Raw genomic sequence first — 115,343 nt, 5'->3', positions numbered from 1 at the left:
TAAAGAGTAAAATTGACAAAGCCACAGGATTTGAAAAGCGATTTGAAAATATAGGAACGGTAGTTTACGAAAATTCTAATTCAGGATCAAAGGCAGTAGCTAAGGAGATTGCCGATTTAATTAAGGTTAAACAATCACAAAAGCAACCTTGTATTTTAGGTCTTGCTACAGGGTCATCTCCAAAAGGGCTATATGCAGAATTAGTGCGCTTACACAAGGAAGAAGGATTAAGTTTTAAGAATGTGATTTCTTTTAACTTGGACGAATATTATCCTATGGAGCCAGATTCAGTAAATAGTTATGTGCGATTTATGAAAGAGCTTCTATTTAATCATGTCGATATTTTACCAGAAAACTGTAATATTCCAGACGGTACTTTATCAAAAGAGGAAATCGCTGATTATTGCGATGCTTACGAATCTAAGATCGAAGCTTTAGGAGGTATTGATTTACAAATATTAGGAATTGGAGGAAATGGACATATTGGTTTTAACGAATCAGGTTCACTACAAAATTCAAAAACACGATTAGTAGCCTTAGACCACATTACGAGAGTAGCGGCAAGTAGCGATTTTTTAGGTTTAAATAATACCCCAAGAACCGCAATTACTTTAGGAGTTAAAATGATTATGGAATCTCAGCGTGTTATTTTAATGGCATGGGGAGAAGGTAAATCTAATATTATAAAGCAATCGGTAGAAGGTCAAGTAACTAATCTCGTTCCGGCATCATTCTTACAAGAACATGATAATGTTACGTTTGTTTTAGATAAAGAAGCATCATCAAAGTTAACACGTATCAATACACCTTGGTTAGTCGAGAAAATAGTTTGGACAGATAAGTTAATTAGAAAAGCAGTTCTAGGCTTAGCATTACATTTAAAGAAACCGATTTTAATGCTTACAGATGCCGATTATATAGAGAACGGTATGAGTGATTTATTAGCCGATTCAGGACCTGCTTACGATATAAACATTAAGATTTTTAACAGACTACAAAATACCATTACAGGTTGGCCAGGAGGTAAGCCCAATGCAGACGATTCAAAACGTCCGGAGCGTGCAGAACCAGCAAAGAAACGTGTTCTTATATTTAGTCCGCATCCAGATGATGATGTGATAAGTATGGGAGGAACCTTTAAGCGTTTACAAGAACAAGGTCACGAAGTACATATTGGTTATCAAACTTCAGGAAACATAGCTGTCTCAGATGATGAGGCATTACGTTTTGCAGGATTTGTATGTGATTATAATGCTAAATTTGGTATTGAAAGTGTAGAAGCTGAGAGCATTTACAAAAAAGCAGTTGCCTTTTTAGAGAATAAAAAAGGGAGTGAGATAGATATTCCAGAAGTGCGTTATATAAAAGGGTTAATACGAAAAGGAGAAGCTCATGCGGCTGCAAAATTTATTGGCTTACCAGATGCCCACATCCATTTTATGGAAATGCCATTTTATGAAACCGGAGCAATAGAAAAGAAACCCTTAGGTGATGAAGATATAGAAATAACAATGGCCTTAATCGATAAGATAAAGCCACATCAAATTTATGCAGCGGGCGATTTAGCCGATCCACACGGGACGCATAAGGTCTGTTTAGATGCGATATTTACAGCAGTAAAAGCACTAAAACCAAAAAAGTATATGAAAGACTGCTGGGTTTGGTTGTACAGAGGCGCATGGCAAGAGTGGAATGTAGATGAGATAGAAATGGCAGTACCAATGAGTCCTGACCAAGTACTGGAAAAGCGTCATGGAATATTTAAGCATCAATCTCAAAAGGATGGTGTCGTGTTTCAAGGGGCAGATAGTAGAGAATTTTGGCAACGTGCAGAAGATAGAAATGGCGAAACAGCAGAGATTTATCATTTACTAGGGTTAGCTCATTATGCGGCTATGGAAGCCTTTGTGAGATGGCATTTTTAGACAATTATAAGGGGGGCTTAATTTGATTAAGTACCCCTTATAAATTTAATAATCAATTTTACTATGAATAGATTACTTTACAATCAAGAAAGTTTAACAATTCCATTGTGGAAATCTACAATTCCAAATGCTATACAAAATGAGGAGTATAGAGAATTGTTAATTTATGAAGGTAATAACTTGTCAAGCACGTCTCAAGTTGTAACTCCAACCCTAACTATTTTTAAACCTGAATTAGAACAAGAAAACGGTACAGCAGTTGTTATTTGTCCAGGAGGAGGGTATAAGCACCTGGCAATGGATAAAGAAGGGTTTAAAGTAGCAATTTGGTTAAGAAGTTTGGGAATTACAGCCTTTGTTTTAAAATATAGATTGCCTTCTGATGATATTATGAAAGAGAAAAGTATTGGGCCGCTACAAGATGCTCAAGAAGCTATTAGGTGTGTAAGGGAGCTTGTGGAAGTTTATAAATTAGACACTAATAAGATAGGTGTTTTAGGTTTTTCGGCAGGTGGGCATCTTGCATCCACATTGTCCATACGTCATAATTGTATTATTTATAATTCTAATGGTATAAGTGCTAAACCTAATTTTGCTATTTTAATCTATCCATTGATTTCAATGAATGAGAATATTACTCATAATGGCTCTAGAACTAATCTATTAGGTTTGTCATCTTCCAATGCAGAAGTTCAAAAGTTTTCGAATGAATTAAATGTTAATGAAAGTAATATAATTACTTTTATGGTGCATGCTACAGATGACTTATCTGTACCGGTTGAAAATAGTCTTCGCTATTATATGTCTTTAAAAAATCATAATGTTCCGGTAGAATTACATTTGTTTGATAAAGGAGGTCATGGTTTTGGTCTTAATAATAATAATACAAATCTTTATTGGCAAGAGAATTGCAAGACGTGGTTGCAGAAGCATCATTTAATATAATATGTTAATCCTATAATTAGATATGAATTCTATTTCACCTCAAAATATAATCTTAAAATGAATTTAGATTAATTTTGAAATTATTATGTATTTATATTTAATTTGTTGAAATTAGCTATCAACCTATTACAACTTGATTTTATTAAAAGCGTTTACCTACACAAGAATCTAATCCCTAATTTAACTTTTTATTGCGTTATCCTTCCCTTTGGACAGGATAGATTCTTCGTTACCGAGCGAAAATTGTGAATAGCGTTTGCTAATTCGGAATTTTATTATTCATTTGGTTCCGTTTCCAAAGTTTTTGTACTTCATAAAAAGACTTAAAATATACACATATAACTTCCTTTTTTTAATAATTTATTACCAACATTTTGAAATTGAACAGGCTGCATGATAACTACGCTATACTTAATTTTTATAAGTTCTTTATCAATTCAAAATATTTAGACAGTATAAACAAATAAAAAAAGGTAACAGTGAGGGCTTATAGGAAGTAAATCTGAAAATGAATCTTATGAAATTAGAGAAAAATACTGGAAGTGGGACCGAAAAAAGTTTTCTAGAAATAGTTAGGCGCATATAAATGAGTAAGTTATTTTTTTATTTTCTAAATTGGTTATTAAAGAAGTCTTAATTGAAAATATTATGGTAAAATTTTATTTTTTAATAAATCAATTTAAAAATAGAGTAGGTAAAATTAGGTTATTATAGGTTCTAATGTTAAAACTTTATTTAAGGATTTGGTGTTTCAATCTTTATAAGTTATTTGAAAGCTTGTTTTATGATTTTTCAGATAGGTGACCGAATAGGTCGCTTTTTAGATGTCTTTGTTTAGTATAAAAAGAAAAGATATTTAATAAAAACCCCATAAAATCATAAGATTTACGGGGTTTTAGTGGTTTTTGTTAACCTAAAAGTGGAGTCGGAGACAACGACCGAAAAATCAGTTTTCTAGGGTTTATAAGGGGTTCACGAGGGTGTGTTTTTTATAGGTCACCGAATTGGTCTCGATTTAACAGTTTTTTAACTAATTCTGTAGGATTAAACTACAAACAGTACCGAAACACATCATATAAAATTATATGATGTTAAAAACCTATCTACATATACCTAGTCCAATATAATTATAGCCATGCGAGGTTTTATTCTCTAAATTAAATAAATTTCGTGATTATATTTAAATGCATATAGATGTAGTTTTTTTATTAAAATTATATGTTTTAGCATATAATTAGTTATATTTGATTAGTATTATATTTAATTACATATAATGGAGATATTATCAGATTTCGTAAAAGCCAGAAGGAAAGAAGTAAATTTAACTCAAGAAGAATTTGCTGAACGTGCAGGAGTTGCCTTAACGGTGATAAGAAAAATTGAGCAAGGAAAGACAAACCTAAATCTAGACAAGGCAAATCAAGTTTTAAAAATGTTTGGACATGTACTTGCTCCAGTAAATTTAAAAACTTTACCAGAAGATGAGACAAGCTAGAATTTTATATGGAGATATTTATTGTGGCTTGCTTACAGAAACGAACGATGGCGAGTATACATTTAAATATGATGAAACTTATGTTTCGAAATATCCTAATCTGTTTATTACATTTACCATGCCTGTTCGGGAAGCGGCTTATTCTGAAAAAAGGTTATTTCCATTTTTTGAAGGTTTAATTCCTGAAGGTTGGTTATTAGATATAGCAACGAAAAACTGGCGAATAAATAGAAACGATCGCATGGGACTTTTATTAGCCTGTTGTCAAAACTGTATTGGAGCAGTTAGTGTTGAACCTTTAAATATCGATCATGGGTAAATGTTTATACTGTTATAAAGACAACGATATTCAGGCAGATTATCATGTAGAGTGTAGCCGAGCTTTTTTTGGAACAGAACAAGCTCCTAAAATACCGTACTCTTTAAATGATATGACAGAACTCGCTAAACAAGTTGTTGAGCGCAGTATTTCGGTACCAGGGGTGCAACCAAAACTATCAATGGCTATTTTTACAGAAGCTAAAGCAGAAACACGACTTACAGTTGTTGGAGCTTTGGGGGGACAATATATTTTTAAACCACCATCTGTTGATTTTGAAGAAATGCCTGCAAATGAACACCTCACAATGAAACTTGCGGAGGCATTGAATATAGATGTTGTTCCTCATGCACTTATTCGGTTAGCTTCAGGAGAATTATCCTATATCACGAAACGCATTGATAGAGCTGCTGATGGGGAAAAAACACATATGATCGATATGTTTCAAATCTTAGAGGCCTTTGATAAATATAGAGGTTCTATGGAACGTATTGGCAAAGCAATTTCAATGTATGCTGAACATACGTTACTCGATAAATTACGCTTTTTTGAGATTACTATTTTTAGTTTTCTCACAGGAAATAATGATATGCACTTAAAGAATTTTTCAATGATTAAAAAGTCCTTTGGTTGGGCTTTATCTCCTGCATACGACTTATTAAATGTAAATATTGTAAATCCTGAAGATGCCGAAGAATTGGCATTAACGATTTCGGGTAAAAAGAAAAAAATCACGAAGGAGATTTTAATCAATTTTGGGTTGCAATTAGAATTATCTCAAAAACAAATTGATGGTGTCTTTAATCGATTTTCTAAAAATAAACTCACTCTTTTAAATATTATTAATAATTCATTTCTTTCCGAAAGCATGCGATCTGAATACATAGATGTTTTGGAAGAGCGTTATAAAAGATTAAAAGAATAAGCTCATTTTACTCTCTTTATTCTAAAAAGGCAATTGGCTTTTTAGCCAAATTGTATGAGGTTTATGTTCACTTGCAGTGAACGAAAAGAAGTAGCAAGAGGGTAACACGCAAAGCGATGTTTAAGACTCCTTTTTTTGTCATAAACATCTATAAACCAAACACTTGTAAGTATTTTAATTTATTGACTCTCAACGATTTGCGACAAATGCTTAGAAACCCGCAGTTTTAGGGAAGAATTTGCGACAAATAGGTAAAATTCAGTGTTTATTCTCCTCTTCTAATTTTTTAGAATTTAAGAAGCAAATGAAGGTTTAAAGAATAGCAAGAATAATACTTTTCATAATTAGTGCAAAAATTAAGTTTAAAGATTTTACGATTATTTTTTGTAAGGATTGAATCAATAAGTTGAATTAACTAATAAAAAAATCTGTAAAGCAAACTCAAAAACTAAGAATTATTCAAATCAAAATTCGAATATTTATATCATTCTGTGAATGAGATAAATTCTAAAAAAATATTAACATCACAATATTTTATATTACATTGGTTTATGAATTATTAAGTAGTTCTAAAAAATAATCTATTTACCTAATTTAATATGAAAAACACCGCATTACATGTATTGATTGCCGATGATGATATTGATGATCGTGAATTTTTTGAAGATGCCCTCGAGTCAATACCCATCCCTACCACATTACAAACAGTGAATGATGGTGTTGCACTCCTTAATTATTTATTGGAAGACGAAAAGCATTACCCCGATGTGCTTTTTCTTGATTTGAATATGCCAAAAAAATCAGGTCGAGACTGTTTAGCAGAAATTAAAAACAACGACATATTAAGTCATATACCTGTTATTATTTACTCTACTTCACTCGATAAAGACGTAGCGCATACGCTATACGAATTGGGCGCAAACTATTACATACAAAAACCTGGAGATTTCTCACAGTTAAAAAAGGTTATTCATAAAGCATTAACTCTTTTTAATACCAATCAGTTTAAACCTTCCTGCCCAGAGCAGTTTATAATTCAAACCTAGTTTTTTTTATGCATACCGAAAATAACGACACGTTTTTTTTAAAAGGCGGCGGGGAAATGGGCGAACTCATAAGAGCCAAAGATTGGAGTAAAACGCCTTTAGGAGCTCCATCCACTTGGCCACCCTGTTTGCGCCATGCCGTAAGTATCATGCTACATCATCCGTTTGGTATGTACATCACATGGGGAAAAGAATATACCCAAATTTATAACGATAGTTACCGTCCTATTTTAGGCTCTAGCAAACACCCTAAATCTTTAGGAGGCAGTTCCAAAGACACTTTTGCCGAAATTTGGCCTACTATTGGTCCCATGTTCGAAGATGTGCATGCAGGTAAAACGGTGAACTTTTCAGATTTAATGCTTCAATTGGACCGCAACGGTTATATGGAAGATTGTTATTTCAATTTTGCCTATAGCCCCATATATTTAGAATCTGGAGAGGTTGGCGGTGTTTTGGTGACCGTTATGGAAACGACAGCTAAAAAGAAAGCCTATCAAGAACTTGAAATAAATAAAAATGAATTAGAGTTTGTTATAGATGCCGCTCAACTTGGTACGTTCGACTATTATGCCCTTACAAATACATTTTCTTGTAATGCCAGATTAAAAGATTGGTTCGGACTACCTCCAGAAGATGAAATAGATTTAGACTATGCCCTAACCGTAATTCATCCTAAGGACAAAGATCGCGTAGCCGATGCTATAGCAAAATCCTTGCAATATTCGTCTGGTGGCATTTACGACATTAAGTATAGCATTATAAATCCTCATTCTAAAATAGAAATGGTGGTTCATGCCAAGGGACGCGCTTGGTTTAATGATGATAAAATTGCATACCGTTTAAGTGGTACTTTAGAGAATATTACCACACAAACCAAGGCCAATAAAAAAAATAAAGAAATGGAGGAGCACATCCGTACGATGGTGCTAGAGTCTCCTATAGGCATCTGTGTTTTAGATGCCGAAACCTTGGAAAGCGAAATTGTTAATGATAGCTTTATAGAAATTGCTGGTAAACCTCGAGAAGCCATAATTGGTAATTTTTATTGGGATACCTTTAAAGAAGTGCGCCATCTTTACGAATCTGCAATGAACAAGGTTATAGAAACGGGAGAGGTTTTTACCGCCCCAGAAGTGGAACTCACGTTAATGAGGCATGGTAAAGCAGAGGCCATACATGTCTCGTTTGTTTATGCTCCATTAAAAAATGAAAATAATGAGGTTGTAAAATTAGCTGTTTGGGTTCTAGACAATACCACGCAAGTGGAAACCTTTAAAAAAGTAAGGGTTAGTGAAAACAACTTAAGACTCATGATTCTGCAGGCACCTGTGGCCATAGGGATTTTCCGTGGTCCAGAATATACTATAGAAATTGCAAATAAATTTGCCTTAGAACTCTGGGGAAGAACAGAAGACCAAGTTATAGGCATGCCTGTTTTTGAGGCTATGCCAGAACTTCTCTCACAGGGTATAAAAGAATATCTCGATGATGTTGTTAAGACTGGTAAGCGTTTTGCCACTCCAGAAATGCCTATACTACTTTTAAGACAAGGTGAATTAAAAACCGTTTATATTAATTTTTCTTTTGAAGCATTAAGAGGTGAAGACGGCGAAGTTAATGGAATTATGGCTATAGGGTACGATATTACCCAACAAGTAGACTCTCGACAAAAAATAGAAGAAAGTGAACAAAAAATTAGAGCGCTTGTAGATAGTGCTCCGTTCCCCATAGCCGTGTATTCAGGAGAAGAGATGCGCATTTCGTTAGCAAATCAATCTATCATGGATATTTGGGGAAAAGGTTACGACGTCGTAGGCCAATTATATACAGACATCTTGCCTGAATTAAAAAGCCAGAAAATTTTTGAACAGGTTAAAAGTGTTTATGAAACTGGAATCCCCTTCCATGCCAAAAATCAGAGTGTAGATTTATTGATTAACAACCAATTAAAAAGGTTTTATTTCAACTATAGCTTTACACCACTTTTAGACGCTTTTGGAAATATTTATGCTGTAATGAACACGGCTGCAGAAGTTACCGAACTTAACGAAGTTAAGCAAAAAATAGAAGCTACCCTTTCGGAAATCAGGCTCTTCAAGTTTATGATTGAAAAAGCAGCAGATCCTTTTATTTTAATGGATGAAGAAGGTCGTTTTGTATACTTAAACACCATAGCGCGTAATAAATGGGGGTATTCAGAAGATGAAATAAAAGACCTCAAAGTACCTGATGTGGATGTTGTTTTTCTTCAAGAAAAATATAATGAAGCGTTCAAAAAAGCTCAATTAGAAACTATTCCGCCATTTGAAACCTTGCATAAAAACAAAGAAGGAACAGTTTACCCGGTAGAGATAAATATGGGAAGTGTGCACTTTGATGGCAAGCCCCTTTTATTTGCCATAGCACGAGATATTACCGAACGTAAAAAAGCAGAACAAGATATTATAGACGCCTTCCAGAAAGTAGAAGAAAGTGAAAAACGTTTCCGCAATACTGTTAAACAAGCGCCTATAGGCATTGCTATTTTTAGAGGAAAAGACAACATTACCGAAATGGCTAACGACAGCTATTTGCAAATTATTGATAAAACACATGATCAATTTGTAGGCAAGCCGTTGTTTGAAATTTTACCAGAGGTTAAAGAAACTATTGCCCCGATTATTGAAGATATTTTTAAAACTGGCGAACCTTTTTACGGCTATGAATTCCCAGCAAACATCAATCGATTTGGAAATATAGGAACCTGTTATTTCAATTTTGTTTATTATCCTTTAAAAGAGAACAATGAAATTTCAGGCTTTATGGTTGTGGCTACAGAAGTAACAGCAACAGTAAAGTCAAAACACCTGATTAAAGAAAATGAAGAAAAACTTAATCTTATTATTGATGCTAGTGAATTAGGAATTTGGGATTTAGATCTTAACACTAAGGATGTTATTGCATCTAATAGATGTTATGAGATTCTGGGTATAAAAGATTGCCAAAACCCTGCTCAAAATTCAATGATTGTAAACATGCATCCAGACGACTTGATTATAAGACAAAAAGCCTTCGAAAAAGCCTTTAAAACAGGGCTATTACACTACCAAGCTCGGGTGCTCTGGGAAGATGGTTCTATCCATTGGATGGACGCTAGAGGAAAATTATTTTACGATGAAAATGAAGTGCCGATCCGCATGTTGGGAACTGTTAGAGATATCACCGAAGAGCGCAACTTCCAACAGGAGTTATTAGAACGTGAGGAAAAATTTAGGCTTTTAGCAGACTCTATGCCTCAACATATTTGGACCGCCGATCCCGATGGAAACCTCAATTATTTCAACCAATCGGTTTACGATTTTTCCGGTTTAACAGCAAAAGAAATACTCAAAGATGGCTGGATTCAAATCATACATCCAGAGGATAGAGAAGAAAATATTAAACAATGGACACAAGCTATAACCACGGGAGAAGATTATTTAATTGAACATCGTTTTCGTAAGTTCACCGGCGAATATCATTGGCAATTAAGTAGGGCTATTCCGCAAAGAGACCAGAACGGTGTAATAAAAATGTGGGTAGGCAGTAGTACAGATATTCAGGACCAAAAAATGTTTACCAACAAACTCGAAAAGATGGTACAATTGCGCACCAATGAATTGAGTCAGAAAAATACAGATCTAGAAAAAATGAATAAAGAATTACAGTCTTTTGTATATATTTCTAGTCATGACCTACAAGAGCCTTTACGAAAAATTCAAATGTTTTCTTCAAGAATATTAGAATCAGAATACGACACTTTATCTAGTAGTGGGCAGAGGTATTTTTCTAGAATGCAACAGTCGGCACATAGAATGCAAACATTAATACAAGACCTTATTGCCTATTCTAGAACGAGTGCTCAAGAATGCACCTTTGAAAACGTGTATTTATTAGATATTATTGAAGACACCAAAGATGTTTTGAGTGAAGAACTTAATAAAAGGGAAGTAATTATTAATTTAAATAACAACCCAAAACTTAAAATAATTCCGGTTCAATTTAAGCAGGTTATATTTAATTTAGTGAGTAATGCTATAAAATTTTCTAAAGAACAAGAACCGACTATAATTACGATTAATTGCACAGAGGTGAATGGTGAAGGTTTAGACATAGAACCTTTATTGGCTTCGAAATCTTATTATCAAATACAATTTTCAGATAATGGCATTGGTTTCGAACAAAAATACAGCGAAAAAATATTTGAAGTATTTCAAAGATTACATAGCCGAGACGAGTATTCTGGGACAGGAATTGGCTTAGCTATTGTAAAAAAAATCATCGATAATCATGAAGGTTACATTTATGCACAAAGTGAATTAAATGAAGGGTCTACTTTTTATATTTTCTTACCTGTTTCTTAGGATTTAAGGTTTCAACCTAAAAAACATATTTTTATTCTTTGATACCCCCCCCCCAAAAAAAAAAAAGAAAGGTAGTTTTCTTTTGGGGGGTATTTTTTACAGATTTCAAGGCATATTTCAGTTATTTTCTGCCGTACAAAACTACTTAGAGTATCTCAATTTGCTATTCAATATCATGGATTTTATATCAAACAAATAAGGTTGGAATGAGTTAAAAAATAACCTTTTTAGAACAAGCTTCTCCTTTTAAAATAAATACTTTAGAATCTTAATAGGATCCACTTTAAAAATTAATAAATGATGTAGTTAAAAAAAAAGAATTATGAAATCTGAATTAAAACTAAAAAATAAAACGAACAACTTAGGTAATGATCGGAAGAAAAATTATACTAAAAGCAATATAAAAAAGCATCAAAAAAAAGCCACTAAAAGTCGCTCTAAAATTTTAATGCTATCCACTTATCCACCGCGAGAATGTGGTATTGCTACTTACACTCAAGATTTAAAAAAAGCGTTAACCAATACTTTTCAGGAGAGTTTAGATATAAAAATTTGCGCTATTGAAACGGACTTAGATCGCCACTCTTACGATTATGCCGAGGTTGAACTAGTTTTAAATATAGACAATGTAGAGTCTTTTGTTTCAGTTGCTCGCGACATTAATTCAGATGAAAATTTAGATCTTATCATGGTTCAACATGAGTTTGGATTGTATAAGAATAATTTAGAATTATTTCACACCTTACTTAATATCATAGAAAAACCAATAATACTCGCGTTTCATACGGTTTTACCCAATCCTAATCCCGAATTAGAAAAAGAAGTTAAAAACCTAGGTGCTATAGCCAAGACCATAACGGTGATGACGGAATCTTCCGCTGATATTTTAATTAAAGAATATAATATTAGCCCAGATAAAATTGAGATCATTTCGCATGGTACCCATTTAGTTAATCATCAAAAAAAAGATAGCCTTAAAGAAAAATACAATTTAACCAATCATAAAGTTATTTCTACTTTCGGTTTTATTGGTCCGGGAAAAAGCATTGAAACAACCCTAGATGCCTTGCCAATTATTATAGCAGAACATCCAGATATTATGTTTTTAATTGTGGGTAAAACTCACCCTACAATTTTTAGTGAAAAGGGTCATGCCTATATGGACTTTTTATTGCAGAAAGTAGAAGATTTAAATCTACACGACTATGTGAAATTTGTAAATAAATTTGTTCCGTTACCAGAGTTATTAGATTATCTACTTTTATCAGATTGCTATATTTTTTCTTCTAAAGACCCTAATCAGGCTGTAAGTGGTACGTTTTCGTATGCTGTTAGTTGTGGTTGCCCTATTATTTCAACTCCAATTCCTCATGCTAAGGAAGTTTTAAAGTTGGGTAACGGCCTTTTATTTGATTTTGGAGATTCAAATCAATTAGCACATTCTGTAATTAAGTTATTGAACGATGAGCATCTTATGGAAGATATGCGATTAAAAAACTTACATAATTCGGCAGCGAATGCTTGGGAGAATGCGGCGATTTCGCATGCACATTTATTTTCACGGCATACCCAGAAACCTTTAACATACAAAAAGCCACGAATAATGTTAGACCATATTAAACGCATGACCACAGATGTAGGCATTATTCAATTTTCAAAAATTAATGCTCCTGATAGCGCTTCAGGTTACACCTTAGACGATAATGCAAGAGCCCTAATAGCCTTAGTAGATCATTATAAAATTACACTTCAAAAAAGCGACTTAGTTTTAATTAGAACGTATATCCGATTTATTCTAAATTGTCAACGAACCAACGGTGAATTTTTAAATTATGTGAATGAACACAAGGAATTTACCAAGCAAAATAACGACGTAAATCTTGAAGATTCCAACGGAAGAGCTATTTGGGCCTTAGGTTATGTTTTTAGTCTATTAGAGGAAGGAATAGATATAAACGAAACATTGCTTTTAAATATAAAATGGGCCATAAATCAGTTTATCCCTCATATAAATCATTATAAATCGCCACGTGCCTTAGGCTTTATTATAAAGGGGCTTTATTATTATAATACCAAAGCCCAAGACGCAGAGGTTACTATTTTTATAAAAAACTCGGCCGATAAATTGGTTAGATTATACGAATTCCATTCTGAAGATAATTGGAATTGGTTTGAAAACTATTTAACCTATGCAAATAGTGTACTACCAGAATCTCTACTTTTTTCTTGGAAAGCTACAGGCGATTTAAAATATAAAACCATAGCCAAAACGTCCTTAGATTTTCTTCTGTCGAAAATAATTAAGGACAAGTGTTTAAAAGTAATATCTAATAAAAACTGGCTACTAAAAGATTTTGAAGATTCCAACACTAACTGTGGTGGCGAACAACCTATTGATGTTGCTTATACTATTTTAGCATTAAAACAATTCGATCTTGTTTTTCCTAAAGCAGGATATAATGAAAAAATGGAATTGGCATTTAGTTGGTTTCTTGGAAATAACCAATTAAACCAAATTATATATAATCCGTGCACTGGAGGATGTTACGACGGATTAGAAACACACACTGTGAATTTAAATCAAGGTGCAGAATCTACAATAAGTTATTTATTAGCAAGATTGGTATTCGAGCAATAATTAAACACTACTAGCTTTTAAAGCTGCTAATAATTCATCCATATTTATAGTGACATATGATGAGGCATAATCTGATACAGCATAAGGTAAAACAAGATGATTATTATGTACCAAGCTTCCACAAGAATATACCACATTAGGCACATAACCATTTCTTTCTTCCTCTAAAGGGGAAAGAAGTGGTTCTTTTAACCGCCCTATTTCTTTGGTAGGATCTTCTAAATCTAATAAAGATGCGCCAATACAATACCGTCTCATAGCTCCCACACCATGTGTTATTATTAACCAACCATCTTTGGTATAAATAGGAGATCCACAATTACCTATTTGAGTAAACTCCCACGTAAATTTAGGTTTTTGAATTTTTATAGGATTGTTCCATAAGGTAATTCTATCTGAATAAAACAAATAGTTATTTACGCCATCTATGCGAGCTAACATGGCGTATTTTCCATTTATTTTTCTTGGGAAGAGTGCAAAGTTCTTATTTTGAGCCCCATTACCATGCATGGGCATAATTCTAAAATTTAAAAAATCTTTAGTCGATAATAATTTAGGAAGTATTGTAAATCCATCATAAGCCGTGTAGGTAGCAAATATGGTCTCGGTGCCATCGTCATCTTTAAACCTAACAAATCTGGCATCTTCTATTCCCCTACTTTCCGATGATGAAATAGGAAAAATAGCGCGTCCAGAAATTTTCGATTCACTATCAAACTCTATATCGTAATAAGAATCTACCAACCAAGTCATTTCCTTTAAAGCTTTTCTTCTAGGTTCGTCTATATCTAATTTTAAAACACGTCTTACCGCTTCCTTAAGATTGTAATATTCAAAATGATCTGGGAGAGAATCCATAATAGCGGAAGAATAGATTTTAGGAATATTCATTTCTTCCATTTTATTCTCAAAACGCTTTTTATCGTATGATTTCTTTTTTTAATTTCAGGAAGTTCTAAATGCTTCGCAGCCTCGACTACTCTTAAATTATTAGAAGCATCTAAAATACCTTTTCGGAATACTATTGAAGATAAATGCCCTTCTCCTACAGCCCGAAAAGATATAATAACTCGTTTTTCACCTTCAGCTAAAAACGATTGATCAAAATCTTCAACAATTGATGGATTAAATAACGCTGCCGATTCTATGGCGTATTCTAATGTACTGTAAGACCCTATTAACAATTTTCGTTCTAAAGAAAAATCGTCATAATTAAAACCTATAGATTGAATTAAATTCTTATAGTTGTTGGCGTGTTTTAAAAATATATTAGAAATATTTCTATGTCGGCCCACAAATTCCTGAAATGTGATTTCTAGTTCTCGTTTCACTTCTATTTCATTTAATCCAATAATGCGATGCACTAAATTTATAGTACGTGGATCTCCATTATTAAAAAACCTAGCAACTACACGACTAGAATCTGGTTTAAAAAACAGGTTTTTACGATGTACTGAAACAGCCATTTTATACGAATTTTTAAGTTAATTTTTCATGTTGTGTTGTTCTCTTTCCTCAGTAAACATTGAGTAGGTATAAAAAAATACTGCCTAGAAACCTAATTTGTATTTTTATAAATACGTTTAGCATTCTAGGCAGTAAGAAGTTTTAGTTCAATTAGCTTTTAGCTTTCTTGTTAAGTCTACCTTCTGCCAATTTATCAAGTTTATTATCGGCGTCGTATTCTTCATCTAAAGTTTTTTGCAGTTTTGCTGCAATGTCTTTATGCCCCAATTCTTTAGCATAACGCACGGCTGTTCCATACGCCGAAATTTCGTAATGCTCTACACGTTGTGCTTCAGCAATGAGACCAGCATCCATAACCTCTTTATCTTCGGCTTCTTCCATAAAGCTCTCGGCTTCTTTAATAAGTCCTTTCATGGCTTTACAAGTTTCTCCAGTTGCTTTAATATCTAGCTCATCGCAAATTTCTTTTATGCGTTCTTTATGTGCTTTGGTTTCCTCTAAATGCGATTCGAAAGCTTTTTTTAAGGCACTATCACTAGCTTTTTTAGCAACTTTTGGTAAAGCTTTAATTAGTTGATTTTCGGCACTATACAAATCTTTTAACTGATGTTCAAATAAATCTTTTAAGGTTTTCATGTGTGTTCTTATTTAAAAATTATTAAAGTAAAATTAGATTGAAATCTTTCGGATAATTACTCTAAAAAATAAAATTTTTGTCCCTAATGCATATTAAAAAAAACTTAGCACTATAATCAAAAACAGTACCTTACATCGATTGAATGTTAGTTAGTCGTAAAATCTATTTAGACTATTTTTTTCGTTTTTAGATTAAAAAAATTAGGACAGAGAAATAAAATTAGGTAAGCAATTTTTTAAACATTTTATAGATATGACTGCACTAGAAAAAGATAAATATGCCGTTATTCCGGATCCTTAGATATATCTGTGTAATTATTATTTAATGTGTAGTTGTGAAGCTGATTTATGCATAGAAAAAAAATGTGGCCGGGGTATTGCCTACCATATTAACGGAAAAGGATGGAAGAGTAAGTCTGAGCTTAAACGTATTAAAAATTTAGTAATCTCTCCCTTGCGGAAACATGTAAGGATAAATAAATTAAAAAAATGAACATTTACAAGTTGATGGGAAGGATGATAAGGGAAGAAAACAATTTAAAAATTAAATTTGTTAGAAAAAGGAAAAGAACCCACACTAACTTTAAAAAATAAAAAACTTATAAAATAAATTAATAGTTGAGAGGAACTATCTGGCTGAACACGTTTTAAATATATTGATGAAACAGCTGAAAAAAATCACATCCATCAAACTTAAATTTAAGCCGTCTTCCCTTTTTATTAATAGCAACCTTTTAACCGGAAAAGGACACTTCACCTAACCGGTTAAATATAACGCTGGGCATGTAAAGCCTGGCGTTATTTCTCAATGTCAAAAATCATGCAAGACATAAATTATATAAACCACCTAAATGCAGTTTTAGAACAGTTTGCTAAAGACGAGCGCTTAAACCCCACCCATATTAGCATGTATATAGCCCTTTTTAGGTTTTGGAATTACTTGCATTTTCCTGAAACATTTCATGTTAACCGTGAAGAGATTATGAAACTCTCTAAAATTGGTTCAAAGTCCACTTATCATCGTGTTGTTAGAGAATTAAGCCATTGGGAATATATTGTCTATATGCCTTCAAAAAACCCTTTTAAAGGCTCTTCCGTTAAGATGTTCAAATTCGAAACAAGTTCAAAACCTCCTCGAGTACATTACAATCCTAAATCCAATACAAGTTCCAAACAAGCGTTGGTATCTAAAAACAAACGTAATAAAACAATAATAAACAAGATAAACATTGAGAAAGGACGAAAGCCAAAAGATGAAAAAGATGTTTTAGAATTTTTTAAAAAAGAAAAAAGTACCGAAACCGAGGCGCGAACATTTTTTAATCATTATCAATCGGTAGGATGGAAGCTCGGAAAAGTACCTATACAAGATTGGCATGCGTTAGCCAAAAAATGGATGCTAAACTCCAAGTCATTTGCAGCCGAAAAAGAAAAACAAAACCTAATGACACAGTCTCAAAATAAAGACAAGCATAAAGCAACAGATCATTTACATACCAATAGAGATAAAAATTATAATCAACCCCTATAACTAGTATTAAACTAAAAATAGCATACATAACAATAACTAAACAATAAAAACCATGCAAACCTCAACACCACATATTCTTTACGAAAATCAATATCAATTCGAAATTGGTACGTTAGAAAATAATTGCATCAATTACGACTTCTTTAAAATTTTAGATTACTTAGACTATAAAGGCAAAGTACTATTTGGTAAAACCTTTAAAATCCATCCAGAAGACAGAGAACTCATTTTTAAACTCTGTATCTATTTTATTCGCGATGAAATTAATTGTAAAAAGTATAAAATAAATACAGAAAAAGGAATTTTGCTTACGGGTCCAGTAGGCTGTGGCAAAACATCGCTTATGAAATTGTTAGTACATTTTGTACCTCATCTTAAGCCTTACAAGGTTGTGCCCTGCCGTAATATTGCCTTTATGTTCAATAAAAATGGTTTCGAAACCATTCAAAATTATGGCAACAATCAATTTTATTGTTTCGATGATTTAGGTGTAGAACCCATTGGAAAACATTTTGGTGCCGATTGTAATGTTATGGGAGAAATACTGCTGTCGCGTTACGATTTGTTTGTGAAGTATAAAATAAAATCTCATGTTACAACCAACCTCAACGCCAAAGAAATAGAAGACCGTTATGGTTCCCGTGTACGTTCAAGGTTAAGACAAATGTTTAATCTAGTGTCATTTGACTCTGGTTGTACAGATAAGAGAGGTTAAAATAAATAGACTCTAAAATGTTGAATATTTTATATTTAAAGTTATAAAATTAAAAGGTTATAGATTAAATATAATCTATAGTTACACTGTAGCTATAAGTAAAAGAGATTTTAGTAGAACCTTAGTTTTATTACCCATCATTGTATTCGTTTGGTCTTGAACAGTAGTCATAACTTTTTTAAAATGTGATCGTATTACTTTTTCACTTACGTTTAAAGCTATAGAGGCTTCCTTTACCGTAAGATTGTCGTTCCATACCTTTGTAAATATGTCTTGTGTAAATTCAGGAAAGTTTTGTAGAACGTTGTCTATCATTTCAAGCAATTCATTTACTTGTATATCTTCAATAATATGTAAGTAACTATCTTGTTCTTTTATTGATTCTAAAGGAAAATCATTGCCAAATGTTTTGGAAGCAGAAGTTCTTAAATAGTCAAGCATTCTATATGAGAAATAGTGAATTAAATATTTTCTGGCGCATCCATCATCATCCGTCTTTATAGCATAGGGTTTAGACCAAAAGACAACCCAAAAATTTTGTACAATATCTTCAGATAAATCTTTATTCTGGGTTCTCTTTATGGTCCAGTTTAATAACAAATTTGCATACTTATCATAAAAGCTTTTAAAAGCTTTTTCATCTTTAAATTCATAAATGGCAGTAAGCAATGCTTTGTCTGAAGAATTCATTGTTTTAATTAAACTATTTTGATAATGCAAAAGTAAGATGTTTTTATTACTCAAAATTTTACAAATAGATTAACAAAATGTTATGAAGGTTGACTCTGTAATTGTCTTTTTGGCTTAAATAACTTTTTTTTTAGTAGTACTGTCTTCAATTATAGTTAGTTAGGTTTGGTAATGTTTTGTTAACAGGTTTAGAGGGAAAAAAAAGAACGTGGCTTACGATATATATGTGAACCCTTTAATTATAAGAAGGTACGTGCAAATGGAAGATAAAAAAATAAAAAAGTGGATAGAATTATTTTGGGTAGCTAAATTATTAGAAAGGTATTTTAATAATTCGGCTAGTGAAAAAGAAATAGAGGCTATTGAAAAATGGGATGTAAATAATTCAGCCAAGGAAGATAGTAATTTTTATAAAACAACAGCACAAACAGATTTAATTTGGCTAAATATTGTTAAAGAACTCCAATTAGAATCTGAAGGAACCAAACATAAGATTTTTAAAATTAAGTATTATGCGGCGGCGGCATCAATTGTAATATTATTGTGTTCTAGTTATTTACTTTTCGAGAATAATAATGTTTCAAATAAAACCATATCCCCTATAATATCTAATATAGGTAATACTATTGTGGATAAAAATAAAGCAATTTTAACACTAGGTGATGGTCGGGAAATTAACCTTCAAAATGGTGTGAGTTTCCAGAATAGTTATTTAAATAGCGATGGAGAAAGTGTCACTTATCAAACACATAACCAATATAATAAATCAAATTCAAACCAAATAATAGATTATAATTATTTGACTATTCCTCGTGGAGGACAGTTTTTTGTTCAATTAGCCGATAAAACATTGGTCTGGCTAAATTCAGAATCACAATTAAAATTCCCTGTTAATTTTACTGAAGGTGAAACACGTCAAGTAGAGCTTGTATATGGTGAAGCCTATTTTGATGTATCCCCAAGTTCTTTACATTCTGGATCTAAATTTAAGGTGTTAAATGCTAATCAAAATATTGAAGTTCTAGGTACTGAATTTAATGTAAAGGCATATAAAGATGAAAATGTAGTTTATACAACTTTGGTTGAAGGAAGTGTGAAGATAAGTTCCTTAAATGGAAATATTAAAATTCAGCCTAATCAACAAAGTATATTAAACAAAATAACCAAAAAAATTAACTTGATTAATGTAGATGTTGACCCTGAAATTTCTTGGAGAATAGGAGAGTTTCGTTTTAAGGGAAAACCTTTAAAGGATATAATGACTATAATTTCTAGATGGTATAACGTGGATGTAGAATTTCAAGATAAAAGTCTCAAAGATATCAAATTTACTGGTGTTTTAGGTAAACATCAAAATTTACGAGAAGTTCTCGAAACAATTAAAAACTTAAGTATAATTAAAAACTACGAATTAAATGACGAAAAACTAATCTTAAAATAATATGAAGCAAAGGGAATTAAGTTCTGACCGTCCAAAGTAAAAACTAACTCCCTTTTTAATAAATAATCAATTAAAATCTTAACTATTTAATTCACAAAATTATGAAAATTAAATTTAATGGTAATCACTTTTCAATAGGAAAGCGGTTTACTTTAAACATTATGAAAGCATTTGTTTTATTATATGCAACAGTTATCTTTGGATTTGCACCTAAGGATATGCTTTCGCAAAATCCAAATATTTACATAGAATCTCAATCATCCTTCACAGTCGAACAAGTGTTCGAACTGATAATGCAACAAACAGATTATAAGTTTATTTACCAAGAAAGTGTGTTTGACGATTTTCCTAAAGTAAAGGTCGATAAAGGTGTAATTACTGCTAATGATTTGTTGGAGAAAAGTTTGTCTAGTGGTCATTTTGAAATTTCTTTAGGGACGAATAATACAGTTATAGTAAAGAAGAAACTGGAACAACAAAAGAAACAACAATTTTCCGTTAGTGGACAAGTTCTTGATGAATCAAATTTTCCTATTGTAGGTGTAAATGTTATTGAAAAAGGTACAGATAATGGAGTAATTACTGATTTAGAAGGGTATTATTCTATTTCTGTATCTTCTGTTAATGCTGTGCTGATTTTTTCTCATATAAGTCATCAATCATTAGAAGTAAATGTTAGTAGTAATGAAGACATTAATATACAGTTAAAGGAAATGCAGAGTCATCTAGATGAAGTTGTTATTACAGGACGTGCAGGTGCTAGCGATCGTACTAAGTTAAATACGAGTTATTCAGTAACAACAATAAAAGAAAAAGCATTGCTTTTACAAGCTCCTACTAGTGTTACAGAAACTTTAAAATCTGTTCCAGGATTTTGGGTAGAAGCTTCAGGGGGTGAAGCTAGTGGTAACGTCAGAGCTAGAGGTGTGCCTGTAGATGGCTATGGGTCCATTCAATTATTAGAGGACGGTATACCAGTACAACATGATCCTGCTTTGGGGTATTTAAATGCAGATCAAGCATTCCGTTTCGATGAAACTATTCAAACTATTGAAGTGGTAAGAGGAGGCCCGTCTTCTGTATTTTATTCTAATGCTCCAGCAGGAGCCGTAAACTATATTCCTCGTGTCATTGGTGATAAAGCCGAAGGGATTTTTAAAATGACTATGGGGTCAGGCGATTTATATAGAGGTGATTTTTGGGTAGGTACCCCAATAGGGAATGACTGGAAAATGGCTGTTGGTGGATTTTATCGTTCTTCCACAGGGGTACGTGATCCAGGGTATACAGGAAATTTAGGAGGTCAAGTTAGAATTTCTCTGTCTCGTGAGTGGGAAAAGTCATCATTCAATTTTGATGTAAAAAACATGGATGATTCTGTTATTTTTTATGCCGGAATTCCAATGACTTTCGATAGCGACGGAGATATAGTAGCCGTAGACGGTTTCAATGGGCATACAGGAACTATTTCAGGTCCTGAAACACAGCTATCTGAAATGATTCAAAGCGATGGTAGCACATATAAGTTCGATAATAGTTTGGGAACTAATGTTAAACGTACTCAGTTAACTGCAAAATTTAAAACAGATTTAGGAGCAAATTGGATATTAAATAATACATCTAGGTATAATGATTCAAGAACTATTCGTAATGGGGTATATCCAAATTCTCTTACAACGGCAACAGACTTTCTTAGCAGCTCAAGTATAAGTAGTTTGTTAGAAGGTGTTCCTGGTGCTACAGGTTTTCAAATGCATTATGTAACTTCAAATGAGGTGTTTGATGAGCAGAATCAAAATGGAAACGGGCTGGTTATGCAGGGAGGTCTTAGAGGTATTACAATGCCTTTAAAAGAATTTATGAGTGATACGCGTATTGCACGTACTTTTAAAACAGGTTCTTCAACTCACGATTTTAATATTGGTTACTACTATGCTCATACGGAAGAAGATTTTTCAAGATATTCTTCTGTAGCACTTTTAGATGTTCAAAATAATTCACGTCTTCTTAATCTTGTTGCGGTAGATGCGGCAGGAAATGCTATTCAGACCATTACCGATAATGGGATACTTCGTTATGGATATGAATGGGAGAATGCACATGGTGAACAAAATACTCATGCAATTTACATTAGTGATGAGTGGCAAATTACTCCAGAATTTAGATTAGATGGAGGTTTAAGATGGGAAACAATGAATACCCGTGGAGTAGTAGAGCAAAAAGGTGAGAATGTTAATTTAGGAACCATCCCTACATCTAATATTATCAATGGTAATGGAATATTTAAAAATTACGACGATACATTCAGTCATACAACTTGGACATTAGGTGCAGATTATCAGTTTTCAGATAATATGGGGGCATTTGCAAGATTTACGTCCGCAGCACGCCTACCTGGATTGGGTAATTATGTAACTAATGCAGGGGCTACACCTGATGTTCAAACCATGAATTTAGGTGAAATTGGATTCAAATATAATACAAGTAAAATAGGTCTTTATGCAACTGGATTTTGGACAAAATACGATAATATTGCATTTACTAATTACGTTTTTGATATTAATTCAAATGAGCAAACTACAGAAAACCTTTATGCCGATACAAAAACTTTAGGTCTCGAACTTGAGTTAGGATATTACCCATTAAACTGGTTTGATATTACTGGTACGGCTACATTACAAAATGGACAGTATAAAGGTTTAACTTTTTCAGATAGTGAAGGCACAGTAAATGATTATGATGGTAATAGTTTAATAAGAGTGCCTGCTACTACATTTCGTTTAGTACCTGGTTTTAATTTGTTTAGTAACATTTTAAGAGTTCAAACAGCATTCGAATTTGTTGGAGACCGTTACGTAGATACAGCAAATTCTGTCAAACTACCAAGTTATACAAAAATTGACTTTAGTTTAAGTACAAAAATAAACCAAAGAGTTTCCGTATTTGCGTATATAGATAACTTAAATAACTCACTTGGTCTTACGGAAGGAAATCCACGTCAAGGAGAAGTGCAAAATGCAGCAGCAGGATCAGATATTTTTATTGCAAGACCTTTAATTGGTAGAAATTTTAGAGTAGCATTAAGATATTCCTTTTAATTATGAAAGCTAAGTTTTATTTGTACTTTATATGCTTATTTCTATTTGTTGTGGCACCTAGTTGTGGACAGTCTCTAATAGAAAGTGATACAATTTCTTTAAAACCAGATTATGTATTACGGGGTGAGTTATCAATAGATGATTATCATACATATGTCGAAGTCCCTTTTAAACTACCGGAGGGTGTTAAGCGTTTAACCATTAAGGTGAGTTATACAGGAAAGGAAGAACGTACTACAGTAGACCTTGGACTTTTAGATCCAAATAATTTTAGAGGTTGGAGCGGTGGATCAAGAAGCAAAATAACATTAAGTATGGAAGATGCAACCCCTGGTTACTTACCAGGGGCTTTGCCTTCAGGTTATTGGAAATTACTTCTAGGTATTCCTAATATTCGTGAAAATGTAGTTTCACAATACGAAGCTCTTATTTTTTTAGAAAGCGAACCCCGTGTTACAGAATTTTTAGACACACCTATCAATACTAAAGCAGGTTGGTATCACGGAGATTTGCATATGCATACCGGTAATAGTGATGGTAAATGTTTATCCCAGTCTGGAAATAAAATTCCTTGCCCTGTATATCGTACTGTTGAAGCTGCAGTTAATAGAGATTTAGATTTTATAGCTGTTACAGAACATAATGCAACATCTCATGCTAATGCTTTACGTGAACTACAGCCTGCCTTCGACGAGATATTATTGGTAGCTGGCCGAGAAATTACAACTTTTTATGGGCATGCTAACATCTTTGGTCCTACAGGTTATATTGACTTTAGAATGCGTGATTCATCGGCTGCAGAGGCAACTAAATGGATGGATAAAGTAAATAAATTAGGAGGTATTGTGTCTATTAATCATGCAGGAGTTCCTTCCGGCGAAGATTGTATGGGATGTGGTTGGCAAATAAAAGACTTACCAAGAGCTACTATCACTGCTATAGAAATTATAAACGGAGGTACTTTGAAAAAAACAGGTTCATCAGAAATTACTTATCAGGGATGGGAGCAATGGTATAAAATGCTGAATAATGGTGAACGTATTACAGCTATAGGAGGAAGTGATGATCATAGTGGAACAGCAGATTCAGAGGTTTTAGGATCTATTGGTTCTCCAACTACAGTTGTATTTATGAAAGAACTTTCTGCTAAAGGAATGATTGAAGGTATTCGTGATGGCCGAGTTTATATCGATATTGAAGGTAACAAAGAAAGGTTTTTAGATTTTAAAGCTAAGGTTAATAATAATGAAGCTAAAATGGGAGAAGTTCTTAACGTTAATTCAACGAAAGAAATTCAGTTATCAGTTTCTGTAAAAGGTGTTGACGGGGCAAGCCTTGAATTCGTTGTAGATGGCGAAATAGAGTCAGAATTGATACAAAGAAATAATAACATAAAAGAAAATAACCACATAGTGTGGAGATATGATACAAAACCAAATTGGATCCTTGTAAAAGTTCGAGATAAAAAAGGAAATCTTATTCTTGTTAGTAACCCGATATACTTCGAGTAGAGTTTTATAAGGTTTAAAAAATTTTTCATTTGAGTTGTTTAATTTTGGATGGGGTACGAAATTTATTTTCGTGCCCTTTTTATTTTACCTCACGACTCAAGTTTATCACAAATGTTAGATTTTACAGGTTGGGCGTGTGTAAATTGTAGAAAAATGGAACAAAATGTATGGCCAGAACCAGAGATTTTAAATCTATTATCAAACGATGTGGTTTTAATCTCCTTATATGTAGATGACAAACGAAAACTGGAAGCAGATGAGATTGTAGACTCTCAGTTAAAACCAGGAAAAAAGTTAAAGTACATCGGGCAAAAATGGAGCGAGATGTAAACCATTAAATACAAATCAAATTCGCAACCGTTTTATGTGATTATCAATCATAACGAAGAAAAACTAGTCGAGCCTGTAGGCTATATTCCAGATGTAGAAGCGTATCATACGTGGTTGAAAACTGGGGTGTCGAAGTTTAAATAATTGTTTTAGTGTTAATTTTTATACTCAAAATAGAAAGGTTCTAAGTCTTATTTGAAGTATAAGCTTTAAAAGACATGAGTTTTCAAATCTCAGATTAATTTTAATCTGAGATTTTTTTACATGAATAAATCAACATTCTTGCTGTTTTGCCACTTCTAATTTTCCTATGGCAGACTAACCCCAACTAAACTTATCAACACTGCTACATTTTTACATATCTATTGTTTAATTTTGTAGTATGCAAATTAGAAAGTTATATCAAATTAAACCAATTACATTTTTTATACCCGAATACACTTCGGCTATAGAACTACCATTTGTTAATGGTATTAGTGCAGGATTCCCATCGCCTGCAGACGACTTTCTAGATATTAATATCGACCTCAACAAACATCTTATTAAAAATCCGAGTACGACGTTTTACGGTAGAGTCAACGGACATTCAATGAAAAACGTAGGCATCCATGATGGCGATTTATTAATTGTCGACAAAAGCCTGGAGCCTAAAGACAATAAAATAGCAGTCTGTTTTATCGATGGTGAATTCACTGTAAAACGGATTAAAATAGAAAAGGATTGTGTTTGGCTGATTGCCGAAAACGAAGACTACAAACCCATTTGTGTTACAGCCGATAACGATTTTATCATTTGGGGTATCGTTATTAACGTTATAAAATACTTCTAATGTTTGCCCTAGTCGATTGTAATAATTTCTACGCCTCTTGCGAACGCGTATTCAACCCAGCTTTAAATGGTAAGCCTATAGCGGTATTATCAAATAACGATGGCTGTGTCATTGCACGGTCTAACGAAGCTAAAGCTTTGGGTATTCCTATGGGGGCACCCGCATTCGAATACAAACACCTATTTTTAAAACATAACATTCACGTATTTTCATCCAACTATGCACTGTACGGAGATATGAGCAGTCGAGTCATGAGCTTGCTTGCCAACTTCTCTCCAGATATCGAAATCTACAGTATAGACGAAGCTTTTTTAAAGTTCGAGGGGTTTCAATATTTCAACCTTCAGGAAATAGGGGAGATTATGAGAAAACAAGTCATCAGAGGAACAGGTATCCCAATAAGTATCGGTTTTGCCCCAACAAAAGCTTTAACCAAAGTGGCCAATAAAATAGCCAAGAAATTCACAGAACGTACACAAGGTGTCTATATTATAGATACAGAAGAAAAACGTGTAAAAGCACTTAAGTGGACCGCTATAGAAGATGTTTGGGGTGTAGGTAGAAAACATGCCAAACGCTTAAGAGCATTAAACATTAATAACGCATATCAATTTACGCTGCAGTCAGACGACTGGGTGCGTAAACATATGTCTGTTATCGGACTTCGGTTAAAACACGACTTAGAAGGAAAACCCACTTTAAATTTAGAAACCCCAAACACAAAAAAATCTATTGCTACCACACGATCATTCGAAGGGATGATTACAGACTATGCTGCACTTCAAGAACGTGTGGCAACCTTTGCAGTTTCATGTGCCGAAAAATTACGTCACCAAAACTCTCATACTAATGCGGTCATGGTCTTTTTGCATACCAACGGGTTCCGTAAAGACCTACCACAATACTATCGTAATGTGGTCATCAAAACAGAAAACCCAACAAATTCTAGTTTCGACCTTATAAAGACCGCACATAAAGCGCTTGAGTCTATTTATAAAAAAGGCCTACACTATAAAAAAGCCGGAGTAATTGTTATGAACCTCACTCCAGAAGACCAAAAACAATTCAGTCTATTCTCTCACGAGAATCCAAAGCACCAACCACTAATGGCAATTGTCGATAGATTAAATGCGTCCTATGGAAATAATAAAGTAAAGTTCGGCTCTCAATCCCTCGGCCGCCAGTGGAAAATGAAACAAGAACGTTTATCTCCAAGATACTCTACACACATCAATGATATTATTCGAGTAAAGGTGTAGTTTGTTATAGAATTACGGGAAACCGTAATAAATTTTCAAGAAAATCAGTTAATTTCACTGAGAACATTGTGAATAAAATATTTTGATTTGAAACCAATCGTAAAACACACTTTATTATGCCATATATGAATATAAATAATGTTTAATAATCATATATTTATATTTTTAGAGTTTCAAAATATCATAGGATTATATTAATGACCAAAGAACAGCAAATTGAAGAAGAATTAATCAGGAAGTTAACTGATTTAAAATACACATACCGACCTGATATTAGAACAAAAAGTGCTTTAGAATTAAATTTCAGAGAGAAGTTTGAAGCATTGAATAGAGTTAAATTAACTGATGCTGAATTTGATAAGCTACTCATTGAAATCATAAATCCAGATGTATTTAAATCTTCTAATCATTTAAGAAAAAGAAATACATTTATTAGAGAGGATGATACACCTTTACATTACACGTTAGTTAATATAAAAGATTGGTGTAAAAATGATTTTGAAGTTATCAATCAGCTTCGTATAAATACAGAAAGTAGCAATCATAGATATGATGTTATTTTATTAATTAACGGAGTGCCTGTTGTACAAATAGAGCTAAAAACCTTAGAAATTAGTCCTAATCGTGCAATGCAACAAATAGTAGACTATAAAAATGATATTGGTAACGGATATACCAATTCGTTAATGTGCTATATGCAATTATTTATAGTCAGTAATAAAACAAGAACGTTTTATTTTTCTAACAATAACAACAAACATTTTGCCTTTAATGCAGACGAGCAATTTTTACCTGTCTATACTTTAGCAAAAGAAGACAATTATAAAATAAACCACTTAGACGATTTTACAGATAAATTTTTATCCAAGTGTACCTTAGGCGAAATGATAAGCCGTTACATGGTGTTAGTAGAAACGGAACAAAAGATATTGGTAATGCGTCCCTATCAAATTTACGCAGTAAAGGCAATAGTAGATTGTATAGAACAAGACAGAGGAAACGGATATATTTGGCATACTACAGGAAGTGGAAAAACACTAACATCTTTTAAGGCTTCTACACTTTTAAAAGATAATGATGATATTGAAAAATGTTTATTTGTTGTAGATAGAAAAGATTTAGATAGACAGACAAGAGAAGAGTTTAATAAATTTCAAGAAGGTAGTGTAGAAGAAAATACCAATACTGAAACGTTAGTGAGACGTATGTTATCTACAGATTATTCGGACAAAGTAATTGTTACAACCATTCAAAAACTAGGTTTAGCATTAAATCAAAATAGTAGTAGGAATTTAAAAAGAAAAGAAGAAAAGAAAGTTACTTATTATGATAGACTAGAGTCCTTAAGAGATAAAAGGGTAGTATTTATTTTTGATGAATGCCACCGATCACAATTTGGTGATAATCACGATGCTATAAAAGAGTTTTTTCCAAAAGCACAATTATTTGGTTTTACAGGAACACCTATTTTTGAAGAAAATGCAACCTATAAAACTATTGAAGGAAAAACAGCATCCTATAAAACTACAAAAGATGTTTTTCAAAAAGAATTACACGCATATACCATTACCAATGCCATAGAAGATAAAAATGTATTACGTTTTCATATAGACTATTTTAAACCAGAAAAAAAAGCATCGGTAGGTGATGATTTACATAAGTTAGCAGTTACTAAAGCAATTTTAGAGAAACACTATAAAGCAACAGATTACAAGCGTTTCAATGCACTTTTAGCTACGGCATCGATAAACGATGCTATTCAGTATTATCATACGTTTAAAAAGCTACAAGCTGAAAAACTGCAAGAAAATCAAGATTACAAGCCTTTACAAATAGCTTGTGTGTTTTCACCGCCAGCAGAGGGTAATAAAGACATACAGCAACTTCAAGATGATTTAAATCAAGAAAAAGAAGATAATAAGGTAGAACCTGATAAAAAGAAAGAAGCATTAAATACAATTATTGAAGATTACAACAAGCAATACAATACTAACCATAGAATAACAGATTTCGATTTATACTATCAAGATGTGCAGCAACGTATAAAAAACCAAAAATATACAAATGCAGATTATGCTCACGAAAATAAAATTGATGTGATGATAGTAGTAGATATGTTACTAACTGGTTTTGATTCTAAGTATTTAAATACGCTATATGTAGATAAAAATTTAAAGTATCACGGTTTAATACAAGCCTATTCTCGTACCAATAGAGTAATAAATGATACAAAACCTTATGGTAATATTTTAGTATTTAGAGACCAGGAAGAAGAAGTAAATAAAGCAATGATTCGTTTCTCTGGTGCTAAAATAGAAAAGGCAAAAGAAATTTGGTTAGTTGATGCAGCACCTAAAGTAATTGCAAAATATAAAGATGCAGTAGAGCAATTAAACCAATTTATGGAGGCTAAAGGTTTAGATTGTTCACCTTCAGAAGTAAGCAATTTAAAAGGGGATGAAGCTCGTGCAGGTTTTATAAATGCATTTAAAGAAGTACAACGTTATAAAACACAATTAGACCAATATACAGACTTAGAAGAGGAACAAGCTGAAACCATTGAAGCCTTACTACCTACAGATGATTTACGTTCCTTTAAATCGGTGTATATAGATACTGCGAAACGTTTACAAGCAGAACAAAACAAACAAGGAGACCAAGCACCAGAAGATGTACAGCAATTAGATTTTGAATTTGTATTATTTTCTTCTGCGGTGATTGATTATGATTATATCATTGGTTTAATAGCAAAATATACACAAGACAAACCATCTAAGCATAAAATGACACGTGAGGAATTAATAAATCTGTTAGGTTCTAGTGCCAATTTAATGGACGAACGTGAAGATATTATTGCTTATATAAACAGCTTAAAAGTAGGGGCTGGTTTAGATGAAAAAGAAATTCGCACAGGCTACCAAAAATTTAAAGAGGAAAAATCTGCAAAAGAAATACAAACTATTGCAGACAAGCATAGTATTACAGTAGAAAGCTTAAATTCTTTTATAAATGAAATTATGAACCGTATGATTTTTGACGGTGAAAAACTAACAGATTTATTAGAGCCTTTAGAGTTAGGCTGGAAAGACCGTAGCGTAAAAGAAAAAGGATTGATGGATGATTTAGTGCCTTTATTGAATAAACTAGCCCAAGGGCGTGAAATAGCAGGATTAAACGCTTATGAATAAAGAAAAAAATATAGTTCCTGAATTGCGTTTTTCAGAATTTAATTCTGAATATAAAAATGTAGGGTTTTCAGAACTTGGACAAATAAAAATTGGCTTAACGCACAAACCTGACTATATTGAATCAGGTATACCTTTCTTGTCTTCAAAGAATATATCTGATGGATATATTGATTTTGAAGATATAAAATATATCAGTGAAGAGAAGTTTTTAGGTATGCCTGATAGTACAAAGCCAAAGGTAGGTGATATACTTTTTACAAGAGTTGGTTCTAATTTAGGAAACCCTATAATAGTTGAAGAAGATATAGAGTTCGGTATTTTTGTGAGTTTAGGTATTTTTAGAGTTAATAATAATGCCAATAATAAGTATATCAGATATTGGATGGATTCTGAATACTTTTGGAAACAAGTTGAACAAAAAGTTGCTGGTGGTGCTAAAATGAACTTAAACACCACTTGGTTAAAAGAGTTTAGGTTATCTATTCCAACTAAAAAAGAAGAACAAAAAAAATAGCAAACTGTCTATCTTCATTAGATAATCTAATAACAGCAGAAACCGAAAAGCTAAACTATTTAAAAGACCACAAAAAAGGTTTATTGCAACAATTATTTCCTGCTATTGGTGAAACTAAACCACAATACCGCTTTCCAGAATTTGAGAATGATGGAGATTGGGAGATTAAAGAATTAAAAAAACTTGGTAAACTCATTAACGGTTTAACTTACAGTCCTAAAGATGTTCGTAAACAAGGCCTGTTAGTTTTAAGGTCATCGAATGTGCAGAATGGTCGAATTCTTTTAGATGACTGTGTTTATGTAAGAACAGATATAAATGGAGCAAATTTAAGCTCACCAGACGATATATTAATTTGTGTACGAAATGGTTCTAAAAGGTTAATTGGTAAAAACGCAATTATACCTGATGGTTTACCTTTAGCTACGCACGGAGCTTTTATGACTATGTTCAGAGCAAATAACCCAAGTTTTGTTTTTCAATTATTTCAAACAGAGAGTTATAAATATCAAGTAAAAGCTGATTTGGGTGCAACGATAAATTCAATAAATGGTAAAAACTTCATCAAATACGAATTTGCAGTTCCTAAAAACCCAAAAGAACAACAAAAAATAGCTGATTGTTTATCTAGTGCAGATAATTTAATACATGCACAAACAACAAAAATAAAAAACTTGAAAAACCACAAAAAAGGGTTGATGCAGCAATTGTTTCCTAATATAAATGAAGTTGTGGTATGAGTGTTCAGAGAAAGTTATTTACATATAAAACTTTGAGCGGTCTAGTAACTCGTTTTAGAGACGATTTAAAAAGTAATGATTTTATTTTGCTTTACGCCTACAATGGTACTGGTAAAACTAGAACCTCAATGGCTTTTAAGGAAAAAGGAAAAAAGAAAGTAAAGGTTAAATTAAAGGATAATAAAGGAAAAGTAATATTAGATAAAAAAGGAAAACCTAAAACTGAAGATACAATAGTTGGGGATACACTATACTTTAATGCTTTTACAGAAGACTTATTTGTTTGGGACAATGATTTACAACATGACACTTCCCGTGTTTTGCAAATGAACTCCGACTCTAAATTTTTTAATGGGTTTAAAGAATTAGCCTTAGACGAAAAGATATTTGCATATTTAGAACGTTATGCTACATTCGATTTTGACATTGATTACGATAATTGGCAGATTATCTTTAAAAAGCAGATTAAAAATCCAAAATATAATCCAAAAAATCCAAATAATACAGAACCTGAATATAGTATCGAGCCAAACATTAAAATATCTAGAGGAGAGGAAAATATTTTTGTTTGGTGTGTTTTCTTAACTATTTGTGAATTAGCCATAGATGCAGAGGAAGATAGTGCCTATTCTTGGGTTAAATATATTTATGTGGATGACCCAGTTTCATCGCTTGATGATAACAATGCAATTTCTGTTGCGAGTGATTTAGCAAGATTATTAAAAAGAGCAGTAACCAAAGAAATTGAGGATAGTGGTGTAAAAAGAATTGTAGAAAAAAATGAAGATGAGAAGGTTAAGGTAGTGGTGTCTTCACATCATAGTTTGTTTTTTAATGTGATGTGTAATGAACTTAAACGATTTAATCATAATCGCTACTTCTTACATAAAAACAGTGAGGAAAGTCACACACTTCAAAAAACAGATGACACACCATTCTTTCATCACGTAGCTATATTATGTGAACTAAAACAAGCTACCAAATCAGGAAAAGTAAATACCTATCATTTCAATTCACTTCGTAGCATATTAGAAAAAACGGCTACGTTTTTCGGGCTAGATGATTTTGGGAAATGCATCTATGGTATTGATAAAGATGATGTTTTATTTGAACGTGCTTTAAATTTATTAAGTCACGGCAAGTACTCAATTTACGACCCTGTTGAAATGGGTGAAGATAACAAAGATTTATTTGAACGAATACTAGATGCTTTTTTAATTAAATATCAATTTAATTTACCAGAACTGTTAAAAAAATAAAGTCACAATATGACAACAAAACAAAAACAAGAACAACTTGGAAAAGCCCTTTGGAATATAGCCAATGAGTTAAGAGGAGCAATGAATGCAGACGATTTCCGTGATTATATGCTATCATTTTTATTTTTACGCTATTTATCAGATAATTATGAGGGTTCAGTAAAAAAAGAATTAGGTTCAGATTACCCAAATTTAAATGAAGATGATAAGCGTACACCGCTTTCAGTTTGGTATGAAGCGAATCCAAATGACATAGAGCCTTTTGAAAAACAAATGCGTAGAAAAGTTCACTATGTCATTGAACCTAAATATTTATGGAATAGTATTTCTGAATTAGCTCGTACTCAAAATGAAGATTTATTACGAGACCTTCAAAAAGGGTTTAAACATATCGAAAATGATTCGTTTGAAAGTTCTTTTAAAGGCTTATTCTCGGAAATCAATTTAGATTCTGAAAAACTTGGTAAAACGTACACAGACAGAAATAAGAAATTGTGTAAAATTATTCAAGAAATATCAGAAGGTATTGCTGATTTTTCAACAGATAGCGATACACTTGGTGATGCATATGAGTATTTAATTGGTGAATTTGCAGCAGGTTCAGGTAAAAAAGCAGGAGAGTTTTATACACCGCAACAATTATCTACAATCCTATCAGAAATTGTAACTTTAGATAGTCAAAACCCAAAAGCAGGTAAAAAGAAAAAACTGAACAAAGTACTAGATTTTGCTTGTGGTTCAGGTTCTTTACTTTTAAATGTAAAGGATAAAATTGAAAAAGGTGGCGGTACAATTAGTAGAATTTATGGTCAAGAAAAAAACATAACAACATACAACTTAGCACGTATGAATATGTTGTTGCACGGAGTAAAAGATTCAGAATTCGAAATCTTTCATGGTGATACTTTAAAAAACGAATGGGATTTATTAAATGAAATGAATCCAGCTAAAAAAACAACCTTTGATGCTATTGTTGCAAATCCACCATTTAGTTTACGTTGGGATGCATCTGAGGCCATGGGTGATGATTTTCGTTTTAAAAATTATGGTTTAGCACCTAAATCAGCAGCCGATTTTGCTTTCCTATTACATGGTTTACACTTTTTAAGTGATGAAGGTACGATGGCTATTATTTTACCACACGGCGTTTTATTTAGAGGTGGTGCAGAACAACGTATACGAGAAAAACTATTGAAAGATGGTAATATTGATACAGTAATTGGTTTGCCTTCAAATCTATTCTTTTCTACTGGCATTCCTGTGTGTATACTGATATTAAAGAAATGTAAAAAAGATGATGATGTACTATTTATAAATGCAAGTGAGCATTATAAAAAAGAAAAACGTCAAAATGTGTTACGTGATGGAAAAGTAGATGGTGTTATAGACCCAAAAGAGCCTAATGATATTCAAGAAATAGTAGATACTTATCAAAACAGACCAGCTAAAATAGAAAGATATGCTCGTAGAGTGTCTATGGAAGAGATTGAGAAAAACGACTACAACCTGAATATTTCTAGATATGTAAGTACAGCGGTAGCCGAAAAGAAAGTCGATTTAAAAGAAGTAAATACTAAGTTAGTTGAAGTAGAAGAAAAAATAAAGAAAAGTAGTGAAGAACATAATAAATATTTAAAGGAGTTGGGATTGGAGACGATTTAATTTTACGATTCAGCATTGCTCAGTAAATAGAAATTAGGTTTAAAACTGACCTTCAATATACACCTTGATTCCAAATAAGAATTAAAAGGACTGAGAGTATTTAAAAACCGATTTGGAATAAAATTATAATGGAAAATATTTTAGTAAATAACATAATAGAAAAAGCAAAACGATTAAATAAGCTTAAAGTTAATGAGGCTAGTCTTTTCGAGTATGTAAATAAAAATCATGATAATTTAGAAGAGGTAATAGAGCAGTATACGCCAGTATCCGAGTTTAGACCTGTTAAAACCTTACGGTTTTTAATAGCTAACGAGTTAAGACAAGGAAAGACCATTGGTAAAACAGAGATTGATGATTTAAAACAAGCTATCGAAAATAGAGATATCTCTGCTTATTACCATTTTAACGAAACCCTTCAACAAAGTTTAACTAATTATAAAAATAGTAAATCGGGTATGTTTCCTAATTGGAAAGATGCTTTCAAAATACTATTTCCTTTTGTTTACAGTATCTCCGATAATGTCCAAATAAAGGAGCAGTTGGAAATAATGGCTAATGAGATTGTTGAAGCTAACAATCTACAAAATATTCAAAAACATAAAGTAAGTTTTCAAGGTTCAAATAACTATGGTTCAGATAGTGTGTGGGTAGCCATTATACCAGAGTCTTCACCAAGTGTGCAATATGCGTATCAGTTGTTTTTTTCCATAACTAAAAATGGTATTGTTGGTGGGGTGCATAAAGGGCATAACCTAACAAAGCAGGAATTTTTAAATCAAGATGAAAAATTTACATCCTGGACTGATTTTATAAAACATACACAGCAAAACAAAACACTTTGGGAAGAAAGTAATGAAGGCGTTAATTTTATATTTATAAACGATGAGAATATTTTTAAAAAGGTATTAAAGAACATCAATACCATAGCATTAGGTCAATACTATGCTGTGATAGATAAATTTAAATCAGATTTAGAATTACAGGACCAGGAGAATTTGGTATTTAGTACGGCTCAAAAAAGGTTGAGTTTTCAGGTAGGAAAACGCTATTGCTTAAATGTGAAAAAAGAGGTGTTCGATTTTATTTCGAACGAGGTTATAGAAGAGGACCAGGGGAAAAAAGAAATATTTACGAGTAATACAGGGAGCGATTATTTGTATAAAGAGCGAAAAATCGACATGGTGCTTAGTAATTATGACGATATTAAAAGAGCCGTAGAAAATGAAATAGAAAGAGATAAGCATACAGATGCTAAAGAATATGATAATAGTGCTTTTAGAAAATCTGTTTTCGATAAAGAGTATCGTATGAAAATATTCACTCAATTAGGAATTTCGTATGCTGAAAATATCGATATGCAAAATATAATGAAAGACCACAATTCTAACAAGATAAGTGTAGAGCCTAGAGAAACCTATAAAGCGCCCTTAAACCAAATTTTTTACGGGCCTCCAGGAACAGGTAAAACCTATAATACGATTTTAGAAGCGGCTAAAATAATTAAGGAAGAAGCATCAATAAATTATAATGAAGCTTTACAAGTCTTTAATGATAATTTAGGTGATAAAATAGAGTTCATAACTTTTCATCAAAACTATAGCTACGAAGATTTTATTCAAGGATTAAGACCAGATGTTGAAATTGGGGGTGAATTATCATTTTTTAAAAGTGATGGTGTTTTTAAGAAAATAGCAGATAGAGCATTAAAAAATGCTAAAGATTCTGAAAATCCTGATTCAGCCAAAAAAGATTTTTTAGAGGTTTTTATGGAGTTAATAAAACCACTTCAAGAAGGTGACACTAATGAAGTAGAAGTTAAGATGAAACAGACTTCATTTTACATTACAGAAGTTGGAGAAAAATCTATAGAATTTAGAAAAAATCAAGGAGAATCTAAACATTCGCTTAGTATTGCTACTTTAAAAAAAATGTATGACGCAGGTGAAAATAAAATTATTTTAGGAGAGCTTCAGCCCTATTATAATCCCATTTTAAATGAACTGTTACAGCAAGGAAAAAGAGATGTAGAACAAGTTTTAAAGCAGAACTACGTTATTATCATAGATGAAATAAACAGAGCCAATATTTCAAGGGTGTTTGGCGAATTAATAACGCTTATTGAAAAAGACAAACGGTCTGGAGGTAAAATACCACTTATGGCAACCTTGCCATCTGGCGATAAGTTTATCGTACCATCTAACTTATATATTATTGGTACTATGAATACGGCCGATAAGTCTATTGCGCTTTTAGATATAGCACTAAGAAGACGTTTCGAATTTGTGCCTATGTATCCGAATTCTCAACCTACACCAGATAAAATAGTATATGATGCAACAATCCTTGATGCCATTAATAAAGAAGTTATATCCAGAAAAGGGCATGATTTTACCATTGGTCATTCTTATTTTATGGGAGAGGATTATAATTTAGAAAATACCATCAACAATAAGGTAGTCCCTTTACTTTTAGAGTATTTTATGAATGATATCGAAGAGGTGCAAAAAATATTACAGCTGGCAAATATCAATGTAGATGGATGGCCGATGAGATATGTGAGTAATGACTAACCTCTTCGAATATAAAAATAAATCAGATTTTCCACATCAGCATTTCGATGATTTGGAAGTATTCTTGGATGATATTTGGGCTAAACGGGAAAAGTCAAACTATTATAATACTGAAGAAGATAATAGAGTAGAGCAACAACGATTTATACAATTCTTACACAAAACAAAAACCTTAAAGTCTAATAAATATGTTGGTGTAATTCATTTTAAAGAGCAAACCATTAATCTATTACCAAAGATTTTTTATAAAGGAGAAGAGCCGACAGAGAATGATGTTAAAACTATAAATAAACATATTCTGTGGTGGTTAAGTTATTGCAGGAAATTAAAGTTTCCTAATTATGTCTCTAGCTTAAATAAAGAAAAGGCCGATTTCTTCGAAATTCTTGTGTATTTGTTTAGTAAATATACCAGAGAATTATTAAACTCTGCGATATATCAAAACTACTCAGATGTTAACGACGAGCTTTCCTATGTAAAAGGACGTATCGATTTTCCGGCATATATTAAGAATAATCTATCTCGGGCTAGAAACCATAAAGTATCCTGCGCTTTTGATGCGTTTATAATGGATAATGAATTTAATAGAGGTGTTAAATATGTGTCTAAACTGTTATTGTCGTTAACAAAAGAAGACCAAAGCAGGCGATTTTTAAATGATATAATATTTATTCTAAATGAGGTAAAAGATGAGCCCGTGTCTTCAGACCAAATGAAAAGAATGTCCTTTAATCCAATGTTTTCAAGTTTTGAAACTATTCGCGATTATTGCATATTGTTTTTAGAGAATAGTGTGTCGTTTAATTATAAAAGCGATTTAAAATTATTCGCTTTTCTGTTACCAATGGAATATGTGTTCGAAGACTTTATATTTGGTTTTATCGATAAGGAAATTGAAGACATAAAGGCAAAAGCTCAAGTAAGTAAGAACTATTTAGATGTAGAACAAAACTTTAAACTGAAACCCGATTTATTTTTACAAATAGGAGAAAAAAAATACATTGCCGATACCAAATACAAAATTGTTTACACTGATGATACAAACCCCAAGAAAGGGATATCTCAAAACGACTTATATCAAATGTTGGCATATGCTGTGCGAAATAATGTAGATGAGGTTTTATTGTACTACCCAAATACGATAACTAGATACCAAGAAAAAGTGTCTGAAATTAAAATTGTCGATGAATTGGCCGGAAGTAAAACCGTTGAAATTAGATCACATCAATTACCCATAATTAATTTAAATCTATTTAACCAAGAATTTCAGAGTACTGCAACACTTACCTCTGATTTTTTGCAAACTAAATTAGAGCTTATTAAGGCTATTAAAGCAACAATACAATTATAATATTTGCTTTTTTGTAAATATCATTTGTGGGCAGGGAATTTGGTGTTCAGCTATTACCAAGTTTTTTACTATTATATATTCAATGCCTTCCTGAATTTTATTTCGGCCGATTTACAACTCGATGCTGCACCTTCAACCTCAAATCACGTTCCCCAGCACTTTCATTAAGCGTAAAATGTACCACTCTATCATTACTAATTGAAAACTTAGGAAGTACATAAACAACAGTTTGAGAACGTTTCTTTAAAACACGTGTTGGCATATTGTAAACAAATTTTGGTGCTACAAATAGACTTTGCATAGATTTGTTTTTGCCTTTTTTACGAGTTACAACAGTTGTGTTTAGGTAATTAATATCGTAATCTAGACTTGAATTGTTGATGATTTTTAGGATGGCGTATAATTTGTTCTGGTTATACACAATGTTTTTTAGTTCTAAAGTTATATCGTGTTTTTTCGTTTTCCTGATGGAATTGTTTTTATTTTTTGTGATTAAATATTGGCAGAATTCAGCATTGTAATCTACTTTTTTAGTAGCGTTTTTTTCTGTTGTGGTTTTCGGTTTAGGCGGAATGGATCTTGGTTTTTCATAACCTATAGCTTCTGATGTTGCAACAAACCGATTAAATTCTTTGAGTTGTGGTTTATGTGCTAAAATGTAAGAATACACTAATCCACTATCACTAATAATTAAAAGGTTACTATCTTGACTTTGCTTACCCTGGAGTAATCCGAAATGTTGTTTGTTTTCCCTATTGTAAGTGAATATAAAATCATCTGACCCTGTAATGGCTTGACGGATTGGATCCGGGAAGAACAGCGCCATAGCTTGATGGTCGTTAGCATAAAGGGTGTCTAGTATGGGTTTAGGTTGTGCTAAGGCTTTACTGAAACATAGTAAACTGATTGAGAAAATGTAGAAACGTAACATAAGTGTAGAGATTTAAAGATTATAGTGTTGGTTTTAATAGGAGTTTGTAATTATTCAAAATGGTGACTTTAACGTGCCGATTACTTCTAGAAAACACGCTTTTAAGACCGCTTATTTGTGGAACACCGGAGATGTTAATGTCGTCAACAATATCCCCGATGACTTCGGTTTTTGCTTCAGCCCGATAACTGTTTTCAATATAAATACCTTCGGAGCCATCAAGGACATCAAAAGCTTTTAGATTCACTTTATGATGATTAATGTTAGAGATGTTTACCATCACGCGATTCGGTTTAAAACTTACAAAACCAAAGACTTTAGTGTTTTTAGGAAAAGAATGCCCATTTAAAATGGTTGCTTCAGAAAGCCGCATTTGTAAACGGTATTCTTTTTTAACGATTTGAGTTTGGTCTACGACAACTGGAATTGGAGGTTTGGTAGATTTCACGTTTATTTTGTCTTGAAACTTAGGATTGGACGCAAAAAAGAGTTGGTGCTCTAATCCGATTTCCTTGAGTTCTATACGATCAGCTTCGACTTGGTTTAAACTGTCTTCAGTTTTAATTGTTGGTTTAAAGTCAACAGTTTCTTTTTTAGGTCTATAATCACGATTGGGAGTGTTAATTCTATTCTGTTTATAAATGCTATCGACAATACGTTGTTTTTCCTTTTCCTGAAAATCAGCATCAAAATATCCGAGAGAATCCATTAATTTTTCATCATAAATACTAGGAGCATTGGTTTCTCTAACTTCCTTAAGGTCATTAATCGCATCAAGTTTCGAGCTGTAGGTTTGCTTGTCGTCTTCTAGTAAAGGGACTTCCGTTTGTTTTAAAGTGTCTATGTCGTCTTCAGATTCATTAATTAAAAGTAGCGAGTAACTCACTAGGAAAATAAGTACGACAGTGATCACACCTCCAAAGACTATTTTGTTTTTATTGAGTTTCATAATATCTTGTTTTTTAATTTTTAACTTGAACTTTCTTAAGGGTGTTTTCGAAATAATTGGTTATCAGCATCCCGTGGGTGTTTTTAGGGAAATTCCGATCGACCATAATTAAGTCTCCAGAGGATACGAGCTCGTACGTATCTATAGTAGTACCGCGATTGATTTCAAAAATAGTTACCGTTTGAAATTGGTAAGGTTCAGACGTTAAATCTAATTGGGTGTCTATTCTGAGTACCTTTTGAACTAAAGAATATTGTAATAAGCGGTTGTAAACGCCATCTGCTTTTTTCTGCCGATATAGGTTATCTATAGAACTATTGCCAAGCCATAAGGCTTTTTCAAGATGAGATTCATAATTACTAGCATCGATATCGTAGAAGTAGGTGTGAAATAATTCTATATGAGCCAAAGCTTCTACTTCTAAATTTTCTTTTTGAGTCACCCAAGATAACGGAATTACAGCGCCATTGGTGCTGATTGCAAAGGCACTATTAAGCGCTTTTTTATGAGTATCGTAAACAATCCAAGTTGCAAAACAGCAGATTAAAAGTGTGCAGACAACCAGTGAAATCACAATAATTCTATTGAGTTTTAGAACACTATAAATATTTTTATAAGGCGTTTTCATTTAGTTAAAAAGTTTGAAGGTGAATGATGTAGCACGTTTGTATAATTTGAATTTTAGGAAGACTATAAATCCGATAGACCCGAGATCAACTATAGGAGCGAATATGCCGCTTCCGAATTGCGTTCCAAAAAGGTTTACCCAAAATGTGGTGTTGATTTCCGTATAAACCGCATTGACAAATACATTGACAAAAAAGAACGCTGGAACAAGCATATACACTGCTGCATACAATTTAAAAAAGGTGTAGGCCATGGGACGAAACTTTTCAAACACTGCCATGCTTATAATCAAAGGAAAAAAGGCTTGTAGGATCCCTAATAGAAAATAGCGTTCAGCTAAAAAGAGCGGATAAATAAACAAATCAATAAGCCATAATCCTAAACTGATAATAAAGGCTAGAATTTTAAATCCGTAAAGCGGAGTCACCAATGCATCATACAATAATGCCATTGCTTTAGTAGCCATATCCAACATGCCTACATCGGTTTCTAAGGGAATATCTTGCATTTGAAGGGGGAGTAGAGTAGGAGCCGTAGTTTTATACTCTGTTTCAATAGCTACCAAAATACTATCAAAAACCCCTAGCACTTGAGATGAAAAAATCACAAGAATAATCACGGTAAAATTCTTAACCAATTCTCCAGGACTTAAGCCCCAAGTATACCCATCCTTACTAGCAACACCTTCATTGTATTTCTTTAAAATATTGACCAAGAAAAACAAAACCGCTAAAGATTTCATACCCGTCATGGCATATAGCGAAAAATCACTGCCTTTTATAGTCTGAAAAATGGCATCTACATATTCTAATCCAATGCTCATAAGTATCATAATCTGGAGTGTTTAGTAATTCTTAGCTCTATTGTTTATTAAATCTTGCATTTCTCTAAACGAGATGATTTCACGATAACGTTTGGTTTTATTATTAATTTCAGATACCATATTATTGGACTCCGTTTCCTTGTCTTTAAGGATTTTAGAACGGTCTGCATCAGTCATTTTTAGAAAATTACTAGATAGAATTTGATCAATAAAATCGAGGTCTTCAATGGCTGTTTCCATAATGGCATTGAAGGTGTCTGAAATGCGATTTACTTCGTCTGGCCTTATATATTTGGAGTTTAGTATGTCTCGTAAATCCGTACGAACAACGTTATATAAGCGTTCATTATTTTTAGCCAATTCCTTAACAGCTTTGAGCTGCTGAATGACGGCGTTTACTTTCTCTATATTCTCCTTTTGATCTTTTAAAAACTTAACCGTTTGTATAAGCTGGGAGGTTTGTTTTGCAGATTCTACAAGTGATTTTACTAAACTTACAAAATTGGTATTGTCATAAACAGGCATCCCTTGTGCGCTTACATTACTAGTAAACGTAAAAACAATAATGAGAATTAAAAATGTGTGTTTTATTTTCATAAGGCATCCGTTTTAAGATTTTGAAATGAATGTTGTAATCGCTTTTTCCATAGAACCACAGGACTCATAAAGGGCCATGATGTCTTCGTTTTCTTTCCCGTCTGTGAGGTAAGCTGCATAGACTGCTTTAGGAACTTCTAGTCTAAAAATGTTACTTTCCTTTCCGATTTTGATAAAGATTTCAGTGTATTTACGGATTCCCGTAAGATTGTTTTTAATCGACTTCAGTTGATTCAAATCATGGCTAGACAAATGCAAACGTTCCTTTAATTCATCGTAACCTTTTTCGTTATTTAAGCTGTATATCACTTGCGTATTTTCCAAAATACTAGCGGAGGTACTCGAGTTTGGTAACTGGTTTATAGACTGCAAAATAATTCCAATGGCTCCATTTTGTTTTCGAATGGCTTGGTAATAGAATTCTACACTCTCCAAGACATTATCGAATTTGAGTTGCTTGGCGAATTCATCGAAAAGGATGATTCCCTTTTCCGAACGATTTTGCCAAATGGTACGCTGAATGGCTGTTTTAATAAGCTTAAGCATCACAGATAAAATTTCTTTATTATCCTTGACTTCATCAAGTTCAAAGACAATCAAACGCTTGTCTTCAATTTTATAGGATTGATCTTCGTTCACTTCAAATAGAAAACTATACATGCCTTCTCCAACATATTCAGACATAATGTGTAAAAAGTTGGTAATGTTGAAATAGTCTTTATGAATCTTTAAATCGGCTAATAAAGTGCTTTGATTTTGTTCAATAAAAGAATACAGCCCTTGAAGTGAATGGCCATCCATAACGTCTTTATAATAATGTGCAAGTATCTTTTTAAGGGCCACAGTTTGTGCCTTACTGACTTCGATGCCTGCAGCAAATAGTTCCAATAAAAATACGCTTAAATCTTCAAGACGATCTGTAGTTAGCTCTTCAGATTGTGCCAAGTAAAAGGGATTAATCCCTAAATTGTGACCATATTTGTATTTTAAAATGGTATGATCTTTTGGATAAAGTTTTGCGAATTTGGAATAGGATCCACCAAGATCAATGATGACTAGGCGCACACCACTTTCAAAATATTGACGCAGAATATTATTAGCTAAAAAAGACTTTCCTTCTCCCGTAGGTGCAAAAATGGCAAAGTTCCGCGCTTTAATGCGTTTCTTGTCATCATCCCAAACATCTTTAAAAACAGGGGTGTTATTTAACCTGTCATTGAAGAGAATACCTGTAGCATCAGATTTGTAATTACTAGTGTTGATGAGTAAACAAAGGGCATGTTTTAAATCGGTTACATATAAATCATCATCAGAAAAGTTAGAGGTGAAGCAGCAATAATTATTCAGTATATATTGAGAGCGTTCGTGCCCTTTTGGAGCATATGGAATCATCCCTATATCTTTAAATTCTGTTTTAATTTTGGAAGCAATCGTATCCAATCTAGATTCATCTTTTGACCAAAACATTACATTTAATTGGCCTCGAACCACAAGACTGCTATCGTCCTGATTGATCTGAGATAATATGTGCTGAATCTTTTCAAGAATCACTTTGTTCTGAGATCCGAAATTGGAACTCTTCTGCAGTTCGTCTACTTTTTTATCTAGGAGTTTTCGCCATTTTTGTTTGTCGTCGAGATAGATGATTTGATTGATAATGTGATTGTCGTTTAAGGTTAATCCCAAACCATCTATAAACCCCTGATGGAACACAAAATCATCTGAAGTGAAATTGCTATTCTTCTTGCAAGATTGTACATGCTCATCAAAGCACAATTCGCTGTTTATGGCTAAGACATCAAAATGATGTTCACCGATTTGAGCTCCTGATTTATCTAATAGTATATCAGTATCTACTTCCGTATTAAACCCGTTAAAATAGGTTCTGGTATACTCCAGGATTTCAGATTCTGACAGTGGAGTAAATACGAAATGCTTAGACATATTTAGAAAGGAAATGGTGTCTGATACGGCCTTAATAAAAGCAAGGACTTGATCTGTGGATTCCATCGCTTTTGCAATCGACGGTTTTTTAAACGGATTAATAAACTTACTGGAGTTTGTGCCTTTCGATTTAGGAAGGGTAAAAAACAAGTAGCAGTCATGAGTGATGGTACTACGGTCTTTAAAGTGGTCGTGAGTAGCACGTTCTAAAAATGTATTATTTGGCAGCTGTTCTGAATTATACTTTTGATTTAAATACACATCCTGTTTATGAATCACACAACCAGCAGGCAAGGATTTAATAGCTTGAAACCAATTGGTGTGCAAGTCATCAAAATCTTTTTCAGCCAGTGAATAGACTTCAGGTAAGTCGCCTTTATATCCTAAAACTACATGGCCATTATTTGCAAAAATGATATGGTTTTGAATATCTATAATCGGGTGATATTGTGCAAGATTAATTTTATTCATAATTCAGGTTTGAACATTGTTTATTGCTGATAAGTTTAGGAAAGGTATTGCCCAGCTGTAGGTGAAAGGGATGCTTTACGAGTCGTATGAGTAGGATATAGAGTCCTGCATTTGCGATAAGTACAACAATAACCATCTGAAAACTGAAAGAGAAGATGATTACCAAAAGCGATAAAATAATCACCATCATCATCACAGCGAAATACAGCATAGGCAAACCAAATATGATGGCACGCTTACGAATATCTTTGTATATGACGTAGCGTTTCATTAGACCACAATTCCGATTAGATATGTGAAAATTCCCACTACAGCGCCTGCGATAAGTACAAAAACTAAGACACGAGTAATTCCCTTTTTTAGATCCGCATTCTCTCCAAAAAAGTGACCGGCATTAAATAAGAATCCGATTAAAAAAATAACCCCTAGAATAATCGGGAAGATGGTTCTAATGGTGTCAGACACATCATTTACAGAATTTTCAATACCTCCAATTTGAGCAGAGGCCGATAGCGATGCTAATAGAAACGATAAGAAAAGAAAAGTTGATTTTTTCATAATACATGGATTTAGCCCTAAAAGGCAGTTAGTGAATATTTTCATTATGGAATCTATGAGGGAATCAAAGAAATGATAGAGAAGTTGAAAAAATTAACATTTCAAACTGTTAATTTTTGGAGTATTATCATGGATTTAGAGAAAACGCTTCATTTTGTGTAATAAAACTTTAACAAAATGAAACACAGGACGATACATATTGTAATTGTAATTGTAATGCTAAGCAATATTGTTTTTGGTCAGGTTGTTATTATTGATCCTGGTCATGGCGGTATGGATTCGGGAGCCGTTGGCAACCACCAACAAAAACTGGAAAAGGATATTGTTTTAGCTATTGCAAAGGCAATGATTGAGCAAAATCGGATGGATGAAACATCGGGCTTAGAAATGTATTTAACGCGGTATACAGATACGTTAATTGCCCTTAAAGATCGCACGCGACTAGCAAAAGCATTAAAACCCATACTCTTTTTGTCGTTGCACTGTAATCATGCTTCTAATAAAAATGCAATTGGGGTAGAAGTATATGCATATAGCAAAAGTGGAAGGTTTAAAGCAGATGCGGTCTATTGGGGCTATGTTTTAGAAAAACAGCTGACACAGTTTAAGAATTTTGAAAGTAGAGGGGTTAAGTTTGAAAACTTTCATGTGCTTAGAAATTTGGTAAATGATACGCCTAGTGTGCTTTTAGAACTCGGATTTCTATCGAATCCTGATGATGAAACTTATTTATCAAGTAAAAAAGGAATCCATCAAATTGCTCTTAAAATAAACCAAACCATTAAGTCAAACTTAAGAAAATGAAACAGTTTTATTTACAAACCGTCACTGTGTTTAAGGAAATTATGCTATCAACTTATACTGAATTAAAGGTTTGGTTGAAGAGATTAAAAAATAAGTCATTATGATTTACAATTTTAGTTTAGCCCAAATAATGGGATGTTCACTCGCTGCTTGACCTTTGTGTTTTAAACTCGGATATACTGTCCAATGTGGTCTGTGTGGCGGCCACATCGCTTTACGATTCATGCCACTATCTTTTAATGATTTCCATAGATTGGGAGACACTAGCATATAGTCTTTTTGTTTAATGTTTACGCCTTTTCTATAGGCACCTAATCTGTAGTATGAACGATCGGCACCATGATCACAAACGACTTCAAAAGATAAATGTTTGGTGACTTCCTTTAGAGTTGTGTTTTTAAATAAAGGGGATAAAGAATCACAATAGGAAGGGACTTGTAATGTGCCAGTAATGATGATGTTTTTAAGGCCTTTTACGAGTAGTTCATTGTAAATGTTTGCCACTTGGTTGGTTTGTAACTTCCGATCGAAATGAGATTGGTTCAAGTCGGTAGTTGGCTTGTCTAAATGCAAATTGATAATGTGGACTATTTTTCCTTTGGGCGTTTCGATATCGTATTGAATGAAATTTTGATCTTGATGTGTTTTAATACCAAGGAGATTATAACCCTGTCTAAGCAGTATTCCCATTTCTAATCCATTATATTTGTTACTTTGTACAACGATACATTGGGTGTAGGGTTCACAATAAAATTTTGGTAATATTTCATGATTAAATTCTTCTAAAGATCCACGATCTTCTACTTCTTGAAGCAGTAAGACATCAGCATTAATATCTGCAATCAGTCGGGCTTTATGTTCAACTGCAGCATAAGGGATAGGCGTGGTTTGTAATGTAATCCATCCATTCCAATAGTTTAAATAACTAGCTTTGTGTACTAAAGAATGGTCGATGCCTTTTAAGTATAAATGTCCAGCTCGTCTCCGAAGTACAGCATAGGGTTTGTCTATGGTTTTTTCGAAACCAATTAAAAATGAAAGTTCTTTGATACGATCGCGTTGGTCTTCAGTATTAGATTTAATAGTCATGAGATTATCAAGTTCAGAAATCCAGTCTTTTAGATTTTTACTAGCATGTACTTGGATAAGATTTTTATCGCGATGAAATAAATTTTGGATATTGAAGGTGGCTATTTTCATAAGGTTTGATTTTAAATACGTTTGTCTGTAGTGTCTTTGTCAAATGTTATCAGATTGAATAAATGGCGCATTCTGGAACGGACTCGTGTTCCATAGCGTTCTTCAATTTCCACAGCGTTAAGATTGGTCGTCAAATGGGTTTTTATGTTTGTTTCAAGAAACAATTCATAGCGAGATAATAATATTTCTCCCATAACGTTGTAAGTGTTTCCGTAATATTTTCCCATAGGTTCAATACCCAAATCATCGAAGCAGTAGCAGTGCCTATTTCCGAAATCTTCAATGGTTTTAGTGCCGAGATGATTGTAGGCAAAGACTATATTTCTAGTTGGTACTACCTCAATCTTTCTTTTATTTAAAGATAAATTTCTGATTAATTTCATGAGACTTGTTTTTCCGCTTCCAACGGGTCCTGAAAGCAAAATACCTTTGTTTAAATCAATCCCACGAGCTTCACAGTAGGATTCATCCTTGATAAAATAACAGCTCAATTTGAGAATCAAATCGTGATCTTGTTTGTATATTTTAAACTGCTGTCCAAACATCAGTTTGCCTTTGGCCTCCAAATATTCCAGGATTTTTTTAAAATCGTAGGAGATCATTTGACCGTTCATTTTTCCCAAAGTATATTCTACGTCACCTTCGGTAATCTTATAGAGGTTGGTCATAATCTTTGTTGTTTTGGGTTATGAGGTTGTCTTTAAAATGGGACGCTGCAGATTTTTTTTCTATTTCAGCGGCCTTTATCATCCAATTAGAAGCCAACGCTTGCCAGTTTTCGACTTTTGATTTTCCACCAATTGTCCATCCAATCGCTTGGTTGTGATTGTAGAATTTTTGGGCTTCAATAGTCGGCCAATTTTTAGATTTAAAAAAAACTAAAACTTCATTTTCGTTTTTTGGTAACTTACTTTGTATAAAGTTTCTATTTTGTTTATTTAAGTTTAGTATAGGTACCAGTGCTTGTACACTACTTGTTTTATGCTTGTCCACAGCTTGTTTAGTACTTGTATCAAATTTGAACATCTTAATTTGACTCCCTTTATAGGGGTTATGAGATGGTAAATACAGCAAATATTTCCAATCACTTAAGTTTTTTATGCAACGATGATATGTTGTTTTGGAACCTAATTTAGACATGTTCATAATGTCTTCTCTAGAGATAAATATGGTGTCCTGGAAACTCTTGTAATTCCAATATTGGAAGAGCGCCATATACAGACTAATATGTGAGGGGTTTAGTCTTGGATCATTCTGAAATACTTTAAAAATAGCGTTGAGATGTTTGATGTAGTTCATAATTAATTAGATTTAAATTAATCCACCCGATTGTCTTCTAACATGTGCTGGATATCCTCTGCTTTATAAAAACAAGTGCCGCCTATTTTGGAATAAGGTAGTGTACCGTTAACTTTTAGAGTTTTCAAAGTGGTTGAACTGATTTGAAGTAGTTTTAAAACTTCGGAGGTTCTATAATGTTTCTTAAAACCAATTTTAGCATGATCGGTAAGTAAGTTTTTAATGTCCTGTAATAATTCAGTTTTGAACGTAGAAAGGTCTTCAGAAGTGATAATTTTTGTTGCCATGTTGTAAGATTTTTAAAATTAGTATGTTACAAATCTCAAGAGTTTAAATGGATTTATAGCATGAGTTGAACCGCACTCGGTCAAATTTTAACATTTAGGAAAAAATGTGGTTTTTTACCTTAAAATCTTATAAAAAGCACATAAATTCACCTTAATCATATTAGGTTTTGAAGGTGAATTACCTCAAAGGCCCACAACCGTAGTTCTACCGAACTCTGTTATGTATTTCCTTATTATTCTTCAGGGTTAGAGAGATTATTTAAGAAGTTTTGAGTCATCATATTTAAAAAAGGAGGAAGTTCCTTGTTTTTATATTTCATTTCAGAATACTTCTGGTAAATATTACCAACTTCACATGAAAACATAATCTGGAACGCATAAACGATGTCTTTTAGTTCACAAGTTCCGTTATTTAATGCACCACTTTGGTGTAGCCCATAAATGAGTTCGGTTAGTGCATTTTTAGTAGCTGTCCATTTTAGCGGTTTATTTTGTGATTGCTTACTATCATGTTCATTCAGTTTGTTTTTAAGGTAGTCCACCACCAATAAGTAGGCTTGATGTTTGGCAAGTAACATGTCAAAAGCCGTAGTAAACTCGGGGTCTCTAAAATATAAGTCTGAACATGGATGGTTGATATTATCGGCTTCAGATCTAGTGAAATATAACTCGTCAGAATGGGTGTGGCCACAAACTACATATTGATTAAAGTTTCTGTTTCTAATATAGAATTCATCTATTTCTGCTAATTTTTTGTTTATAAATGCCTGTTGAGTCGTTTTACTTCCTTTTGGCAAGTTCAATTCAATATTTCGAATTTCAGTATAATAAACAATTTGTAATAGGGGAATTTGTTTAGTGACTTTAAAAAAGTGGATTTCATCTCCAACTGTTTGGAATCCAGTTTCGAACATAATTCTTTTTAAATTAGATAAAGTGTTTTTACAGAGAGATATAGAAGCATTGGCTAGGTTGATAATTTTGTTGCCCGACTGATTAAGGTTATTCAGCTCTTTTTGGAATTTGGTTAATTCTGTTTGATAGTCCATTAGTATAGTTTTATGTTAGAGAAAAATAAATTCAGTTTAGGCTTAGAATGACTAGTATTCGTTAAGCTTTTTATGTATCTGATTCTATTTAAACAACCATACTTCGGGACAGGTTTTCAAATTTCAAAAAATGAATTGAATAATAGTAAAAAATGGTGCGTAGATTGTGCGTATATCGGTGCGTACGGCATACGCACTCAATGAGAATCAAGGAATGTAAAATGTTAGCGTTTGAATTTTTTTATGAACTGATCTCTATTAGAACAGTTCGCTTTGCTAAAAATATTAGATGCGTGTTTCCTAACCGTACTTTTTTGAATGAACATCTTTTTAGAAATGACAGTGTAATCGGCTTCGTTTATAATTTGGTGGGCGATTTCATTTTCTCTGTCAGTAAATTTTGGATGAAGAGGTTTTACAGGTTTTAATTTATATGTGTTTTTTAATCGATATAGATAACTATCTAGTTCCATAATAGAAATTAAAAAGAAAGAGATACTTGTAATTGAAATAATCCAAGGCTCAAACACATGAAACCATGTAAGAATTGGTAAAAGGGATAAAAAAATGACGGCACTAAGTGCCAAATAAGTTCGCAGTTTAAAGTCCCTTGAATAGGATATGTATTTTTTAACTGTATAGAAAAAACTGACGACGAATGCTAGGGAAAGTACGATAGGATAAATTAAGAAACATTTATAAGCAAATTGAAGGGATTCCGTGAAATAATAAGGCAAAATAAATAATAAAAAATAACATCCGGTCATTGTTAAGAATAAGTATTTAACCTTAAAAAGTTTATAACGGGACGTGATATTGAATTCTGTATATAAATACCAAATGGCATAAATACAAACATACATACCTAAAGCACATTCAATAGAATGTTGAATAAAAATCGAAGGGAGGAAGGATGTATTTGGTAATAGATTGTTAACAGTATTAAAAAGAAGAAAAAGGATTGCAAGTAGTAAATATCTGCATTTGATCATTTTACATTTTTCAGGATGAAGTATAATTCTAGTAGCTTGAAATAAAATGATTACCGTGAATGAAAATATTAAAAATATAGTTATCCAATGTAATGGCGTGGCATAGTTATATTCTACAGATGGTACAGTGTAGGTTTGGGGTAGCATTTAGGTTAGTTTAGTTAGTTACTTAAAGGTAGGAATTTTCTCTTTTGTATTTAAAAAGTTTTTGTTTAATTCGTTGAAATACAGTGTTTAGTGATTTTGGTTTAATTGTGGAGACGAATTTTACACAATTCAAATTTAATAAGTTACGTAATTGTTTTCACTGAATTATGATTTCTAATGGTCTTAGTTATGTGCTAAGTCTCTTCGGTAAAAGATTAACTATAGTGTATAAAATACTCTACGAGGAGAATAATAAATGTGTAGATGGTATGGTTTCAATAGTATTACGTGAATATGTTATTGCTAGATAATTAATAGGTGCTGTGAATGTTTGTGTTTTAACGTCTTAGAAAAAGCGAAAATCAATACATATTTATATTCCTAGAGAATTAACACCTAGTCATTTTAAATTTATTCAACGTTAATTTAGATCCCTGTATTAGTTCTTATTTAAGTTTAGACATATCAGGGATTAAGGTAATATAATATTTTTACTATAGTTATTTTTAGGCTCAGGCCTTTGCTCTTGTTTAAGTTCTTTACTAAATTTTATTTTAGGTAAAACAATTTTATATTCCTTCTCTTCCTTTATATCATACCAATACACAATGAATTCTACATTTCCAACTGTAAGTTCATATCCATCTTTAATAAACGAATTATACTTAGTATTTAAAAAAGCTCTTGAGAAGAAAAGTATGTTACCTTGTCTGGTAGCAAGACCTATTCCAATATTATTTGGAAATTCTTTAGTGCATTTTATAAGCTCATCACCCGATTTCAGTGATTTAATTAGATGTAAAGCCTTATGGTATTTTTGAGAGCTTAAATTAATGTCTTTATGTCCAAGAACTAACTCAAAATGATTCGGTTGTTTTGTTTTTCCATTAAAATTAATGAAAGTTACATTATCCGGATTAAATGTTTCAAAGAATGAAGAATTGCAATGTATTTGTAAACTTTGTTTTGCTCTAGAGCAACCAACATATAATACTCGTTTAGATTCATTAGTAGTAAAATCATAATTCTCAAGAAGTAAATAAACATGATCGAATTCCTTTCCTTTAGATTTATGCATGGTTGCAATAATAATAGCTTTAGAATCTGCATTTATAACATCTTCCATTTTTATTTCACGTAGATATTCAAACCAGTCTATAAGTTGCTTCTGTTTATTATAATTAAAATCAAAGTCCTTAATAATATCCAAACAGATTTCAAAATGAATACTTTGTTTATGGTTTTTGATAAATAAATTTTTAGCATCATCCCAGTCTGAATCATAAATTAAGCCTGCATTATTCTTTTTATCAATTAAATAATTGGTAAATATTCTTAACTCATATAACTGATTTAAACTAAAACCTTCTAAACCTGTAATTAGTTTAGTTTTTTGTCCTAATTCCTTTAGAAAAGTATTTACCATTAATGCTTGTTTGTTTGTTCTTACCAAGACTGCCCTAGTACCATTGTAATTATCTTGAACAACACTTTCTGCTAGAGATTTTTCTAAATAAGATGAATTATACTTAATCAACCTAACTTTAGAACTCAATTTTTTGTTAAATGGAACAAGCTCTTGTGCTTTTAAACGCTCTGGAATGGTTTGAAGTAATTCATTGTTAAATTGAACAATAGTCGAATAACTCCTATAATTTTTAATTAAAGAGTATTCTGTAGCCCTATATTTTTCTTTGAATTCGAGCATGTACTTGTTAGATGCTCCTCTAAAACCATAAATATTTTGATCATCATCACCAACAGCAATGACTCTTATATTACCCGCTTTTTTAATTATAGTTTGAATTAATTTCCATTCAATTTTATTTACATCTTGAAATTCATCTAAGAGTAGGACACTTTTATTAATGATTGATGAAATATCAATGTCTTTACTATTAATGCGATTTATACAATCTTGAATTATATTTTCCGATTTATTTAAATCGCCTAATTGACCCATGAGTTGAAAACAGAAACCATGAAATGTTGTTATTTTAATTAAACCAGAATATTCTGGAACAAGTTTTCTGGCACGGGACTTAAATTCTAAAGCAGCAGCTTTAGAAAACGTAAGCATCAAAAATTGTTCAGGTTTTATATCTTCTAATAATAGTAAACTTGCTATCTTATGTACTAAGACTTTTGTTTTTCCACTTCCAGGTCCGGCTAAAACTAATATGTTATCAGATTTATTATCGTCTACAATATTGCTTTGATCAATATCTAACTCTCCTGCTATTTTTTTAAACCGTTCAGGTGTTAATGGTCTACCGATTTCTTTTTTGCGTTTTGGGAAATATTTTGAAATAAACTCATCATAAGGAAGACTAAAATAATCATTAACATAGGTTAAAGCTGCTTCATAATTTTGAAGCCTTCTTTTAGCGTATTCACCTACAATATGAATTTGTTCCGTCTTACTATGATAATAATGGTCTATTTTACTAAAATTCTCTTTGGTGAACCTTGGTAATGAATTATCAATTTCCTCGATATTTAATCTGTTATAGGAAACCATGAAACCACCTTCCAGTTTTATAGATTTAATTTGATTAAGAAATAATAACGCTTTCTCATAATGTTTTAAATCTTCCTCTTTAATTTGTCCGAAAAACTGATTTGAATTTTTTAGTTCTAAAAGTGAAAAACTAACAGGTAGATCTATTTTTCCTTCTTGCTTATTTTTTTCTTTTTGCTCTAATCGAAATTTTTCTAATAGATTGTAGGTTTCCAATGATAAGGGGTGTCGCCATTCAATATCTTTGTCTAAGAGTTCAAAACTCTTAATTGTAATTTTATATAAATCGTTTTCCCTATCTACACGAGTTTTATGAATAAAATTTCTTATTTCCCAGTAGTTAAGAATATTCTTAATAGCATCTATTGACGTGATTTCCAATCCAGAATCAATTAAATTTTGATTCAGCTGTCTCATAGAAATTTTAATACTTTTAGATAAGTTTTTTCTTAATTCAATTTCAATTTGTCTATAACGTTCAAGAATTCTTTTAGAGCCATTAATGGAGTTGGTAAGGTTAATAAAGGCTGTAAGGTCCTTGGAGTCTCCTAATATTTGATGTTCTCTTAAAACATCGATTACATTTCTAATATCCTTCAGTTTCAAGCCCGTTCTATCTGCTAAATAATCAATTCTACATTCATCTTCTTTTACGATACTTTGCAATACTCGAGAGCAATTTTGGATTTGTATATCTGATAAACTTTTATCTAAATGAATTTTTTCTAATGCTTTTGTTAGACTAGGAACCATCAAGCTATTGGCGAAAACTCTTGGTGAATTTTGTTTTCGCTTTAAGAACCCTTGGTCTTCTAAGACAGAAATAGAGGTTTTGACTCTCGTTTCTAATTCATGAATTTCTGTGTCCCAACCCGCTTTTTGGGCAATTTCTAAAGCGGAATTACTTATGCTTTTTGTTTTTTTAAATTTTGATAAATATTTTAAAGCTTGCCAAATTTGTTGAATTTCCTTTTGATTAATTTTAATTTGCTGTAATAAACTAAAGTGTTTATTTAAGTCTTCATTATTGAATAAAATATAACATTTGGCTTCTATTTTTTCATTGCGTCCAGCTCGTCCAGCTTCTTGAACGTAGTTTTCTAATGAATCAGAAATATTATAATGAATAACAGATTTTACATCATCTTTATCTACCCCCATTCCAAAAGCAGATGTTGCTACAATGATATCCTTTCCACTATTCATAAAAGCCTCCATATTAGTTTTCTTGACTTCTTTATCAAGCTTTCCATGAAAATATGTAGAATTAAATCCTGCTTTGTCTATTAAATTATGTATTTCTTCTACTCTTTTTGTCCTAGAGGCATAAATAATAGCAGGCTTTTCACAACGATCTAATAGTGGTAATAATGCATCCATTTTACGATTTGGATCTTTAATATCAATGACTTCATATTTTAAATTTGTTCTATTGGCTCTTGTAATAAACTCTTTTAGGTCAAGGTTGAGATTGGTCTTGAAATAGTCCTTAATATCTTCGATTACTTGCGGTTTTGCAGTGGCAGTAAAACAAGACACGGGGATTTTTCGGTGAGGTTTATCCGCTTCAAGAGTCTTAATAAACTCAGCAATGAATAAGTAATCCACTCTAAAATCTTGACCCCAAGAAGAAAAACAATGCGCCTCGTCTATCACAAACCTGGCTATAGAACGCTGTTTTAGAAGCCTTAAAATTGTGGGAGATCTTAGAGACTCAGGAGATAAATAGAGCAGTTGAATGGCTCCGTTTTCCACTCTTTCAAGTGCCTCTTGTCTTTCTAAAGGTGATAATAACCCATTTATGGCGACTGCTTTTGTAATATCGAAACGCTTTTCAAGATTCTCAACTTGATCTTTCATTAACGAAATTAAAGGGGAAATGACTATAGTTAATTGTCTAGATGAAGACCCTTTCATTAAAGCAGGTAATTGAAATGTAAGCGATTTACCTCCACCTGTTGGGAAAATCGCAACAAACGATTTTTGCCCTAAACCAGCACGAACAGTTTTTTCTTGTAAACTCATGTCCTCATCATGATCAAAACTTCTAAAGTTTTCATATCCGAAGTAACGTTGTAATCCTTTTTTAGGACTTAAATTTTCATGACAATACGAACATGTTTCTATACCACAATATTTAAACCTAATTCCCTCAAGTATTTCTTCTGTCTTTGGTAATGTTTTACTAACCCATGGCGCTAATATAGATTTGTCTTCTTTCGTGTTGATTAAAGAAAGAACATAAGCCGTTTCAATGGGGGTGTCTTTAACTAGTTGGTCAATATTTGTGTTATCACAAATTTTATGTCTCAATATTTGAGTGATTTCAGTATCAATATTTAATTGAGATAAAGGAAATTTTATTAACTCTAAAAAACCTGAATAAGAGTTGCTTCTAGAAAGTAGTTTTGCATAAATTTTCTGGATATTCTTATCTAAAGCATTGAATTGATTGAGTTCGTCAAAAAGCAATTGTTGAGTTAATTTACAATCAGATAAGGGATTATTGTAATCACTATCGTTTACTATTTTATATCCTTTTACAAGCTTATGATATGGATTATCACTAAATAAAATTGGAGACCATAAAAGCGTATCAATTATTTTTTTATCAATAAAAATATCATTTCCTAAGACTCTTTCTAGTAAAGGAATATCGTGAGCTACAATATTATGGCCACAAATAAATTCTGCCTGTTCAATCCAGGTCTTTAGTCTGGTAAACCGATTTTCATGTAGTTCTTGTCCATTAAAAATTGCACCGACATCTTTGATTTTTCCTTGTTTCGTGGTCTCAATGTCTATAAATAAAACTTTTTTTAGCATAATAACGATTGGGGCATTGAATATAATTTCTTAAAATAGAAACGTTTTAATATGAAAAATAAGCTAGAATACACAGGGTGCCTTAAGCTTATTTATAAATTCGGTAGGTTTCATAATACTTTAACCTTCAATTCAATGAATAATTAACTAATTTAATATTATTTTTAAAAATGCGTGTTACTCATTAAGAAAAATTAGGATATAAAGTCTTTGATGTCAATTATTTGTTTATCCAATTCTCTTAAATGAATTGTTATTTTTGTAACCAAATTAATTTATTAAAAAGAGATTTTTAGAATGTGCTTCCACACCGCTACAATATTAAAAACTAAAAAATTAGAAAAACACTTTGATGTAAAACTTAGTAATGATGAAATACGTCCAATTTTTGATAAGCCACAATACCATTTAAACGGATTTACCCACCCTAATATGTTGGTAATTCCACAACAAAAGCCAGAGGTATTGGCTCCTGGTGTTTGGGGGATTGTTCCTAACAATAAAACTCCAGACCAGATCAAAGTTTATTACAAGGAAGCGGTAAAATACGGAGGGGGGTTAAATGCTAGAGAAGAAAAGCTTTTTAGTCATTTTATTTATAAAGATACCATCCATGAACAACGCTGTATCATTCCGGTTACAGGTTTTTATGAGCCTCATGAGTTTGAGAAAAAGAAATATCCGTTTTTTATTCAAAGTGAGAATAAAGAGCCGCTTGCTTTAGCAGGAATATATACCATCATTGGCACCTATGTAACATTTTCAATCATAACAAAAGAAGCGTCTCCATTATTCGCAAAAATTCATAATCTTAAAAAGCGGCAGCCTTTAATTCTAGATATGGAACATTCTAAGGAATGGCTATCTTCAAATGTGTCAGATACTCAAATTAAAGAGTTAGTGAATTTTAACTATTCTGAAAATGAGCTACAAGCTTATACTGTAACTAAGGATCTATTCAGTCCAAAGGTAAATAGTAATGTTAGTTCGATAATAAAGGAGGTAAAATATAATGGAGTAGGAGTACACTAATAATACCCTTTCCCTGCAACACTATGTCTCACGCCACCTCTTGGGTTATCCATATCTCCCGTATAACGAGGAATAACATGACAATGAAAATGCATAACGGTTTGTCCTGCGACTTCACCACAATTCATGCCTATGTTGTAGCCATCAGGGGTATTATCGATTTCGATGATAGATTTGGCTTTATCAATTAAATTGGTAAGCTCGGATTTCTCTCCTTCACTCAATGTAAAATAGTCTAACTTTTCAATATTCGAAATAATTAAAATATGCCCTGGAGAAACAGGGTACTTATCGTAGATTAAAAAGAAATGTTCTCCTTTATAAATTTTAGATGCTTCTGGTAAGTTTGTAAATACGCTCATTAAAAATTTCCTATTAGTTCAATTTCAGGACTCCAGGTGACTATGGAGTTTGTTTTGGCAATATCGTATTGTTTTTGTAAAAAGGCTTTTCTTTTTTGTCTAGTATGTCCTGTTTGGTTTATAATGGTTTCTGCTAAAGGGTGCTTACTCGTTATATAAAATTCATTCCTGTTATATAGACGTTGTAAAAATCTCAATTCTGGAATTTTAGCACGTTTATCATTATTAACGCTTGGATCTGCCAAAACTAAATTCCAAACACCATTTATATTAGTGCCTTGTTCAGAATGACTAAGCTTATTTACGTGTGGTAAAAAGTGATCCACTTGACAAATAGAAGTATCACAGCTTTTAAGAGAGATATCCTGAAAACTGTAAAAACACTTCCCTTTTTGGTAACCGTTTAAAGCATCACGTACAGAAGTAATATCCTTACGTTTCATAAAACGATTTTCTTCAAAATAGAGTAACGAAGATATATCATCATATTTCACTTCAAGTATATTCGGATTGATCTTTAAATTCCATGCCGTTTCTACCAAGTTCCATCGGGCTTCCACTTCTTGATCAAAATTTCTAAAATGAAAGCTCTCCTTTAACTGTAATAACTCATCCTTAATTATAAGCCGTTTATTACCATCGGTATAATCCTTTTCGTAAAATACATTAGGTATTTGTCCGCCATTTATATTCTGAAAAGCATCAACCACATTTACAAAACCCAATTTTTCAGTATAATAAAGTAACCTGTCATGTTCTAATTCATTAGCGTTATACTGTCTGCAGTAATTTAAAAACTTGCTCGATTTGGAGTTACCTTGTTTGTCTGATACTAGCAAATGCTTAGCAATGTTCTCTGCAAATGGCCCAGATAATTCGCTTAAAGAAATAGAGGTCGTTTCTCTGTCTACTAACTCTAATAAGCTTTTAGCAAAACTAAATTTATAAGTCGCAGAGTTTTTTCCAAATAAGATTAAGGCACGCCATTGTGATTCTAAACTCGGGTCATTATTTTGGAAAGCTGTCATGTTATAAATATCGTTAATATTAATTATTTTTCAGAATAAGAATATCAAATAAATTAATTTGCCTAAATTATTAAAGGCACTTAAGTTTGGTTATTTCAAAATAGTAATTATTAAAATATATTCCATTCCTATGATCCAAAAATATCATCAGTTAGTTCGAAAAACCAAATTAGAATTAGAGAAGTTCGATAAAAAAAAGAACATCACTTGGGAAGAAAAAAGGAAGTTCAGAGGTACTTGTTTACCGATTTCAGTAGAACTTAAGCTAAGACCTCGTGCCTTTAACTTTATGAATGATTTAATACTTTGTTTAGAAAAGAATGGACATTATATTACATTTAAATACGATTGCTGTCATATTGAAATGTATGGACATCTAACGGAAATTAATTTAAGGCAAAAGTATTTTCGAAAACGGGTTAAGGATTCCACAGGCTATAGTAGTGAGACCTATGAGAAGAGTATGTTTTTAGAATTTCAAGTTGGTAGCCATGCCCGTAAAGGATGGCTAGAAAATGATTCTAAAAAATTAAAAGATTACTTAAATCCGATTTATAATTATATTGAAAAAGAGAGTTTGGAGTTTGCAGAATCAAGGAAGCGTAGGGAACTCGAGGAAGAGGAAAGACAAGTGCAATTAAAAATTGAAGAAGATTTAGCCAAACAAAAACAATTTGTAGAAAATAATTTAAATCAATTAATTGCTTCGGCCAATAATTACAAATTAGCAAATGATATACGAATTTACATAAACGCCTTAGTAGAGAAGGAGACCAATTTTGAAAACCAAAATGAATTTAAAAATTACTTAGATTGGGCAATTTCCAGGGCTGATGAAATAGATCCTACAATTGATTTTTCAGTACCGAAGTTTAAATAATTTCAATTTATATTATTTATATTGGTAAGAAAGATGTTCAATGAAAATTTTGTGTTGTTTTAATATATACAATAGCCACGCAAGTTAAACTCGTAAAATACTCCCTTAAAAAGACTACGGCATAAAGCCTCCACTAAGGCCATTGCTTATTTATTCCGTTTCCTTTTCAGCTGAGATTTTAGCTTCCGTTTAGATTAAGCGCATTATTGTTTAATCTGCCTGTCGTAAGATGGGCCTAAAATCAAAAGTTATGTATTTAAAGAATTTACAACAAGATGACATTTTTGTGCCATCGGAAATGACTGCTTTAGAAAGTCTGATCCAAATGCCTTCACGTAGAGGGCTAGAAAACGTTATCATTTCGAATGGTAAAGTTGTGAACGTCGTGTCCAACAGTTACGGACATATTCCAAATGAATTGTTCTTTAAGAAAGCAGAAACCATGCTTGAAGACGCCGATTTAAAATTTCACAAACGGAGTATTAATAGAAATGATAGATCGTTTATAACGGATTTCATCATTGAAGATACGAATCAGTTTAAAGTGAAAAATGATGATGATTTGATACTACCGATGTTGAGATTTAAAAACTCGTACGATGGTAGTGAGAAAACCTCAGGACATTTTGGCTTTTATAGAAAAGTATGTTCTAACGGTTTACACGTGTCGCAGGCTGAAATAGCATTTTCTATAAAACACAATCGAAATAATACAGAACTGATTATGCCGAGGTTAAACCGGCTGTTTGAGAAGTTTTTAGATAATGAGTTTTATACCATTATTCATAAGTTTAATAGTATGAAGGATATAAAAATCATCGATACAGAAGCTTTTGTGAAATCAGTTTTAGAACGTGATAAATTATTTAGATATGAGTGCAGTGATAAAAATGACAATCCGTCTAAGAAATCGCGGGAAGTCATCGAGGTTCTAAATTATGAAGCGATGTTACTTAACGAAGAACCTAATTTATGGTTAGGTTACAATGCTTTCAATGCCGTACTTCATAGAACACTTAAAAAGTCTTTTTCCCAACAAGAAAAATGGGACAAGACGCTTTTTAATACCATTTATGAAATGAGTTTATAAAATAATTAAGGTTTCTCCAGTACCTTAAACTGGAGATTTTTAGATCCTATTTATAAAATAAGGAATAACTCTATAAAAGATGTATAAAACATATGTTTCATATATCTTATATTTGGATGTATATAGTACATAAGTGCTATGTACTAACGTTGTGGGCAATTTAAGAACAGCCTACGGACATCAACCCTTCCAACTAAATTTCCACTTCCTGCAAAAAAAATGAAAAATATTTGCGTAGTTAAATAACTTCATATATATTTGTAGTCAAATAACTTCATAATGAAATTAAGAAGAGACATATTTCAAGCAATTTCAGACCCAACAAGACGAGCGATATTGGTATTGCTCACTTCTCAAGCAATGACAGCTGGAGCAATTGCTGAAAACTTTGATGCCGCAAGACCTACCATTTCAAAACATCTTCAAATTTTGAACGAATGTGACCTTGTAGAAACAAACCAACAAGGTCGAGAAATATACTACGAACTAAAAATTGAAAAAATGAAAGAAATCGATAAATGGTTGGAACATTTTAGAAAAATTTGGGAAAACCGTTTTGACCAACTAGACAATTTATTATCAACACTTAAAAACAAGAAAAATGAAAAATAATCTATTATTCGACTTTACAGTTGACAAAAAAACAAGTGCCGTTTTCGTAAACCGAGAATTTGATGCAGAACAACCAATGGTTTGGGATGCTTTTACAAAGCAGGAAATCCTTGACCAATGGTGGGCACCAGAACCGTGGAAATCAAGAACAAAGTATATGAACTTTGAGGAAGGTGGACGAAGATTTTACGCAATGGTCGGCCCCGAAGGCGAAGAACATTGGTCCATCCAAGACTTTACTTCAATTTCACCCAAGGACAATTTCCAATTCAAGGACGCTTTTGCGGATAAGGACGAAAACATTAATGAGCAAATGCCATCAGCCAAATGGAACTTGGACTTTAGCGAGGTTGATGGAATTACAACAGTAAAAATTTCCATAAAGCACGCAAAACTTGCTGACCTTGAAATGCACATTCAAATGGGCTTCAAAGAAGGCTTTACAGCTACATTAAACCATTTAGCAAAGTTATTATCATCTTCAAAATAATTACTATACAATGAGAAAATTATCACTTTTCATAGCAACAAGTTTGGACGGATATATTGCAAAACCCAATGACGACCTCAGTTTTTTAAATATTGTAGAAAAAGAAGGAGAAGATTATGGTTATAAGGAATTTACAGATACCGTTGATACCATTATCCTTGGAAGAAAAACTTATGACTATGTGCTAAAGGAAATTGGAGATTCTCACTATGACAATGGAGAAAGAGACGTCTACGTCATTACAAGAACTCCAAAACAAAAAGTGGGTAGAACAACTTTTTACACAGAAAATTTAACCGATTTGGTTAAACAATTAAAATCTCAGAAAGGACAGAATATTTATTGTGATGGTGGAGCGGAAATAATAAACGAACTTTTAAAAAGTGATTTAATAGATGAATTTATAATTTCTGTCATCCCTATTCTAGTTGGAAATGGTACAAGACTCTTCAAGGATGGAAGACCTGAACAAGAACTTAAATTTGTTGAGGCCAAAACGTATGATACAGGATTGGCTCAATTGCATTACAAACGAATATTAAAAAAATAAGACAATGAAAAAAGCTAAAATCATTTTTTGGACTGCTACAATTATTATAGCACTTTGGGAAGCCGTTATGCCAATGAGTACTTGGATTTTTGCACCGGAGTATATGACAATCGGAACGAAAGCTTTGGGCTATCCCGATTATTTCGCATACTCATTGGCTATTGCAAAAGTCCTTGGAGTTATTGCAATCATTTACCCAAAAACACCTGATAAGCTAAAAGAATGGGCATATTCAGGACTTTCATTTACACTTATTTTTGCGTTCATCAGTCACGCTTGTGTAGATAAGAACATTGGATATATGATAATGCCGTTGGCCTTCTTATGCATACTTGCACTCTCCTACTATTATAAAAACAAAATTCAAACAATAAAACACAAATCAGATTAAAATGGCAAAACAAATTTTTATCAACCTAGCGGTAAAAGACGTGAACAAATCAATGGATTTTTACACTGCATTAGGATTTACAAACAATCCTCAATTTTCAGACGACAACACGAAATGTATGGTATGGAGCGATACTATTTACGTAATGCTAATGGCTAAAGAAAAATTTTCAACTTTTGCGACTAAACCTATTGCAGATACAAAAGAGAATATAGCAGGTCTTTATTCTTTATCTACCGATAGTGTGGATGAAATGAACGAAATCTTGGAAAATGGATTAAGGGCAGGCGGAAATGAACCAAACGAATTAAGGGATTACGATTTTATGCAACAACGAACAATCGAAGATTTAGATGGACACACTTGGGAAATGTTCTATATGGATATGTCAAAAATGCCAACGGAATAAAAACTGCCCACAACAAAGTACTGTGGTAAAAAACAAGTAAAAAAGCATTAACTTTTCACTAAAGTACTTCTATAAGAATCATCATATATTAAACCAGATTTTGCGATAGCAAAAGCCTGTTTTAGAAGCTTATTACACACAGCTATTAAAGCTAGTTTTTTACTCTTCCCTTTTGCTACAATTCGTTCATAAATATCTCTGCATGCTTTGTTGTATTTACAGGCATTAAAACTGCACATAAATAATAAATTACGAAGCTTTTGATTTCCTATTTTACTTATTCTACTACGTCCATTTACACTGCTACCACTCTTTCTAACTACAGGAGTTAATCCAGCATAACTGCAGAGTTCACTACCGCTTGTAAAACGCTCAAAACCATCTGTAAGAACCACAAGCATCAATGCCGTTTTGTTTCCAATTCCTGGTATACTTTTTAAGCGAGTTAATACATCCTGGTGGACTTCTTTAACTAATACCATCAGTTTATCTTCTAAAGTTTTGATTTCTTTTAAAACGTGTTTTAAGCTTCGTTTAATAGAACTTACAACTGCTTTGCTAGGATTTCCTAAAACGGCTTCACCATGTATTTTATTCTTCAGCATAGTGCTCTGTTTTGTATACACAGAAAGGAGTCTGGTCATTTGAAGACATTCTGTTTGATGTTTGGATTGACCTTCCCAGGGCTTTAAATCTACTTGTTTTGCATATTCACAAATAAGTTTAGAATCACTCTTATCGGTCTTGATCTTAGACAACTTCATCTGGATAAAGCGTTTAACAGCTAAAGGGTTTTCTACTGATACTTTTATCCCTAATTCTAGTAAATAATAGGCCAATTGATAGTGGTAGTATCCCGTGGCTTCCATAACACAATGACTATCCAAATCTAAGAGTTTTGTGAATTTTTTAAAGCCAGAAATTGTGTTTTTAAATTGGTAGTAATTGCCATCTGAATCTGTCACATCAAAAACTAAATGGCTAATATCAATTCCAAAATATTTAATATCTTTATTCATAAGAAAATGATTTTTGAAAGGACGACTACGCGAGTTTCAACGACTTAAAATCGAGGTCTAAAAGCCTCATAGAACTGTACGAAATCTGTGTAGTAAAAGAGAGGGGATTTTCAATGTTGACGAGATCTGTAGTCTCTCCGTATATAATAACCTTATTCCTCTCTTTTGTTCTTTCTAATTTATAGGTATTAATTTAGTGTTTTTATTAAAATGCTAACTTAAGACGTGTATAAGCAATAGCGGTTTAGGTGCTAACCTGAACCGTTTTTGCATAAATTAAACTATATTGTTATCCGAAAAGTAGTTGTTTAAAATCCGCTACTGCTCATACACAAAACCGTTAGCAAAAATTTAAAATCAACCTACTTACTTAATGAATAAAGCTTTTTCAACCGAAGAAAATATATTATTTAGCTTTTTAAATACTGTATACCCACTGACAGAATTGGAATTTAGGCCAATAGCTGAAATTTTAAAAAAGAAAAAATACAAAAAGGGAGAAATTATTTTAAATATTAGCCAAACTGAAACAAAAACTAGTTTAGTAATTAAAGGCTTTATTCATCAATACGTAATAATTGAAGGAGAATTGTTTACTATTGATTTTTCACTTTCAGGTATGAGTTTTAACAATTTTACTAGCTATATGGAAAACTCGCCTTCAAATCAAATACAAGAGGCAATTACCGATGCAGAAGTTCTATATTTTCAAAAAAAAGATATTGAAAAATTACTATTGGAAAGCCAGCCTTTTTGTTATATCTACACTAAACTATTTGAACAAGTACATCTAGAGCGTGAAAAAAGGTCTTTACTCTTACAACACAAAGATGCCAGTAAAAAGTATGAATTATTTCTAAAAACAATTGAAAAATCTAAAATCTTCATAGAAGAAATACCTCAAAAGTTAATTGCAAATTACTTGGGCATGTCACCGGAAACTTATAGTAGAGTAAAAAAAGAATATCTTAAAAAATAAAATCATTTATTGATTTGAAATAAGTTTTATAGCTTAAAGCTGTTGCATCTTTGTGACAAATTATAACTTATGAAACCTATTTATCTTTTACTTCTACCTCTACTTTTAAGTTGTTCAAATGATGAGAGTTTAGACATCATTGGAGCTACCGAAGAATTTATAATACAATCAAATATTATTAACGATAGCTATCCTATTTATGTTTATCTACCAGAAATTTATTCCAATGATTCTTCAAATCAACTGATAATTGGATTAGATGGCGATACCAGATTCAATACCATAGCAAATTTAATTTCCGATAAAACTCAGAGCGGAAGTATGCCTCCTTCTATTTTAATATCTATTGGAAACAATAAAAATAGAAATCGAGATTATACCCCAACATCTTATGAACACGGTACAGGAGGTGCTGCTAACTTTTATCAATTCATTAAAGAAGAACTAATACCTGAACTTGAATCAAGGTATAATATAGAGCCATCAAATAATAAAACACTAATTGGACATTCTTTTGGTGGGTTATTCACACAGTATGTTATGGCACAAAACAGGCAAGATAACCCATTCGATAAATTTATTGCAAGTGGCACATCATATTGGTACGATTCGGGTGTAATATTTGAATATGAACAGAATTATGCAAATGAAAACATTGACTTAGACGTAACATTTTATAATGGAATGGGGACCTTAGAAGGAGGAGTTATGCTCGCGTCTTTTGAGGAAATGAATGAACGTGTAGACAACAGAAACTATCAAAATTTTAAACATAAAAATGAATTAATAAAAAAGAGCGGACATGCAGATTCTGCAAATACAATATTTAAAAAAGGATTAGATTATGTATTCAGCAATTAGAATAATTACAATTATAGGTTTGTTATCTATGAGTAACACCCTATATGCTCAAAAAACTAATAACAGCTCGTTAGAAGTAGGTGTATTGGGAGCGGGCGATGAATCATTATATTACGGCGGCTACGGCAAATTTATCGTACCGCTGTCTAATAGAACAAGTCATTTCACGATTTCTTTTACTCTAACGGCCTATTTCGATTTTAAAGGAGAATCAGAACCAGATGCTTATTTAGCAGATGATATTGATATGCGAATAATACCTACTGTTAACTTTGGGTATTCGTTAAATTTTAATAAAGTACAATTAAACTTTGAAGTACCAGTTGGTTTAAGTTATGCCCATACAAAAGGCACTTTGATTAATGAAAGAATAGGTTTCGAACGAGATTATTCCAACAATGAAGTTTTCTTTAATTACGGTTTTTCCTTCTCACCAAAATACAAGATTAACAATTCTAATAGTATTGGAATTACTACATTTCTACCTTTAATTAAGGACAAAGCTCAATCTGGATATCAAATTGGAATTGGGTGGACAAAAACTTTTGCTAACAATGTATATAAAAAATAGGGCGATTATTGCCTGACCAATGGCTTGTGCATATTTACAGGGTCGCCATATATTTAATTTGTATTTTAGCTACACAATAAAAGTTAAATATATGGCTTCTTGCTTTACTGAAAGTTAGTGCTTATCAACTGCCCTACTTTTCATATACGAGTCCGTTAGCTGTAATTAACACTCAAACCCAAGGAACAAACACCAAAAAATATGTTTGAAGAAGAATTTAAAAAGCACATCTCAAAATTTTCAACATCACCATTCTTATTTATTGGTTCGGGATTTTCTAGAAGATATTTAGGACTACCGACTTGGGAATTATTACTAATGGAAATTTGTAAAGAACTTGGACTAATAAAACCTTATAATTTCTATAAATCTAATGCAGACTCAAAACTACCTAAAGTTGCATCAATAATAGGAGAAGATTTTAATGAACTATGGTGGAGTGGAGAAAAGTTTGAGGAAAGCCGTAAAGAATTTTCTGCAATCGCTGAAACAAAATATTCCCCGCTAAAATTTGAAGTTGCAAAAAAGATACAAACACAAAACCAATTAATTAAAGATGATATAATTGACAAAGAATTAAAACTTCTTAAAAAGATAAATATAGATGGAGCAATAACGACAAATTGGGACGAGCTTTTAGAAAATATTTTTCCTGAATTCAATAAGTTTGTTGGTCAAGAAGAATTAATATTTTCAGAATTATATTCAATAGGAGAAATATACAAAATTCACGGTTGCTCTTCAAAACCTAATTCGCTAATTCTAACAGAGGAAGATTACCATAATTACGAGGATAGAAATGCATATTTAGCAGCTAAACTATTAACTATATTTATTGAAAATCCAATAATTTTCATCGGATATAGTTTAGATGACAAAAACATTCAGTCTATTTTAAAATCTATAATTAAATGTCTAACTAAAGAAAAAATTGACAAATTAAAAGATAGACTAATTTTCTGCCAATGGAGTCCAGAGCCAATTCAAACGAGCATTATCGATAGCACTTTATTAATTTCTGACACAGTTATACCAATCAAATTAATCAGAACTAATAATTTTATAGAAATCTTCACAGTCTTAGCTAATAATAAAAGAAAATTGCCCATTAAAATTCTTAGGCAAATGAAAGGTATGGTTTATGACTTTGTTAAATCTAATAATTCTAAATCCAAAATATACGTTACAGACAATTTGGAAAATATAGAAAATATTCATAATGCTGAATTTGTATATGGCGTAGGTCTTAAAGACAAGTTTTCAGAGGTTGGTATTAAAGGTATTGAACTTAAAGATGTTCTCTTAGACGCTATTGAGTGTAGGAATTGGGAATCTGATAAAATATCCGAATTGTGTTTACCTTATCTAAATGCAAAATACATCCCGTATTTTAAACATTTAAGAAGTGCTAGTTATTTAAATGATAACAATGAAATTGATGAAGACAACGAAATAGTTGAGTTTTCACCAGAATTTATAAAAAAGGTAAACGAAGTTAAACCAGAAAGTTTTTATCCGTCTGCTAACTACATAAGAAAAACAAAAGAAATTAATGATAAATATTCATCTTTTACTGAGTTAAAGTCTGCGAATAATCAGCTACACATCTTACTATATACACCATTATTATCCTGCGATAAGATAAATTTAGATGAACTTCTAAATTATTTAATTGATAATAAAAAGCTTCTTGATGATAGTAAATATGGAACTCATTTTAGAAAGTTAATTTGTCTCTACGATTATCTGAAGTATAAAGAATAACTAAAGCTAATACCGTATATAATCCATTGCTAGTACTCGCCTACTTCTAAAAATCCTCGCGGATTTTCAGTTTGGTGTGTACTTTCCAAGTTAAGTGCTAAATCACGCAACTACTCGAGCCGAGACCGTTAGCGGTAATGCAAAAAACCAAAAAACAGAATGAAAGAAGAACACTTTTTAAAAAATATATTCTCTTCAAACGACTTTAAAGAGAATGAACTTGAGCTGATTTTACCCAAATTCAGACAAGTAAGTTTTTCCAAAAATGATTATCTACTTCAAGAAGGGATAACCGAAAATCATTATTGGTTTTTAGAAAGTGGTTTTGTACGCTCTTTTGTCAACGACTTAAATGGAAACGAGATTACCACGAATTTTTACGGTCAAGGCGACATCGTTATCGATTGGTCATCATTTTTTCTACGAAATCCGACCCGTGAAAATATTCAAGCACTGACTGATTGCGTTTGTTGGCAACTCGATTTTGAAACGTTCCAACAACTTTTTCATAGTATAGAAGCATTTAGAGAACAAGGTCGCAGACGATTGGTCAGTTCCTATTTTGCATTGAAAAATCAAAGTGTATCGTTGATTGCAGACGAAGCAAAAGAGCGGTATTCAAGACTAATAAAGGATAAACCGCACATCGTTCAAAATGTTTCGTTGCAACACATCGCTACTTATTTAGGCATCACAAAATATTCTTTGAGTCGCATTCGCAAAGAAATTTCTCTATAAGTTCCGTTTTTGCCATAGGGCAACTATTTTAAATAAAACAACCGATACTTTTGTTTTCATAATCTAAAAAATAAAGAATTATGGAAACTTTAAAAGAATTTATGTTGCTTTTCAGAATGTCACCAAGCAACGAACAACCGACTGTCGAACAAATGGCAACGATGCAAAACCAATGGAAAAACTACATTGGAAGTATAGCATCACAAGCAAAACTGGTAAATACTTCACGATTGGGATTTAAAGGAAGTTGTATCAATCCAAAAGGGCAGATTTCCAACAATATTTACATTTCAGACAACCAAACATTGAGCGGTAATATGGTCGTAAAAGCCATAAGTTTACAGGAAGCCGAAAATTTGGCTAAAAACTGTCCTGTTCTTGCAATGGGCGGTTCCGTTGAAGTTCGACCTTTAATACCTATGGAATTCTAAAATCAGACTTATGGAAACGATATTCAATCAAAAAACAATCAACTTATTGACAGACCGAATCAATCAATTGAAAACAACCGACAATGCTCAATGGGGGGAAATGAATGCTTACCAAATGCTGAAACATTGTACGTTGAGCGAGGAAATGTTTCAAGGAAAAAAGCAATACAAACGCTTAATTATGGGTAAGTTATTCGGCAAAATGGCATTGAACGGAATCTTGAAAAACGATAATCCAATGAAGAAAAACCAGCCTACACATCCAGAATTTAAAATAAAAGGAACTGGAAATTTTGAAATAGAAAAGGCCAAATGGATTGACTTGCTTAATAGCTACAGTGATTTCTTTAACTCAAATTTTGTGCATCCGTTCTTCGGAAAAATGTCAAAGGACGAAATCGGTAAATATGTTTTCAAGCATACAGACCATCATTTAAGACAGTTCGGAAGGTAATTTTTGCTATGCTGAAAGTCATATTTTTACTAATGGTTTTTTTGTCTTTGCTCTTTCTTTATTACGGAACAGGAAAAAATAAAAGGTTAATTTTGCTCCTTACAGTTTGGCAAGTTTTGATTGGTGCTTTGGCATTTTATCAAATATTTATAGAAAATCCGAAACTATTTCCGATTGTCATTTTCGGTACAGTTTTATTGACTATTTTCGGACTAAATCGGATTGATGCCTCAAAACTAAAGCCAAATTTTCTGTTAGGAATACACATTTTAAGAATCTCTGTTGAATTGGTTTTGTATCAACTTTATCTTCAAGAAAAAATCCCGCAACTAATGACGTTTTACGGTTGGAATTTTGACATTGTATTAGGAATTTCTGCATTGATAATTTTGGTTTATCAGCTAATTTTAAAAAGAAAAATCAATCGAACACTTTTTATTATTTGGAATAGTATCGGAATTGTATTTTTACTGGTTATAGTGTCCTTGGCTATTTTATCTTCGCCTTCGCTAATTCAACAATTTGCATTTGACCAACCAAATATTGCCGTATTGGAATTTCCATATTGCTTTTTACCCACTTGCGTTGTACCGATTGTATTGATGTCAAACATTTTACTAATCGAAAAAAGCACTACCGCTAATAATGTTAATGAGCAATAGCGGGTTAAGTGCTAAACTCAAAGTTTCCGCTTCCTTTATCGCTACTGCAAATTCATTTGCTTTTCGTAAATTAGTAAATAATATTTTGCAATAGCTTCTTGCATTAGTGCTTAACCGAAAGTTTTGGTTTCCAAAGTCGGCTACTGCTCGTACACATATAGGCAAAACGATATTAATTAAAAAATTGAAATTATGTTAGGAATTTGGCTTTCAAAAAAGGGAAAAACAAAAACATTGCAAACATTACTAATTGCCTCTTTATTACTAATTGGAATAGGAATGGCTTTACTAATGTAAACTTAGGAAATAATAAAGTGAGATAGTTTCAGGTTGATTTGGTTTAGCCTCGTGGCTGTATTTTTCATTTGGAAATGGACAAATTATTAACCACGGAAGTAAGTTGCCCAAAAACACCAATTTAATAAAACCAAAGGATGGAAATCACTCTTAATTTGGCTAATTAGAAAAAAAATCAACCACTATGAATCAGCCTAAATACAAAATATAATTCTCATTAATGAAGAAAAAGTTAAAAGAGCATATAGAAAAAATTATACCTCTTACAGAAGATGAGTTTTTAATAATATCATCATATTTCGTGTTCGAAAAGTATCAAAAAAATGAGTTTCTCATTAAGCAAGGAAAATCTGCCGATCACTGTTATTTTGTTGTTACCGGACTTTTAAAATTGTTTTATGACGATAAAGATGGCAAACAGCATATTATCTCATTTGCAATGGAAGACTGGTGGGAGAGTGATTTTGCAGCCTATTTTTCAAAAACAAAAGCGAATATGTCATTACAGTGTATCGAAGATATTTCTGTATTCTCTTTAAGCCTTGAAAGTTACCATAAGTTATGCACTAAAATACCCAAAATGGAACGTTTCTTCCTTCAAAAATCTATTTCAGGACAAATCGCTTCACAAAATAGGATTTTATCTTTTCTAACTTCAAATGCTAAAGAACGTTATGAGCAATTACTAAAACAATATCCACTATTATTTCAACGTGTTCCAAAAACGCTTTTAGCGTCTTATTTAGGTGTTTCACGAGAGACACTGAGTAGGCTCTCTTCTTAATATTTTGACGATTTTATAATTGTGATGTTTGTCACACTCAAGCAATGCTAGTATTTACATATTTGTATCTAAACAATAAGTTCAATTTTAACACTAGCACAAACTAAAATGGAAAAACGAACAATCAACCCATGGACATGGCAAAATGAAAGAAGTTACGCACAAGCAATTGAAGTAACGAATGCTGAAGGAACTTTATATGTTTCTGGACAAACAGCGATTAATGCTGAAGGAATATCAAGTACCGGAAATATGAAAACTCAACTAATTGAAGCTATAAATAATTTGGAAAAAGTAATTATTGCCTCAGGATATGAATGTAAAAATATTGTTAGATTAAATATTTATACTACTTCAACGGAAGAGCTTTTTTCTTGTTTTGATGTTTTCCAAAATTGGGTGGTTAAACACAACATAAAACAAGCAAGTACTGTATTAGAAGTAAAGAGTCTATATGAAACCTTAAAAGTTGAATTAGAAGTTACCGTTGTAAAATAGTTAAGGAAAATTAAAGTGTTTAAAATAAAAAATAGCAAATTAATTTTATATTTTTCATTTGCCATTCATAATCAATAAGCTGTAATATCGTTAGACTTATTTAACAATCATTCGGTAACTAACAAATTACTTGTATCTTTGTTTTATGAGACCACAAAAAGTAAACGACGACGAGTTAATAATTTCCTTATCAAAAATTTTTAGGACACAAGGGTATGAAGGCACAAGTCTCAATGATTTATCTAATATAACGGGCTTAAAAAAAGCAAGTCTTTATCATAGATTTCCCAGTGGTAAAAAGGAAATGGCCGAATCTGTACTTATTAATATTGAAAAATGGGTGGCAGATAACATATTCAACGTACTTAATAAGGAAGGAGATCCTGCTGAGGATAGATTAAAAAATGCACTGTTACAAATAGGGGAACTCTATAATGGTGGGCTAGACTCTTGCTTATTTAAAGTTTTATCTACGCAAAATGGAATGGATTTATTCGGTCAAAGTATTACTAATGGTATGAATGAATGGCTAAAGGCATTTAAGCATTTTGGCTTATCAATTAATTTATCTGAACACTTAGCAGAAGAAAAGGCTATGCAAACATTGATTGATATACAAGGTAGTCTTTTGGTAAGTAAAGGTTTGCAAGATACTACCGTTTTTGAAAACACATTAAAAAAAATAAAAGATAGATATCACTAAAAAAATTTCCCTTAATAATAAACCGAATGTTCGGTAAAATATAAAGACTACCATAAATGAAAAAAATTATTACTACTGTCTTAGGAGCAGTACTGCTTTTTATCGGAAGTCAAGAATCTGAAAAAAGAAAGTATTATAGCTAAATCCACCGTAAAATCTCAAAATACATCTTTTATGAAAGCGACAAAATTCAAAACAATGGAAGTTGATGGTATTGATATAGCATACCGAGAAGCCGGAAACCCAAAAAATCCTACTTTGGTTTTACTGCATGGCTATCCTGCATCTTCACACCAATATCGAAAAGTGCTCAACACGTTATCAGACGACTATTATTTAATTGCACCAGATTATCCTGGTTTTGGAAACAGTGATTTCCCTGCTCCAAACGTGTATGAATACACTTTTGAGAATATCGCTAAAACAATGGATTCCTTTTTGGAAAAAAAGGGATTAAAGACTTATGCCATTATGATGCAGGATTACGGTGCTCCTATTGGATTTAGAATTGCTGTTAAACACCCTGAACGGGTTACGGCTATTATTACTCAAAATGGTAATGCCTATGAGGAGGGACTAGGAAAAGGATGGGAACTTATTAGAAATTTCTGGGCCAATAGAAATGAAACAACAGAAAATGCACTATTACCAGCCTTTACATTAGATGGTTTAAAATGGCAATATACCCATGGAACAAGAAATCCAGAAAGTGTAAATCCTGATACTTGGCACTTAGATTATCTTAGAATGTCTAGACCCAATGCTCATAAAGTTAATTTAGATTTATGGTATGATTACCAAGACAACATCAAGCAATATCCCTTATGGCAAAAGTATTTACGAGACCATCAACCTCCAATGCTTATCGTATGGGGAAAAAATGACGAATATTTTCCAGAACAAGGTGCCCAGGCATTTAAAAAAGATGTGAAAACTATAGACTATAATATTTATGATACAGGACATTTTGCTTTAGAAGAAGATGGGAAAAAAATCATTGCAAAAATGAGAACCTTTATGAAGAAGTATTTGAAATAGCCAATTGCCAACAAGGTAAAAAATATACATTGCTTGTTCTTAACTGAAAATCAAGATATATAAACCCCTAATTGTCCATTATACGAGACCGTTTGGTTTTAAAATATAATTCTTAAAATCCTGAATTTAAATACATCTCTCCGTGATTTGAAAACTTTATTCATCTAAGTATCCGATAGTTTTGTATAAAACAAAAAATTATGAATACACAGAAAGTTTGGTTTATTACAGGAGCCTCTAAAGGTATGGGGCTTGAAATTACAAAAGCAGCTTTAGCTAATGGAGATAAGGTAGTTGCAACTTCGCGAAATACAGACACGCTTATAGAAAAAATTGAAGAATACGAAGGGAATTTGCTACCCATAAAGCTAGACATCACCAATGAAAAAGAGGTTAAAAATGCTATTTCAAAAAGCATAGATGAATTTGGTCATATAGATGTTGTGGTCAATAATGCAGGGTATAACCTATTGGGTAATATCGAAGAACTAAGCGATGCCGAGTTTAGAAAAACAATGGATGTTAATGTCTTTGCAATGACCCACATCATCAGAAATGTTTTGCCACACTTACGCAATCAAAAATCGGGGCATATTATTAATATCGCATCTATGATGGGCTATATGAGTTATCCCGCTAACGGAAGCTACAGTGCATCAAAATATGCGGTTATTGGACTATCAGAAGCGCTGGCTCAAGAAGTCGCTCCTTTTGGCATAAAAATAACCATCCTTGCTCCAGGAACATTTCGCACAAATTTTATGAATGAGGACAGTCTGAATGTGGCGAAAAATAAAATTGACGCCTATAATTTGGATAAACAGGTAGCACAATTTACAGGATTTCATGGCAAGCAATTAGGAAATCCTGAAAAATTAGCAGCCGTAGTACGTAAATTTATAGAAATGCCGAATCCTCCCTTGCACCTTCCTTTAGGTTCTGATAGTTACAATGCCATTTTACAAGTTCGTAAAAACGAAAAGGAAGAAATGGAACAATGGAAAGCTTTATCTTTATCTACTGATTTTAAACAATAATAGTGTGAAAAAAGCTGCTCCATATAAAATTGAGTCCATATCTGAACTTCATAGATTATTCAACTTGCCAAAACCAATTCATCCTTTGATAAGCGTAATTGATTTTGAGCATTTGAAATTCGATTCCAATGAAATTTGGAGCAGCTTTTATTATGATTTCTATTGTGTAGCTATTAAAAAAGAGGCTTCAGGCAAGTTTAGGTACGGACAAGGTCATTATGATTTTGATGAAGGCGTGATGAGTTTTACCAAGCCAGGTCAAATCTTTTCTGTCACGAATCCTGCGGATGACCCCGTGTCAGGATATATGATGGTTTTTAAACCTGACCTAATACGGCATTATGAATTGGGAAAACATATTGATAATTATGGATTTTTCTCCTATTCTACCGCAGAAGCGCTTCACCTTTCTGAAAAAGAAGACCATATCATTATGTCCCTAATGAATCAAATGCAAGATGAACTAAAAAATAACATTGACTATTACAGTCAGGATTTGATAGTATCGCATATTGACTTGCTTCTGAATTACGCAAAACGTTTTCACAACAGACAGTTTTTAACACGAAGTTCTGTGAATAACGATATGGTAATCAAAATGGAAGAATTAATGGATGTGTACTTAAAAAGTGATGCTACACTATCGGGTGTTCCAACGGTCAACTATTTTGCAGAAAAACTCAATATCTCTCCCAATTATTTAAGTGATTTATTGAAAAATGCCACCGGGAAAAATGCACAAACCCATATTCAAGAATCTATAGTTAAAAGGGCGAAAGAGCTACTTTCTACAACTAATCTTAGCATAAAGGAAATTGCTTATGATTTAGGGTTTGAATATCCTCAATCATTCAGTACTATGTTTAAAAAAAACACACAACAAACACCCTTGCAATTCAGGGCATCGTTTAATTGAAAAAATTTCTACTGCTTGTAATGGATTTAAAAAACAGCGGATTTAGTTATTAAATGAAAGACTAAGAATAGACCTTACATTAGCCTACAAGAATCATATATTTGGCTACAAACACCCTTCTGTTTCTGTGGAATTTTGATGAGCAATATTGCAAAGCTTATAAAAACAGAAAAGATGAAAATTACACTTGCAGGTTCCTTAGGGCACGTAGGCAGACCGCTAACGCAGGAGTTGGTACAACAAGGACATTCCGTAACAGTAATAAGCAGTAATACCGAAAGGCAAAAAGACATTGAAGCTATGGGAGCCACTGCGGCTATTGGCTCTATAGAAGATGTTGATTTTATTACTTCAGCTTTTACAGGTGCTGATGCTGTATTTTGTATGGTGCCACCCGCCAATTATTTTGACCATAACCTTGATTTACTTGCCTATTATAAAAACCTGGCGAATAACTACGCACAAGCCATAACGCGAAGTGGAGTGAAAAAAGTAGTGAATCTAAGTAGCATCGGAGCTCATATGAAAGAAGGTAACGGCATACTTCAAGGCACTTTTTATGTGGAAAGCATACTCAATGCATTACCATCAGATATTGCTATTACTCACATTCGTCCTACCGAATTTTATTACAATTTACTGCCACAGGTGCATTCTGCAAAGGAAAATGGTTTTATAGCTTCTAACATTGAAGGTGAAGTTGTGAATGCCTGGGTATCACCCGTGGATATTGCTAGCGTTATTGCCGAGGAGATTACTTCAAAACTTGCCGGACAAAACGTAGGGTATGTAGCAAGTGATGAACTTACTTACAATGAATTGGCAAAAATATTAGGTGAAGCCATAGGAAATCCAGATTTGAAATGGGTAACTTTAACAGATGAACAACTGACTGAGGGACTAAAAGCTGCCGGTATGCAACCCGCCATAGCCGAGGGTATGATGGAAATGTACGCCGCTATAAACAGTGGTTTATTGTACGAACATTACAACCAACATAAACCCAAAAAGATGGGCACTGTAAAAATGAAAGATTTTGCTGAAAACTTTGCTGAAGCATATAATCAACTGTAGTCATAGATTATGAAAAACACACCGCCTCACCATTTCAAAACAATTAGCGAGTACCATAGATTTCGAGGTTTACCTAAACCAGAACACCCATTGATGAGTGTTATAAATTTGGATGAATTAAGGAATCTTCCCACTGACAGACAAAGCAGTTGGATATTTGACTTTTACTCTATTGCATTAAAAAGAAATATTGATGCTACGGTAAAATACAAATATGGTCAGCAAACCTACGATTTTGATGAAGGCATTATGTTTTTCATTGCTCCCAAACAGGTTTTTTCGGTTGAAACTGAGGGCGATTACAAACTTTCGGGATGGATGCTGCTCATTCATACCGATTTTTTATGGCAAAGTCCATTGAGAAAAACCATAAAACAATACGAGTTCTTTAGTTATTCGGCCAATGAAGCTCTACATCTTTCAGATAAAGAGGAAACTACAATTCTCAGTATTTTTCAAAGCATAAAACAGGAGTATGTTTCCAATATTGATAAGTTTAGTGAGCCCCTCATCATTTCCCAAATAGAAGTGTTACTCAACTATTCCGACAGATTTTATCACCGTCAATTTATCACCAGAAAAATACACAACCATACCATATTAAATCGTCTGGAAGAAATACTTAATGAATATTTCAATCAGGACAGCTTGGTAGAAAGTGGATTACCTACTGTTCAAAGTATTGCTAAGGAACTAAATGTATCGCCCAACTATCTTAGTGGCTTGCTAAAAACCTTGACAGGGCAAAGCACACAACAACATATCCACGAAAAACTGATTGAGAAAGCTAAAGAAAAGTTATCAAATACCAATTTGTCAGTAAGTGAAATTGCGTATACATTGGATTTTGAACATTCACAGTCGTTCAGTAAGCTATTCAAAACAAAAACAAGTTTTTCGCCATTGGAATATAGACGCTCCTTTAATTGAAATAAATCGGTATTTACCAAATGGTTTCACATCAAGATTATCAAGCCGTTTTCAACAATTAAAATGAAAGCGTATTAACTTAAGATACTAAAAAAGTACTCTATCTTCTAAAATACATTATTTTAGAGGAACTAAAACAAAACGAAATGTCGATTACAAAAGAATCTGAATTAATAGGAATGAAAAGAGTTAGTGAAGTTGTTGGAACTACACTAAAATTGATGAGAGAATATGCTAAAGTCGGAATGTCAACGAAAGAATTGGACGAATATGGGGGGCGGATTTTAAGACGTTATGGAGCTAAATCAGCACCTTATGAAACTTATGACTTCCCTGGTTATACTTGTATAAGTGTTAATGAAGAAGTTGCTCACGGGATTCCATCCGAAAAAAAAATACTGCAAGAAGGAGATTTAATTAATATTGATGTTTCTGCAGAACTAAATGGTTTTTGGTCTGATAATGGAGGTTCTTTTATACTTGGAAAAGACATTCATAATCACCAACCTCTTGTAGATGCTTCTAAAAACATTTTACGCAAAGCAATAAACAATATAAAAGGTGGAGTGAAAATTTCTGAAATTGGATATTTAATAGAAACAGAAGCTAAAAAATCAGGATTTAAAGTAATTAAAAATTTGGCTGGTCACGGAGTTGGTAGAAGTTTACACGAAGAACCTGAGAATATTTTAAACTACAGAGTTAAATGTAACAGAGAACGATTTAAGAAAAATACAACGGTAGCAATAGAAACTTTTATTTCAACAAACTCAACTGTAGCAGTAGAATTAAATGATGGGTGGACTTTAGTTGGCAACAAAGGTGGATTTGTGACACAACACGAACAAACAATATTAATTACAGATAAAGACCCAATGATTCTGACTGAATCAAATGGAATATGGAATTAAAAAATGGCTACAATAATGAATAAAAATAATTGTTTGATTTTAGCTTACTCAGAAAATCCTACGAATTTTCCTCGGGCTAGTCATTGTTTGCTAAATTATTAACTTAACCAAGCAACTATTCTTGTACAAGACCGTTTCAAACCGAAACCAGATAATTACAAATTATCCATTAAATCATTTAAAAAAGCACTGTAATAATCCAACTCAAAGGGTACATCTGCATTTTTTTCCATATCGTGACTATGATATTTTAGGGCAGACCGAAGAATGTGCGTTAAGGCAAAATGAAAGCGTATTAGCTTAAGACACCAAAAAAGTACTTTATTTTATAAAATATGTTATTTTAGAGCAGCTAAAACAATATATAACCTTGTTTAACCTGTTAATAAGACTGGATATATGTAATAATCGAAGGTTTATAACAAGTTGTGTGCAACCTGAAAAAACGAATGAATAACGAACAAACTGCAATACGAACAACTTATTTCAGCATAATTGGAAATACTGCTTTAGCCTTGATAAAAGGCCTTGCGGGATTTTTTGGCAATTCTTATGCTTTAATTGCAGATGCTATCGAATCAACAACTGATATTTTTGCTTCATTTTTAGTTTTATTAGGTTTTAAATATGCAAAACGACCATCAGACGAAAACCATCCTTATGGACACGGAAAAATTGAACCATTAATTACATTCGGAGTAGTTGCTTTTCTTGTTGTTTCTGCAACAATAATCGCTTATGAAAGCATTCAAAATATTCAGACACCTCATAAAATTCCTAAATCTTGGACTTTGATTGTTTTGGGTCTTATAATAGTTTGGAAAGAAATCTCATTTCAAATCGTAATTAGAAAAAGTAAACAGACGAATAGTTCTTCACTAAAAGCAGATGCTTGGCATCATAGAAGTGATGCAATAACTTCGATAATGGCATTTATAGGAATTTCGATTGCAATAATATTTGGAAAAGGTTATGAAACTGCTGATGATTGGGCAGCATTATTTGCTTCTGCATTTATCTTATATAATAGCTATTTAATATTAAGACCTGCTTTAGGAGAAGTTATGGACGAGCAACTTTATGACGACCTAATACTTGAAATTAGAAAAAAATCAATAGAAGTTAAAGGTGTTTTGGACACGGAAAAATGTTTTATCCGAAAATCAGGAATGAAATTTCACGTTGATTTACACGCAATTGTAAATAGTGAAATAACAGTAAAATCAGGGCACGATATTGCACATAAATTAAAGGACTATTTACGAGAAGAAATACCGAATTTAGGACACGTACTAATTCATATTGAGCCAAATGAATAAAAGGCAGCACACAACAATGTATATAAAAAATAGGCGAAACAGTAGTAAATTCAAGGCTTGTGAGTTGAATCAAACTTTGTGCTTAAACGAAAGTTTCGTGCTTCTAAATCGCCTACTTTTCATATACTAAACGTTGTGAGTCATACTGAAAAAGAAAGCTAGAAAGTGTTGACGAAAATGAAATATTTACGAGTACTTCCTTCAATAACTTCACTCGGTGTGTCTGAATCAGCTCCGTAATTTACAAAATATGGATGATAATTAGCTTTTACATATTTAAACGTAAGTTCAAACGGAGCTAATATATCTTTTAAAGTATGTTTGTAATCACCTTTTAATGAATAATTATCCTCAGTTGCTCCTGCGCTAATAGCTAAACCAATTTTTTTATTTTCTAATTTATAGCCACTTTTACAGCCAAAAGCCCACCCATAAATTAAAACTTCATCAAACCATTTTTTTAAAAGTGGTGGTGAACTAAACCAATATAAAGGAAACTGAAAAATAATTTTATTATATTTTTCCATTAATTTTTGCTCTGCTATTACATTAATTTTTTCATTTGGATAAACTTTGTATAATTGATGAATGTCAAATTTATTTGGATATTTCTCTAATTCCTCAATCCACCTTTTATTTGTCACTGAATTTTCTATATTTGGATGAGTTAGAATTATTAAGGTCTTCATATTTTAAATCTTTAAATTTCCGATACAAAAATAAACTCCTATATTTAATTATTTAAATGAACAACCAATTGTAAGATACTAACAAAAATATATGTAATGTCTAAAATCAAGGAAACATCCACAAATTTTGCCAATAAACAAGCTTTAGCTAATGAGTGTCTTGAAGTTTATTCTACAAATATTATTGGTGGCCAATGGTCACTACCTATTTGCTATGCTTTGTTAAGTGGTAAATTACGGTTTGGAGAAATAAAAAAGGTTTTACCGAACATAACGGAAAGAATGCTTACGTTAGAACTCAAAAAATTAGAGAAAAATAAAGTTTTGACTCGGAAAATTTATCCAGAAGTTCCACCTCGTGTTGAATATGAATTAACGACCATTGGTTATGAGTTAAAACCAATAATTAAAGAACTTGAAAATTGGGCTGTAAAACATAAAACAATATTATAAAAGTACGAACGCACAACAAACTACAGTGGTAAAACTTTGCTAAACCCATTACGTATTTCATTAAAGTGCTTCTACAGAAATCCCATAAATTTATCCTGATTGAACTTAGAATTGACGGAATATATTTTTGATTAACTGGTTGATAAAGAATATATTCTGTTTCCATTGTAAAGAAAACAATTGCATTAAATTATCAACGATCCAACTTCGAAATCCAATAAGACCTTTCACGTCCTATTCCGTGAAAAACTCCATAGGAGCAAAAGGACTTACTTCTAAAATGATCTTGAACATCTCTTTAGTAGTTTAAACAGAGATCATGTCTTTCAGTATTTTTATAAGTTAAATGAAGTGTAGCGTTTTCAATAATAAAAAGAGACGTTCGCTTTGCTCATCGGTGAATTCAAAATTCGAGTTCTACTCCCATCAAGCCCATTTATATTCTATTCCGTAAGGACTCCATGTCATAAAAAAGCGCTTGACTCCTAAGTCTTGGACACAACTTCAAAGCTTTCACTGTCCATTTCGTTTCCTGCTAAAAAGCGCAGGAACTACATGCCCAACTCCAGCTTTTAAGTCAAGTCCGCTAAAACAGGAAATGGATTTATAATCCGTGCTCTACTGCTGCCTATGATTTTGTACTTCTCATAGGAATTTTAGATGCTCCGCCACACCATCACTATTCTTCTTTTTTGACAGCAAAATAACAACATTCAGCATTGGACGACTGCATAACCGGGCTCACCCTTTTATAAGTCTTTCCAACGCTGAATATTGAATCGGTCTAAGCAACAAAAAAGGGAACAGTGACGGCACTATGGGAAGTAAATCTAAAACGAATCTTATGAAATCTTACACAATCAATAAAAAGACAGCAGTAGAACAGTTAAAAAAACAAAACCAGGAAAACGTTCTGGATATAATAAGTAAATCATTCATTATTAATCTTTAAATCTTTTATTATGAGCACAATTAAAAATCATGTACAGTTAATTGGAAACGTTGGACAAGAGCCAGTAATCACCAATCTTGAAAGCGGTAAGAAAGTAGCTCGTTTTTCATTAGCCACAAACGAGCATTACAAAAATGCTAATGGCGAGAAGCAAACCGAAACCACTTGGCACACCATTGTGACGTGGGGTAAATCTGCAGAAATTATTGAAAAGTATGCAGGGAAAGGAAAAGAACTTGGAATCTCAGGGAAATTGAAATCTAGAAGCTATGAAGCTGAAGATGGAACCACGCGTTATGTTACCGAAATTGTAGCAGATGAAATTTTATTACTAGGAATAAAACCAAATTAAATCTATTAAGCAGATGTTGCAACGGTGTGGCATCTGCTTTTTTATTCACTTTAAAAAGCAAAGATCATGACAACTCAAGCACATATTTTACAACATAAATTAGATCATTTTTGTGGATCTCAAACGGTATTTGAAATCCCAACATTCGGTACGCGATTTACAGAAGGTGTACAATTTTTGACGACCGAAGCAAGGTGTTTCTGGCTAATTACGGATGCCTCAATTATTGCCCATAATTTAATGGCAAAAAGTTACTTTATTACCATCGATTTTAAACGCTTACCTATAGTAGAGCAGATTAAAAAAGGGTATGAGGCGCAAGTTACTTTTAGTGATGGCGATGAAAATGTTTTTGAAATCCAAACCTATCAATCGACAGATTTTCCGTTCGATACCTTTAAACTATTTTTTATAGATAATACGCTTATGTTAACTAGCGAATATTAATGTAATTGAATCGGGTGAAATTATATATGTGATTAGCATATAAGAAGTATTTATAAAGACTTTTGATAATCAAGGGTCTTTTTTTTGTTTATGAATTTGGCAATGATTTCTGAAATTCGATAAGAATTCAATTAAAACTGCACGTCTAAATTCTTAAAAATTTCCGGCTATCCATTCAATTGAAATGTGAGTACTATCTTAAAATTGGTTGAAATTTTGTCCCGCTGTGGCGGGACGAAATGGTAGAGCAAGAGGGTAACCCGCTGCGCGAGGTTACGGGAGCTAGCATTTGTTTTAAGGTGTTGTAAATCAGTAGTTTAAAATCACAAATATTTAAATGTAAGTGCTTGATTAACAGATTTTTTACTAAAAAATAGTCTCAGCCCAATGAAACGGGATATTAAATTACTAAAAAATGGATAAAAGACTAAAGAAAGGAGGTTTTACAACCTTGAAAATTAAAGATGAAGTTGCTAAGCGATTTAGAAGGTTTAGCAAGAATATGACATTGTCTCAGTCTATGACTTTGTTGTATATGATAGACTTTTTTGAAAATAACGGATTGTCTCCTTTGGAGTCTATCAGTCCTAAAATTCAAACTTTAGAAGTACTCTTTAAGAAACGGATGAATGGTATGATTTCCATTATGAAGGATATTGAAAAGCATCAAACCAAACCAACAGTAGCTATGTTACAAGCGCTTTTTGAACAAGCGGAAGCCAGTAAAAAACCAATACAAGAACAGAAGGTTCGCTTTGAAGAAAAGATAAACAAAGTGAAAAATAATGAAGAATCCCATAAAACGTAACGTCATGTATATCGCTATTAGTCCCCAAAAAGTATCAGGAACCTATTCTAAAAGTGTAGCCGATTTTGTCTCGTATTTGGAGAAAGAAAACGAAGGTCGGAGTGAAGGAGAGATGGAGCATTTCTTCAATCAATATGGTGATGAAATATCAGCTGAAACGGTGATAGAAACCATTGATAAAAACACGGCTAAACTCAAATTAAATGAACCTAAATTTTATAGTATAACTGTAAGTCCAAGTGCACGAGAATTAAAACAATTACAGAATAGTAATGAAGATCTAAAACGCTACACGAAATCCATAATGCACGATTATGTTTCGGCCTTTAACCGTGAGATTTCAGGTAAACCGATATCTATAAATGATATTGTCTACTTCGCAAAAATAGAACATGAACGTACTTTTAAAGGCACTGATAAAGTGGTTCAGGTAAACCAGCCCTTTGCAACTAAAATACTAGAGCTTAAATCGGAGCTTCGAAAAATAGATCAAGGGTTGAAAACAGGGAATGCTAAAGAAATTGTAAACGATATTAATCGTTTAGAGGAGGAAGCACCGCATAAGCAGGATGGTAAACGCATTGTTCAAGGGATGCAGAAGTCAGGAAATCAAAGTCACATTCATATTATTGTAAGTCGAAAGGATGCCTCTAATAGGGTGAGTCTATCTCCAGGAAGTAAATACAAGGCTTCGGATGTGGAGTTTAATGGTAAGCAAGTCAAACGCGGATTTAACCGTGATGCGTTTTTTGCAAAAGCAGAAGAGCGGTTTGATGCAAAATTTGTGTATCAACGGAATTTTGCAGAATCCTATGCTTCAAAAAAGCTCTATGTAAAGCATCCCGATCGTTACTTTAAAATTCTGTTGGGTTTACCAACGAATGAGCGTTCAATAGCTTTTAAAATATTAGGACGGTCCGGAATTAAAATTCCTCATATTCCAACCAGTACAGCACAATTGGCATTTAGTGCTTTGCGAATATTAAAGCGTGGTGTGGGTGTCGCTATGAAATCAGGTTCAATTGGCATATAATATGGACGATTCAATAGTAACATATGGACTAATATTTCTTTTAGGAATTGGAACAGTATATGGTTTTTATAAAATCACAAAATATGCCTTTATACTGAATCTTATTTGGATAAGTATTGGGCTATTATTCATTTGGAGTATAGAGATAAATAATCATCAATTTCTGAATATCTTAATCTATTTGGGGTGTCCGTTACTATTCTTGAATTGTATAGGAATAGTGTTTTTACAAAATGAAGATGATAATACGGGAGTCGATACAACCTATCAGGTACATTTTAAATTAGAGCGTGGGAAACTAAAACTCGATAATATAAAGCGAGGTGTATCTATTATTGGATCTGCAGGAAGTGGGAAAACGGAGAGTGTGGTTTATAATTTACTTGATCATTTTAGTACGCATCAATTTTCAGGTGTCATTCACGATTATAAACATTTTGAATTGACAGAAATGGCATATCCCATTTTTGAAAAACAAGGTGTAGATTTTAAAATTATTTCATTTGATACAATATATCATCGGGTGAATCCGATTGCACCACGTTATATGATAAATGAAGAAAGTGTAAATGAAGTGTCTCGTGTATTAATAGAAAATCTTTTAGAACAGAAGGAGTCCGGTAGTGTGGGAGCAAGTAAATTTTTTAATGATGCTGCAGAAGGATTAATTGGTGGATTGATATGGAAATTGAAAACAGCCTATCCAATGCAGTGTACCTTGCCGCATGTCATAGCGATTTATCAGTATTTAGATACTGAGAGTTTGATTAAGTTTTTAAGTAGTAATACCACATCACGAGCTATGGCTGATGCTTTTATCAGCGGAAAGGATTCTGAACGGCAAACAGCAGGAGTAAAAAGTACCTTGGCAAATGCACTAAAAAAGATTAGTACACAACGTATTTTTATGACACTCTCTGAAGATGAAGTTCCACTAAATTTAAATACGCTGGAGAAACCAACTGTAGTTTCAGTTGTGAATAATCCCAAATATGAAACAGCATATGCGCCAGTTATAGCAACAGTTATTCACACCATCACAAAACAAATGAGTGTCCGTCATAGTAATCCTTCATTTTTGATGATGGAAGAAGCTCCGACTATCCGATTATTAAATATGCATCGGATTCCTGCCACCTTGCGGAGTTATAATATTGCTACGGTTTATGTGATGCAGGATAAAATCCAGAATGATATTATGTACGGGGATAAAGCGAGTCGTGCGATTCTAAGTAATTTATCCTATCAATTTTTTGGAAAAGTAAATGATCCAGATACTGCTAAATACTATGAGCGCTTTTTTGAAATCGTAAAACAGGAAACAACGAGTGTTAACCGTGGTCATAACTTAGATTTTGATACCAGAGTAACGACTGGAGAACGAGAGGTCGCTAAAATACGAGCAGACGCTTTTTTTAGATTAAAGCAGGGGGAGTTTGTGGTGTTTGCAGATGGAGCAGATCATAAAGTTCAATTTACGTTGCCGAATATTAAAAGGGGATTGCCTAAACTAATACAGGTGTATTCTGATGAAGATTTACAGGCTAATTTTGATAGGGTTTATGCAGAAGTAAGGGAGGTTTTTGAGTAGTTGTTTAACCAGAAATGCAAAGAAATATTTTTTGAATGACAAATTTTATTTAAATAGAAAATATATTTTATCAACTATATATTTAGTATAATGTTGTAATTTCAGGTTGTTTATAATCAATAATAGATACCTAAAGTAAAGCAATCAAACCTACTCACCATCCCTAGCAATCTCTTCTCTCTGCTTCTGATTAAAATCCAATTTTTGTTTTAAAATTTTCATGTCATCGCTCACTTTTCGATCGACAATTTTCGCATAATGTTGGGTGGTGCGTAACGATTTATGCCCAAGCATCTTGCTTACAGATTCAATCGGTACGCCATTAGTCAACGTTATGGTAGTAGCAAAAGTATGTCGGGCTAGGTGAGTGGTTAAAGATTTAGTAATCCCACACATAATGGCAATTTCTTTTAAAAAAGCATTGGATTTCTGGTTGCTCAATACCGGGATTAACCGATTGCTATTTTCAACTTGAGGGTGATTGGCATAGCGATCTAATATTTCAAGGGAAATTGGTAAAAGCGGGATGCTACTTCGTGTGTTTGTTTTTGTTCGCTTAATGCTAATCCATTTATCTCCATCTATACCAATAGTTATATCAGATTTAGAGAGTTTTTCCACATCGGAATAAGCGAGACCTGTATAACAAGAGAAGATAAACATGTCTCGAACCAGTTTCAACCGATCAAAATGTAACTCTTGTGTATAGAGTTTGTGAACTTCATCGGCGGTTAAAAAATCACGTTCTACCGGATCAAATTGAACTTTATAGTTGTAAAATGGGTCGCGATCCATCCATTGGTTGGCTAAAGCAATTCTAATAATTTTTTTTAAATTATTAATATATTTTAATGAGGAGTTATGGTTACACTTTCTAACGGTCTTTAAAAAGAATTCGAATTTGGTAATAAAGCGATAGTCTATGTCTCTTAGTTTATAATCCTCTAAGCGGTATTCTTCCTTTATAAATTGTTTAACATGGTCGTAACAGGTCCAATAGCGCTTAGCAGTGCTAACGGAGATACTTTTTCCAGCGAGTAAATCTGCACGATCATTATGATCTTTGAAAATTTCTAGTATAAACCTTATTTTGTTTCCTCCGCCTTTCATTAAATCCATCATTACGGAAGCAGAAATAATCTCATTTTCGTCAATTAACCTTTGGTGGATCTTATTCAGTTTGTGTTTTAAATTATCCATATGGGCGTTAATCTCGGTTGCTGTCCTATTAGAGCCCATGACACGTTGAGTTTTTGCACTCCAATATTTCGGCTCTGTTCTCCTACTTATACTGTATTCTATACGTTTATTATTAACGGTTAATCTCAAGTAAATAGGGACTAAACCTTTACTATTAATCTTTGAATTTGGTGTGTGAAAGTGAGTAGTGAATTCTGTTTTCATAGGGTTGTCATATTTTAGGTCTCGCTAAGGAGGTATTAAGATATGAATTTAACACTTTTAAAACAAATCAAATTTTAACGTAATGTGTTGAAATATAGATTTTTATGTGGTTTAGCGAGACCTATTTTTGAATTTTAAAATAGGTCACCGAATTGGTCTCGCTAAATACACTATTATACGTCTTTAGACGACCTTTTAAAAAAGTAAAAACCCCGTAAATCGTAGGATTTACGGGGTTTTGTTAAGATTTGACTCTTAAAAAGTGGAGTCGGAGAGAATCGAACTCTCGTCCAAACAAGTTACCAAAGGGCTTTCTACACGTTTATTCTTTTCTTAGATTTTCGATTGCAAGCTGGTTAAAGACAACCCACTTACAACTTATCTTCTTTAGTTTCAAAAAAGAGTCGAAGTGCCTCAATTTCTATATTGACATTTACGATGCCTCAAAATGGAACGCCGTCAATCAAGGCTTTCCGGAGACATAAAGCTTGTACACCTTGTGTACCTAGGCCAATCCTACTATAGTTCGGATTAAGCAGCTAAAGCGTAGTTATTCTCGCCGTTTAAAAGTGTGATCTAGCCTTTTACGTGTTTCAAAATCATTACACGACGTGCTTACCGTTCAATAAATCTCGCTGTCAAAACCAGTCGACCCCATAATGAATAGTAAATTTTTAATTTACGTTCTTGAATTAATCCTGAACTGGATTCAGAAACTCATCAATTACGTTTTTTTTTTGGCGTTCCCTTTCGGGGTAGGCTTTCCGCTATATCTTTTTAATTTATCAATTAAAAAGGATGCCGTTTCAATCCTTAACGCACCTAAAATTCAACTTATAAATATAAGTAAAAATTAGGATTGCAAAGCTATTAAAAAAAATGTATTAGCCTACAATTGTACAGCATAAATAAAGCAAAAGTTATGCCATTACTCAATTTGTCATGTTGGTAGATTTAAAATTCAACTTTAGTAAGATTTATAGAATGTAGTATTGTCTATAAAAGTAATAAAGGAACTTCGAAAAGTTCCCTTTATATTAAATACATATTTATTTTACAAATTTCAAGACTCCACTTGTAGTGGATAAAATATACATTCCTCCTTTTAAATACGAGGTATCAATTGTATTAGTAATAGTTCCTGTTGTAATCGATCTACCAGTAATATCATAAATTGAATAATTTCCACTTATACTTTTATCAATCATAATAGCATCAATTTTTGTATTATAAAAGGCAGCTAATTTTGTTTTACTAAAATCTTTTGTACTTAATGTAATTTCTTCTTCAATAGTTGTTACATAATTAATATAGGTTTGGCCACTTGCGTTAGCACCTACTACTTGAAGTATCCAATTGTAACCTGAGACGTAATCTGTAGTTTCAGCTACAGGCAATGTGCCTGCAGGTATGCTAACTGTAATATTAGCAGATCCATCGGTGAAATCTGAGGGTTTTAAAGTAGCGAGTGTGGTACTGTTATCCGATCCCCATGCTAATGGAGCATTTCCAAAACCAACTCTAGAAAAATTTATAAATATTTCATTACCAACATCGGGATTTGTTTCATCATAATTTGTAATACTTATATTTATATCGCTACTATTTGTATTATTAAAAGAATGGTTCCCAATTCCATTCCAGGCGTAACCAGCAAAACTACCTGGGTTAGATACGTAAGTTGTGCCTCCGTTTATCGAAACAGAAAAGGGAGTTTGTGCAGTTAGAAGTGTTGGGCTTGCTATAAAGCAAACCATCATAAGTAATAAAGTAGTTTTTTTCATAATGTCAAATATTTAGTTAATTAATAATGGTAAACTTATGTTTTAACTTAATTTGTTGGTTTTATTTTATATGGACATGAACTCATCATTTAAATTTTTTATTTAAAAGCCACTAGATTTAAACTAGACACAATTGTTTAATTACTAGTCTGTTAGTGCCTTTGTTGAGGTTTCTATTAGTTTTTTTTGAAAATAAATAAAGGACTTACCGACCGAGTTTAGTTTTAATGTATAACTGGAGTTCTAATCTTAGGTAGGTTTACTGTAAGTATTGTGCTTTTTATTGAAAAGCATTAATCTGAGCAGTATATTGATTTAATGGCACTCAAGGAAAGTTATTTAAGTAAATTAATACAGATGTAAAGAGCAAATTCTTAAAATAATATTCTCTATATCAAAATAAATAAGGAATGCAATGCAATTAATAAATTTGTATTAGCATACTTTTACTCTTAAATTAGTGCAAAAGTTATGTTATTGCACAGCTTGTTAGAACTCTAAAAACTTCAATCATGAAATTTGCCATTATAAAAGAACGTAAATCGCCACCAGACAGACGAGTAGTGTTTTCTCCAAAAACATTATTACGAGTAAAACAGCAATTTCCGGAGGCCAAATTCAAAGTAGAAAAATCTAAAATCAGAATATTTCCAGACGAAGTTTATAAACTAACAGGGTTTTCGGTGGTGAAAGACATTTCCGATTGCGATGTAATGATAGGTGTAAAGGAAGTTCCGGTAGAGGCTTTAATACCGAATAAGTCTTATTTTTTCTTTTCGCATACAATTAAAAAACAACCTTATAATAGAAAACTATTACAAGCGATTTTAAATAAAAATATTACACTTTACGACCACGAGACCATAATTGATGCTAAAAATAATAGACTGATTGGTTTCGGACGTTACGCTGGTATTGTTGGCGCATATAATGCATTTAGAACTTGGGGCTTAAAATTCGACTCATGGAATTTGCCTAAAGCTAATACGTTATCTAGTCAAAAACTGCTAAACGTTCAACTCGATAAAATAAAAGTTCCTAATATAAAAATTCTTTTAACCGGAGGAGGTAAAGTATCTAAGGGGGCAATCGAAATTCTTAAAGCATTAAAGATTCCTAGTGTAAGTATAGAAGATTACTTAACTAAAAGTTTTTCTACTGCTGTGTATTGTAATATAGATTCTTTAGATTTTAATGCACGTATTGATGGAAAAACAAAACCATTAAAAGATTTCTTCAAGAATCCAAGTGCGTATAAGTCGACTTTTATGCGATTTGTAAAAGAAACAGATATGTTAATTACAGGTCATTTTTTCGGAGATGGTTCTCCGTTTTTATTCACTAGGGAAGAAGCTAAATCAGACGATTTTAATATAAAAGTAGTAGCCGATATCAGTTGTGATATCGATGGTCCAGTAGCAACTACAATTAGAGCTTCAACAATTGAAGACCCTATATACGGATACAATCCGCAAACTGAATCTGAAGTCGATTTTAAATCTAAAGATGCTATTGCTGTTATGGCAGTCGATAATTTACCATGTGAATTACCGAATGATGCTAGCGTTGGATTTGGAGAAATGTTTTTAAAACATGTAATTCCTGCCTTTTTTAATGATGATGCCGATGGGGTTTTAGAACGTGCACGAATGACTCAAAACGGAAAATTAACACCGCGCTTTGCGTATCTGCAGGATTATGTAGATGGTAAAGAATAAACGGTAAAAACAGTGAGATATACTTTTTTACATATAGTTGAACGCATTACCCTTTATAAAACAAAAAAGCGAACTACTTATATTTTTATAAGTAGTTCGCTTTTTTTATTCCATCTAATGATAGCTTATTCAGACTAAAACATTAAGCTTTAGGTTTGCTTTTTAATTTAAAATACACATATAATGTGATTGACGATAAGGCAATCCAAAATACATCGATAAAAAATATTTGAAATTGATTGCTCTGATAGGTTGACCATATCCAATTATTAGTCGTAATACCATTTGTAATCGGAATTAAAAATCCGAGAAGAGAGCCCAATAGTAAGGTGTTTTTATTCGTGAAATAATTGTCTTTTTTAATACTGTAGAATAGTGTTAAGAGCAACCATCCTATAAAGTAAAAACTGTAAATAAACGTTTTGCTAGCATGGTCGTTTATTTTTACAGCAATAAAAGAAAGCGCTGTAATCGGGTACATGCTTAAACAAATGGCAAGATAGATGGTAACCAACCACGCGTTAAATCGTCTTTTCTTTTCAGAAATTGTTTTCTTATTTCTAGCAACGCCCCAAATCATAACTCCAGAAAGAATAACAAAACAAGAAATTATACCAAGTAAAAAACTGACTAGTTTTAATGTCATGCCACCGTAATCACCATAATGTAAACGGAACATTACATTTTTAACGCCATCTAAATAGGTGGCACTTTGGTTAGGATCTTTTTTATGAATAAGCGTGTCTGTATCAACTTTATAAATCGCTTCTCCAACTGCGGTATATTTGTCTTGGTATTTTAAATGCCCTTCGATCATAACGTGCATATTGGCATCGCCATAATTAAAAACATGAATTTGAGTCGCATCAAAGTTAGGCCATAAAGCTTCTGTTTTATCGACGTAATAATTCAGACTAAAATCTTTATTTAAAGGTGTGTGTGAGTATTTGTATTCTGGATGTGAATATCCTAAGTCATCATAAAATTTAGCCGAATCCCCGTTAAAAAGAAAAAAAACAGTAGGGGCAATTATAATAGCTTTTATCATAAAAAACGCACCCGTTACGGCATACACAAACTGAAATGGTAAGCCGATAACTCCTAACGCGGTGTGTGCATCTGTCCACAATGTTTTCAGCTTAGCATAAGGTCTAAAGGTGTAAAAATTCGAGACAATTTTACTCCAATGCACAATAACTCCTGTAATGATGGCAAACAAGAAAAAGAACGCGACAAAGCCGGCGAGCATATAGCCTATAGGTTGCATTTGGGCAAAAAAGTGCAGACGGTATAGAAATTCACCTAAAGTATAATCTCCATCATAAGAATTCTCTGCATAGGTTTTAGTATCTAAAGTTGAATACCTGTTTGCCTTAGTATTTGGATTAAGTATGGTGTCTTTTGGAGCAGAAAATGCAACGCCTATACGTTGTTCTATAAAATGTTTAGAGAGTTCTATATCTCTACTATTTAAATTATAGGTTGTATTTAAGGTATCTAACGCCTCATCGAAATCTAAATCGAAGGCTTCAGTATTTTTTACTGTTTGATTGCGCTCCCAGTTTACAATTTCATCTCGAAAAAAAGAAAACGAGCCTGCGAAAAATATCACATAAAGCAGTACGCTAATTACGATACCACTAATGGTATGCGTATGAAATAGAATGTTATAAATTCTTTTATCGCTCATAAGTTTAAACTAAGGGATTATAAAGAGTTCCTAGATATAGTATTGAAGAGAACAGCAAGGTTATTAAGATATATATGCCCCAAATTTTCCATCCGTTTTTAGCTATAAAGGCCACAACCATAAGTGTCGCCCATAAGATGAATCCTGTGAATGCTGAGGTGATAATTATGTTGGTCGCACTTATCCATGAGGTTAGTGCCATATGGAATGACATGCTTACCAAATAACCGCCAAGTATTCCCGCTGTTATTTTAGCAAACCGTTGCCATGGTGATGTGGTAAGATATTTTTTATTTGCTGGCATACAATTAGAATTAAGGAATGTGGACTAAAAATTCGACAGCAACACAAAACGCCATACAAATAAAAAGTATTTTGGCGTTGAACAATTTTAAAGGCGCTAATAGCACAATTAAACTCGCAACCGTCATAAGATTAATTAAAAATAAAAAGATTCCTGCACCTAGGCCAAACACGTTTATTGTTAAAATACAAGACAGTATAAGTAAAATGAATCCTGCTATTTTCGAAGCCGATTGGTGCTGTACCAATTTGTTTTCGAAACCCAATAGGTTGGGAGCATCCATTTTTTTAGATGTTGTATACAGCAAATAAAAGCCGATAATAACTAATAAAATTGCAATTGAAATCATATCTTTTATAAATTGAAACAACTCTGAAAGGATTGCTTACAGAGTTGTTTTAAGTTTTTTATTAAATACAGTAGGTTGCACAATGCCAGATAAATTCGTAATCTTTACCCTTAAATTTGCCAGGAACTTCTTCCTTTTTAATGGCTTCTAGTATGTATTTCGTTTTCCACGGACGTTTAAAGGTGATGTAACCTTCTGCGTCTGTTGTTAGTTTTTTAGACCAATTGTCGGCGATAAACAAATCGACTTCAGTTTCTCCTAAAGGTTGGCCTTTAAATAACACTTGCAGTTTAACATCTTCAGAATCATTAGCAACTTCAATAACAGAAATTCCTGAGTCGTTTATGTTATTTGTGTTGGTTGTTTCGGATCCAACTTGAATAACTGCCGAAGCATTGTAATGTGTTTTAAAAATACCGAAATCATATTCAGAATAATCAATCACTTCAATATCATCGTTATCTAACACTATGGTATACGTACCGTCGCTTTTTGGTGTGAATGATGCCACATAACGATCGGTCTTAGGAGTCACGTCTAATTTCGTTTTATTGCCTTTAGCATCAACCGCCCATAGGGTAAAAGCTTTTACTGCTGGAAAATATTCACCTTCTACACGTTCCAAAACGCCATTGGTGTACTCACCATAAAACACATGTACCTCTTGTGCTTTTCCTTTTTTACCTTCAGCATTAGTTTCAATCCATAAGTAATGTGCAAAAGTAGGAGTAACTGCTGTTAATACAAATGCAAGCGTTAAAATTAATTGTTTCATAATTAAATACGTTTTAAAATTTATAAGCAAAATTCGCCAATACAGATCTTGGTTGCTGAGGTGTTAGCGTAGACCATCCTGAATAGTATTCTTCATTAAACATGTTGTTTAATTTTAAACCTACGCGGTATTTGTCTGCGGCATAATATACAGATGCGTTAGCAATAATATAACTTGGTACAGTAAATACGCCCGAAGTATATCCAGAAGCATTTATAATATCGCGTTCGCTAGCACCGTTAAATCCTGCGCCAATACCAAAACCTTTTATAGCACCGGTTTCAAACATATAATCGGCCCATAAGTTATATACGATGTCTGAACCTGCTTCTACTGGTCGCTCGCCAATAGTAGAGGCTGTACTTGCTTTTTTAATTTCACTATCGTTATAACTATATCCAGCTCTTATATTTAATCCATTTACTGGGTTGGCATTGATTTCTAATTCAAAACCTTTACTAGAAACTTCTCCATCTTGAATTTTTCCAAACACATCGTTTGGATCTGTCATAAGTCTGTTATTTACAAGAATGTTATAGTAGTTTACCGTTGCATTTAAACGGTTGTTAAGTAAGTTGGTTTTAACTCCGAATTCAAATTGATTGGCTTGTTCTGGTTCGAAATTTTTAAGCTCCTGTCCTGTAGCTGAGTTTGGATCTCCAACCAATTGCGGACCAATATTTGTAAATCCGTTTTGCCAGTTAGCAAACACTGACAATTTATCTGCTATAGGTTGGTATAATAAACCAAATTTAGGAGATACAGCAAACTGGTCGTAATCATCGTCATTATCTGTAATATCACCTTCATTATCGAATTGATCGAAACGTACACTTGCCATTGCAGATAATGTAGATGTAATATCTAATACATCCGAAATATAGGTACTATACACATTAGAACGTGTTTTATAATTATTAATGCTCGCACCAGCCAAAGCCGCATCAACTCCTGCGGTTGTTAGTGGGAAACCATCAACTTCTTCTCCGTTAGACGGTGTTACAGCGCCGTAACCCACATAACCACTTCCGTTATCTATTCCAGTTACGGTATAATAATCTAAACCAATAACCACACGGTTTCTTAAGTTCCCGATTTTAAAATCACCATTAAAATTTTGTTGAATATCTGTCGTTCTAGTAAGTGCATCTTGTTTATTTAAGTAACGAGAAAAAGTACCAGCGCCAGTTAAATCGTATAAATAGGTGTAATATCCTTTAGTAGAGGTTACACTTCTAGACACTAAGGTTTGCGAGTTCCAAGCTTCAGATAATTTATAGTCCATTTCGACTCTGTAATTCTGAGTAGGATTTTCTAAAGTTAAAGCATTACTGGTGTACGATTTTTTATTATCGTAACCCAATTCGTCTAAGTTGGCATATTGCATTGCTCCAGCACGACTTAAGAATAACATGGTTGGATTTGTTTTTTCTGCCTGAGTAATTTCACCATAAAAAGAGAACGATAACTTATTATTTACTTGATATGATAACGACGGTGCAACGAAAAATGATTTGCTAAACCCAGCATCTTGAAAACTATCTTCTGTATGGTAAGATGTGTTTAATCTGAAATAAATGTTTTCAGATTTATCTAAAGCCGTATTAAAATCTCCTGTGATTACATTTAATCCGTAAGATCCAGCCGTGTAAGAGACTTGTCCGCCAAATCCTTTATAAGGTTTTTTAGTCACCACATTTATTAATCCGCCATAAGAACTTACTGAAGATCCAAAAAGCGTAGCCGATGGGCCTTTAATAACTTCAATACGTTCGATGTTTGCCGCATTAATGGTTCCGTTTGTTAATCCAGGAACACCATTTACTAATTGCGGTTGCACACTAAATCCGCGTAACGAATAATATCCAGCGCCATCTCCACCACGTCCAGTAGAGGTCCAAAGTTTCTGAATCCCGGTAGCATTATCTAAAGCTTGTTCGAAATTTGTTGTAATTTGAGATTCTAGTAAATCTGTAGTTACCGTAGAATATACTTGTGTGTTTTCTAAATCTTTTAAAGGTAATTTAGACACGTAGGCCGTTTGTTTTCTCGCAAACATATTACGACGCTTACCATCTATAACAACTTCAGATAAGATTTCTTGTCCTTCGTATAATACCACAGTTGGTAAGGTTATATTGCTATTGGATACAGAAAATGGAACTTCTTTTGTTTTATATCCTAAGTAAGAAACCACAGCAGTGTATGATCCTGTTTCAATTTCAATTTTAAAATGACCGTCTATGTCGGTCTGGCTTCCTTTACTTGTGTTTTTTATTAGAATGTTTGCACCAACTACGGGTGTGTTTTCCGAATCTGTAACTGTTCCGTCTACAATTATTTGTTGCGCATTTATAACAAAAGATGCTAGGAGGAATACAGCAAAACTGAATACTATTTTCATTGTTTTTATTTAGACTTATTATTAATTAGGGATTATTTTTTCGACAAATGTATATTAGAGGACCATATTATCAAAGCTTATTTATAATTAATTTAAATAAAAACAAAAAAAGAGTTTGGTAGACCTTGAGTTTTAGCGGTTAATACTATCTTGGTATTTTAAATAGGAAGATAAAATCAGATGAAACCCGCCGAAGAACACATATTGCGTCAGCCGGAACCATATCAATCCATCATGTTGTATGTACGAAGTGTGATAATGAAAACCTTGGATGTTGAAGAAAAATACAGTTATAAACTTCCGTTTTACTATTATAACAAGAAGTCTTTTGTGTTTTTAAATGTATTAAGAGGCACTGATTATGTAGATGTAGTTTTTATGGATGGCGCGCTTTTAGAAACTGAATTTCCAGAATTACAAGACGCCAACAATAGAAAGCGCGTACGGTCTATTCAAATAAAAAGATTAGAAGATTTAGATGAAATGCGCTTTGTTGAATTGCTTAAGTCTGCTTCAAAAATTAAACTGAAGACTAAGCAGAAATAGCCTATAATGTTTTCTTAACAATATAATTTTCGAACACCACGCCTTTAACGTTTTTCTTCTGTTTTTTAATGATATCGTAATATTTGTTTTCGAAAAAGGGCAGTGCTGTTTTACTAACATCTGATCGGATTTCTGGATATTCCTCTACCATAACTTGCGACTCAATAGTACGTAACAACGCAGACGCAATGCCTTCGCGCTGATGGTCTTTATGTACAAACAAACCATCTAAATAATAACCCTTCTTTAAATACGAAAAACCAACAATTTCTGTTTCGTTCTCGGCAACAATAAAATAGAAGTCACGAATTCGTTCTAACCACAAGTCTGTTTCATCCGCTCCAGAAGCCCAGGTTTCAATTTGCTTTTCGTTGTAATGTTTAGAATTTATGTGGATAATAGTGTTTCTGAAAAGCGCAGTTATTTCTGGTAAATCGGTTTCAGTGGCTTGACGAATTGAGATATCCATAAGTTAATCTACTTTTTTAAAGGTTAGTGTGTTCCCGTCTGGATTAGATAAATACAAGCGTCGGTTTTCAATTTTAAATTGTATGCTTCGCTCTAATTCTTTTATAAACTGAGCTTCTTTATTTGTTGGCGAACACATTTTACGAGTGGTTATAATCTCTTTAAAACGAATTTTAGATTGTTCAGAAAAAATAGAACCACGCATGGTATTACATCCGGCATAACCCATAAAAGTATTTTCGCTGGTATTAATCTCTAAGTTAGGCAATTCTTTTGTGAATTGTTCTACAGTGACAATGTCATCATTTATAGATTCAAGAACCCAAATGTCGTGTAAACGATAATCTGTAATATATTCACCACAACCTTTAACTAAGGTAAACTCAGTTTTTGTATTTGGTTTGTAGTCTATAGAAACCGTATAAGGATGAGTTTTAGATTTTGAATCGATGCATTCAGTCATTGAAATTTGAATCTTAATTTGAGCAGATTCAGTTTCTGCGCGATACACTTTTACGTTAGCATCTGCCGCTAGTATAGGATTCGATATTGGAAAACTAATAACTTCTGGATTTTCGGACGCATAAGAAAAAAGGATGGCGTCTTCTGTAAGTTGAAGCGTCCAGTCTTCGGTTGTCCCTGAAGCCTTAAAAAATGGCATAGCATTGTGTATTTGTGTTGCACTAGCTGTTTTCTTTACAATAGAATCTACTGCTTTTTCCGTAGCTGTGGTGGTGATTGTAGTGTCTTTTTTTGTTTGGTTACAACTAATAATTGTAATAAAGATAAGCGGTAATAATGTATGTTTTAAGTAATTCATGAGTTAAATATTATAATCTGAAAATTCCTCCAATAGATAATTTAGCTTCTCCAAAGAAAAAATGTTGTGAAGCACGGTCACTAGGATTCATAGTGGTGCGAATATCTGGCATATTTATAAAGCCTCCTTTTAAATCGCCTTGTATAAAAAAGTGTTTAAAGAAGGTTAAGTTTAAACCTGCACTTGCCGATAATCCGAAACCAGCAATATGGAAATCGTCGTGACGATCGTAAACTAGAAGTTTGGCATTAGTTTTTGGGTACAGGATACCTCCACCAACAGCTTCAGTTATATTAATTTGAAAAACATCGGTATTCGTAATTCCGAACAGGCTAGAAATATCATCGAATCTTGCAAGTTCAGTATGTATATAATTTAAACCATCGGTATGTTCGAAGGTTAGAAAACCTTCGCTTAAATATACTGGGTCGTCTTTAAAAGTGTTGTTGTAAATGGCACTTTCTTCATTATCCGGAATATCGATATACCCATTACCACGAACGACTTGGTTTTGAGTCATTACATATTTCATATGGTCTAAACTCACTGTTATGGCATAATGATCACTAATAAAATAGCCCATTCTAAAATTAGTTTGGGGTATCGTCATATTAACAGGATTAATATAATCGATATGCCAACCTTTAGGTTTATCGTGCGCATCTACATCGTAAAGTGTAAAATTATAATTATCTCCAGTAAAAGTGATATCCGATTTAGAATAGTAATCTCTATTTCCTCCCCAACTTACAAAGAATTTTCCTTTATTAGAAGCGGTGTATTTTAGAGTATCTGTAGTTTGAGCATTTAAGTTTAATAAGGGCAATAGAATACTTCCTATTAAAAATATAATAGTTTTAACGTTCATTAAAAAGGGAGTCTAAATTTAAAAGGCAGTTATGGTCTTTCTAATAGCCACTAAATGGCTTAATAAACCTTCTAAATGATCTAAATGTAACATGTTTGCACCGTCACTTTTTGCATTTGCAGGATCGAAATGTGTTTCAATAAATAATCCATCTACGTTATTTACAATACCGGCTCTTGCGATGGTTTCTATCATATCTGGTCTTCCACCTGTAACACCACTAGATTGGTTAGGTTGTTGCAGGGAATGGGTAACATCTAAAACTGTAGGTGCATATTCGCGCATGGTTGGGATGCCTCTAAAATCGACAATCATGTCTTGATATCCAAACATGGTACCGCGATCTGTAATCCAAGCTTTGTCGTTTCCAGAATCTTTTACCTTTTGTACGGCGTGTTTCATAGCCTCAGGACTCATAAATTGTCCTTTCTTTAAGTTAATTACTTTTCCGGTTTCTGCAGCGGCAACAAGTAAATCTGTTTGACGTACTAAAAATGCAGGAATTTGTAATACATCTACGTATTCGGCAGCCATGGCAGCATCAGAAATTTCGTGAATATCTGTTACTGTTGGAATGTTGAAGGTGTCTGAAACTTTCTTTAAGATCTTTAATGCTTTTTCGTCGCCAATACCCGTAAAACTATCAATTCTACTACGGTTTGCTTTTTTAAAACTTCCTTTAAATACATAAGGAATTTTTAAATCATCTGTTATAGAAACAATCTTTTCGGCAATACGTAAAGCCATGTCTTCACCTTCAATGGCACAAGGACCAGATAGAAGAAAGAAGTTATTAGAATCTGTATATTTTATTTGAGGAACATCTGAAAGTTTCATATGCTATTAATTTTTTAGGTTGCAAAGTTACGGAAAATTAAAACGCTATTTAATATGTATGCATAGTAGTTTATGCTGAATATTGTTAAGGTTTGTGTTAAAAAAAGGGAATGGAATTTAAAACAATTTGTAACTGTAGTAAAAAAGGTTAGATGCTACCTTAATATATAAGGAGTAAAATATAAGCTGTAAAATGAGAATCTAGGGATAATCAAATTAAAATGATTTATCGAAAAGAATTAGATGTTTTTTAGTAGACGAAAGACCAGTTTATTTCTAATAATTTTATTGATATGCTTTTTAAGCATGAAAAGAAGTGCTTAAATTATGTATTTGGCAATTATAGAATGTATTTTTAATAATTTGATATACAATTAGTAAGCTATAATTTTTGATGTGAACCCCTATGAATATTAAATAAATAGGTCACTAGATTATTATATGATTAATTTATGACATAATAATCATTATTCTAGAAAAATATAATGTACATTTGCACGCTTAAATAAGGCATCAAATATATGGCTAATATTAAAAACATTGCAATTATTGCACACGTAGATCACGGTAAAACGACTTTGGTTGACAAAATTATGTACCACTGTCAATTATTCCGTGAGAACGAAAACACTGGGGATTTAATCCTTGATAATAATGATTTAGAACGTGAAAGAGGGATTACTATTACTTCTAAAAACGTTTCAGTTATTTATAAAGACACAAAAATCAATATCATTGATACTCCTGGTCACGCCGATTTTGGTGGTGAAGTAGAGCGTGTATTAAACATGGCAGATGGTGTGTTATTATTGGTAGATGCTTTTGAAGGGCCGATGCCACAAACGCGTTTTGTATTACAAAAAGCAATCGACTTAGGTTTAAAACCTTGTGTTGTTGTAAATAAAGTAGACAAAGAAAACTGTACGCCAGAAGAAGTACATGAAAAAGTATTCGACTTAATGTTCGAATTAGGTGCAGAAGAATGGCAATTAGATTTTCCTACAGTTTACGGTTCTGCAAAGAACAACTGGATGAGTGATGATTGGAAAAATCAGACGGAAAACATCGAACCATTATTAGATATGGTAATCGAACATATTCCTGCTCCAAAAATTCCAGAAGGAAATACACAAATGTTAATTACATCTTTAGATTTCTCTTCATTTACTGGTCGTATCGCGATTGGACGTTTAACACGTGGAGAACTTAAAGTTGGACAACAAATTTCTTTAATTAAAAGAGATGGAAGTGTTGTAAAAAATAGAATTAAAGAACTTCATATTTTTGAAGGTCTTGGACGTATAAAAGTAGACGAAGTTCAAACAGGAGATATCTGTGCGATTGTTGGTCTTGAAGGTTTTGAAATTGGTGATACTGTTGCTGATTTTGAAGATCCAGAAGGATTAAAAACAATTGCTATTGATGAGCCAACAATGAGTATGTTGTTTACAATTAACGATTCGCCTTTCTTCGGAAAAGACGGAAAATTTGTAACATCTCGTCATATTAAAGATCGTTTAGAAAAAGAATTAGAGAAAAACTTAGCATTACGTTTGGGTGAAACTGGAAGTGCAGATAAATTCATGGTTTTTGGTCGTGGAGTATTACACTTATCGGTTTTAATTGAAACGATGCGTCGTGAAGGTTACGAACTTCAAATTGGACAACCACAAGTAATCATTAGAGAAATTGATGGTGTTAAATGTGAGCCAATGGAAGAATTAACAATCGACCTTCCTGAAAGTGTTTCTGGTAGAGCAGTAGAATTCGTTACATTACGTAAGGGAGAAATGTTATCTATGGAAGCTAAAGGAGAGCGTATGGTTTGCGAATTTATAATCCCTTCTCGTGGTATTATTGGTTTACGTAACCAATTATTAACTGCAACTGCAGGAGAGGCTATTATGGCACACCGTTTTAAAGAATACCAACCTGTTAAAGGTGCTATTCCTGGTCGTGTTTCTGGATCTTTAGTGTCTATGGAAAATGGAAAAGCAATTCCTTATTCTATCGATAAATTACAAGATAGAGGTAAATTCTTTGTTGAGCCGGGTGAAGATATTTACGAAGGTCAAGTTATTGGAGAAAACTCTCGTCAAGACGATATGAACATTAACATTACTAAAGCTAAAAAGCAAAGTAACGTACGTTCGTCTGGAGCAGATGATAAAGCTAAAATTGTTCCTGCAATTAAATTCTCTTTAGAAGAAGCTTTAGAATATATTCAGAAAGATGAGTATGTAGAAGTTACACCTAACTTCTTACGTTTACGTAAAATTCACTTAACAGAAGTAGAGCGTAAAAGAAATAAAATTATTTAATTTTTTGTTGACTGCTTGCAGTTAATATCAGAAAATCAATATATTTAAAGAGGAATCCTTACAAAGGGTTCCTCTTTTTTGTTTTGTTAATGTTTTAAAAAGATGATTCTATGGAGGTTTTAGGTATTTCGGTAACAGAATGGGTAGGCTACTTAGCATCTCTAGTATTGCTTATTTCGTTTACAATGAAAGATGTTGTAAAGCTTAGAGTAATAAATACACTAGGGTGTGCGCTTTTTGTGGTCTATGGATTTATGTTAGAAACATCTTGGCCAATTGTAATAACGAACGGTGCTATAATTTTAATTAACTTCTATTACTTATTTCTGAAGAAAAAATAAAACAAATCATAGTATCAAATTAAAATGATGGTAGACGTAATGACATACGAAACACTAAAAATTTTATATTCGCTGTTTAATTTAAACGTTTCAACATCTTAATGTTCTTCTATCTAGATACTTTTTGTAATCTATGTTTGAAACATTGCGAGATATTATGTTATGCTATTTAACTCCTTAGATTTTGCAGTTTTTTTACCAATAGTATTTATACTGTATTGGTTTGTTTGCAATACTAAATTAAGCATTCAAAATATATTCATTGTCGTTGCAAGCTATATCTTTTATGCGTGGTGGGATTGGCGTTTTCTTTCATTAATATTTTTTAGTACTGCGGTAGATTATTCCATTGGGATAGCACTTTCTAAACAACAAGATAATTTTAAAAGAAAGATATTATTATGGGCAAGCGTTGCTGTAAATCTAGGCTTGCTAGGCTTTTTTAAATACTATAACTTCTTTCTAGAAAATTTTGTTCTAGCCTTTACATTGTTTGGTGCCGATTTACGCTATAATTCCTTAAATATTATTCTGCCTGTTGGCATCAGTTTTTATACATTCCAAACATTAAGTTATACCATAGATATCTATAGAAAGCAATTGGAATCAACTAAGAACTTCGTTAGTTTTATGGCTTTTGTTAGTTTCTTCCCGCAGTTGGTTGCAGGTCCAATAGAACGCGCTAGAGATTTATTGCCTCAGTTTGAAGTGGAACGAAAGTTCAATTTTGATAAAGCCGTAGACGGTTTAAAACAAGTGCTCTGGGGACTGTTTAAAAAAATGGTAATTGCAGATAATTGTGCCATTTTTGTTGATGAGTTTTTCGGGAATCATGAAGTTTATTCAGGAAGTACACTGTTAATAGGTGCCTTTTTCTTTACCATTCAAATTTATTGTGATTTCTCAGGCTATTCAGATATTGCCATTGGTGTTTCAAGATTATTCGGATTTAATTTGTCTAAGAACTTTGCTTTTCCCTATTTTTCTAAAAATATAGGCGAGTTTTGGAGGCGTTGGCATATCTCGTTAACCACTTGGTATCGCGATTATTTTTATATTCCAATGGGCGGTAGCAGAGGAACTAAATTATTTCAAATAAGAAACACAATTTTAATTTTTTTGGTAATCGGACTCTGGCATGGTGCCGCATGGAAATTTATAGTGTATGGTTTTATAAACGCTTTACACTTTTTACCTTTAATTATTTGGGGGCGAAAGAAATCTAAAAATAGAAGTGTTGAAACTAATAAGTTAGTGCCGAGTGTAAGAACAGCATTTGGTATTTTAAAAACATTTACATTCTTAGTGCTTGTACGTGTTTTTTTTAGAGCAGACGATTTAAATATTGCAATTGGATATCTTGGTAAAATATTTTCTAGCTCTTTATTTTCAATACCAGAATTTGCTCAAAGAACAAATGCAGTTGCCGTTTTCTTAGGTATTATTGTGTTTATGAGTATAGAATGGTTTGGGAAAACAAATGAATATGCGATTGAAACATTAGGAAGTAATTGGAAACGGTTATATAGATGGTGTTTTTATTACGTTCTTGTATTCTGTATCTTTTATTTTTACGCGAAGCCACAACAATTTATTTATTTTCAATTCTAAATGAAACACTTCCTTAATCTGTTTTTACTTTTTATACTACCTATTATGGTGGCTGTATGTATTATGGAAGTTTTATTACGGCATATTCCAAATGCTTATCAGGTTAAATCAGAATATTTAAACACACACCAAGACAGTATTAAAACACTGCTTTTAGGAAGCTCACATGTGCTTTATGGCATTAACCCTGAGTTTTTAAGTGAGGAGGCTATTAATTACGGAAATGTATCGCAAACCATAGATATTGATTACGAAATTGTTAATCAGAAATTAGACAACTTAAAGGCTTTAGAAACGGTTGTTTTAAGATTGTCCTATACCACGCTTTTTGAGCAGTTAAAACACGGTGACGAAGTTTGGAGATTAAAAGATTATCAGGTTTATACAGATATAGATTTAAACGTAAAACCAATATATAATTTCGAAATTTTAAGTGTTAAGCTTAAACATAACTTAGAACGGATTTATAATTATTATATTTTAAATAAAACTTCAGAGCGTATAGGTAATTCAGGCTGGTCTCAGGCAAGATCACACAACACGGAAATTGATATTGAAGAGATAGGTGCCCGAATTGCTGAGAAACATACAGTTGTAAACAACGATTTTTATTTAGATAATGTAAAGCATTTAGAAAACATAATTATTAAATGCAATAAAAAGGGCGTAAAAGTGGTTTTAATTACTATGCCGGCTTATGCCAGTTATGTTAAGCATTTAGATGCTGTTCAGTTAGATAGCACACTTTTGGTAGGGAAATCTATGCAGAATAAATTCGCTAATTGCACATATTTTAATTTTTTAGAAGAGAAGAGTTTTGGTAAACAAGATTTCCTGGATGCTGATCATTTAAATAGTCAAGGTGCAGAGAAATTTTCAAAACGAATAGATAGTATACTTAGGCAATAAAACGTATTTTTATTTTATGAATCAAATTAACGTAGTTCGTTATACTCATCAATATTTTAAACTTTGGAATGCTTTTATTTCTAAGTCAAAAAATGGTACTTTTTTGTTTCACCGTAATTTTATGGACTACCATAAAGATAGGTTTGAAGACTACTCTTTAATGGTCTTTAAAAAGGAAAAATTAATAGCGGTTTTACCTGCAAATAGAAAAGACGATATACTTTATTCTCATCAAGGTTTAACATATGGCGGATTATTATTTGAGGACGAATTAAAGTTTCAAGTTGTTTTCGAAATAGTTAAAACTGTTTTGCAGTGGCTCTCTCGAGAAGGGGTTTTAACTTTAAACTTAAAGACGTTGCCATCCATATATTCAGCAATACCAAACGATGAGTTGTTGTATATTATGTTTTTATTAAAAGCTGATTTATATCGTCGTGATTCGCTTTCAGTGATTAATTTAAAAGCGCCGATTCCATTTTCAAAAAACAGATTAGAAGGATGTAAGCGGGCAAAAAAACATAGTTTACAAATTAAAGAGGTGGATTGTTTAGATGATTTCTGGAATACCATTCTTATCCCGAATTTAATAGATAAACATGATGCTAAACCTGTGCATAGTTTAGAAGAAATAATGTTGTTAAAATCTAAATTCCCTAAACATATTCGGCAATTTAATGTCTATCATGAAGAAGAACTTGTAGCTGGCACCACTATTTTTGAAACAGAACATGTGGCTCATTCTCAATATATATCTGGAAATGCTTCAAAAAATATTTTGGGCAGCCTAGATGTGCTTCATGCTTACTTAATTGAGCAGGTATTTAAAGATAAATTGTATTTCGATTTTGGGACTTCTAATGAAAATGATGGGAAACAATTAAATGCAGGATTACAATTCTGGAAAGAAGGTTTTGGTGCACGAACAGTTATTCAAGATTTTTATAGTTTAGACACAAGGAATTTTACACTTTTGGATGCTGTTTTATTATGATTAAATTTTTAGACTTACATAAAATAAATGCACGGTTCGATGCAGAATTCCAATTAAAGTTTAAGGCATTTTTAAATTCAGGACACTATATTCTAGGAAATGGTTTGTCTACTTTCGAGAATGATTTTGCGGCTTATTGTGGGACAAAACACACTGTTGGAGTAGGGAATGGTTTAGATGCCATAACGCTTATATTAAAATCTTACATAGCATTAGGAAAATTAAAGAAAGGTGATGAGATTTTAGTGCCTGCGCATACATTTATAGCTAGTGTTTTGGGGGTGTTACAAGCTGGATTAAAACCAGTTTTTGTTGAACCTAATATAGAAACCTATAACATGTCTGTATTAGATATGGCGTCCCGTATAACGATTAAAACTAAAGCCATTCTCGTGGTTCACTTGTATGGGCAGTTGGCTGAAATGGATGAGATTCAAAACATTGCTAGTCAGAATGATTTATTGATTATTGAAGATGCCGCACAAGCTCATGGCGCGTTATATAAAGATGGACGAGTAGCAGGGAATTTAGGCGATGCTGCAGCTTTTAGTTTCTATCCGAGTAAAAATTTAGGGGCTTTAGGCGATGGAGGAGCAATAACCACAAACGATTCCGAATTAACAGAAATTATTAGAAAACTGAGAAACTATGGTACATCGTCTAAATATGTTAATGATTTTGTAGGTTGTAACTCTAGATTAGATGAAATTCAAGCGCAATTTTTAAGTGTGAAACTGAAGCATCTAGATGCAGATAATGACTTAAGACGAAAAATAGCAATTCGCTACCTTTCAAATGTCAATAATAGCAAAATAATACTACCTTTATGTTCGAATTTGAAAGCGCATGTTTTTCATCTTTTTGTAATTCGGGTAGCTAATAGAAAAGACTTTATGGACTATGCTAAAAAGCACAACATAGAAACTTTAATTCATTACCCAATTCCTCCCCATAAACAAGAGGCACTAAGCAATTTCAATGATTTACGACTTCCTGTAACAGAACGAATTCATGAAACAGTTGTGAGTTTACCAATAAGCCCTGTTATGGAAGGAGAGGATGTGGATTATTTAATAAATGTTTTAAACGGGTATTGATTGAAAAGGATAATAAATTTTATTAACGATAATGTTTTAATTAAGGTCGCGTCTTTAAATTCGGCCTCGGTAATTACTAAAATCATTACAGGGTTTTTAACCTCTAAAGCTATTGCCATTTTTATTGGTCCTGAAGGTTTAGCTTTAATAGGGAATTTAAGAAATTTAGTAAGTTCTATACAATCTTTTGCTGTACTTGGTATGTATAGTGGTGTTGTTAAATATATAGCAGAATTTAAAAACAATACTGTAGAGCTTACAAAAACCTTATCGACGTCGTTTTATCTCGGTTTTATTTCTACCATACTCGTCTCCTTTATCTGTTATTATAATGCCGAATATATAAATACCTTAATATTTCCAACCTATAACGATTATGCCTACGTTATTCGGGTACTGGCAATAGCATTGCCTTTTTATTCGATGAATATGTTCGCATTTTCCATTATGAATGGATTTTCGAAGTATAAAATGTTGCTCATAATTAATATTATTGGGCAGATTTTAGGAGCCTCGATTACACTTATTTTAATATATCAGAATCGTATAGATGGGGCATTAATTTCGGTAGTAATTTCAGAATCTATCATCTTTCTAATCACCTTTGTTGGAGTTATTAATCAGCGTAGTTTAATTCCGCTAATTAAATCCAGCCAAGTAAGTTCTAAGTATATAAAATTCTTAGGGTCGTATTCTACTATGGCACTGTTCTCTGCTATTGTACTCCCTATTGTAGCTATTTCCATTAGAAATTATATTATAGATAATATTGGGTATAAGGATGCAGGGTTCTGGGAAGCCATGGTTAGAATTTCTAAGTATTATTTAATGTTTGTAAGTTCTTTAATGTCGCTTTACATCCTACCTCGATTCTCCGAAATAGATAACGTAAAAGAGTTTAGGGAAGAGGTTTTCGGATTTTATAAAACCATAGTTCCTGTATTTGGATTAGGGTTATTGGTGATTTTTTTACTGAGACGTTTTATTGTTGCAATCGTTTTTACCGAAGAATTTAAACCGGTAGAAGACTTGTTCTTATGGCAACTTTTAGGAGACTTTGTAAAAGTACTGTCTATAATTATATCCTATCAATTCTTGGCAAAAAAGATGTTCTGGCATTATATTATAACAGAAGCATTTTCTGTATTAATACTGTATTTAACAAGTATGTATTTTATAGATCTGTATGGAGTTAAAGGGGCAACTATAGCTCACTTTGTAACATACGTTATGTATTATGGTATTATTTTACTAATTTTTAGTACGTCTTTATTCGGAGTTTTACCAGAAAATGAAATCGCTGTAGAGGAAGAAGACGAGGAGAAAAAAGACTGAAAATAGACGAGTATTTTACCATCTATCTTGATTTAGTTACACTCAGGTTTATAGTGTTATTTTAAGCTGTATTTTAAATGCTAGACTTAAAAAATGTGATGCAGTAACCAAATCTCTGTTTTTAAGAGCTAACTTTAACTCATATATTACGCGATTTTGTAAGGCCTTGTGTTCCGATTTTTTTTCGTTCATATTGAAGGCTTTTTTACAGATAATGTACGTTGATTCTCCAAATTTCCGACGGTTCTTTTTTTTGAAATTTGTACCTAAAGAATCCGAAACCACGCGTTTTTTAACAAGTACTTTATCGACATAATCATAGTCGTAAATTCTAGAGGATCTAAACCAAAAATCGACATCTTCGTACATTAGATTTTCATCATAACCACCTAACAATTTTAAGACATCTGTCTTCATTAATATAGAGGCAGAACTCAAGAAGTAGCTATGTAGTAACCGTGAATAAATGTTCCCTGTTACAGGTTTTGTTTTTGCAGTAAAATCGTTATTAATAGGGTATAGGTAATATTTGTGAGCTCCGTTCTCTTCAATAAGTTCTACATTAGAAAATACAACACCAAGATTCTTATATTTTGAGGTCTTAAATTTTGAAACTAAACTTTCTATAAAATTGGGTAATAGAATGTCGTCTGTAGCTAAATCAACAATATATTCGCCTTTTGCATGTTGTAATGCTGTGTTAAAAGATTTTGTATTACCAATATTTGTTTTGTTTTCAATAAATAGAGCGTCGTTGTTTTTTATCCAATGCTTTATAAGTTGAACAGAGTTATCTTGGCTGGCATCGTCGGTAATAATAATTTGAATTTCACCGTACGTTTGATTCTTAATAGATTCTAATGCTTCAATTAAAAAACGCTCATGATTATAGCATAAACAGATAACAGTTACTAACGGATTTCTAAGCATGATAACGGTGGCGTAGTTTTTCTTTTTGTAATTTTACAAACATAATTGAAAATAATGCATGATATCAATAATAAACATTTGAAATTAGAAATTTTAATTTCAACAATGTTTCGAACTGATTTACTCTTTTTAGAAAAAATGTTTATACATGAGCATTTTTCTACTTTCAATATTCTCATTGTAAACCAAACTACAGAAGATAAATTATTAACGTCCAATTATGCCAATATACGCGTTGTTAATTCTTTTGAAAGAGGTTCTCCTGCAAGTCGGAATTTAGCTATTAGATTGGCAATTGGTGATGTGTTATTAATGTCTGATGATGATATTGTGTATGAAAAAGGTTTGGAGGAAACTATTCTGGGTGCACATCAAGAACATGAGGATGCAGATATGATTTCTTTTGAAGCGATAAACGAACAAGGTCAACGCTATACAAACTACTACCCCGAAGGTGAGCATTCTAAAAAATCGCTTATGAAAATTTTTACCTGGGTTATATCATTTAAACGTGAGGTTTATAAAGCCCATGAAGTGTATTTTAATCACCATTTTGGCGTAGGGTCAACATTTAAGGGAGCCACAGAATATGTGTTCTTAAGAAATGCTTTCGATATTGGTTTAAAAATGATACATCTTAATAAATTAATTGTTATGCATCCTAATTTAAGTTCGGGTGTGTTAATGGGAAGCGATAATGCTTTTTTTGCAAAAACAGCTTTAAGGCAGCGTTTTATAGGTAATTTAAGTTACATTTGGTTAGTAAAGTATGTGCTTTATGCTTGGAAAGCGAACGATATTAAGTGCAATGAAATACCCTATAAATATAAAATGGGTTTACAAGGCATAAAAACGTACAAAGCTCTTTAAGCTAGTGGAGAAATAGATAAAATACATGTTAGTCAGAATTATAGATATACCGAAAATTAAAGACAGACGCGGTAATTTGGCCGTAATTGAAAAAGATAGTATTCCTTTTAAAATTAAGCGTGTCTATTATTTATTCGATGTGCCTAGTGATGCATATAGAGGAGGACATGCACATAAAAAGCAAGTGTCTTTATTGATTGCTTTAAGCGGAAGTTTTGAAGTCGTTATTAAAAATGGTATAACTGAAGAGCGTATTGTGCTTAACAAACCAGATAAAGGGCTTTTAATTCCTACTGGAATTTGGCGCGAGCTTGAGAATTTTTCTTCAGGTTCGGTGTGTTTGGTTTTAGCATCTACAGAGTTTGAAGAAGCCGAATATATTCGAGACTATCCTGAGTTTTTAGCGTTTAAAGGTGGAAAGTAAACTTTCTTTCCGCTTAGTGCCTTTAGCTTTAAAAGTACCTTTAAAAGCCAAGCTGGGCAAAATAATAATATTTTTTGACTCGTTTTTAAATTGCCAACATCTAAGTGTGTTCTATAAAAATTATAGGCCGATGTATTCGCATTTAATTTACTTAAAATAGCCATCGAGAACCTGTTTTTATCTATAAAGATCTTCACATCTCTATTTTTGCTTTCTTCAGATAAATAGTTATCATATTTAGGTTTATATGTTATATCAAAAGATGTGTTGGACAAACTAGAATCGTCATACACATAATAGACTAATACTTTAGCAATAAAAACAATAGGATAATTGATTCCAATACGAATCCACATATCTGTATCTTCTCCCGATTTTAAGGATTCATCAAACCAATCTGTTTTAGAAAGTATAGCTTTTTTAAAAACAATACTGGAGCTAGATAGCAAACTATGTCTTACACTGTTTTTAAAATAATTTTTAACCTCTACGTTGTCATCGAGTTTAAAATTATATGGAACAGTCGATGTTTTACTGCTATAATGATGTGCTATTGCGCAAGAGAAAACAGCTTCCTCAGGAAATTTTTTAATTAGATTATACATGGTTTTAAGATAATCTGTATGCCAAAAATCATCCCCATCTAATAGTGCGATATTATCTGAATTTGCTTTTTTAATGCCATAATTTCTGGCATAACTCACACCGTGATTTGTAATATTATATACTTTAAGTCTTGAATCTGTTATGGTATTAACCAATGCTAAACTTTGATCTGTAGAGCCATCATTAATGATAATAACTTCAAAATCTTTAAAGCTTTGATTTGTAACAGAACTAATGGTGTTTGTTATATGTTTCTGCTTGTTGTAAAGCGGTATAATTATAGAAAAAAAAGGCTGCATGTGTTACGAGTTTAAGTTGGCATAACACATATAAGATATACGATAAAATTGCAGTAAGTTGATAGAAGGGTTGCTGCTCACCAAATTGTTTTTCATTTGTAAATTATACGCTTTATAAATCTTAGAAAAGATAACATTTAATTTTGTCTTTTTAAGAAACGAAAATAAAGTGAGTAGGTCATTATCGTGATTCTGTATTTTATTTTCATCCACAAGTTTTATAAGCATCTGAATTGCAGATGTCATTTTATTTAAATACATCTCATTGTTTTCAAGACCAAGATGATTCACTGCATTATTTATATGGAATACGTTTATCTTTTCGCTTTTAAGAAGTGCTCCAAAATAATTGTCTAAGCCATAACCTTTACAGTCTATTTGTCCGTTAATGCTTTTGAAAACAGATTTTTTTATTAAAAAGTTAGCAGAAATAACGACTTTATATGGGGTTTTATTTCTAATTGAAGCATCAACCGCTTCTTTAGTGCGTCCATATTTCCATCTTAATATTTTATGCTGTGGAGGTGGAGTTTTAGGATAAGAAAAACCACCGAAAATGGCTTCGTGTTCAGATGAAATAAACTCCAAGTAATTTGAAATAAATGTCTCTGTCACCGGAAGCGTATCTGCATCTATAAATAATAACCATTCAAATGTAGACGCCTCACAAAGTAATTGCCGTGTTTTGGTACGACCATTGTTCTCTGATGATTTTAAAAAAGTAGTATATGCTAAAGATTCAATATTACTGTTTACTGAAATACATTCTGTTTGCGATGCATCGTCTAAACAAATAATCTCAAAAGGAGTTTGAGATGCCATGAGTTGATTATGCAGGTTCTGCACTAAATCAACAACGTCATAGTTATAAACAGGAATTAATACAGATAACATGTAGTGAAAGGTGTTCTAGACTTGAATGTAGAACGAGGTTTTATAAAAAAAATTGCAAAAAGGGAGTTGTTTTATAGTATTAAACGACCCATTATAAACGAGTGACCTAATTTTTACGTTGTACCACTTCGAAAAGCTGATTGTTATCGCACTTTAACGTTTTGCTTGGGTATTTTAAAAGTAACGCGTAATCGTGAGTCGCCATTAAAATGGTGTTTCCATTTTTATTAATATCTTGAAGTACTTTCATAACTTCAATACTCGTTTGTGGGTCTAAATTTCCAGTTGGCTCATCGGCAAGAATAAGTTCAGGGTCGTTTAGTAAGGCACGAGCAATTGCAACACGCTGTTGTTCTCCTCCAGAAAGTTCATGGGGAAATTTAAATCCTTTAGTTTTCATGCCTACTTTTTCTAGAACTTCATCTATACGCGTTTGCATTTCAGATTTATTTTTCCAACCCGTAGCTTTTAAAACAAAACTTAAATTCTCTATAATGTTTCTGTCTACTAAAAGTTTAAAGTCTTGAAAAACCACTCCTAACTTCCGTCTTAAAAAGGGGATTTCTTTTTCTTTTAATGTGCGCAAATTAAAATCGACAATGCTACCTTCCCCTTGAGTTAAGGGTAAATCGCCGTAAAGCGTTTTCATAAAACTACTTTTTCCTGTTCCGGTTTTTCCAATAAGATAAACGAAATCTCCTTTAAATACTTCAACATTTACATTAGAAAGTACAAGACTATCGCCTTGAAATATAGAAACATCGTTTAATTGGAGAACAGTTTGCGACATAAGAATAATGCGTTTTAATTACATTGTAAATGTATCATTTTATAATTACTTATAAAACACTGTTCGATTGCTTTTTTTTAATAATATTTGCATATTAATCTATAATTATTGCCCTTAATTTTCGTTATAGGGTTTAGATTAAATTATCTTTGATTTAAATAAAACTTAAGGTTAATGACTAGAAGTAACATTGTATTATTTTTATTAGCTATAGTTGCGAGCGGACAGGTGTTTGCCCAGCGAACAGCAATTTATACCAACGATCAAGCCGATTACCAAAAAGCCCTCGCGTTATATAATAACAGACAGTATTTAGCATCGCAAATTATTTTTACCGCAATACAGAAGGAAACTAAGGAAGAGGTGATGCAGTCTGAGTGTGCTTACTATATAGCAAGTACAGCTATTCGGTTAAATCAGTTAAAATCTGATGAATTAGTTGAAGACTTTGTCACGGAATATCCTACAAGTCCGAAACGAAACTCTGCTTACGTAGATGTTGCAAACTATTATTTTAAAAACGGAAAATATGCGCATGCTAAAAAATGGTATGATCGTGTAGATGAACGCTCGTTAACCGTTTTAGAAAAAGATACCTATTATTTCAATAAAGGGTATACTGCCTTTGTAACCAAAAACTATAGCAATGCACAAAAATATTTAACTCGAGTAGAAAATTCGAGTGAGTATGGTGCACAAGCAAAATATTATATTGGTTATATGGCTTACCAAAGTGACGATGCAGGTCAGGCCAATCAATATTTTGATCAAGTACAAAACCAAGCAAAATATAAAGAGAAACTGTCTTATTTTAAAGCCGATTTAAATTTTAAACTTGGGAATTTTGAAGAGGCGATTGCATTAGCCAAAGAACAAATTCCGTATAGTACTCGAGATGAAGAATCGGAGTTGAATAAAATAATAGGAGAGAGTTATTTTAATTTAGGAAATTACGATGAAGCCATTCCGTATTTAAGTCTGTATGACGGAAAAAGAGGGAAGTGGAGCAACACCGATTATTACTTATTAGGTTATGCGTATTATAAACAAAGTGATTATGATCGTGCTATTTCTGAATTTAATAAAATTATTAGCGGTAATAATGGAGTGGCACAAAATGCCTATTACCACTTAGGAGAGAGTTATATTAAGTTGAATAAAAAAACCGAAGCGTTAAATGCATTTAGAAATGCATCTCAGATGGAATTTGTTCCAGAAATTCAGAAGGATGCTTGGTACAATTATGCTAAAATTAGTTACGATATAGGAAACCCTTACGAGTCGGTTCCTAAGGTGTTATCGA

At 32.6% G+C, this 115,343-nt stretch carries 105 protein-coding genes and 1 other RNA gene (2 of these 106 only partly in view); 68 read left to right on the top strand and 38 right to left on the bottom strand.

Translation table 11 applies throughout. The annotated features are described in order from the left end of the window. The 8 genes from nagB to BN863_RS13075 all read left to right on the top strand — a co-directional run. Positions 1–1,925: the 3' portion of a glucosamine-6-phosphate deaminase gene (gene nagB / locus BN863_RS13110; protein WP_038531386.1), read on the top strand. It extends 4 nt beyond the left edge of the window; the window shows 1,925 of its 1,929 coding nt (coding positions 5–1,929); the start codon falls outside the window, past its left edge; it ends in the stop codon at positions 1,923–1,925. 63 nt (positions 1,926–1,988) lie between these two features. Then, on the top strand, positions 1,989–2,870 hold the full coding sequence (locus BN863_RS13105; protein ID WP_051774807.1) for an alpha/beta hydrolase: 882 nt from the start codon (positions 1,989–1,991) through the stop codon (positions 2,868–2,870). Between the two features lie 1,273 nt (positions 2,871–4,143). Beyond that, positions 4,144–4,365: a helix-turn-helix domain-containing protein gene (locus BN863_RS13100; protein WP_038531380.1), complete on the top strand. Its 222-nt coding sequence runs from the start codon at positions 4,144–4,146 to the stop codon at positions 4,363–4,365. After that, the gene (locus tag BN863_RS13095) at positions 4,352–4,684 is read left to right on the top strand and encodes a HipA N-terminal domain-containing protein (RefSeq protein ID WP_038531378.1); all 333 of its coding nucleotides are present in this window, start codon (positions 4,352–4,354) and stop codon (positions 4,682–4,684) included. Before BN863_RS13100 ends, BN863_RS13095 begins: the two co-directional genes overlap by 14 nt. Further along, entirely contained in the window at positions 4,677–5,609 is a 933-nt protein-coding gene (locus BN863_RS13090; RefSeq protein WP_038531374.1) for a HipA domain-containing protein, read from the top strand. Before BN863_RS13095 ends, BN863_RS13090 begins: the two co-directional genes overlap by 8 nt. 599 nt (positions 5,610–6,208) lie before the next feature. Further along, complete coding sequence (locus BN863_RS13085; protein ID WP_038531371.1) at positions 6,209–6,655, top strand: response regulator; 447 nt, start codon at positions 6,209–6,211, stop codon at positions 6,653–6,655. An 8-nt stretch (positions 6,656–6,663) separates the two neighbouring features. After that, positions 6,664–11,040 (top strand): PAS domain S-box protein, encoded by a 4,377-nt coding sequence (locus BN863_RS18090; protein WP_051774804.1) that lies wholly within the window; start codon positions 6,664–6,666, stop codon positions 11,038–11,040. 322 nt (positions 11,041–11,362) lie between these two features. Then, positions 11,363–13,678, top strand: coding sequence for a glycosyltransferase (locus tag BN863_RS13075; protein WP_051774802.1), 2,316 nt, complete (start codon positions 11,363–11,365; stop codon positions 13,676–13,678). Here the strand turns inward: BN863_RS13075 and BN863_RS18845 are convergent, their stop codons facing one another. The 3 genes from BN863_RS18845 to BN863_RS13065 form a co-directional block, all read right to left on the bottom strand. After that, the gene (locus tag BN863_RS18845) at positions 13,679–14,569 is read right to left on the bottom strand and encodes a glycoside hydrolase family 130 protein (RefSeq protein WP_242404033.1); all 891 of its coding nucleotides are present in this window, start codon (positions 14,567–14,569) and stop codon (positions 13,679–13,681) included. Continuing rightward, complete coding sequence (locus BN863_RS18840) at positions 14,566–15,144, bottom strand: glycoside hydrolase family protein (protein WP_242404032.1); 579 nt, start codon at positions 15,142–15,144, stop codon at positions 14,566–14,568. The genes BN863_RS18845 and BN863_RS18840 overlap by 4 nt, the downstream gene beginning before the upstream one ends. A gap of 151 nt (positions 15,145–15,295) precedes the next feature. Then, positions 15,296–15,781 (bottom strand): YciE/YciF ferroxidase family protein, encoded by a 486-nt coding sequence (locus BN863_RS13065; protein WP_038531367.1) that lies wholly within the window; start codon positions 15,779–15,781, stop codon positions 15,296–15,298. 820 nt (positions 15,782–16,601) lie between these two features. Here BN863_RS13065 and BN863_RS13060 point away from each other — a divergent pair. Further along, positions 16,602–17,312 (top strand): hypothetical protein, encoded by a 711-nt coding sequence (locus BN863_RS13060; RefSeq protein WP_038531365.1) that lies wholly within the window; start codon positions 16,602–16,604, stop codon positions 17,310–17,312. 52 nt (positions 17,313–17,364) lie between these two features. After that, positions 17,365–18,027, top strand: a complete 663-nt coding sequence (locus BN863_RS13055) for an ATP-binding protein (RefSeq protein ID WP_038531362.1) — start codon at positions 17,365–17,367, stop codon at positions 18,025–18,027. Between the two features lie 81 nt (positions 18,028–18,108). Here BN863_RS13055 and BN863_RS13050 read toward each other — a convergent pair whose 3' ends face one another. After that, a complete protein-coding gene (locus BN863_RS13050) occupies positions 18,109–18,717 on the bottom strand; it encodes an RNA polymerase sigma factor (protein WP_038531359.1) in 609 nt (202 codons plus the stop codon). A 259-nt stretch (positions 18,718–18,976) separates the two neighbouring features. On the opposite strand from BN863_RS13050, the gene BN863_RS13045 reads away from it, so the two are divergent. From BN863_RS13045 to BN863_RS12990, 13 genes are all read left to right on the top strand, one after another. Then, a complete protein-coding gene (locus BN863_RS13045; protein WP_051774798.1) occupies positions 18,977–20,158 on the top strand; it encodes a FecR family protein in 1,182 nt (393 codons plus the stop codon). Positions 20,159–20,259: 101 nt separating this feature from the next. Further along, positions 20,260–23,256 carry a TonB-dependent receptor gene (locus tag BN863_RS13040; RefSeq protein ID WP_051774796.1) on the top strand — a complete coding sequence of 999 codons (2,997 nt, stop codon included), beginning with the start codon at positions 20,260–20,262 and terminating at the stop codon, positions 23,254–23,256. A gap of 2 nt (positions 23,257–23,258) precedes the next feature. Further along, positions 23,259–24,767 carry a CehA/McbA family metallohydrolase gene (locus BN863_RS13035; RefSeq protein WP_038531355.1) on the top strand — a complete coding sequence of 503 codons (1,509 nt, stop codon included), beginning with the start codon at positions 23,259–23,261 and terminating at the stop codon, positions 24,765–24,767. A gap of 48 nt (positions 24,768–24,815) precedes the next feature. Then, positions 24,816–25,097: a thioredoxin family protein gene (locus BN863_RS18975; RefSeq protein ID WP_038531352.1), complete on the top strand. Its 282-nt coding sequence runs from the start codon at positions 24,816–24,818 to the stop codon at positions 25,095–25,097. A 382-nt stretch (positions 25,098–25,479) separates the two neighbouring features. Next, positions 25,480–25,926 carry a LexA family protein gene (locus BN863_RS13025; protein WP_051774794.1) on the top strand — a complete coding sequence of 149 codons (447 nt, stop codon included), beginning with the start codon at positions 25,480–25,482 and terminating at the stop codon, positions 25,924–25,926. Then, positions 25,926–27,185 (top strand): Y-family DNA polymerase, encoded by a 1,260-nt coding sequence (locus tag BN863_RS13020; RefSeq protein ID WP_038531349.1) that lies wholly within the window; start codon positions 25,926–25,928, stop codon positions 27,183–27,185. Before BN863_RS13025 ends, BN863_RS13020 begins: the two co-directional genes overlap by 1 nt. 197 nt (positions 27,186–27,382) lie before the next feature. Next, positions 27,383–30,373: a type I restriction endonuclease subunit R gene (locus BN863_RS13015; RefSeq protein WP_038531347.1), complete on the top strand. Its 2,991-nt coding sequence runs from the start codon at positions 27,383–27,385 to the stop codon at positions 30,371–30,373. Then, positions 30,366–30,887 (top strand): restriction endonuclease subunit S domain-containing protein, encoded by a 522-nt coding sequence (locus BN863_RS18690; RefSeq protein WP_051774792.1) that lies wholly within the window; start codon positions 30,366–30,368, stop codon positions 30,885–30,887. Before BN863_RS13015 ends, BN863_RS18690 begins: the two co-directional genes overlap by 8 nt. A gap of 83 nt (positions 30,888–30,970) precedes the next feature. Then, the gene (locus tag BN863_RS18685; protein ID WP_051774790.1) at positions 30,971–31,627 is read left to right on the top strand and encodes a restriction endonuclease subunit S; all 657 of its coding nucleotides are present in this window, start codon (positions 30,971–30,973) and stop codon (positions 31,625–31,627) included. Positions 31,628–31,659: 32 nt separating this feature from the next. Beyond that, positions 31,660–32,886 carry an AAA family ATPase gene (locus tag BN863_RS13005; protein WP_242404031.1) on the top strand — a complete coding sequence of 409 codons (1,227 nt, stop codon included), beginning with the start codon at positions 31,660–31,662 and terminating at the stop codon, positions 32,884–32,886. Positions 32,887–32,895: 9 nt separating this feature from the next. After that, complete coding sequence (locus BN863_RS13000; protein ID WP_038531341.1) at positions 32,896–34,548, top strand: type I restriction-modification system subunit M; 1,653 nt, start codon at positions 32,896–32,898, stop codon at positions 34,546–34,548. Between the two features lie 128 nt (positions 34,549–34,676). Then, entirely contained in the window at positions 34,677–37,121 is a 2,445-nt protein-coding gene (locus tag BN863_RS18075; RefSeq protein ID WP_051774787.1) for an McrB family protein, read from the top strand. Beyond that, a complete protein-coding gene (locus BN863_RS12990; protein ID WP_038531338.1) occupies positions 37,114–38,472 on the top strand; it encodes an McrC family protein in 1,359 nt (452 codons plus the stop codon). The genes BN863_RS18075 and BN863_RS12990 overlap by 8 nt, the downstream gene beginning before the upstream one ends. A 97-nt stretch (positions 38,473–38,569) precedes the next feature. On the opposite strand, the gene BN863_RS12985 is transcribed toward BN863_RS12990, so the two are convergent. The 7 genes from BN863_RS12985 to BN863_RS12950 form a co-directional block, all read right to left on the bottom strand. Next, positions 38,570–39,403, bottom strand: coding sequence for a DUF4138 domain-containing protein (locus tag BN863_RS12985; protein ID WP_038531337.1), 834 nt, complete (start codon positions 39,401–39,403; stop codon positions 38,570–38,572). Positions 39,404–39,422: 19 nt separating this feature from the next. After that, positions 39,423–40,352, bottom strand: a complete 930-nt coding sequence (traM, locus tag BN863_RS12980) for a conjugative transposon protein TraM (RefSeq protein ID WP_038531334.1) — start codon at positions 40,350–40,352, stop codon at positions 39,423–39,425. Positions 40,353–40,365: 13 nt separating this feature from the next. Continuing rightward, complete coding sequence (locus tag BN863_RS12975; protein ID WP_038531330.1) at positions 40,366–40,980, bottom strand: conjugal transfer protein TraK; 615 nt, start codon at positions 40,978–40,980, stop codon at positions 40,366–40,368. Further along, positions 40,981–41,811 carry a hypothetical protein gene (locus BN863_RS12970; RefSeq protein WP_038531327.1) on the bottom strand — a complete coding sequence of 277 codons (831 nt, stop codon included), beginning with the start codon at positions 41,809–41,811 and terminating at the stop codon, positions 40,981–40,983. A 12-nt stretch (positions 41,812–41,823) separates the two neighbouring features. Beyond that, on the bottom strand, positions 41,824–42,399 hold the full coding sequence (locus tag BN863_RS12965; protein WP_038531324.1) for a conjugal transfer protein: 576 nt from the start codon (positions 42,397–42,399) through the stop codon (positions 41,824–41,826). Positions 42,400–42,411: 12 nt separating this feature from the next. Further along, positions 42,412–44,814, bottom strand: a complete 2,403-nt coding sequence (locus BN863_RS12960) for a TraG family conjugative transposon ATPase (RefSeq protein ID WP_038531321.1) — start codon at positions 44,812–44,814, stop codon at positions 42,412–42,414. Positions 44,815–45,084: 270 nt separating this feature from the next. Next, entirely contained in the window at positions 45,085–45,372 is a 288-nt protein-coding gene (locus BN863_RS12950; RefSeq protein ID WP_038531316.1) for a hypothetical protein, read from the bottom strand. Positions 45,373–45,549: 177 nt separating this feature from the next. Between BN863_RS12950 and BN863_RS12945 the strand changes: the two genes are divergently transcribed. After that, a complete protein-coding gene (locus BN863_RS12945) occupies positions 45,550–46,176 on the top strand; it encodes an N-acetylmuramoyl-L-alanine amidase family protein (RefSeq protein WP_038531313.1) in 627 nt (208 codons plus the stop codon). Positions 46,177–46,281: 105 nt separating this feature from the next. Here the strand turns inward: BN863_RS12945 and BN863_RS12940 are convergent, their stop codons facing one another. From BN863_RS12940 to BN863_RS12910, 7 genes are all read right to left on the bottom strand, one after another. Then, positions 46,282–47,376, bottom strand: coding sequence for an exonuclease/endonuclease/phosphatase family protein (locus BN863_RS12940; RefSeq protein ID WP_038531310.1), 1,095 nt, complete (start codon positions 47,374–47,376; stop codon positions 46,282–46,284). An 11-nt stretch (positions 47,377–47,387) separates the two neighbouring features. Continuing rightward, complete coding sequence (locus BN863_RS12935) at positions 47,388–48,044, bottom strand: P-loop NTPase family protein (protein ID WP_038531307.1); 657 nt, start codon at positions 48,042–48,044, stop codon at positions 47,388–47,390. Beyond that, positions 48,028–48,675: a hypothetical protein gene (locus BN863_RS12930; protein WP_038531305.1), complete on the bottom strand. Its 648-nt coding sequence runs from the start codon at positions 48,673–48,675 to the stop codon at positions 48,028–48,030. Before BN863_RS12930 ends, BN863_RS12935 begins: the two co-directional genes overlap by 17 nt. 17 nt (positions 48,676–48,692) lie before the next feature. Continuing rightward, positions 48,693–48,962: a helix-turn-helix domain-containing protein gene (locus BN863_RS12925; RefSeq protein WP_038531302.1), complete on the bottom strand. Its 270-nt coding sequence runs from the start codon at positions 48,960–48,962 to the stop codon at positions 48,693–48,695. A gap of 233 nt (positions 48,963–49,195) precedes the next feature. Next, positions 49,196–50,011 carry an RteC domain-containing protein gene (locus BN863_RS12920; RefSeq protein ID WP_038531299.1) on the bottom strand — a complete coding sequence of 272 codons (816 nt, stop codon included), beginning with the start codon at positions 50,009–50,011 and terminating at the stop codon, positions 49,196–49,198. Between the two features lie 224 nt (positions 50,012–50,235). Then, positions 50,236–50,598, bottom strand: coding sequence for a helix-turn-helix transcriptional regulator (locus tag BN863_RS18485; protein WP_158409015.1), 363 nt, complete (start codon positions 50,596–50,598; stop codon positions 50,236–50,238). 1,024 nt (positions 50,599–51,622) lie between these two features. Next, entirely contained in the window at positions 51,623–56,497 is a 4,875-nt protein-coding gene (locus BN863_RS12910; RefSeq protein WP_038531293.1) for a RecQ family ATP-dependent DNA helicase, read from the bottom strand. 297 nt (positions 56,498–56,794) lie between these two features. On the opposite strand from BN863_RS12910, the gene BN863_RS12905 reads away from it, so the two are divergent. Beyond that, positions 56,795–57,529: an SOS response-associated peptidase gene (locus BN863_RS12905; protein ID WP_038531289.1), complete on the top strand. Its 735-nt coding sequence runs from the start codon at positions 56,795–56,797 to the stop codon at positions 57,527–57,529. On the opposite strand, the gene BN863_RS12900 is transcribed toward BN863_RS12905, so the two are convergent. Beyond that, complete coding sequence (locus tag BN863_RS12900) at positions 57,526–57,891, bottom strand: HIT family protein (RefSeq protein ID WP_038531286.1); 366 nt, start codon at positions 57,889–57,891, stop codon at positions 57,526–57,528. The genes BN863_RS12905 and BN863_RS12900 overlap by 4 nt on opposite strands. Beyond that, positions 57,891–58,919 carry an HNH endonuclease family protein gene (locus tag BN863_RS12895; protein ID WP_038531284.1) on the bottom strand — a complete coding sequence of 343 codons (1,029 nt, stop codon included), beginning with the start codon at positions 58,917–58,919 and terminating at the stop codon, positions 57,891–57,893. Before BN863_RS12895 ends, BN863_RS12900 begins: the two co-directional genes overlap by 1 nt. A gap of 58 nt (positions 58,920–58,977) precedes the next feature. Between BN863_RS12895 and BN863_RS12890 the strand changes: the two genes are divergently transcribed. The 7 genes from BN863_RS12890 to BN863_RS12860 all read left to right on the top strand — a co-directional run bounded on the left by BN863_RS12890 (position 58,978) and on the right by BN863_RS12860 (position 63,341). Next, complete coding sequence (locus BN863_RS12890; RefSeq protein WP_038531281.1) at positions 58,978–59,799, top strand: hypothetical protein; 822 nt, start codon at positions 58,978–58,980, stop codon at positions 59,797–59,799. Between the two features lie 250 nt (positions 59,800–60,049). Further along, positions 60,050–60,889 carry a DUF932 domain-containing protein gene (locus tag BN863_RS12885; RefSeq protein ID WP_038533605.1) on the top strand — a complete coding sequence of 280 codons (840 nt, stop codon included), beginning with the start codon at positions 60,050–60,052 and terminating at the stop codon, positions 60,887–60,889. A 279-nt stretch (positions 60,890–61,168) separates the two neighbouring features. After that, positions 61,169–61,501 carry a metalloregulator ArsR/SmtB family transcription factor gene (locus tag BN863_RS12880; RefSeq protein WP_038531278.1) on the top strand — a complete coding sequence of 111 codons (333 nt, stop codon included), beginning with the start codon at positions 61,169–61,171 and terminating at the stop codon, positions 61,499–61,501. Further along, positions 61,491–61,991, top strand: coding sequence for an SRPBCC family protein (locus BN863_RS12875; protein WP_038531276.1), 501 nt, complete (start codon positions 61,491–61,493; stop codon positions 61,989–61,991). Before BN863_RS12880 ends, BN863_RS12875 begins: the two co-directional genes overlap by 11 nt. A gap of 10 nt (positions 61,992–62,001) precedes the next feature. Further along, complete coding sequence (locus BN863_RS12870; RefSeq protein ID WP_038531273.1) at positions 62,002–62,541, top strand: dihydrofolate reductase family protein; 540 nt, start codon at positions 62,002–62,004, stop codon at positions 62,539–62,541. A 4-nt stretch (positions 62,542–62,545) separates the two neighbouring features. Continuing rightward, a complete protein-coding gene (locus BN863_RS12865) occupies positions 62,546–62,932 on the top strand; it encodes a DoxX family protein (RefSeq protein WP_038531270.1) in 387 nt (128 codons plus the stop codon). A gap of 1 nt (position 62,933) precedes the next feature. After that, complete coding sequence (locus BN863_RS12860; RefSeq protein WP_038531267.1) at positions 62,934–63,341, top strand: VOC family protein; 408 nt, start codon at positions 62,934–62,936, stop codon at positions 63,339–63,341. Positions 63,342–63,388: 47 nt separating this feature from the next. Here the strand turns inward: BN863_RS12860 and BN863_RS12855 are convergent, their stop codons facing one another. Next, positions 63,389–64,360, bottom strand: coding sequence for an IS110 family RNA-guided transposase (locus BN863_RS12855; protein WP_038531264.1), 972 nt, complete (start codon positions 64,358–64,360; stop codon positions 63,389–63,391). Between the two features lie 373 nt (positions 64,361–64,733). On the opposite strand from BN863_RS12855, the gene BN863_RS12850 reads away from it, so the two are divergent. The 18 genes from BN863_RS12850 (at position 64,734) to BN863_RS12765 (ending at position 80,327) form a co-directional block, all read left to right on the top strand. After that, a complete protein-coding gene (locus tag BN863_RS12850; protein WP_038531262.1) occupies positions 64,734–65,339 on the top strand; it encodes a Crp/Fnr family transcriptional regulator in 606 nt (201 codons plus the stop codon). A gap of 69 nt (positions 65,340–65,408) precedes the next feature. Then, positions 65,409–66,200, top strand: a complete 792-nt coding sequence (locus tag BN863_RS12845; protein WP_038531259.1) for an alpha/beta hydrolase — start codon at positions 65,409–65,411, stop codon at positions 66,198–66,200. Next, positions 66,184–66,771, top strand: coding sequence for a hypothetical protein (locus tag BN863_RS12840; RefSeq protein ID WP_038531256.1), 588 nt, complete (start codon positions 66,184–66,186; stop codon positions 66,769–66,771). The genes BN863_RS12845 and BN863_RS12840 overlap by 17 nt, the downstream gene beginning before the upstream one ends. Before the next feature lie 201 nt (positions 66,772–66,972). Further along, complete coding sequence (locus BN863_RS12835) at positions 66,973–68,535, top strand: SIR2 family protein (protein ID WP_051774785.1); 1,563 nt, start codon at positions 66,973–66,975, stop codon at positions 68,533–68,535. Between the two features lie 159 nt (positions 68,536–68,694). Next, complete coding sequence (locus BN863_RS12830) at positions 68,695–69,273, top strand: Crp/Fnr family transcriptional regulator (protein ID WP_038531253.1); 579 nt, start codon at positions 68,695–68,697, stop codon at positions 69,271–69,273. A gap of 80 nt (positions 69,274–69,353) precedes the next feature. Beyond that, on the top strand, positions 69,354–69,704 hold the full coding sequence (locus tag BN863_RS12825; RefSeq protein WP_038531251.1) for a YciI family protein: 351 nt from the start codon (positions 69,354–69,356) through the stop codon (positions 69,702–69,704). A 10-nt stretch (positions 69,705–69,714) separates the two neighbouring features. After that, positions 69,715–70,158, top strand: coding sequence for a DUF1569 domain-containing protein (locus BN863_RS12820; protein WP_038531248.1), 444 nt, complete (start codon positions 69,715–69,717; stop codon positions 70,156–70,158). A gap of 8 nt (positions 70,159–70,166) precedes the next feature. Next, positions 70,167–70,820: a hypothetical protein gene (locus tag BN863_RS12815; RefSeq protein WP_051774783.1), complete on the top strand. Its 654-nt coding sequence runs from the start codon at positions 70,167–70,169 to the stop codon at positions 70,818–70,820. Positions 70,821–71,337: 517 nt separating this feature from the next. Then, positions 71,338–71,901 carry a Crp/Fnr family transcriptional regulator gene (locus tag BN863_RS12810; protein ID WP_038531245.1) on the top strand — a complete coding sequence of 188 codons (564 nt, stop codon included), beginning with the start codon at positions 71,338–71,340 and terminating at the stop codon, positions 71,899–71,901. Between the two features lie 108 nt (positions 71,902–72,009). Continuing rightward, positions 72,010–72,399, top strand: a complete 390-nt coding sequence (locus BN863_RS12805) for a RidA family protein (protein WP_038531242.1) — start codon at positions 72,010–72,012, stop codon at positions 72,397–72,399. Between the two features lie 145 nt (positions 72,400–72,544). Beyond that, positions 72,545–73,102 carry a TetR/AcrR family transcriptional regulator gene (locus BN863_RS12800; protein ID WP_038531239.1) on the top strand — a complete coding sequence of 186 codons (558 nt, stop codon included), beginning with the start codon at positions 72,545–72,547 and terminating at the stop codon, positions 73,100–73,102. Between the two features lie 174 nt (positions 73,103–73,276). Then, positions 73,277–74,140 (top strand): alpha/beta fold hydrolase, encoded by an 864-nt coding sequence (locus BN863_RS12795; RefSeq protein WP_038531236.1) that lies wholly within the window; start codon positions 73,277–73,279, stop codon positions 74,138–74,140. Between the two features lie 200 nt (positions 74,141–74,340). Beyond that, entirely contained in the window at positions 74,341–75,177 is an 837-nt protein-coding gene (locus BN863_RS12790) for an SDR family NAD(P)-dependent oxidoreductase (RefSeq protein WP_038531233.1), read from the top strand. Positions 75,178–75,181: 4 nt separating this feature from the next. Then, positions 75,182–76,093 (top strand): helix-turn-helix domain-containing protein, encoded by a 912-nt coding sequence (locus BN863_RS12785; protein ID WP_038533597.1) that lies wholly within the window; start codon positions 75,182–75,184, stop codon positions 76,091–76,093. Positions 76,094–76,267: 174 nt separating this feature from the next. Continuing rightward, the gene (locus BN863_RS12780) at positions 76,268–77,167 is read left to right on the top strand and encodes an NAD(P)H-binding protein (protein WP_038533595.1); all 900 of its coding nucleotides are present in this window, start codon (positions 76,268–76,270) and stop codon (positions 77,165–77,167) included. A 9-nt stretch (positions 77,168–77,176) separates the two neighbouring features. Next, entirely contained in the window at positions 77,177–78,097 is a 921-nt protein-coding gene (locus BN863_RS12775; RefSeq protein ID WP_038531230.1) for a helix-turn-helix domain-containing protein, read from the top strand. 146 nt (positions 78,098–78,243) lie between these two features. Further along, positions 78,244–79,008, top strand: a complete 765-nt coding sequence (gene map / locus BN863_RS12770; protein ID WP_038531227.1) for a type I methionyl aminopeptidase — start codon at positions 78,244–78,246, stop codon at positions 79,006–79,008. A gap of 449 nt (positions 79,009–79,457) precedes the next feature. Then, on the top strand, positions 79,458–80,327 hold the full coding sequence (locus tag BN863_RS12765; RefSeq protein WP_038531224.1) for a cation diffusion facilitator family transporter: 870 nt from the start codon (positions 79,458–79,460) through the stop codon (positions 80,325–80,327). Positions 80,328–80,485: 158 nt separating this feature from the next. Here BN863_RS12765 and BN863_RS12760 read toward each other — a convergent pair whose 3' ends face one another. Beyond that, a complete protein-coding gene (locus BN863_RS12760; RefSeq protein WP_038531221.1) occupies positions 80,486–81,016 on the bottom strand; it encodes an NAD(P)H-dependent oxidoreductase in 531 nt (176 codons plus the stop codon). Between the two features lie 96 nt (positions 81,017–81,112). Here BN863_RS12760 and BN863_RS12755 point away from each other — a divergent pair, with 96 nt between their 5' ends. The 6 genes from BN863_RS12755 to BN863_RS12730 all read left to right on the top strand — a co-directional run bounded on the left by BN863_RS12755 (position 81,113) and on the right by BN863_RS12730 (position 86,652). Then, on the top strand, positions 81,113–81,469 hold the full coding sequence (locus BN863_RS12755; protein ID WP_038531218.1) for a winged helix-turn-helix transcriptional regulator: 357 nt from the start codon (positions 81,113–81,115) through the stop codon (positions 81,467–81,469). A gap of 962 nt (positions 81,470–82,431) precedes the next feature. Continuing rightward, positions 82,432–82,773, top strand: a complete 342-nt coding sequence (locus BN863_RS12750; protein WP_038531216.1) for a single-stranded DNA-binding protein — start codon at positions 82,432–82,434, stop codon at positions 82,771–82,773. A gap of 66 nt (positions 82,774–82,839) precedes the next feature. After that, on the top strand, positions 82,840–83,220 hold the full coding sequence (locus BN863_RS12745; RefSeq protein WP_038531213.1) for a DUF6876 family protein: 381 nt from the start codon (positions 82,840–82,842) through the stop codon (positions 83,218–83,220). 415 nt (positions 83,221–83,635) lie between these two features. After that, the gene (locus BN863_RS12740; RefSeq protein WP_051774781.1) at positions 83,636–84,028 is read left to right on the top strand and encodes a BfmA/BtgA family mobilization protein; all 393 of its coding nucleotides are present in this window, start codon (positions 83,636–83,638) and stop codon (positions 84,026–84,028) included. Between the two features lie 4 nt (positions 84,029–84,032). Continuing rightward, positions 84,033–85,061 carry a MobB family relaxase gene (gene mobB / locus BN863_RS12735; RefSeq protein ID WP_038533590.1) on the top strand — a complete coding sequence of 343 codons (1,029 nt, stop codon included), beginning with the start codon at positions 84,033–84,035 and terminating at the stop codon, positions 85,059–85,061. A 1-nt stretch (position 85,062) separates the two neighbouring features. Beyond that, positions 85,063–86,652 carry a type IV secretory system conjugative DNA transfer family protein gene (locus BN863_RS12730; protein ID WP_038533588.1) on the top strand — a complete coding sequence of 530 codons (1,590 nt, stop codon included), beginning with the start codon at positions 85,063–85,065 and terminating at the stop codon, positions 86,650–86,652. 150 nt (positions 86,653–86,802) lie between these two features. Here the strand turns inward: BN863_RS12730 and BN863_RS12725 are convergent, their stop codons facing one another. From BN863_RS12725 to BN863_RS12720, 3 genes are all read right to left on the bottom strand, one after another. Continuing rightward, the gene (locus tag BN863_RS12725) at positions 86,803–88,056 is read right to left on the bottom strand and encodes a site-specific integrase (protein WP_038531211.1); all 1,254 of its coding nucleotides are present in this window, start codon (positions 88,054–88,056) and stop codon (positions 86,803–86,805) included. A 260-nt stretch (positions 88,057–88,316) separates the two neighbouring features. After that, positions 88,317–88,712: a transfer-messenger RNA gene (gene ssrA / locus BN863_RS18305) on the bottom strand. Positions 88,713–89,105: 393 nt separating this feature from the next. After that, positions 89,106–89,840 (bottom strand): hypothetical protein, encoded by a 735-nt coding sequence (locus BN863_RS12720; protein ID WP_038531208.1) that lies wholly within the window; start codon positions 89,838–89,840, stop codon positions 89,106–89,108. 512 nt (positions 89,841–90,352) lie between these two features. On the opposite strand from BN863_RS12720, the gene BN863_RS12715 reads away from it, so the two are divergent. Next, positions 90,353–91,558, top strand: a complete 1,206-nt coding sequence (locus BN863_RS12715; RefSeq protein ID WP_038531205.1) for an NAD(P)-dependent oxidoreductase — start codon at positions 90,353–90,355, stop codon at positions 91,556–91,558. Positions 91,559–91,700: 142 nt separating this feature from the next. Here BN863_RS12715 and BN863_RS12710 read toward each other — a convergent pair whose 3' ends face one another. The 5 genes from BN863_RS12710 to BN863_RS12690 form a co-directional block, all read right to left on the bottom strand. Then, on the bottom strand, positions 91,701–93,248 hold the full coding sequence (locus BN863_RS12710) for a PepSY-associated TM helix domain-containing protein (RefSeq protein WP_038531203.1): 1,548 nt from the start codon (positions 93,246–93,248) through the stop codon (positions 91,701–91,703). A gap of 4 nt (positions 93,249–93,252) precedes the next feature. Then, positions 93,253–93,552 (bottom strand): hypothetical protein, encoded by a 300-nt coding sequence (locus BN863_RS12705; RefSeq protein WP_038531199.1) that lies wholly within the window; start codon positions 93,550–93,552, stop codon positions 93,253–93,255. Positions 93,553–93,562: 10 nt separating this feature from the next. After that, positions 93,563–93,901, bottom strand: coding sequence for a hypothetical protein (locus BN863_RS18415; protein WP_148304613.1), 339 nt, complete (start codon positions 93,899–93,901; stop codon positions 93,563–93,565). Positions 93,902–93,962: 61 nt separating this feature from the next. Beyond that, the gene (locus BN863_RS12695; RefSeq protein WP_038531193.1) at positions 93,963–94,676 is read right to left on the bottom strand and encodes a DUF4198 domain-containing protein; all 714 of its coding nucleotides are present in this window, start codon (positions 94,674–94,676) and stop codon (positions 93,963–93,965) included. A 13-nt stretch (positions 94,677–94,689) separates the two neighbouring features. Next, positions 94,690–97,080, bottom strand: coding sequence for a TonB-dependent receptor (locus tag BN863_RS12690; protein WP_038531190.1), 2,391 nt, complete (start codon positions 97,078–97,080; stop codon positions 94,690–94,692). Positions 97,081–97,260: 180 nt separating this feature from the next. Here BN863_RS12690 and BN863_RS12685 point away from each other — a divergent pair, with 180 nt between their 5' ends. Beyond that, positions 97,261–97,626 carry a DUF1801 domain-containing protein gene (locus tag BN863_RS12685; RefSeq protein ID WP_038531187.1) on the top strand — a complete coding sequence of 122 codons (366 nt, stop codon included), beginning with the start codon at positions 97,261–97,263 and terminating at the stop codon, positions 97,624–97,626. 1 nt (position 97,627) lies between these two features. On the opposite strand, the gene BN863_RS12680 is transcribed toward BN863_RS12685, so the two are convergent. From BN863_RS12680 to kdsA, 4 genes are read right to left on the bottom strand one after another with little or no spacing between them, the layout of a single operon-like run. Then, entirely contained in the window at positions 97,628–98,095 is a 468-nt protein-coding gene (locus BN863_RS12680; protein WP_038531186.1) for a GNAT family N-acetyltransferase, read from the bottom strand. Between the two features lie 3 nt (positions 98,096–98,098). Next, complete coding sequence (locus BN863_RS12675; protein ID WP_051774779.1) at positions 98,099–98,914, bottom strand: META domain-containing protein; 816 nt, start codon at positions 98,912–98,914, stop codon at positions 98,099–98,101. A 10-nt stretch (positions 98,915–98,924) separates the two neighbouring features. After that, positions 98,925–99,782 (bottom strand): hypothetical protein, encoded by an 858-nt coding sequence (locus BN863_RS12670; protein WP_038531183.1) that lies wholly within the window; start codon positions 99,780–99,782, stop codon positions 98,925–98,927. 18 nt (positions 99,783–99,800) lie between these two features. Then, positions 99,801–100,619 carry a 3-deoxy-8-phosphooctulonate synthase gene (gene kdsA, locus BN863_RS12665; RefSeq protein WP_038531180.1) on the bottom strand — a complete coding sequence of 273 codons (819 nt, stop codon included), beginning with the start codon at positions 100,617–100,619 and terminating at the stop codon, positions 99,801–99,803. A 521-nt stretch (positions 100,620–101,140) separates the two neighbouring features. Between kdsA and typA the strand changes: the two genes are divergently transcribed. The 7 genes from typA to BN863_RS12630 all read left to right on the top strand — a co-directional run bounded on the left by typA (position 101,141) and on the right by BN863_RS12630 (position 109,227). Then, positions 101,141–102,940: a translational GTPase TypA gene (typA, locus tag BN863_RS12660; protein WP_038531177.1), complete on the top strand. Its 1,800-nt coding sequence runs from the start codon at positions 101,141–101,143 to the stop codon at positions 102,938–102,940. A gap of 110 nt (positions 102,941–103,050) precedes the next feature. Then, a complete protein-coding gene (locus BN863_RS12655) occupies positions 103,051–103,281 on the top strand; it encodes a hypothetical protein (protein ID WP_038531173.1) in 231 nt (76 codons plus the stop codon). A 162-nt stretch (positions 103,282–103,443) separates the two neighbouring features. Beyond that, positions 103,444–104,892: an MBOAT family O-acyltransferase gene (locus BN863_RS12650; RefSeq protein ID WP_038531170.1), complete on the top strand. Its 1,449-nt coding sequence runs from the start codon at positions 103,444–103,446 to the stop codon at positions 104,890–104,892. Next, positions 104,893–105,801 (top strand): hypothetical protein, encoded by a 909-nt coding sequence (locus BN863_RS12645; protein WP_148304612.1) that lies wholly within the window; start codon positions 104,893–104,895, stop codon positions 105,799–105,801. 16 nt (positions 105,802–105,817) lie between these two features. Beyond that, positions 105,818–106,795: a GNAT family N-acetyltransferase gene (locus BN863_RS12640; RefSeq protein WP_038531164.1), complete on the top strand. Its 978-nt coding sequence runs from the start codon at positions 105,818–105,820 to the stop codon at positions 106,793–106,795. Further along, complete coding sequence (locus BN863_RS12635; RefSeq protein WP_038531163.1) at positions 106,792–107,892, top strand: DegT/DnrJ/EryC1/StrS family aminotransferase; 1,101 nt, start codon at positions 106,792–106,794, stop codon at positions 107,890–107,892. Before BN863_RS12640 ends, BN863_RS12635 begins: the two co-directional genes overlap by 4 nt. Beyond that, positions 107,893–109,227, top strand: coding sequence for an O-antigen translocase (locus tag BN863_RS12630; protein ID WP_038531160.1), 1,335 nt, complete (start codon positions 107,893–107,895; stop codon positions 109,225–109,227). A gap of 48 nt (positions 109,228–109,275) precedes the next feature. Here BN863_RS12630 and BN863_RS12625 read toward each other — a convergent pair whose 3' ends face one another. Continuing rightward, positions 109,276–110,157: a glycosyltransferase family 2 protein gene (locus BN863_RS12625; protein ID WP_038531158.1), complete on the bottom strand. Its 882-nt coding sequence runs from the start codon at positions 110,155–110,157 to the stop codon at positions 109,276–109,278. 78 nt (positions 110,158–110,235) lie between these two features. Here BN863_RS12625 and BN863_RS12620 point away from each other — a divergent pair, with 78 nt between their 5' ends. Beyond that, a complete protein-coding gene (locus tag BN863_RS12620) occupies positions 110,236–111,027 on the top strand; it encodes a glycosyltransferase family A protein (protein WP_158409013.1) in 792 nt (263 codons plus the stop codon). Between the two features lie 25 nt (positions 111,028–111,052). Beyond that, positions 111,053–111,451, top strand: coding sequence for a sugar 3,4-ketoisomerase (locus tag BN863_RS12615; protein WP_038531152.1), 399 nt, complete (start codon positions 111,053–111,055; stop codon positions 111,449–111,451). Here BN863_RS12615 and BN863_RS12610 read toward each other — a convergent pair. The 3 genes from BN863_RS12610 to BN863_RS12600 form a co-directional block, all read right to left on the bottom strand. Continuing rightward, the gene (locus BN863_RS12610; RefSeq protein WP_051774776.1) at positions 111,415–112,356 is read right to left on the bottom strand and encodes a glycosyltransferase family 2 protein; all 942 of its coding nucleotides are present in this window, start codon (positions 112,354–112,356) and stop codon (positions 111,415–111,417) included. The genes BN863_RS12615 and BN863_RS12610 overlap by 37 nt on opposite strands. Before the next feature lie 3 nt (positions 112,357–112,359). Then, positions 112,360–113,250 (bottom strand): glycosyltransferase family 2 protein, encoded by an 891-nt coding sequence (locus BN863_RS12605; RefSeq protein WP_038531150.1) that lies wholly within the window; start codon positions 113,248–113,250, stop codon positions 112,360–112,362. 106 nt (positions 113,251–113,356) lie between these two features. Then, positions 113,357–114,040, bottom strand: coding sequence for a cell division ATP-binding protein FtsE (locus BN863_RS12600; protein ID WP_038531148.1), 684 nt, complete (start codon positions 114,038–114,040; stop codon positions 113,357–113,359). A 174-nt stretch (positions 114,041–114,214) separates the two neighbouring features. Between BN863_RS12600 and BN863_RS12595 the strand changes: the two genes are divergently transcribed. Next, positions 114,215–115,343, top strand: the 5' end (the start) of a protein-coding gene (locus BN863_RS12595) for a tetratricopeptide repeat protein (RefSeq protein ID WP_038531145.1). It continues 1,889 nt past the right edge of the window; 1,129 of the gene's 3,018 nt are visible here — the first part of the coding sequence; it begins with the start codon at positions 114,215–114,217; its stop codon lies off the right edge, out of view.

Source organism: Formosa agariphila KMM 3901, from assembly GCF_000723205.1.
GTDB lineage: Bacteria > Bacteroidota > Bacteroidia > Flavobacteriales > Flavobacteriaceae > Formosa > Formosa agariphila.
The sequence above is the reverse complement of the archived record's forward strand: the minus strand, read 5'-3'. Positions and strand labels throughout refer to the sequence as shown.

Bases quoted from the DNA above. Each gene is read 5' to 3' on its own strand.
- BN863_RS13105 (WP_051774807.1), top strand. From the start codon at position 1,989: ATGAATAGATTACTTTACAATCAAGAAAGTTTAACAATTCCATTGTGG.
- BN863_RS13100 (WP_038531380.1), top strand. From the start codon at position 4,144: ATGGAGATATTATCAGATTTCGTAAAAGCCAGAAGGAAAGAAGTAAAT.
- BN863_RS13095 (WP_038531378.1), top strand. From the start codon at position 4,352: ATGAGACAAGCTAGAATTTTATATGGAGATATTTATTGTGGCTTGCTT.
- BN863_RS13090 (WP_038531374.1), top strand. From the start codon at position 4,677: ATGGGTAAATGTTTATACTGTTATAAAGACAACGATATTCAGGCAGAT.
- BN863_RS13085 (WP_038531371.1), top strand. From the start codon at position 6,209: ATGAAAAACACCGCATTACATGTATTGATTGCCGATGATGATATTGAT.
- BN863_RS18090 (WP_051774804.1), top strand. From the start codon at position 6,664: ATGCATACCGAAAATAACGACACGTTTTTTTTAAAAGGCGGCGGGGAA.
- BN863_RS13075 (WP_051774802.1), top strand. From the start codon at position 11,363: ATGAAATCTGAATTAAAACTAAAAAATAAAACGAACAACTTAGGTAAT.
- BN863_RS18845 (WP_242404033.1), bottom strand. From the start codon at position 14,569: ATGAATATTCCTAAAATCTATTCTTCCGCTATTATGGATTCTCTCCCA.
- BN863_RS18840 (WP_242404032.1), bottom strand. From the start codon at position 15,144: ATGGCTGTTTCAGTACATCGTAAAAACCTGTTTTTTAAACCAGATTCT.
- BN863_RS13065 (WP_038531367.1), bottom strand. From the start codon at position 15,781: ATGAAAACCTTAAAAGATTTATTTGAACATCAGTTAAAAGATTTGTAT.
- BN863_RS13060 (WP_038531365.1), top strand. From the start codon at position 16,602: ATGCAAGACATAAATTATATAAACCACCTAAATGCAGTTTTAGAACAG.
- BN863_RS13055 (WP_038531362.1), top strand. From the start codon at position 17,365: ATGCAAACCTCAACACCACATATTCTTTACGAAAATCAATATCAATTC.
- BN863_RS13050 (WP_038531359.1), bottom strand. From the start codon at position 18,717: ATGAATTCTTCAGACAAAGCATTGCTTACTGCCATTTATGAATTTAAA.
- BN863_RS13045 (WP_051774798.1), top strand. From the start codon at position 18,977: ATGGAAGATAAAAAAATAAAAAAGTGGATAGAATTATTTTGGGTAGCT.
- BN863_RS13040 (WP_051774796.1), top strand. From the start codon at position 20,260: ATGAAAATTAAATTTAATGGTAATCACTTTTCAATAGGAAAGCGGTTT.
- BN863_RS13035 (WP_038531355.1), top strand. From the start codon at position 23,259: ATGAAAGCTAAGTTTTATTTGTACTTTATATGCTTATTTCTATTTGTT.
- BN863_RS18975 (WP_038531352.1), top strand. From the start codon at position 24,816: ATGGGGTACGAAATTTATTTTCGTGCCCTTTTTATTTTACCTCACGAC.
- BN863_RS13025 (WP_051774794.1), top strand. From the start codon at position 25,480: ATGCAAATTAGAAAGTTATATCAAATTAAACCAATTACATTTTTTATA.
- BN863_RS13020 (WP_038531349.1), top strand. From the start codon at position 25,926: ATGTTTGCCCTAGTCGATTGTAATAATTTCTACGCCTCTTGCGAACGC.
- BN863_RS13015 (WP_038531347.1), top strand. From the start codon at position 27,383: ATGACCAAAGAACAGCAAATTGAAGAAGAATTAATCAGGAAGTTAACT.
- BN863_RS18690 (WP_051774792.1), top strand. From the start codon at position 30,366: ATGAATAAAGAAAAAAATATAGTTCCTGAATTGCGTTTTTCAGAATTT.
- BN863_RS13000 (WP_038531341.1), top strand. From the start codon at position 32,896: ATGACAACAAAACAAAAACAAGAACAACTTGGAAAAGCCCTTTGGAAT.
- BN863_RS18075 (WP_051774787.1), top strand. From the start codon at position 34,677: ATGGAAAATATTTTAGTAAATAACATAATAGAAAAAGCAAAACGATTA.
- BN863_RS12990 (WP_038531338.1), top strand. From the start codon at position 37,114: ATGACTAACCTCTTCGAATATAAAAATAAATCAGATTTTCCACATCAG.
- BN863_RS12985 (WP_038531337.1), bottom strand. From the start codon at position 39,403: ATGTTACGTTTCTACATTTTCTCAATCAGTTTACTATGTTTCAGTAAA.
- traM (WP_038531334.1), bottom strand. From the start codon at position 40,352: ATGAAACTCAATAAAAACAAAATAGTCTTTGGAGGTGTGATCACTGTC.
- BN863_RS12975 (WP_038531330.1), bottom strand. From the start codon at position 40,980: ATGAAAACGCCTTATAAAAATATTTATAGTGTTCTAAAACTCAATAGA.
- BN863_RS12970 (WP_038531327.1), bottom strand. From the start codon at position 41,811: ATGATACTTATGAGCATTGGATTAGAATATGTAGATGCCATTTTTCAG.
- BN863_RS12965 (WP_038531324.1), bottom strand. From the start codon at position 42,399: ATGAAAATAAAACACACATTTTTAATTCTCATTATTGTTTTTACGTTT.
- BN863_RS12960 (WP_038531321.1), bottom strand. From the start codon at position 44,814: ATGAATAAAATTAATCTTGCACAATATCACCCGATTATAGATATTCAA.
- BN863_RS12950 (WP_038531316.1), bottom strand. From the start codon at position 45,372: ATGAAAAAATCAACTTTTCTTTTCTTATCGTTTCTATTAGCATCGCTA.
- BN863_RS12945 (WP_038531313.1), top strand. From the start codon at position 45,550: ATGAAACACAGGACGATACATATTGTAATTGTAATTGTAATGCTAAGC.
- BN863_RS12940 (WP_038531310.1), bottom strand. From the start codon at position 47,376: ATGAAAATAGCCACCTTCAATATCCAAAATTTATTTCATCGCGATAAA.
- BN863_RS12935 (WP_038531307.1), bottom strand. From the start codon at position 48,044: ATGACCAACCTCTATAAGATTACCGAAGGTGACGTAGAATATACTTTG.
- BN863_RS12930 (WP_038531305.1), bottom strand. From the start codon at position 48,675: ATGAACTACATCAAACATCTCAACGCTATTTTTAAAGTATTTCAGAAT.
- BN863_RS12925 (WP_038531302.1), bottom strand. From the start codon at position 48,962: ATGGCAACAAAAATTATCACTTCTGAAGACCTTTCTACGTTCAAAACT.
- BN863_RS12920 (WP_038531299.1), bottom strand. From the start codon at position 50,011: ATGGACTATCAAACAGAATTAACCAAATTCCAAAAAGAGCTGAATAAC.
- BN863_RS12910 (WP_038531293.1), bottom strand. From the start codon at position 56,497: ATGCTAAAAAAAGTTTTATTTATAGACATTGAGACCACGAAACAAGGA.
- BN863_RS12905 (WP_038531289.1), top strand. From the start codon at position 56,795: ATGTGCTTCCACACCGCTACAATATTAAAAACTAAAAAATTAGAAAAA.
- BN863_RS12900 (WP_038531286.1), bottom strand. From the start codon at position 57,891: ATGAGCGTATTTACAAACTTACCAGAAGCATCTAAAATTTATAAAGGA.
- BN863_RS12895 (WP_038531284.1), bottom strand. From the start codon at position 58,919: ATGACAGCTTTCCAAAATAATGACCCGAGTTTAGAATCACAATGGCGT.
- BN863_RS12885 (WP_038533605.1), top strand. From the start codon at position 60,050: ATGTATTTAAAGAATTTACAACAAGATGACATTTTTGTGCCATCGGAA.
- BN863_RS12880 (WP_038531278.1), top strand. From the start codon at position 61,169: ATGAAATTAAGAAGAGACATATTTCAAGCAATTTCAGACCCAACAAGA.
- BN863_RS12875 (WP_038531276.1), top strand. From the start codon at position 61,491: ATGAAAAATAATCTATTATTCGACTTTACAGTTGACAAAAAAACAAGT.
- BN863_RS12870 (WP_038531273.1), top strand. From the start codon at position 62,002: ATGAGAAAATTATCACTTTTCATAGCAACAAGTTTGGACGGATATATT.
- BN863_RS12865 (WP_038531270.1), top strand. From the start codon at position 62,546: ATGAAAAAAGCTAAAATCATTTTTTGGACTGCTACAATTATTATAGCA.
- BN863_RS12860 (WP_038531267.1), top strand. From the start codon at position 62,934: ATGGCAAAACAAATTTTTATCAACCTAGCGGTAAAAGACGTGAACAAA.
- BN863_RS12855 (WP_038531264.1), bottom strand. From the start codon at position 64,360: ATGAATAAAGATATTAAATATTTTGGAATTGATATTAGCCATTTAGTT.
- BN863_RS12850 (WP_038531262.1), top strand. From the start codon at position 64,734: ATGAATAAAGCTTTTTCAACCGAAGAAAATATATTATTTAGCTTTTTA.
- BN863_RS12845 (WP_038531259.1), top strand. From the start codon at position 65,409: ATGAAACCTATTTATCTTTTACTTCTACCTCTACTTTTAAGTTGTTCA.
- BN863_RS12840 (WP_038531256.1), top strand. From the start codon at position 66,184: ATGTATTCAGCAATTAGAATAATTACAATTATAGGTTTGTTATCTATG.
- BN863_RS12835 (WP_051774785.1), top strand. From the start codon at position 66,973: ATGTTTGAAGAAGAATTTAAAAAGCACATCTCAAAATTTTCAACATCA.
- BN863_RS12830 (WP_038531253.1), top strand. From the start codon at position 68,695: ATGAAAGAAGAACACTTTTTAAAAAATATATTCTCTTCAAACGACTTT.
- BN863_RS12825 (WP_038531251.1), top strand. From the start codon at position 69,354: ATGGAAACTTTAAAAGAATTTATGTTGCTTTTCAGAATGTCACCAAGC.
- BN863_RS12820 (WP_038531248.1), top strand. From the start codon at position 69,715: ATGGAAACGATATTCAATCAAAAAACAATCAACTTATTGACAGACCGA.
- BN863_RS12815 (WP_051774783.1), top strand. From the start codon at position 70,167: ATGCTGAAAGTCATATTTTTACTAATGGTTTTTTTGTCTTTGCTCTTT.
- BN863_RS12810 (WP_038531245.1), top strand. From the start codon at position 71,338: ATGAAGAAAAAGTTAAAAGAGCATATAGAAAAAATTATACCTCTTACA.
- BN863_RS12805 (WP_038531242.1), top strand. From the start codon at position 72,010: ATGGAAAAACGAACAATCAACCCATGGACATGGCAAAATGAAAGAAGT.
- BN863_RS12800 (WP_038531239.1), top strand. From the start codon at position 72,545: ATGAGACCACAAAAAGTAAACGACGACGAGTTAATAATTTCCTTATCA.
- BN863_RS12795 (WP_038531236.1), top strand. From the start codon at position 73,277: ATGAAAGCGACAAAATTCAAAACAATGGAAGTTGATGGTATTGATATA.
- BN863_RS12790 (WP_038531233.1), top strand. From the start codon at position 74,341: ATGAATACACAGAAAGTTTGGTTTATTACAGGAGCCTCTAAAGGTATG.
- BN863_RS12780 (WP_038533595.1), top strand. From the start codon at position 76,268: ATGAAAATTACACTTGCAGGTTCCTTAGGGCACGTAGGCAGACCGCTA.
- BN863_RS12775 (WP_038531230.1), top strand. From the start codon at position 77,177: ATGAAAAACACACCGCCTCACCATTTCAAAACAATTAGCGAGTACCAT.
- map (WP_038531227.1), top strand. From the start codon at position 78,244: ATGTCGATTACAAAAGAATCTGAATTAATAGGAATGAAAAGAGTTAGT.
- BN863_RS12765 (WP_038531224.1), top strand. From the start codon at position 79,458: ATGAATAACGAACAAACTGCAATACGAACAACTTATTTCAGCATAATT.
- BN863_RS12760 (WP_038531221.1), bottom strand. From the start codon at position 81,016: ATGAAGACCTTAATAATTCTAACTCATCCAAATATAGAAAATTCAGTG.
- BN863_RS12755 (WP_038531218.1), top strand. From the start codon at position 81,113: ATGTCTAAAATCAAGGAAACATCCACAAATTTTGCCAATAAACAAGCT.
- BN863_RS12750 (WP_038531216.1), top strand. From the start codon at position 82,432: ATGAGCACAATTAAAAATCATGTACAGTTAATTGGAAACGTTGGACAA.
- BN863_RS12745 (WP_038531213.1), top strand. From the start codon at position 82,840: ATGACAACTCAAGCACATATTTTACAACATAAATTAGATCATTTTTGT.
- BN863_RS12740 (WP_051774781.1), top strand. From the start codon at position 83,636: ATGGATAAAAGACTAAAGAAAGGAGGTTTTACAACCTTGAAAATTAAA.
- mobB (WP_038533590.1), top strand. From the start codon at position 84,033: ATGTATATCGCTATTAGTCCCCAAAAAGTATCAGGAACCTATTCTAAA.
- BN863_RS12730 (WP_038533588.1), top strand. From the start codon at position 85,063: ATGGACGATTCAATAGTAACATATGGACTAATATTTCTTTTAGGAATT.
- BN863_RS12725 (WP_038531211.1), bottom strand. From the start codon at position 88,056: ATGAAAACAGAATTCACTACTCACTTTCACACACCAAATTCAAAGATT.
- BN863_RS12720 (WP_038531208.1), bottom strand. From the start codon at position 89,840: ATGAAAAAAACTACTTTATTACTTATGATGGTTTGCTTTATAGCAAGC.
- BN863_RS12715 (WP_038531205.1), top strand. From the start codon at position 90,353: ATGAAATTTGCCATTATAAAAGAACGTAAATCGCCACCAGACAGACGA.
- BN863_RS12710 (WP_038531203.1), bottom strand. From the start codon at position 93,248: ATGAGCGATAAAAGAATTTATAACATTCTATTTCATACGCATACCATT.
- BN863_RS12705 (WP_038531199.1), bottom strand. From the start codon at position 93,552: ATGCCAGCAAATAAAAAATATCTTACCACATCACCATGGCAACGGTTT.
- BN863_RS18415 (WP_148304613.1), bottom strand. From the start codon at position 93,901: ATGATTTCAATTGCAATTTTATTAGTTATTATCGGCTTTTATTTGCTG.
- BN863_RS12695 (WP_038531193.1), bottom strand. From the start codon at position 94,676: ATGAAACAATTAATTTTAACGCTTGCATTTGTATTAACAGCAGTTACT.
- BN863_RS12690 (WP_038531190.1), bottom strand. From the start codon at position 97,080: ATGAAAATAGTATTCAGTTTTGCTGTATTCCTCCTAGCATCTTTTGTT.
- BN863_RS12685 (WP_038531187.1), top strand. From the start codon at position 97,261: ATGAAACCCGCCGAAGAACACATATTGCGTCAGCCGGAACCATATCAA.
- BN863_RS12680 (WP_038531186.1), bottom strand. From the start codon at position 98,095: ATGGATATCTCAATTCGTCAAGCCACTGAAACCGATTTACCAGAAATA.
- BN863_RS12675 (WP_051774779.1), bottom strand. From the start codon at position 98,914: ATGAATTACTTAAAACATACATTATTACCGCTTATCTTTATTACAATT.
- BN863_RS12670 (WP_038531183.1), bottom strand. From the start codon at position 99,782: ATGAACGTTAAAACTATTATATTTTTAATAGGAAGTATTCTATTGCCC.
- kdsA (WP_038531180.1), bottom strand. From the start codon at position 100,619: ATGAAACTTTCAGATGTTCCTCAAATAAAATATACAGATTCTAATAAC.
- typA (WP_038531177.1), top strand. From the start codon at position 101,141: ATGGCTAATATTAAAAACATTGCAATTATTGCACACGTAGATCACGGT.
- BN863_RS12655 (WP_038531173.1), top strand. From the start codon at position 103,051: ATGGAGGTTTTAGGTATTTCGGTAACAGAATGGGTAGGCTACTTAGCA.
- BN863_RS12650 (WP_038531170.1), top strand. From the start codon at position 103,444: ATGCTATTTAACTCCTTAGATTTTGCAGTTTTTTTACCAATAGTATTT.
- BN863_RS12645 (WP_148304612.1), top strand. From the start codon at position 104,893: ATGAAACACTTCCTTAATCTGTTTTTACTTTTTATACTACCTATTATG.
- BN863_RS12640 (WP_038531164.1), top strand. From the start codon at position 105,818: ATGAATCAAATTAACGTAGTTCGTTATACTCATCAATATTTTAAACTT.
- BN863_RS12635 (WP_038531163.1), top strand. From the start codon at position 106,792: ATGATTAAATTTTTAGACTTACATAAAATAAATGCACGGTTCGATGCA.
- BN863_RS12625 (WP_038531158.1), bottom strand. From the start codon at position 110,157: ATGCTTAGAAATCCGTTAGTAACTGTTATCTGTTTATGCTATAATCAT.
- BN863_RS12615 (WP_038531152.1), top strand. From the start codon at position 111,053: ATGTTAGTCAGAATTATAGATATACCGAAAATTAAAGACAGACGCGGT.
- BN863_RS12610 (WP_051774776.1), bottom strand. From the start codon at position 112,356: ATGCAGCCTTTTTTTTCTATAATTATACCGCTTTACAACAAGCAGAAA.
- BN863_RS12605 (WP_038531150.1), bottom strand. From the start codon at position 113,250: ATGTTATCTGTATTAATTCCTGTTTATAACTATGACGTTGTTGATTTA.
- BN863_RS12600 (WP_038531148.1), bottom strand. From the start codon at position 114,040: ATGTCGCAAACTGTTCTCCAATTAAACGATGTTTCTATATTTCAAGGC.